Here is a 115343-nt window from a genome sequence, read left to right as displayed (position 1 = left end):
AGTGGCCAAGAAAACGGCCTCTCTTTCAAAAATCATGCTGGACCTCGAACAGCAAAAAGATGAACTGATCGTTAAACAGCGTGAATTACGTCAGGAAAACGAGAATCGTCAATACATCGAAGACGAGTTACGTAAGCGCAACACCGAACTGGCTGAATCGATGCAAACCTTGCAACTGGCCAAAGACCAACTGGTGGAATCAGAGCGCATGGCCTCCCTGGGCGGCTTGGTGGCCGGTATTGCCCATGACGTCAACACGCCACTTGGGGTTGGGGTGACCGCGGCGAGTTTCTTGCAGGAACGTTTACGCAACCTGCATCAGGCGTTTGAAGACAAGAAACTGACCAGCAAAACCATGACGGCCTTTTTGAGCGAAGCGGAGCAAACCACGACGCTGCTGTTAAGCAACCTTAATCGCGCCTCCGATCTGGTATCCAGCTTCAAGCAAGTGGCCGTTGACCAGACCAGTGAAGCGGAACGGGATGTTGATCTGAAGGTTTATGTGAATGAAGTGGTTCAGTCACTGGCGCCGAACTTTAAAAAGACCGATCACAGTATCGACATCGATTGCCCTGACGATTTGGTGATCCGCTGCGCGCCTGGCGTCATCGCACAGATCTTCACCAATATGATCATGAATTCGCTCATTCATGGCTTTGAAGGAATGAGCCAGGGCAAAATCAACATTGTTATCAAGGCCGAAGATGACACCCTGCATATCAGTTACAAAGACAACGGCAAGGGCTTGTCAGAAAATGATTTGCAGCGCCACTTTGATGCGTTTTTTACCACCAAACGGGGTAAAGGCGGCAGCGGTCTGGGAACCCACATCATGTACAATCTGGTCACACAGACTCTGGGTGGCCAGATTGAAGCGAACAGCGAGCCAGGCAAAGGGTTGTCCTACGACATCACCTTCCCGCTGCGTGCTGTATAGTTAAGCTGTTTTTCCTGTACTGGACTTTCCCACCCAGCCTGATAGGCTTGCAGCCTTTTTGACGTATCCTGGTGCGGGGCCCTCCCCGCCCAAAGTCCTACAGGAATGTACCGATGTGGTTTAAAAACCTGAAACTCTACACCCTTACTCAACCCCTTTCGCTGAACGAAGACGACCTACAGTCCATGTTGGCCGAACAGCCTTTTCGCCCCTGTGGCAGTCAGGACACTGCGACCATGGGATGGAGCGCCCCGCTCGGTCAGGGTGACCAATTGCTGCATGTGGCGGATGGCCGTATCTGGTTAACGCTCAAAAAGCAGGAACGCTTGCTGCCATCAACGGTGGTTAACGCCGAACTGGCTGATAAGGTTGCCGCCATTGAGGCCGAAACCGGCGCTCCAGTCGGCAAAAAAGCCCAACAGGATCTCAAGCAGGAAATCATCCATCGCTTGTTGCCGCAGGCGTTTACTAAAAACACCTTTACCCATGGCTTTCTGTCTCTGAAAGATAACCTTGTAGTGGTTGATGCGTCTGCCGACGGTAAGGCAGAAGCCTTTTTGGCGACTCTGCGAAAAGCCATTGGCTCGTTACCGGTGGTACCGATGGCCCGTCGCAGCATTGCCCCAGACCTTACTCTGTGGCTAAAAGGCCAAGGGGTTCCCGACAACACTGAGTTGCTGGAAGAAGCCGAACTGCGCGCCAGTGGCGACGACGACAGTATCGTTCGGTGTAAAAATCAGGACCTGGGAGCGCCAGAGATCCTACAGCATCTGGAGGCCGGAAAGCTGGTCCACAAACTGGCCATCGGCTGGGATGAAACCCTGACCGCCATGATTGAAGATGATCTGGGCATTAAGCGCCTGAAGTTCACCGATGTGATCCGTGAACAAAACGACGACATTCCAAAAGATCAATTGGCTGCTAAACAAGATGCAGATTTTGCCCTGATGTCCGGCGAAATCGTGCGTTTCGCACTGTGGTTGCAGCAAACGTTTGATTTAGGCGCGGACGCCTGATATCGATTGAGAAACAAAAAAAGCGCCCGATGGGCGCTTTTTTTTAATCGACCGGTTTGATGCTCAGGCAAAGATGGCTTTGGCGTTATCACGCATTTCAATGAATTCGTCAGACTGTAGAACCGACAAATCCTCAAACATGCCCTTTTTCTGACTCAGGTTCATGACATCGTCTTTGTGGCTGTCAAAGGCTCCTGCAAGCACTGCCCCCAGTCGGACAAAATCGATGTAGCTGACATTGTCAGTCTGATAGTCCATGTCGCGCCACTTCTCGGCTACCTTGACAAACGCATCCTCAAAGCCCCAGTCCAACATGATTTTCGCACCAATCGGACAGGACAGTTTCTGGATCGCGACATTCAGGAAGGTCGGATTGGCGAACACATCTTCATGTCGTTCCGCTTCAGTCAGGATCGGTAACACACCGATATTATGTACCAGCGCAGCCAGCGTCAGCGTATCCAGGTTAAGCTTACCGCGGTGCCCTTTGCTGTATACCTGCAGTGCTGCCATGGCATTGGCAACCACGTCAACCGTGTTATTCCAGACCTTGGTGATATAGTCCTTGACCAGATCGTTGCGGGATACAAATAACTGTTCCATTGCCAGCGCAGTAGAAATGTTCTTGATTTGCGACAAACCAATGCGGGTAGCGGCCTGACTGATGGAATTCACTTTCACACTACGGCCAAGATAAGCACTGTTGGCAATCTTGATGATCCGCGCCGACAAGGAAGGGTCTTGGGAGATGACGTCACCCATTTTGTGCAGGTTGATGTCTGGATCGTCTGCCGCCTTACGAACTTTCAGGGCGATGGCCGGTAAGGTAGGCAATACCAGTGTGTCATTATTGATTTTTTCAACCAGGATCGTCAGCAACGCGTTCTCTGTTGACATCATTCTTCCTTTGTCAGTGTTCTTGTTGGGGATATTCTGAGAATCCCATGCTTTTGTTAAGTATTATGCATATTGGAACAAAGTAAAAGCGACTTGTGCCTAACCTTTGGTCTAATTTTCGCTTTCCTCGGGAATAATTTTTATTCAATTGCAGCAACGAGTTAGCTTACCTCCCAGACCACCCTTTGCAGGAGGGGTGCGTCTGTGCCCTGAAAGGTGTAGCATGACCCCTGCTTTCGCCTGCATAAGGCATCCTGACGACAACAATGATAACGATAAGGAAGATGCTGTCCCATGTTTAGACCTTCTAAAATTGTCGCTGCGCTCACGGCGGCCATGCTGGTCGGTTGCTCACCGGCCCCACAAACATCGACCCAAACAACCACCGGCTCGCCGTCTGCACAGGCCACCTCTGTGCAACTGAACGAAGGGTTTGAATCACGGCTGGATATTTACTACCCAGTTGATTTAACCGCCGACTTGTCTGGCCTGTCTGACAACCAGCGGCAAATGGTTGGCGTTTTGATTGAAGCGTCAAAAATCATGGACGACCTGTTTTGGCAACAGGCCTATGGCGGCGACAAAGAAGCGCTGTTGTCCTCATTGAAAGATCCGGCCGTTCGCCGTTTTGCCGATATCAACTACGGTCCGTGGGACCGCCTCAAAGGCGACGAAGCCTTTCTTTCCGGTACCGAAGAGAAGCCGGCCGGTGCGCAATTCTATCCCCATGACATGACCAAAGCAGAATTCGACCAGGCATCCTTCGACGACAAAACCGGGCTGTACAGCATTGTAACCCGAGACAATGCCGGCCAACTGATGGCAGTGCCCTACTCAGAATACTACAGTGAAGCGTTGCAACGGGCCGCCGCATTATTGCGTCAGGCAGCCGAGTTGGCAGATGACGAAGCGTTCGGCAACTACCTGCTAATGCGTGCCGAAGCGCTGCTCAGCGATGACTATCAGGCTTCAGACTTTGCCTGGATGGACATGAAAACCAACCCGATTGAATTGGTCTACGGCCCGATTGAAACCTATGAAGACCAGCTTTACGGCTACCGTGCCGCGTTTGAATCTTACGTGTTGCTCAAAGACCAATCCTGGAGTGAGCGTCTGGCCAAATACGCCTCATACCTGCCAGAGCTGCAACAGGGCTTGCCGGTCGATGATGCCTATAAAGCGGAAATGCCCGGCGCCAATGCCGACCTGAACGCCTATGACGTGATTTATTACGCGGGTCATTCTAACGCAGGCAGTAAAACCATCGCCATCAACCTGCCCAATGATGAGGAAGTGCAACTGGCCAAGGGCACCCGTCGCTTGCAATTAAAGAATGCCATGCGCGCTAAGTTTGACCACATCCTGGTGCCAATTGCTGACCAGCTGATTGCGCCAGAGCAACGTCAACACATCACCTTTACCGCGTTTTTTGCCAATACCATGTTCCATGAAGTGGCTCATGGGTTAGGGATCAAGAACACCCTGGATGGCAACGGGACAGTGCGTCAGGCGCTGAAGGAACATGCTTCGGCGCTGGAAGAAGGTAAAGCCGATATTCTGGGCCTGTACATGGTGCGCCAGCTGCTGGATAAAGGTGTTATCACCGAAGGTGTGCTGGAAGATTACTATGTCACCTTTATGGCCGGGATTTTCCGTTCTGTTCGGTTCGGTGCATCCAGTGCTCACGGCAAGGCCAATATGGTGCGCTTTAACTTCTTTGAAGAATTCGGCGCCTTCAGTCGTGATGACAACGGTTTATACAGCGTCAACATGGACAAGATGGGTGAAGCCATCGACGCCTTGTCAAACCTGATCCTGACCCTTCAGGGTGATGGTGACTACGACGGCGTGGCCAAGCTGGTCGAAGAAAAAGGCTTGATCAAAGCGCTGCTCAAAGAAGACTTGGCGCGCTTATCCGAGGCAAAAATTCCGGTCGACATTACCTTTAATCAAGGCAAGGATGTGCTTGGACTGTAACCCCCTCAGAGGATCAAAAAAGCCCGCACAAGCGGGCTTTTTTTTAGGCGGTTTTGAGTTTTTCCTGATACGGAGGCCAACCCATCGGCTTACCGGCCAGCACATGCAAGTGAATGTGATACACCGTCTGACCACCATATTCGTTACAATTCATCACCACACGATAGCCCTGCTCGGCCACCCCTTTGTCAGCACAGATCTGCGCGGCGATACGGTGCAAATGCCCCACGACGGCTTCATCCTCTTCGGCAATGTCATTGATGGTAGCAATGGGCTTTTTCGGGATAACCAGAAAATGCACCGGTGCTTGCGGATTAATATCACTGAATGCCAGGCACTGCTCATCTTCAAACAGGATATCTGCCGGGATCTCGCGGGCAATGATTTTGGTGAAAATGGTGTCACTCATAACGTTCTCCCTAGGTGGACTATCGCCGGTTACCAGAATACGAAACCGAGCAACACACCACCCAGTGCCAATCGGTAGATGACAAACGGCAGCATGCCAATTCTGGCAATCCAGGCAAGAAATAAATAGATACAGGTATAGGCACTGACAAACGACAAGCCGATGCCGTAGAACATGGCGCTCCAGTCGACAGGGATATTGGCTTCAAGGAGATCCAACGTGGACAGCAGCCCCGCCCCCAAAATGACCGGAATGGACAACAAAAAGGAAAATCGCGCCGCACTTTCTCGGTTCAAGCCCAGCATCAAACCGGCGGTCATGGTGATACCGGAACGGGACGTGCCGGGGATCAGGGCCAGCGCCTGGGCCAGACCGATCCACAACGCACTTTTCCAGGTCAGCTGATAGATGTTTTTGCGCAGTTTGGCAGTGTAATCGGCATACCACAACAACAGGCCAAAACCGATGGTGGTGCAGGCGATAACCAGCGCTGAACGGGTATATTGTTCAATAAAGGCTTTACCAAAGTAGCCCGCAAATACAGCCGGGATGGTGGCTACTATCACCCACCAGGCAAGCCGGCTCTCATCGGTTTGTTGCTTACTCAATCCATGCTGAAACCAGGCAGCGGTTAAACGGATGATTTCTTCACGGAAGTAAATCATCACCGCCAGCAAGCTGCCCACGTGTACCGCGACATCAAAGGCCAGGCCCTGATTATCCCAACCCAGCAATTCAGACGGCAGGATCAAATGTGCCGAACTCGAAATCGGCAAAAACTCGGTCAGGCCCTGGATGATTGCCAGAATAATGATTTCAAACAGGGTCATGCTCTGAACCTCTCCATGTAAAGTCTATCGGCCACAATCGTTGTGGTGTGGTGTAGGCTGACCACAGGTCAGCGTAGCTTGTCTGATTTACCGGGTGCACCCGTTCAGGGGCAATTTCCGCCAGCGGTAACAAGACAAACGCGTTAAAGCAGATCTCTTCACGGGGCAATACGACCGGCTCCTGACACACAATATCATCGTATAACAGCAGATCTAAATCGAGGGTACGCGGCGCGAATTTCTTCTCCCCACGCACTCGCCCGTTGTCCTGCTCAATGCGTTTCAGACACTGTACTACTTGAGCAATGGACTGTTCGGTGTCGGCGGCAATCACCATGTTATAAAACGGGTTGCCCTGAAACCCCACCGCTTCACTTTCGTACAAACGGGAACAGGTCAGCGCACCGAAATGGTCGTGCAATGCATCCAGTCCGCTTCGGGTATTACGCGCTCTATCGATGTTGGTGCCAAGGCTAATGTAGATACGGGCCATGTTCAGGCGGCCCGCCGGGTGAGGCGCACACTGACAGCCCTGGCATTGTCGAGAATACCAGGCTTGGTCAGTTCCAACGTCACTTCGGTGGCAGGATAAGTGGCCAGAATGCCATTTATCAGATGACCGGCCAAGGCTTCGAGTAACTGGAAATCGGTGCTCGCTGCGCTGTTTACCATCCACTCTGCCAGCGCGGCATAATCGACGGTGTCTGCCACATCGTCACTGTGTTGTGCTTTTTGCAGGTCTACCGTCAACTCGACATCCGCAAGCAGCGCCTGCGGGGCTTCCCGTTCAAAGTCGTACACGCCTATCAGCGCCATTAGCTGTAATTCACGAAGAATGATCTTATCCATCAGAGATCCGCGCAGTTAATTTACCAGAATGGCGTACAGTGCTAGGGTAACAGCCCACCGCCGAGAATCCGGCAAGTTTAACGCGAACAGAAAGGCAAGTATATGACCGCACTGACCCTTTTACTCCTCGTCGGCGCTTACCTGTTAGGCTCACTGTCCAGTGCGGTGCTGGTATGCCGGGCGTTCGGATTACCGGACCCCCGTCGGCACGGTTCCAACAATCCCGGAGCAACCAACGTGTTTCGTCTGGGCGGACGCTTGCCCGCAGTGCTGGTGCTGATCTGCGATATCCTCAAAGGCACCATTCCGGTGTGGGGATCGTATTTTCTGGGGATCGAGCCGTTGTTCCTCGGCCTTATTGCTGTCGCCGCCTGTCTTGGTCACATTTTCCCATTATTTTTCGGCTTTCGGGGTGGTAAAGCAGTGGCGACTGCATTTGGTGCCATGCTGCCCATCGGCCTGTCGCTGGCCGGATTACTGATCAGTTGTTGGATTGTGGTGGTGTTTGTCAGTGGTTACTCGTCGCTGGCGGCCATCATCGCGGTGGGGTTTGCGCCACTGTTTACGTTCTGGATCAAGCCAGCATATACCCTGCCGGTAGCCATGCTATCGGTGCTCATCATTGCTCGTCACCGCGCCAACATTGTTCGCTTGTGGCGCGGCGAAGAAGGGCGCATCTGGGACAAAGGACGCACCAACGAGTGAGTTACAGTGGAGCCAGCTCCTCCAGCGGCCAGCGTGGTTTGGCGCGAACATCGTCACCATCCACCTGCCCGGCCAGCAATCGCTGCAGTCCGGCGTAGGCAATCATGGCGCCATTGTCGGTGCAAAATGCCAATTGAGGATAAAACACTTCACCGCGTAACTTGGTCATGATCTTCTGGAGTTGCTCACGCAAATGTAAGTTAGCACTTACACCTCCTGCGATAACCAGTCGCTTGCGACCGGTCTGCTGCAGTGCACGCTTGCACTTGATCGCCAGCGTATCAACCACCGCTTCCTGAAAGGCGTAAGCGATATTGGCGCGGGTTTGAGGGTCGTCCTCAGCATTACGAATGGTATTGGCGGCAAAGGTTTTCAGCCCGCTGAAACTGAAGTCCAGCCCAGGCCGGTCGGTCATCGGACGGGGAAACTGGTAGTGTCCGGGCTGGCCTTGCTCTGCCAATTTCGCCAGTCGAGGCCCGCCAGGGTAATCAAGTCCCATGATTTTGGCCGTTTTGTCAAAGGCTTCACCGGCTGCGTCATCAATCGACTCACCCAACACCTGATATTGACCAATTCCCTGTACATCGACCAGCATGGTATGCCCGCCGGACACCAACAGGGCCACGAAGGGAAACTCGGGTTGCCGTTCTTCCAGCATCGGCGCCAGCAGGTGGCCTTCCATATGATGGACGCCCAATACCGGAACTTGCCAGGCATAGCCGAGGCTTCGGGCCACCGATGCCCCGACCAACAACGCCCCGACCAGGCCGGGACCACGGGTATAGGCGATGCCATCAATATCACTGGCGGCACAACTGGCTTCATCCAGTGCTGCTTCGATAAGGGGGATCAACTTGCGCACATGGTCCCGGGAGGCCAGCTCCGGCACCACACCACCATAGTCAGCATGCAGCTTTACCTGGCTGTACAGCTGGTGCGCCAGTAGCCCTTGTTGGCTATCAATAATAGCGACACCGGTTTCATCACAGGATGTCTCGATTCCCAATACGCGCATAATGGTCTTTTGTTCCGTGTTACAATGGGCGGCAAGTTTACCTGCGCATCGACAATAACGCCATGCCAGGGGGCTTTTTTAACGATTTATCCCCGATAAAGCCTTTACATTATGTATGGATATGATTAAAATTCCGCACCATTTTTAACCGAGCCGGTGAATATTTAACCCGGCGGTAATAACCGATAAGTTTTGAGGTGAGATTTTAATGCCAATCGTTAAAGTTAGAGAAAACGAACCATTTGACGTTGCTCTGCGTCGTTTCAAGCGTTCATGTGAAAAAGCAGGTGTTCTGTCTGAAGTACGTCGTCGTGAGTTCTTCGAGAAGCCTACTTGGGAACGTAAGCGCAAGAAAGCCGCAGCGAAAAAGCGTCATCTGAAGAAGTTGGCTCGCGAAAACGCTCGTCGCATCAAGTTGTACTAAGATCTCACCGGTTCGCCGGGCCTGTGGCCTGGCGTGCTGCTGATTCTGCACATTCCCCCTTTCCCGTTGATTGAAGAAGGCATTCCTATGGCACTGCTTGACGAATTAAAAACTGCCCAGAAAGACGCAATGCGTGCGAAGGACAAAATTCGTTTAGGTACCATCCGTATGGCAATGGCTGCCATCAAGCAACGTGAAATCGACGAACGTATTGAACTGGGCGACAGTGATATCCTTGCCATCATCACCAAGATGATCAAGCAACGCCAGGATGCTTCCAGTCAATACCGTGACGCCGGTCGTACTGATCTGGCGGATATTGAAGACGCCGAGATACAGGTACTTCAAACCTTTATGCCTCAACCTCTGACCGACGCAGAACTGGCCGATTTGATTGGCGAAGCGATGCAGGCCACCGGCGCAGCGGGTATGCAGGACATGGGCAAAGTCATGGGTTGGTTGAAACCCAAAGTTCAGGGCAGAACCGACATGGGCGCATTGAGCGGCCAGATCAAAGCCCGTCTTACCGGCGCCTAGTCCGCATCAGCGGATTGACCCACTGCATTGTGACACAACAGGCTTGTCCCGGCGCACAACAGGCGCTACAGTGAAGCCCCTTTTTGTAAACCACTACGAGTAGCATGGCTGGACGTATTCCGCGGGAATTCATCGACGATCTGATTGCACGAACAGACATCGTCGACTTGGTAGACAGCCGCGTAAAGCTCAAAAAAGCCGGCAAAAACTACCAGGCTTGCTGCCCCTTTCACAACGAAAAATCGCCATCATTCACTGTCAGCCAGGACAAACAATTTTACCATTGTTTCGGCTGTGGCGCCCACGGCAATGCGATCTCCTTCATGATGGAATACGATCGTCTGGAGTTTCCTGAAGCGGTTGAAGAACTGGCCCGTTTTCACGGCCTGGACGTGCCCCGGGAACAGGGTGGAACACCCGCTCCCAGCGCCAGCCAGCGGGCTCAGAAAGAAGACGACTATGCGTTATTGGAACAGGTTGCGCGCTTTTTTGCCCAACAACTGAAAACCCATCCTCAACGGGACAAAGCGATTGATTACCTCAAAGGCCGCGGGTTAAGCGGAGAAATCGTCAAGACCTTTGAGATTGGTTATGCCCCACCTGAATGGGATGGCGTGCTAAAGACCTTTGGCACCACCCCACAACGACAGCAACAACTGCTGGATTTGAAGGTGATCACCGAAAACGACAATCGTCGCCGCTACGACTTCTTCCGTGACCGGATCATGTTCCCTATTCGTGACAAACGCGGCCGCGTCATCGGTTTCGGGGGCCGGGTACTGGACGATGGCGGGCCGAAATACCTGAACTCGCCGGAAACCCGGGTTTTCCACAAGGGCAGTGAACTGTACGGTTATTATCACGTCCGACAGCATAACCGCAGCGTAGAGCGCGTACTGATCGTAGAGGGCTACATGGACGTGGTGGCGTTAGGCCAATACGACATTCATTATGCGGTGGCCAGCCTCGGTACCGCCACGACCCCCGAACATGTTCAAATGCTGTTTCGCACGGCACCTGAAATCGTCTGTTGTTATGACGGTGACAGGGCTGGCCGGGAAGCTGCGTGGCGGGCGCTTGAAAACGCCCTTCCCTACCTGAAAGATGGCGTGCAGATGCGTTTTCTGTTTCTTCCCGACGGCGAAGATCCGGATACCCAGATCCGCCAGGTCGGTAAAGAGGGCTTCGAAAACAGTCTGGATCAAGCCATTCCTCTGTCGCGTTTTTTCTTTGAAAGTCTGCTCAAGAAACACACCCTTTCCAGTGCCGAAGGAAAGGCCGCACTGAAAGCCCAGGCGATCCCACTGATCGAGAAAATCCAGGGTGATCATCAGCGTGCCATCCTCGAAGAAGAGCTCAGCAAGCTGTTGGGTGAGCACAGTCAGTACCAATTACAGCAAGGTCTTAAGCAAGCCCAGCAGATGGGCCGTTACCGGGCCTCGGACAGTGGGCGACCGGCGAAAAGTACCCTGTCGCCGGTTCGTATGATGATCAGGTTGTTACTGGATCAACCATCACTGGCCGCTGAACACCCCCAGGTCGATCCACGTTCATTGATGGGGATGTCGGTTGCAGGCCTGGATGTCCTCAACGATGTGCATCAAATCTGTCTGGCGAATCCGCGCTACACCAGTGCAAATATCCTTGAACATTTCAGGGATCACCCCCATATCAACAGCCTGACCAAGTTGCTTGCCAGTGATAGTCAGTACCGCGGTGCCAAGACCCTGGAACATGCTCTGGGTGACAAGGGCACCCTGTACAGGGACAGCTTTGCCAAATTGGTGAACTGGCTACTGCAAGGCCGCATGGAAGAGCTTTTGGGTAAATCCCGTGTGGGTCAGTTAAGCCCCGAAGAAAAACAAGAATTGAATTTGTTAATGCGGGAACAAAAGTAATCCGGTTGACGTCACAATGATGTGGAGTTTTTAACCATCAACGCTAGCCGTATGGTCAGGATTTCTGCTATACTGGCTAATTCGCTGACGCCTAGGTGAAAGCAAGCATAATTGTTGTCGAACAGTACGCCTCGTAAGCGTTCGGCGCAACCCCAACTGAATTCGAGAAGTGTAAGTTATATGGTGCAAAGCAAGCAGTCTCAGATCAAACTCCTCATCGCAAAAGGTAAAGAACAAGGTTACCTGACATTTGCGGAAGTCAATGACCACCTTCCCCAGGATATCGTTGATTCTGATCAGATTGAAGACATCATCCGCATGATCAACGACATGGGTATTCAGGTGTTTGAGTCTGCACCAGACTCCGATGAACTGTTGATGCAAGATAACACGGCTGACGAAGAAGTCGCCGAAGCCGCGGCACAGGCCCTGGCAACCGTAGAAAGCGAAATCGGCCGCACCACCGACCCGGTGCGTATGTACATGCGTGAAATGGGTACGGTAGAACTACTGACCCGCGAAGGTGAAATCGAGATCGCCAAGCGCATCGAAGAAGGCATCAATCAGGTTCAGTGCTCGGTTGCCGAGTACCCTGAAGCGATCACCTACCTGTTGGATCAATGGGACCTGTACGAAGCGGAAGAAATTCGCCTCAGCGATATTATCATCGGTTTTGTTGACCCGAATGAAGAGCAGGATCTTGCACCGACCGCCACTCATGTCGGCTCCGAACTGTCTGAAGAAGAACTCGACGATGAAGACGATGATGAGGACGAGGACGAGGAAGAGGATGATGATACCGGCGTTGATCCGGAACTGGCGCGAGAAAAGTTTGCCACGTTGCGTGATCAGTATGCCGTCACCCGCGATGTTATCGCCAGCAAGGGCCGCGCCCATGACGAGGCACGCAAAGAAATCCTCAACCTGAGCGAAATCTTCAAAGAATTCCGTCTGGTCCCCAAACAGTTCGATCGCATGGTACGTAACATGCGTGAAATGATGGACCGTGTACGTGTTCAGGAACGCATTGTCATGAAACACTGCGTCATGAACGCCAAAATGCCCAAGAAAGATTTCATCAAAGCGTTTGCTGGCAACGAAACGTCAACCGAATGGTTGCACGGCGCCCTTGCCTCCGGTGCCGATTACGTTGACGCGCTGAAAGGTTACAAAGAAGAAATCGAACGTGCTATCTCGAAAATGAACCAGGTAGAAGAAGAAACTGGCCTGGAAATCGTTGATATCAAAGACATCAACCGTCGCATGTCGATTGGTGAAGCCAAGGCACGTCGGGCCAAAAAAGAAATGGTTGAAGCCAACCTGCGTCTGGTTATCTCCATCGCTAAAAAGTACACCAACCGGGGCTTACAGTTCCTGGATTTGATCCAGGAAGGTAACATCGGCCTGATGAAGGCAGTGGACAAGTTCGAATACCGTCGTGGTTACAAATTCTCTACCTATGCAACCTGGTGGATCCGACAAGCCATTACCCGCTCAATCGCGGATCAGGCGCGTACCATCCGTATCCCGGTGCACATGATTGAGACCATCAATAAACTGAACCGCATTTCACGCCAGATGTTGCAGGAAATGGGACGTGAACCGACGCCGGAAGAGTTGTCAGAACGCATGCTGATGCCCGAAGACAAAATTCGTAAGGTGTTGAAAATCGCCAAGGAGCCCATCTCGATGGAAACCCCCATCGGTGATGATGAAGATTCGCATCTGGGTGACTTTATCGAGGACAGCACGATTATTCAGCCCCTCGATTCAGCCACCGGTGGCAGCCTGAAAGACGCCACTCAGGAAGTGCTGGCCGGTCTTACAGCCCGTGAAGCCAAAGTATTGCGCATGCGGTTCGGTATCGACATGAACACTGACCATACGCTGGAAGAAGTGGGCAAACAATTTGACGTTACCCGTGAGCGTATTCGTCAGATCGAAGCCAAAGCGCTGCGTAAATTGCGCCACCCCAGTCGCTCTGAGCAACTGAAAAGCTTTCTCGACGAGTAAGCCGTCAACAGACACAAAAAAGCCCCGCAAATGCGGGGCTTTTTATTGTCTCTGCGCCAACTCACGGCTCCGGGGCATTTTTCACTTCATGCAGCTGACCCTTTTTAAACGGGTACTGTGCTTCCAGATCATCAATGGCATGTGCCAGCGCCATTGGCGAGCCAGTCTTACGAGCCAGCCAGTAGTACGCAATCGGTACCACGTACAGGGTCATAAACGCGGATAACAATACGCCGGCAAAAATAACCACGCCTATCACCATACGGCTTTCCGCGCCGGGACCGGTGGCAAGTACCAGCGGCAAGGCCGAAAAGACCGTGGTGAAGCCTGTCATCACGATGGGCCGCAGGCGCAAGGCAGAGGCTTTACGCAGTGCGTCTTCGAAGGCCATCCCGGCATCACGCAACTGGTTGGTAAATTCGACAATAAGAATGCCGTTTTTGGCCGCCAGACCGATCAGCATAACCAACCCGATCTGGCTGTAGATATTCAGCGACATGCCCATCACATAGAGGCCGATAAAGGCCCCCACCAGGGCCAGCGGCACGGTAAGCATTATCACCAGTGGATGCACCCAGCTCTCAAACTGTGCTGCCAATACCAGGTAGGTCACAGCCAGTGCCATCAGGAATACAAACAGTACCGAAGAGCCAGACTCTTTGTACAACTGTGACTCGCCCTTGTAATCAATCGACACGGCCGCCGGCAATTCTGTTTTGACCAGATTTTCCAGATAAGTCAGAGCTTCACCAACGGTATACCCCGGTGCGAGGTTGGCGCTGATGGTAATGCTGCGCATGCGGTTGTAGCGGTTCAAACGATCCGAGGTGGCTCGCTCAGAGACCGTCAGCAGGTTGTCCATCGGGATCAACTGGTTGCTGCGATTGGAACGCACATACAGGTTGTCGATGCTCTGTGGGCTACGGAAGTCGGCTTCCCACCCTTCCATGATCACATCGTACTCCTGTCCTCGATCGAGGTAGCTTGATACCCGGCGCTGTCCCAGCATGGTTTCCAGCGTGCGGCCGATGTCTGAAATGGACACGCCGAGATCTGCCGCGCGCTCACGATCAATGTTGATTGCCAGCTGTGGCAATGTCTCTTTGTAATCCGAATCGAGACGCACCAGACCCGGGTTTTCCCTTGCCTTGTCTAAAATGATGTCTCGCCATTCCACCAGCTCTTCGTAGGTATTGCCCTGCAATACGAACTGCACCGGTCGGCCAAGGCCGCCGCCAAGACTGCTGCGCATGATGGCGAATGCTCTCACATCCGGTATGTTGGACAGCTTGGCACTGACTTCATCCATGACCTCAAAGGTACTGCGTTCCCGCTCGTCCCATTTAGCCATTCCCACAATCGCGATACCCGCGCTGCCACCGAAGCCTGGCACCCGCACCAACACGCGGTTGACTTCGCCGGTGTCCAGATAAGGCAGCAGCATGGATTCAATCTTCTTAAGGTTGGCAGCGTTGCTTTCAAAGCTGGCGCCTTCCGCCGCCTGCATGGCGATAAAGAACGTACCTCGGTCTTCCTGTGGGACGAATTCGCTGGGAATACGTTCGCTCAGTTGCACCAGCGCGCCAATCGACAATACGATCAGCGCCGCCATCAGATACGGCTGATGCAAGGTCTTGCCCAAGGAATTGAAATAGCCGGCTTCAACCTTATTAAACCCTTTGTCGATCATCTGACCGACCCGTGAGCTACGCTCGCGCCGGCTCAACAGCTTTGAGCTGAGCATGGGTGACAACGTCAATGCGGTGACACTGGAGAATGCCACGGCGGCGGCGATGGCCAGCGCGAATTCGGTAAACAGGCGACCGATGTTGCCCTGCAGAAAAACCAGCGGTACGAACACGGCAATCAATACCAACGTGGTCGCAATGACGGCAAACCCGACCTCGCGGGCACCACGGTAGGCTGCCAGCAGGGGCGGTTCACCTAACTCTATACGGCGGTAAATGTTTTCCAGCACCACAATCGAGTCATCCACCACCAAACCGATAGCCAGTACCAATGCCAGCAACGTCAGCAGGTTGATCGAAAAGCCCAGTGCGTACATGACAATAAAGGCGGCGACCAGAGAGACCGGTACGGTAACCGCCGGGATGAGGGTAGCCCTGACATTGCCCAGAAACAGGTAAATCACCACCACCACCATCAGCATGGCGATGGCCAGGGTGTCGTACACTTCATTGATCGATTCTTCGATAAACACCGAGGAGTCATAACTGGGCACGATGAAAATGTTTTCCGGCAACGTTGCCTGAACTTTTTCTATCGCTTCGCGGGCTGAGCGTGCCACTTCCAGGGTGTTGGCTTTGGATTGCTTTACGATCCCAAGGCCAATCATGTTGACGCCATCACCGCGGAATTCCGTTTCGTCGTCTTCCGCAGCCAGCTCAACCTTGGCCACTTCACCCAGTTTTACCAGGTAACCATCGGCACCGGCTTTTATGGTCAGCTGGGCAAAATCATCCGGGGTAAGAAAGGTACGCGCTACCCGCACTTCGAAATCACGGTTAATGGACTCCACTTCACCGGCGGGCAGTTCTACGTTTTCACTGCGTATTACCCGCTCCACGTCCGTGACGGTGATATCCCGCGCCGCCATGGCATTGCGATCCAGCCACACCTTCATGGCATAGCGGCGGCCTCCGCCAATACGAACCCGGGCAACGCCTTCGGCGATCGACAACCGATCGACAATGAACCGATCGGCATAATCGGTCAGCTCCATCACCGACAGATTGTCACTGCGCAGGTTATACCAGACAATCACATCTTCATCGGAATTGGACTTTGACACCTCCGGTGGCTCGGCCTGGTCCGGCAGGTTATTCAGCGCCCGGCTGACTCGCTCACGGACGTCATTTGATGCGGCGTCAATGTCGCGGGACAAATTGAACTCGATACTGATGTTGGAACGGCCATTGCGGCTGGTCGAAGTGATGTTCTTGATCCCTTCGATGCCACTGATACGATCTTCCAACAGTTGGGTGATACGGGTTTCCACGATATTGGCGGACGCGCCCGGATAGTTGGTGTTGATCGACACAATCGGCGGATCAATGTCAGGGTATTCCCGTAGCGACAGAAAGCTGATCGCAACCAGGCCGAACACAATCAGTAGCAGATTGACGACCGACGCGAAGACCGGGCGTTTTACCGCCACATCGGACAACAACATGCTCAACCCTCCTGGGCATTCAAGACGTTGACCTTGGCGCCATCACGCAACCGCAACGCCCCTTCAACCACGACTTGATCGCCTTCTTTCAACCCGGAAACAATCTGCGCTTCCCCGGGCTTGCGCCGTCCGACCTCAACCGCTTTGCGGCTGACCCTATCGCCGTCGACAACGAACACAAACTGGTGATCTTCAACCGGGATCAGCGCCGCTTCCGGCACCACCAGCGTATTGAGGACCGCTTTGCGTAAATCGATTTGTAGCAGCATACCCGGGCGCAGTTTGTTGTCGGGGTTATCGACCAACGCCCTCACATTGATGGCCCGGGTCACCGGATCAACACGGGAGTCAATACTGCTGATGGTGCCTTCAAACAGCTCGCCCGGATAGGCCACAGAGCGGGCCTTGACCTGCTGTCCCGGTGCCACACTGGGCAAGTGGCTCTCGGCAATACTGAAGTCCACTTTGATCCGATGAATGTCGTCCAGCGTGGTGATCACATCACCCGGTGAAACCAATGCGCCGATGCTGACCTGACGTATGCCCAACAATCCCGAAAAGGGTGCGCGGATTTCCAACTCCTTCAGCTGTGCCAACGCGACATCGAGTTGGGCTTCCAGCGCATTCACTTTGGCTTGCTGTTCATCCAGCAACTGTTCCGACGCGACACTTTCACGACGCAGATTGGTGATTCGCTTTAATTGGCGTTGCGCTTCTTTCAAATTGACTTCCAGCTCGTTGACCCGCGAGCGCTCTTCGCGATCTCGAAGTTGCAACAGCAACTGGCCCTGCTCTACCATCTGCCCGTCATCAAACGCCAGCGACTGAACAATGTCGCTTTTCTGCGCAGTGATCGACACAGACTCATTGGCTTTGGCGGTACCCAGCGCTTCAATGATGACGGCGAAGGGTTGTTCATGTACCGTATGCACCGTAACAGGGGTAACAGATTCCTGGCGTTGATTTTTGTTCGCCGTCTGCGGCCAGTACAGGTAGGCAACAAAGCCCGCCAGCATAACCACGGCGAGTAACAATGGAGACAGTCTAAAGTGGCTTGCCATTCATCAACCTTCTTATCGTTTTGGGGTCTTCTCACAACCAGTGTCGTTGGAGAATAGACTGTGTTTAGCATAGTGAACAAAAAAGCAATCAGCTATGGTACGTGAATTTTATCCATCCAGACTTCGATTTATCGCATTTATCGGTGTGTTGCTCGCACTGGGCTGTTCCGAGCCGATGCCCTCCCCCCCGGCCTGTCGCGTTGCCGACACGGTTGAACCTCGCCCGACCGCCAACGCGGGTTGCATCATTCGGTACGGCAATCATATGTTGATGCTACGCCACCGTGTGAGTGGCAAGCTCGACCTGCCGGGTGGGACCGCACATACCGGTGAATCGGCCCAATGCACCGCGCACCGCGAAACCTTTGAGGAAACCGGGCTGAACGTGGAAGTGCGACAACACCTTGGCACCTTCGAAGCAGGCTTTGAAGTGTATGAATGTATCGCCAGCGGTGGATTTTCTGAACAAGACCAATCCCTTCCTGTACCCGACTGGTCGCGCACGGAAGTAAGCGAAATCCTGATCCAGGACCCGTTTGCAACCCATGCCAAGCAATGGCGCTTCCCCCCTCAACACCTGACCATGCTGGATATGTTTAACCGCACTAGAGACAGCGTTGCCGACAGTTCACTGTCGCCACAGATTCCGTCGACTGAGGCCCCACCAACAGCGACTACCGAATCACCAAACGAGGTCATTTCAACGGAAAATGGTGGCCATTAGCGGTCGTGAGTGGGCAAACCCCGGAGCTTCAGGTTATACTGGTCTGATGTGTTGAACGACAAGCAAAACAGGAAGGGTTATGCCGCAGTATGTAGCGCCACTTACCGACATTCAATTTATTCTCCATGACTGGTTGGAACTGGACAAACACTATGCCTCACTGGGCATGGCAGATTTCGACAAAGAACTGGTCAATGAAGTCCTCGCCCAGGGCGGTAAATTCGCCGAGCAGGTGATTGCGCCACTCAACCGCGAAGGTGATGAGCAAAGCTGCACGCTGGCGGACGGCAAGGTCACGACTCCGGATGGCTTTGCCCAAGCCTATCAGGAATACATTGTCAATGGCTGGAACGCCATGCTGGGCAGCGCCGAGTATGACGGCCAGGACTTGCCCTACAGCATGGCCGTACCGGTCCACGAAATGCTCAATTCGGCCAACGTCAGCTGGCGATTGATCAGTATGCTGACCGAAAGCGCGGTGCTGGCGGTCAGTAAACACGCTGATGAGCAGCTCAAACAAACCTATCTGGCCAAGCTGATTTCCGGTGAATGGACCGGGACCATGTGCCTGACAGAGCCGCACGCCGGCACCGATCTTGCCTTGCTGAGCAGCAAGGCAGAACCCAACGATGATGGCACTTACCAAATCACCGGCAGCAAAATCTTTATTTCCGGCGGAGATCAGGACTGGACCGACAACATCGTCCACATGGTACTGGCCCGTCTTCCGGATGCACCAGCGGGCGTTAAAGGCATTAGCCTGTTTTTAGTGCCTAAATTCATTCCCGATAACCAGGGCAATCCCGGCCAGGCAAATAGCCTGTCGGTCGGCTCGCTGGAAAAGAAAATGGGCTTAAAAGGCTGCCCAACCTGCGTGATGAATTTCGATGGCGCCACCGGGTATCTGGTCGGTGCACCACATACCGGTCTGGCTTGCATGTTCACCATGATGAACGATGCCCGCTTTCAGGTCGGTCTTCAGGGCCTTGGCCTGGCTGAGGCAGCCTACCAGGGGGCGTTAAGTTATGCCCGTGAACGGCTTCAGTCTCGCGCCCCTCAGGGTGCTCAACAACCCGACAGCAAGGCTGATCCTATCTTGCATCAGCCGGATGTGCGACGCATGTTGTTGACCCAGAAGGCCCTGACCGAAGGTTGCCGGGCTCTGGCGTACCTGTATGCCACGCAGATGGACATTGAGAAATACGCCGACGACGAGGCCGACAAAGGTAAAGCGGGCCAGGTGCTGGCCTTTTTGACGCCAATTTGTAAGGCATTCATGACCGACATGGGACAGGAAAGCGGCCAGCACGGTGTGCAGGTGTTCGGAGGTCATGGGTATATTCGCGAATGGGGCATGGAACAGCTGATCCGTGACTCTCGGATCAGCCAGTTGTATGAGGGCACCAACGGTATCCAGGCCGCCGATCTGATCTCCCGTAAACTGGCACGTGACAGCGACAGCATGCTCGCTGCAACGACTGAGGTGTTCCAGGCGCACATTGCGCGTATCGCGGATACACAGCAACAAGCCAAGGCCCAGGCCTTGCTCGATGAATGGCATGACCTGTCGGTGCAACTGCGGGGGTTATCCGCCGTTGATTTGGCCGGTGCAGCCAACGACTATCTGGCGTACAGCGCGTATATGCTGCTTGGTGTACTGTGGTTGAGTATGGCGGACCGGGCTTCCTCCAGTGAGACTGCCTCATTGGCACAGGGGAAAGCGAAAACCTGCGCCTTTTACCTGAAACGCCTGTTGCCCCGCGCGGCAACGCACAAAGCGGCGTTGCTCGAGGGGGCTGAAGATCTGGTGGCCCTGGCGGACGATGAGTTCGACTACCAGTAAAAACCCTGTAACTTATCGCAAAGGCACCTTCGGGTGCCTTTTTTATTGTCTGCGTCGTAACCGTCAATGTACGTCAGGCAAGATTACACTTCAGGCCGCTTTTTCTCAGCCACAGGCGATTGGGTCACGTATTGCACCGTTGTACAGGTCACCACGTCGCCTAATACATTGAGTGAGGTGCGGCACATGTCCAGGATCCGATCGACGCCCAGGATCAACGCTATCCCCGCCGCCGGAATGCCTACCCCTTCAAGCACCATGCTCAGGATGATGATCCCGGCGCCGGGAGTGGCTGGCGAACCGACCGATGCAGCTACCGCCATGGTCACGATGAACAGGTAGCTGGTCAGGCTTAGATCGACACCAAACACCTGGGCCAGAAACACCGTCGCGATGCCCTGATACATGGCGGTACCGGTCATATTGATGGTAGCGCCCAATGGCACCAGAAAGCGGGCAATGTCCGGCTTTATTGCCAGGCGATTTTCAGTGACATCCAGGGTGATCGGCATTACTGCAGCCGAGCTACTGGTTGAAAAGGCCAGCAACAGCAGCTCCCGCACATGACCCAAAAATACGCCCAGTGGCTTACGCCAGGTAAACCTGGCCACCACAAGGTACATGATGCCAATGACCACAACGCCGAGCAGTACGGTGGCAACATAGATCAACATCCCCGCCAGCACATCGATGCCCAGATTCGCGACCAACTTGGTGATCAAGCCAAATACCGCCAGGGGTGCCAACAACATCGCCCAGGAAACGATGCGCAAACTGACTTCCTGCAACGCGCCCAGCAACTCAAACAGAGGTTTCGACTGTTGCGCCGGGATCGACAGCAAGGCCGCCCCAAGTACCGCGGCAAACAGGATCACCTGCAACATTTCACCGGACGCCATGGATGCCAGTGGGTTTTTCGGGATAAGCGCTGAAACTTTGGCTGGAAGCTCTGCCATCTCTGGAAACCCTTTGGCGGCAACACTGGTCAGCGGTGCCGCGTTTGCGTCGACCAACGTGCCTGCATCGATATAACTGCCAGGTTCAATCAGCAGAGCCAGTGAGATGCCTGTTGCGGCGGCGACCGCCGTCGACCCGAGAATAAACACAATGGCCACGATGCCATTTTGTTTCAGCGCGTCGGGATTGTTGTTGGCAGCCAGACCACGCACCACAGAGGCCAATACCAGCGGCACAACAATCATCTGAATAATGGCCAGAAACAATTGGCCGGGTAGCGCTAACCAGGCAGTTATCACATTGACGGTGCGATTGGAGAACCAGTGCAGGTCCGGCCCCAGCACCACCCCGCATACAACCCCGAGGCACAATGCCACTATTACTTTGAGCCATAAACGACCCTGGATCAGACGATCGAATTGTTGTCGCAATGCCACCAGTGGCTGTAAAAATAGTGGTAAACCCTGCATCAATGACTCCCTGAAAACATATTTACAAACAGTGTAATACACCTTCCGGGAGGGACCATTGATCGGGCACAAACCCGGGCCAAAACGTCACTGTTTATCTACGACCTGTGAGGTTGACTGTTTCTGCACTGTGATAAGCCACCGGCAACGGGTTGCTCTGTGGTAATGGTGACATCACTGAGCGTCAACAGTGAATCAAACAACAGATCATGACTCTGGGGCTTACTGGCCAGAGTTGAGATACAGTCGGTGTCCAGGCTGTGAGATTGGGCAAAGCCGTCAGACAGCCATAACATCATCGGTACATGGGTCTGCGCTTGGGGTGCCATCCAGTAAGGTAGCCCATGCAGATAGACGCCGCCTTCGCCCAGGGACTCACCGTGATCAGACACATACAACATCGCCGCGTCGGTCTTCAGCCCCTCCAGGTAGCGGGTAACACCACTGAGCAATGCGCCGGTCTCGACCAGGCTGTTGTCATAGGCATTGACGATCTCCTCGGTGGAGCAACCAGAAAAGGTTTCGCTGCGACATTCGGGCAAAAAGCGCTTGTTTTCAACGCGGCTGCGTTTGAAATAGGCAGGACCGTGACTGCCCTGCTGATGCAACACCACAACACCCTGCCCTCCTTCCCGCTGAACACGGCGGGTGAAATCCCGCAGCCCATCAAGCAGCACGTTGTCGGTACAACCGTCTTCGCATTCAGGCTGCTGCCAGTACATTACACTGTCGATACGGTCGCACACGTGTTTACAACCACTGTTGTTGTCAAACCACTGTACCTTGATGCCCCCGCGCTGAAGCACGTCCAGCACATTCTCACTGGCACGGGCAGTGGCTTCCTCATAGTGCGCCTGATCCAACCATGAGAACATGCACGGCAACGAGTGCGCGGTAGCGGTACCGCAGGAAGACACATCGTTGAAATTGATCAGTCTGTCGCTGGCAAGGGTTGGCGTGGTATCGCGGCCATATCCGTTGGCGCGAAAGTGATCCGCGCGCGCCGTTTCACCCAATACGACAACCACAATAGAGGGTTGATGGGTTGTTGGCGCTACGTCTACCGTGGTAGCGATGGTCTGAAAAGCCATCTCCTGTCGCAACACATTGTTGCGCAGATAGGACTCGCCAGCGGTGATGATGTTGACCGGTGTGGCCAGATGCTTAAGCTGTTTGTGCTGTCGAAAATAGCCGGAGTACTGTTGAAAGTTACCCAGTGCAAGACTGGTGATCCCAAGGCCGAAGATTAAAAGGTACAAGGCATAGAATTTGATACGCTGTGGCGCCGGACGATTTCCCTGACAGATTTTGCCGACCAACACCAGGGGTAAAGCCCCAGCCAACACTGACATCAGCATCGGCCAGGAAATCAAATCCATTGCCTCATGCATGTCCGTTTCCATCACATTCTGGATCATCGGGCGGTCAATTACAGTGCCATAATGATAAATGAAGTAACTCGCACAGCTGCTGGTCAACAACAACACAACGGTACCCGGCACCAACAGTTTCCCTGGCGTAAACAGATAAACGATCAGGCCATTCAACAACCACAACAACACACCGACCTGGACCACAAGTGAACTGTCGAGACTCTGAAACAGGGGGATGTTCAGCACCGCGGTTATCCAGGTGGCCACGGCCAGGCGATAGGTATGACGGCCAGGGAAGTGGCAGCGGATCAGCGACGATGATTGGGATAATGTGGTCGAAAACATAGGCGCACCTCAAAACGATACGCGCCACTCTAGCGCCCGCAGATTAAGTCAGCCTTAACAATCCCAGGCACAAAGCAGGCATAAAAAAAGCGCCCGTTTGGGCGCTTTTTTGAACCGAAGATTGTCTTCCCTTAGCGGGTCAGACAGGCCCGGCGGGTGCAGTAGTCACGCATCAGGCGAATGTCGCGTGCATCGACCACACCGTCGCCGTTGAAATCGAAGGAGATATCCACCGGCTGATTGCGGGCGATTGCCATCATCAGGGCACGGATATCGAGATTATCAACGTCGTCATCGCCATCGAAGTCGCCTAGGCGAGGCAGCTCAAAGCTGGCCAGCATTGGGTCGTGATCGGACATACGGAACGGGTCAGCCGAATAGAAGTCCAGCACCTGTTGCTCAGACTTGTACTCAACGTTGTAGTCCAGAACACGAGGCTCATCGGCATTGATGTGCCATTCACCTGCATCCACGGCTTTGTCAGCCAGGGCTTGATTGGCAAGGCCGTGGTCCAGGTAACCCATCTCGCCACCAAAGGCGTAAGAATATGCCTCTGCACCGCCAAATTGCGCAATCAGATTCACGTAACCGGCACCTTCCAGTGCAGCAATAGGATCTTCTTTGGCGTAGGCGTTAAGGTCACCGATGATCAACACATGTTGTTGACGAGACAGCGTCCCATCAGTGGCAATCCAATTGCTCAGGGTATTGGCCTGAGTAACGCGGGTCGCATTGTAGCAGCTCTGACCATCACCGCTGTCGGCGTCGTCACCACTGGCGCCACCACAACCTTTGGATTTGAAGTGGTTAACCACGACTGTCAGGGTTGCATTGTTTTGCAGACGGAACACCTGTGCCAACGGAGGACGGTTAAACACGCTGTCCATGTTGACGATGGCATCACCTTCCAGGCTCACGGTCGCCGGCTTGTACAGCAGCGCGACGGCAATCTGGTCAGTACCCAGGGCCTCACCGGTGACAACCAGGTCATACACGCTGTCACCCAGTTCTGCGTTGATCGCATCCACCAGGGTCCGCAAGGTGCTGAATTGACCCTGACCATCGTTTTCAATTTCCATCAGACCCACAATATCGGCGTCCATGGCAATGATTGCCGCAACCGTTTTGGGCAGCTGACGCTCAAACTCAGCAACGGAGTCAGCACCGCGTGAGGTGGGGAAACCACCCCCTTGGCCGTCACCATTAAACAGGTTCAGCACGTTAAGACTGGCAACCGTGACATTCCCGCGGGCAATATCCGGCGTTGCGTCACGACCATTACTGGCCACAAATGTCGGGGCCTGAACCGGAATGACACGGTAGTTGCTGAAGCTGTAGTCCATCACACCGACCAGGGTAGACACTTGGTCACCCAAACGCAGGGTGTTGCTGGCAGACAGGTTGCCGGTCGGATAAATCACGGGTTCAGGGTTGCTGCCATTGACGCCATCGTCCAGCAGTACGCGGTTAAGTGCGTTACTGGCTGCCAGGGCCTGTGCTTCAGCACTGCCCGGCGCAAACTGGTTGGTCGGAATGAACAAACGCTCGCTGGACAACGTGACTTCACCGTAACGGCCGAGGTTGTAGCTGTCGGTCACTGTCAGGGTGCTGGCCGCTTCAACCAGCATGCCTTCCAGAGTTTCCGCATCTTCTGCTGAGGCAAAAGGCAGTACCAATGGCGTGGTTGCCACTGCGTCGCTACCGCACACCAGCGGAGCCAGTGCCGCACTCAACTGCGTCTTACCATAGCTTTCCTGAACATCCCCCAGTACCCGAACAACGTCTCCGGCGATAGGCAGAACTTCATTGCTGTAGGCCACGAAGATACCTTCTGACGTCGCGCTGTTGCCGTCCACCTGCGCATCCTCTTCTTGCATGAAGAAGCCGCCGATGGCAGGGAATACCGCAGTAACCACACCTTCAACAACCACCGATTGACCAACCATGGGGGAGGCGTCTGCATCACCCTGAACGGCGTGGATAAAGGTCGCTTCTGCGCTACAGCTACCCAGCTCGGAACCGCCGTCGCCGCCATCGCCACCGTCACCACCACCGGCATGGCTGCCAATGTAGTCAAAGGTATTACTCGGATAGCCATCCCACTCAATGGCAGGGTCAAAGGCATCGCTGCTGTCGGTATCACCTTCAGTCACAGACGCCTTGCGCACCAACGTGTGGTTAGCAGTACTGACGTCACCACTCCCCCAGGCTGAACCCGGGTCTTCGCCAACACGTCCGAAGCTGTCAATCACAGTACCGTCTTTGTACAGTTCGTAGGCGTCATCACCGTTGTGGCTGATGTTGCCTGAGGTTTGATCGGCAACCGCCAGTATCGCCGGGTCAGCTGAAGGGTTTGCAATCACAAACACGCCATTCGCAGGAATGGTGCCATTCAGGGCAATCAGGGTTGCTGAGGTACCACCGTTACTGAAGCGACCCAGGGCATAATTCTCTGCGCTCAAATCAATCGCCGTACCCGATGGATTATACAGTTCCAGCGCTTTGTTCAGGCTGCTGCCTTCAATGTATTCAGAAATAAAGATTTCGCGAGGCAAGACGGTGTGCATACCCAGGTCGCTGAAATCATTGTTGGAGGAACCGGTCCATTCCAACGACGGATCGAATGCATCATCAGAAATCGTATCCCCCGCATAGATGTCCGGGTTACGGCGCAGGGTATTGTTGACGGTGCTATAGCTGTCACTGCCCCAGGCTGACCCCGGGTCTTCGCCAACACGTCCGAAGGAATCCACCAACTGACCGTCCATGTACAGCTCGTAGGCATCATCACCATTGTGGCTGATGGTACCGCTGGTCTGTCCGGCAACCGCCAGAATGGCAGCATCCGCTGACGGGTTGGCAATCACGAACGTGCCATTGGCAGGCAATGTACCGCTCAGGTTGATGGTGCTACCGGAGGTATTACCATTGGCATAACGGATCAGGGTGTAGTTGCCACCCGCCAGGTCAATGTCATTACCGCTCGGATTGAACAGTTCCAGCGCTTTATTGAAGCTGCTGCCTTCAACATACTCGGAAATGAAAATTGCACCGCTGGTCACGGTATCGCCACCGGTGTCACCACCGCCGGTATCACCGCCTCCGGTATCTCCACCACCGGTGTCGCCGCCAGCGTCGTCACACGTGGCAGCATCATACAATGTGCTGACCCACTCGGGGTGATCGATAAACGGGTTACGGTTGCCCTGGAATTCATACAGGGCGTCGTTTCTGTTTTGCTCAAAGCCATCAACCGGATCGGCTTCGTGCCAGGCAATCAAGGTACACAAGCGTCCCAGGCGGGCTTCACCGGTCGAGGTCAGGGTGTTTACCAGTTCCAGATCAGGCGTCACATCACTGCCTGCACCTTCGTAACGGGTATCCATGTAAAACATCATTCGCGCCACGTCACCTTTAACGGCGTCACGGGGTTCGAAAGAGTCTGCATCGATTCGGTTCTCAGGGGCTTCCGCCAGCGGGTTGTCGCTGTTATCGAAATCCAGATTGCCGCGGTCACCGTTGATACTGATATCAGTGGGACGCAGGTGGTGGGCATCGGTGTAGGCTTCAAAGCTCTGCGAAGAGAAGCCGTGACTGTTTGGCCACACGTGCTCACGGTTCCAGTTGTCAGGGTTTGAGCTTTGCGTGCCACTGCCGTTAGACAGCTTGGGCAGCGACCAGCCTGAGTACAACAGGATCACATTGTCACTGTTGGCCGGATCCTGATCAGAAACGGTCAGTGCCGTCCATACTTCAGAATAAGACAGTACCCGATGATCCGTGCTGATCACTTCCGTCAGGCGCTGTTTGATGATATCCGCGGATGAACCTGCGGTGACTTCGGTGATCACCGGCGCATAGTAGTCGGCATCCACAAAGGCGCTGGCATCTTTGATTTTATCCAGATCAGGGCAATTGAAGCATACCCCTTCTAAGGAACCCGTATCGCCGCCCGTGTCACCACCACCGGCGTCACCACCGTCAGTAGCACCATCAAACACCAGCACGTTGTCGAGCGACATTTGCTCACTGCCGGCATTGTTGATCATAGCCACACGGATTTGCAGGGTTGAGCCTGTGCCAACGAACTGGCTGATGGTTGCATCAATCCAGTCGCCATCATCAGGCAGGTCACCGACCAACGTACGTGTGTCGGAGCCTTTGCCATCCCAATTAATCAGGTCAATGAAACTACCGCCGTCGACAGCATAGCTAACGTGAAAATAGTCGGTCCCTTCGTGGTCGCCGTTTTCCAGCGCTTGCAACGAAAACGCAACGCCGCTCTTACCACTGATGTCGATCACTTCCGACAGCCACACGACCTCGCCATCCACGTCCTGGGCAACCATCTGTCCACCGGACACCTGAAAGAAGTCGCTGCTGGCCGTCAGGCTGGCTGCACTGATGTCGATACTCCAACGGGTTACCCCGTCCATATCCACAGTAACATTGGTAGCATCAATACCGACGGCGCCTTTCCCTGCCAGGGCTGCAGATTCAAAATCTTCAGTCCATAAGGTGGTCGCCGTGACAGAATGGGCGAAAGACGCGCAACACAGTGCCGCCAGTGCCGAAACACGGAATTTCATAACCTCTCCTAACATGAGTCGTGACCCACTTTCGTGGTGTTATTTTTTATATTTTTTTGGGACCGCGAGGATAAATTCGGACTGTGACACAAGTATGACAGTAGGGTAATTCAAGCGGCGTTTTCCGGCGGGAATAGTCGCAGAATACGGCTAATAATTCAACGATAACTGTCAATTTTTTGACTGAATAGTCAGTATATTATTTCACCTATAACGATGTGAAACCTTTGTTTCATATGCATTTTTATCCCGTAATCAAGGCAGATTTCAGTGCGCAAAAAAACGCCAAATTACTGTCACCTGGACAGGCGGCAGAAACCCTTGGTTAATTAATTGGGCGGGATAGCATTTTACCGGGAAGGAAACCCGGCAGACTCAAATCTGCCGGGAAAGCATTATTGCTCTGTGGCCATCAACGATTTGGTAAACCAATCTTTGAGCATGTGTTTTTCATATTTAAACGCGTCGTTGTCCATCCGTCGTGACGGAGTGTGGGTTTGAAAGCCCATGTCTTTAAGCTTTTCTTCACCTTCTTTGAGCACGTTACCCTCTGCGTCTTTGAGGGTATAACTGAAGCTGATGCGCGGAATGTAGAGCTCTTTGACGATGCGCACGTCCTGACCACCGGTCATACCGACAAACGAGGCTGGCCACACTTCACCGGCCAGATCGAGATCAGTCACGACCATGCTCAGCACCTGCCCGTCAGGCAGTTCTTCACCCAGCGTAACCAGGTATGATTCCAACTCGCCGAGCACACGCTCCTGAAACCTTTTGCGGGATTCATTGGTGGGCTTAATGTCGCGATAGTCGGAAGGCTCTTGCCATTCCACGTTGACCGTGCCTGCGGCCTGCGCGGTGGATGAGATTCCCAGCAACAGCGCACAAATGGTTGTTATGACCATATTGGATTTAAGGTTCATTACCACGTCCTCTTCTTGACCGATACTGTAAAACTATAGACCGGTCAACTGAATACTGACTGAACTGTAACGGAACCTTGGGTTAAATCCAACTGGTTGGCGACCTGCCGCCAACCGAAGGATCAGCTGGCGAGCAGATGGGATTGTCGAATGGCGCTGCAGATTTGTGACAAGGAAGCGCCATAAACATAAGGGTTTTTATCGCCTTTCTCGCAATACAAGTGATGAAAGTTTTGCACTTTAACTTTACGGGACGTGATGTCTTCCATATAGGCTTTCTGATAATCCCGCATATGGGTCGTAACCGGCGCAATTGCATCACGCAACGCGTCCAGCTCCTGTCGTTCGGCGATCAGAGACACCTCCGTCATCCAGTCGGACAACGAAACCTGTATATCGGACAGGAAATACTGCACGAAGGACGTGCGCAGCAGCGTCACTAACACTGCAATTTCCAAAATAATGATCAATGAACGTATCATAACTTTACAACTTACCTATGGTGGAGGGTAAGACTAGGTGATTTTGTGCAAAAAAAAAACACTTCAAGCATATGGGCAATGATAATCGCGTGTACGTTTTCATATCTTTGATCCAGATTAAGCCGCCAGCAAACAGAAACTGCAACAATCCAACCATCAAACTGTTATACTCCGGGCACATTGGAGATGGCCCAATGATCAAAGGATACCCTGAATGAGTGAACGCATTCCTGTCAAAAACGTTACCCCTGTCAAAGTTCACCGGCCCGACCCTTCTCAACATGAAAATGCCTACACCCCACGCAGCCGGATCTATGTGCGAGCGGTGGAAGGTACCATGGAAACTATCCGTCGTAGCTTTGGACTCATTTTTCTCGGCTTATTTCTGTTGCTTCCGTGGCTACGGTACGAGGGACATCAGGCCATTTTGCTCGACATTGGCGCCCAGCGATTCTCCATCTTTGGTCTGACATTGTGGCCCCAGGATCTGACCCTGTTGGCGTGGATTTTTATCATTGCCGCCTTTGCACTGTTTTTTATCACCACCTTCGCCGGCCGGGTGTGGTGCGGTTTTATGTGCCCGCAAACCACCTGGACCTTTATCTACATCTGGTTTGAAGAAAAAATTGAAGGGGCCAGAAACAAACGTATGAAGCTTGATCAACGGCCGATGGACTTTGACAAGTTGTGGCGCAAATCCCTCAAGCACACTGCCTGGGTAGCCGTGGCGCTACTCACCGCATTGACGTTTGTAGGCTACTTTACCCCCATTGACCGTTTGTTCATTGAATTCTTCACCTGGCAAGCCAGCTTCTGGGCAATGTTCTCGGTGTTCTTTTTCACCGTGTGTACATACGGTAACGCCGGCTGGATGCGTGAAATCATGTGCACCCACATGTGCCCTTATGCCCGCTTCCAATCGGCCATGTTTGACAAAGACACCTTTACGGTGGCCTACGACCCCCGTCGTGGCGAACAACGGGGTCCACGTTCCCGTAAGACAACCCGGGAACAGAACCAGGCCAACGGGCTGGGAGACTGCATCGATTGTAACCTGTGTGTTCAGGTGTGTCCGACCGGTATCGATATCCGCAACGGATTACAATACGAGTGCATCAATTGCGGGGCCTGTGTGGATGCCTGCAATGGTGTAATGGAAAAAATGGACTATCCCAAGGGCTTGATCAGCTTTACCTCGGAACATCAGCTGGCCGGCGGGACAACGCATATTTTCCGCCCTAAGCTGGCGGGCTATGCCGTTGTGTTGACCATCATGGTCAGTCTGCTGGTGTATGAAATTGCCCACCGTGTGCCCCTGGAAGTGGACATCATCCGCGACCGTAACGCCCTCTACCGTGAAACCGGAGACGGTTTGGTGGAAAACGTTTACTCGTTGAAAATACTGAATAAATCACAAAAACCGGCTACCTATCAGATTGACGTGCTGGGGATTGAATATGTGCGACTGATTGGCACCTTGCAGGTGTCCGTAGACGGTGGAGAGGTGTTCACACAACCGCTGTCGGTCACCGTGGATCCTGAAGTGTTGACCGAGAAAATCACCACAATACAATTCCATGTGCACAGTATCGACGGTACCGACGAGGTTGTTGAAAGCATTGAACCCAGCAAGTTCATTTATCGCTGATGACTGACTTTCAATTTTCAGCCCTGCATCCGGACATGCTGCTGGATGCCATCGAAGCGACCGGTGTGCAGGTCAACAGTGGCCTGCTGGCCCTCAACAGTTATGAAAACCGGGTCTATCAGTTTGTTACCGAACAGCATGGCCGCATGGTGGTTAAGTTTTACCGTCCCGGACGCTGGACACAGCAGCAATTGCTCGAAGAGCATGCTTTTGCCGAAGAACTGGCTGAGCATGAAGTGCCGGTGGTGGCACCACTTCGCCTGAATGAGCGCACCCTGCATCACTATGAGGGTTTTTACTATGCCCTGTACCCATCAGTAGGCGGGCGTCAATTTGAAACCGACAATTTCGAGCAACTGGAATGGATGGGCCGATTTATCGGTCGCTTGCACCAGATAAGCGCCAGCGCTGAATTTGTGCATCGCCCCTCGATGTCAACCGAGGAATACCTGGTCCAATCCCGTCTCACTCTGTCCCAGTGTCCGCAGTTACCTGAAAGCTTGCACACAGCGTTTTTTACCGTGTTGGATCAGGTCATCGAACGCACTACCGAACAATACACGGAACAACCCTATATTCGTCTGCACGGTGACTGCCATGCCAGTAACATCTTGTGGCGCGACGGTCCCAGCTTTGTGGATTTGGATGATTGCCGAATGGGGCCTGCAATCCAGGATATCTGGATGATGCTCAGTGGTGATCGCCAACAACAAATGATCCAACTGGACTGTCTGGCCGAAGCGTACGAAGAGTTCAGAGCCTTTCCCAACAACCAACTCAGCTTGATTGAGCCCCTTCGCGCCATGCGCATGGTGCACTACATGGCCTGGCTGGCCCGGCGCTGGGAAGATGCCGCCTTCCCGAGAGCCTTTCCCTGGTTTGACACTCCACGTTACTGGGAAGAACAAATCCTGGCGTTGAAAGAACAACTTTCCGCCCTACAGGAAGCGCCGCTAACGCGCTTCTGATTTATTCCTTCATCTGCATTTTTTTGTTTTTTTAATAACAATTCCATATATAATGCCATCATCGTGGTGCCACCTGTTTTGCAGGTGGATAATCGGGAAGCCAGTGACGCACAACGGCTGCCAGTCTGGCGCTGCCCCCGCAACGGTAAGAGTGAACAAGGTTTTGCTGTGTTGAACACAGCCACTGGATACGCTGGCGTATCCGGGAAGGCGCAAAATCCTGCATCGAATGCACACTCAAGCCCGGAGACCGGCCATGTACGGGTTCCTTTATTAACAGGGAACAAATACTAATGCGCTCGGGTGGAGCGCAGCAGCAGAGTAACCTCATGACATCCAAATTTTTCACGTTGGCGGCCTCACTGATCGCCATTCACACGACAACCAGTGCCACTGCACAATCCCAACCTTCAGACTCGCAAGGCACCGATGCGGTAGAAACCATCGTCATTACTGGCGCTCGTAGTCCAATCAATCAGCAAGATCTGGCCGCCAGCGTCAGCATTATCGACCAGCAACTCATCAGTGCGTCCCAAGCCACTGACATGGCTGATTTACTGCGCGGTGTCGCAGGACTGAGTTTTAGTCAATCCGGCGGCCCCGGAGCATTGAACGAATTGCGCATGCGCGGTAATGAATCAAACCATGTGGTGGTCATGATTGATGGCGTTCCGGTCAATGACGCCGGACAGGCAGACATCGTCGACTTTGCCCACATCAATTTGTCCCAGGTCCAACGGGTAGAAATCCTCAAAGGGCCTCAAAGTGCGTTGTGGGGCAGCGGCGCAGTCGGTGGTGTTATCAATATCGTAACCCAAGCTGGTCTGCCCTCAGAAGGCCCTTCCACTGTTAGATTGGAAGCCGGTGAATCTAACAGCCAGCGACTGGAAGGCAGCTATCAACAGCGTTTTGAAGATAGCGCTATCAGTCTGAGTGCGTTTTACCGCCAAACCGACGGGCAGAACATCGCCCTGACCGGTAACGAAAAGGACGGTTATCGCCTGTTTGGCCTATCAGCAGGCGGACAATGGTTGTTGTCCCCCAACTGGACACTGAACAGCCAGTGGCATTACAGCACGGGACGCAATGAGTTTGACAATTATGTGCCCGCTGATGCAGACAACAGCAATCATCTGGAGAAACTCACCGGCCGGCTGGTGCTGCGCCAGAACCACACTGCCGACTGGTACAGTCAATGGGGCGTCAGCATCAACGACCAACGCAATCGCGCCTATGCTTCAACCGCCTTCAGCAACACCACCGACAGCCGCGCTACACGCTGGTTTGCACAAACCACTGCCCAGTTCGCCGAAGGCTCCCGCCTGACCGGCGCTGTGGAACACCTGGCTCAGGACTTTGAACAGCAAGCGCCAGCCAGCTTTTTTGGTGATCCCAACCAACAACAACGCCAGCACACCAACAGCGTATTGATTGACGGCTTATGGCGTTTTGCGCCCCAGTGGAGCACGACACTGAGTGCCCGACATGACAGCAACTCCGTCTTTGACAATGGTAACAGCTACCGGCTGGGTGTGAGCTGGCAAATCATGCCCCGATTACGGATCTATGTCAGCCAATCCCGGGCGATAAAGAACCCTACTTTCACAGAGCTATTTGGTTACACACCGGCCAATTTTATTGGTAACCCTGACTTGCAACCGGAACGTGCAGACAGCACTGAAATTGGCCTGAACTGGGATATCAGTCAACATCTCAGCGCGCAGATGAGCCTCTACGACACTAAGCTGGAAGATGAAATTCAGACCGTTTACAGCAGTGACTACACAACATCCAGCGCGATAAATCAGTCAGACAATAGCCGCCGCAAGGGCATCGAACTGGCACTCAGCGGTGAATGGGCTGACGTCTTCTGGTCGGCAGAATTTGCCTACACCGATGCCGAGCAACCGCTGGGTATGGATGGCTGGCAAGTTGAGCCACGACGCGCCAAACGCACGGCGGCACTTTCCGTTACTGTGCCGCTGTGGGATGACAAAGGCACCTGGTACACCCGGCTAAGCTATCAGGGACCTCAACAGGACACTGACTTCAACACCTTCAGTGAGGTCACCTTGGGCGGTTACGGCCTGCTCAATACCACACTGTCCTATGATCAAACCGCACAACTGCAATGGTATGTGAAAGCGACCAACCTGCTGGATAAAGATTACCAGGACGTGGCCGGGTATCAGGGGCAGCACCGCAATATCAGCGTCGGTGGCCGCTACCGCTTCTGATGGATGTCACAGGCGCAAAAGATTGATCAAGGTCACTTTTGCGCCTGAAGTCGTGAAAAAAACTCGCCGAAATACAAAAAACCATCTAGCTTTAGATACATAGGTATTCCCTTGAAATCTAGACACATAGCACCATCTAGGGGATCCTAAACGGGCGTTTTGGTGTCGCGATTTGTGACCCTCCCGTTGAATTGAACGCACGATGTTCTGATGGCACGGTGCGATACCGTGTCAAACACACTAACAGGCACACAAGGTATTAAACATGAAGCACTACCTTACTGGCGCAGTTGCCGGTTCGCTGTTGCTTTTCAGTCAGACCGTTCTGGCTGAAATTGTAATGGTTGTTCATCCCAGCAACGGTGCTGATCTTTCCCAAACTCAGGTCCAGCGTCTGTTCCTAGGAAAGGAAAAGAAATTTTCCGATGGTTCAGCCGCCACTCCCATCAACTTAACCAACGGCCATCCGTTGCGGGAGAGCTTTGACACAGAAGTGATCGGTCGCAGCTCCAACCAGGTTGCTGCCTACTGGTCGAAACTGGTGTTTACCGGCAAAGGCGTGCCCCCCAAAGAGATGGATTCACCTGCCGCAGTCATTGCAGCCGTGGCCGCTGATGCCTCGGCGGTTGGGTATGTAGACGCTGCCGATGTTACCGGTGATGTTAAAGCGATATCGATCAATTGAGGGGGACGACCATGAAAAAGACACTACTTGCAACCACCATTTTATCCCTGCTGTCCACCTCAGCCATGGCAGAAGTGCGCATCAATGGATTCGCCAACCTGATTGCCGGTAAAACCAGCAGCGAGGACACGCTGTACGGCTACGATGATGACATTGGTTTCGATCAGGAAAGCCTGTTTGCGATTCAGGTCAGTGGCGACATTAACAGCAAAATGACCGCCACCGGGCAGGTGATGGCCCGTGGCAGTGATGACTATGATGCCGAATTTGAGTGGGCTTACCTGACGTATCAGGCCACCGATAACACCAGTATCTCTGCCGGTCGGTTGCGTATGCCGTTGTTCCGTTACTCGGCGTCATCTGATGTGGGTTATTCCTATCACTGGGTGACTGCGCCCCGCGCGGTGTATGCCGTTGACTTCAACAACATTGACGGTGTGCGGGTCGATTACAGCGACTACGCCGGTAGCTGGGAATACAATCTGCAAGCCGCACTGGGTACGGTGAATTCGGACGTCGGTGGCGCAGAGCTGGATGGCGACAACACGATACTGGTATCCGCTGAGGCAACCTACGACTGGTTCAAAATCCGTGGTGTGTACGCTCGTTCTAAAGCGACCCTGGATTTGTCAACTGCTGACTCCGTCAACCTTCAGGCCGCAAATGCCGCGCTCGCCGCACTACCTGGCCTGGGCCTCGGCGCCCTTGAGGATGCCATGCAGATGCGGGACGATACCGGTGAGTTTTTCGGCCTGGGCATTGAAGTTGATACCTTTGAGTGGTTTATCAGTGCGGAAATTACCAGCATCGAGATTGAAGATTCATTCAACCCCAAAGACACGTCTTACTACGTAACTGCGGGCATGCGTTTCGGTGCTTTCACGCCGTCGCTGACTTACGAAAATAAAGACGGCACCGAAGGGTTGAAATTCCAGTCGCTGCTCAGTGATGTGCCGGCTCAACTGCAACCAACCGCAGCGGGCATTGTCAACGGGATCCAGATGGCACAGCAGGAAGAATACGATGTGCTGACGTTGGGTATTCGTTACGACTACGACACCAACATTGCATTGAAGGCGGACCTTAGTCGCTATTCTGACGATGTGTATGCCAATGCAGATTCGACACTCATGCGTGTCGGCGTGAACTACGTGTTCTGATCCGTTGCGGCAAACCGATCGTGGTTTGCCGCACATTTCCCCCCGTTAATCCTTCGTTCAGCCTGCAGTTATTCACTTTCCCCCTGACTGTGGTAGGCTAGCGGCAGCATATTTCTGACCAAAATCTGGAACAATAACCGATGAAACATTTATTGCGCATTGCGTTTTTTAGCCTTCTCATCCCGTTGCAGGCGTGCGCCGTCGAACAATGGCAGGAAGGTGAACACTACAAAGTGATCAGCGACGAGGCCACTCCAAGCCCTGAAATTCGTGAATACTTCTCGTTCTGGTGTCCACACTGCTTTAATTTTGAGCCGCTGGTTGCGCAAATAAAGGCAAAAATGGGCGACAACGTGACATTCACCAAGGTGCACGTCAACTTTATGCGTTTCACTTCCAAAGCGATCCAGGACGATGCTACCCGCGCCATGATGGTCGCCAGAGCACTGGAAAAAGAAGATGAAATGAACAGCGCCATTTTCAATTATATCCACGTGCAACGGAGCCCCGTGACCAGCCTGGACGATTTGAAAAACCTGTTCTTGTTGCGTGATGTCAGCAGTGACGAGTTTGACAAGCTGGCCAACAGCTTTGGCGTCAACAGCATGATGAAAAAGAACCAGAAAGCGATCGACGAACACATGCGCTTCCTCGCCGGCGTGCCGAATTTTATCGTCAATGGTAAGTATCAAGCGACTTTTACCCGCGACATGACCAACGATGACATTGTCGATCTGGTCGTGTGGCTTAGCAAACAGCCGTAACAGGAGACGTAGATGTTTAAATGGATTGCCCTTGCACTTTCACTGCTACTGAGTACCGCTCAGGCACAGCAGCCCTGGCAGGAAGGTAAACACTATGAAGTGATCAATGACAGCGCCAGTGCTTCACCTCATGTCAAAGAAGTGTTTTCGTTCTGGTGCCCCCACTGCTTCACGTTTGAGCCCATTGTGGCCGACATGAAAAAACAGCTGCCTGATTCCGTCGCTTTTACGAAGGCACATGTGAATTTCATGGGTTCTGCATCCAGAGAAGCACAAGACGCTGCTACCGCGTTGATGCTGGCGGCCAAAGCCATGGGCGACAGCGAACGCTTTAACAGTGCATTGTTCAGTGCCATCCACACGGCTCGCACCCCCATTGCCGGGCAACAAGACATCCTGGATATCTACCGTGCGGCCGGTGGCGATGCCGACAAGCTGGCCAAAATGGCCGCCAGTTTCGGCATTCGCTCTCTGGTAAGGAAAAATGACAAAGCCACCGTCGGCTTTAACCGTGTACCTGCGTTCATCATCAATGATAAATACAAGGTCGTCATGAGCCGCGACCTGACGCCGGACACATTCACCGCATTGGTGCTGTGGTTAACCCAGCAAAAGTAAACGCTGTGAACTAGCATTAATGGCACCGCCCTTGTGGCGGTGTTTTTTTATGTCGCGGAAGCTGCCTGCAGGTCACTGAGAAATGCCAGCTTTGCGCCCTACCAGCAGACACAAAAAAGCCGGCGCGAAGGCCGGCTTTTCAGAACACTCGATATCAATAGATTAACCAAGCTTGTCCGTGGCAATGTGATAGCGAGGGTCTTCATTCACATTGATTTCCACGTATTCCTGGGCTTTGGTCAACAGCGCATTACACTCCTGACTGATATGGCGAATATGCAGTTTCTTGCCTTGTTCCTTGTACTTATCCGCCAGACCATCGATGGCGTCCAACCCTGAGGAGTCCCAAATTCGGGAATCTTTGAAATCAATTACCACTTCGTCCGGATCGCCCTGCGGGTCGAACAGATCCCGGAAATGCAGCACTGAACCAAAGAACAGAGGCCCTTCCAGTTCGTAGACTTTCCAGCCACGGTCATCCACGTGCGTCCGGGCGATGATGTGGGTTGCGTGTTTCCAGGCAAACACCAACGCCGACACGATAACACCCACCACCACAGCAATGGCCAGATCGGCAATCACAGTGATTGCGGTGACCAAGAACAACACAAAGGCGTCTTCTTTGTTAACACCGCGAATAATGCGAAATGATGCCCATTCGAAGGTTCCAATAACAACCACGAACATCACACCGACCAGTGCCGCCAGCGGGATCATTTCAATCAGTGGCGCTGCAAACAGGATAAAGCCCAGCAATACCAGCGCGGCAGTAATACCTGACAGTCGGCCGCGGCCGCCGGAGTTGATGTTGATCATACTTTGACCAATCATGGCACAACCACCCATACCGCCGAAAAAGCCATTCACCGTGTTGGCAACACCCTGGCCGATACACTCTTTGTTGCCTCGGCCTCGGGTATCGGTCATTTCGTCAATCAGTGACAGGGTCAACAGGGACTCAATCAGACCCACCAATGCCAGGATCACCGATGTCGGCAAAATGATCATCAGGGTTTCCCAGGTGAACGGCACCGTAGGTATCGCGAAGGTGGGTAACTCACCGGCCAGCGTCACCGTGTCCCGTTGCTCGGCCGGCACCATATCTTTCACGAAATCGATGACGGTACGGGCATCCAAATCCAGCCCGTGCACCAGCAGGGTAACCGTTACAATCGCCACCAGCGACGCAGGCACGGCGGTGGTCAATTTAGGCAGAAAATAAATGATCGCCATGGTCAGCAAGGTCAAACCAAGCATGATGTACAGCATCGGCCCCTGCATCCAGACGTGTTCACCCATGCTATCCAGCACTTTGAACTGACCCAGTTGGGCCAGGAAAATCACGATCGCCAGCCCGTTAACAAAGCCGAGCATCACCGGGTAAGGCACCAGGCGAATGAATTTACCGAGTCGGAATACCCCGGCCAGGATTTGTAGCAGGCCCGCCAGTATGACGGCAGCGAACAAATACGCCACGCCATGCTGTGCCACCAAGGCAACCATCACCACCGCCATGGCGCCGGTGGCACCTGAGATCATCCCCGGTCGTCCACCAATGGCTGAGGTGATCAATCCCATCATGAACGCGGCATACAACCCAATCATCGGTTCCACGCCGGCCACAAATGCAAATGCCACAGCTTCAGGAACCAGTGCCAATGCGACAGTGATCCCGGACAACACGTCATTCTTGACGTTACTGTCGCGTTTTGTGATCAAATCAAACATGATTTTACATCCACCGTACTGTGTAAGTTGAGGTGGCGTCGAAACGGCCAACGCACTCAACAATGTTCAAAAAAACGGCGCGCAGTGTAGCAATTTGCTGACGCAATGTCCTTTAACAGAATGTTAAATAGTAGCCAATACCTGCACGATAGAATAAAAAAAGGCCAGGCAAAGCCTGGCCTTTTCGAATCCGACAAGACGCGTTAGCCCAGAATATCCAGCAGCTCAACGTCAAAAATCAGTGTACTGTAGGGAGCAATGGCACCACCCGCACCTTGCTCACCGTAAGCCAGGTTGTGAGGTACATACAAACGCCACTTGCTGCCCACAGGCATCATCTGCAACGCTTCAGTCCAGCCTTTGATCACACCACCGACCGGGAATTCTGCTGGTTGACCACGCTCGTAAGAGCTGTCGAACACAGAACCGTCGATCAGGGTGCCGTGGTAGTGGGTACGAACGGTTGATGCCGCGGTAGGCTTGTCGCCTTCCCCTGCGGTGATCACTTCATACTGTAAACCAGAGGGTGTAACCTGAATGCCGTCGCGCTTGGCATTGTCAGCCAGGAAAGCCTTACCGGCTTCAATGTTAGCTTCATGCAGCTTGGCTTTTTCCGCCTGCATACGCTGATGAATTTCGTTAAACGCTGCGCCCAACGCTTCATTGTCAACTTTTGCTGGTTGTTGATTAAACGCATCCGCAAGGCCCTCGGCCACGGCTGTGATGTCTAACCCTTCAAACGGATTGCTGCGTAATTGTTCGCCCATTTGCAAACCGATGCCGTAACTGGCTTGTTGTTCAACGCTGGTATATTGATCGCTCACACCTGCTCCTGTTCATTCGTGGATTAAGAAAGGGCGCAAGGGTACCACATCCCAGTGCCCAACGCCTCCCCAATCCATGAATACGTATGAAATGGTCATGAGTAAGAACGTTTCGGCTTAGACAAAGCCATGGGGGTTGCGTATCTTTAACGGTTCATTCACGAACACCGGAGGCTCTGTGTCAGAACATCTCGATACGCAACTTAAGGAAACCGTTCGCTCGCTGGGCGCCACGTTGGGCAATACCATCAAGGACCAATTGGGTGAAGCATGGTTGCAACGCATTGAAGATATCCGTATCAAAGGCCGCACCGCCTATCAGGGCGATGAGACCTGCGCCGAAGAGCTCCAGTCGTTGTTCAGCGAACTGAGCAATGATGAATTACTGACCGTTGGACGGGCCTTTTCCCAATTTCTGAACCTGGCCAATATCGCCGAGCAGGAATACAACAGTGCCACCTCCGGCGACGATCCGGTCGAGGCATTGTTTGCGCATCTGGATTCACTCAATGTCGACGCATCCACCTTGCAGGATGCTATTTCACAATTGCAAATCGATTTGGTACTTACCGCCCATCCCACCGAAGTCACCCGTCGAACGCTGATCCACAAGCACAGTGAACTGGCCAACTGCCTGAGCGACCTGCATGAACACTCGGTCAATGAGCATGAACGCCAACAACTGGAAAACCGCATTGCCGAGCTTATCAGCCAGGCCTGGCATACCGAGGAAATCCGCTCCGAACGTCCCACCCCGGTGGATGAAGCGCGCTGGGGCTTTTCAGTGATTGAAAACTCACTGTGGGACGCGGTACCCGGTTTCATCCGCGCATTGGATGACAAAGCCCGTGAACGCTATGACATGGCCCTGCCATTGGATGCAGCACCGGTGCAGTTCAGCTCCTGGATGGGCGGCGACCGGGACGGAAACCCCTTTGTCACCGCACGGGTCACCCAGCAGGTGCTGTATCTGGCCCGTCGTCGTGCGGCAAAGTTGTTCGCCCAGGACATTGAACGCCTGCAGGTTGAGCTATCCATGGCCGACTGCGATGAAGCACTGCGAGAGGAAGTCGGCGATGCCAAAGAGCCTTACCGGGCCATCCTGCGTCCTCTGTTGGCCAAGCTACGTAAGACCCAGGATGGGATCCTGGATTACTTCAACGGCGAAGAACACTATCCTGACCATTGGATTGGGCACAAAGACGAACTGCTTAAACCGTTGATGTTGTGTTATCACTCCCTGACCCACTGCGGCATGTCTGTGATCGCCAACGCCGGTCTGCTGGATACCATCCGCCGGGTGCACTGTTTCGGAGTACATCTGCTGAAGCTGGATATTCGTCAGGACTCAGAGCGCCATGCCGACGTGTTCAGTGAATTGACCCGCTATTTGGGATTGGGCGACTACGCAGGCTGGAGCGAGGAAGACAAACAAGCCTTCCTGCTCAAAGAACTGGGCTCCAAACGGCCGTTGTTTCCCCACACCTGGTCACCCTCAGACGACGTCAAAGAAGTCATAGATACCTGTAAAACGGTGGCGGCCAACTCACGCCATGGTTTCGGTATATACATCATATCCATGGCCAGCCTGCCCTCGGACGTGTTGGCCGTGCAGTTGCTGCTAAAGGAAATGGGCGTCGATTGGCCCATGCCGGTGGCCCCACTGTTCGAGACCCTGGATGATCTCAACAACGCACCTGAGGTGATGAACAAACTGCTATCGATTGACTGGTACCGGGGTTACATTCAGGGTCGCCAGTATGTGATGATCGGCTACTCTGACTCTGCCAAAGATGCCGGCGCGCTGGCGGCAGGATGGGCACAATACCAATCCCAGGAATCACTGGTTGCTCTGGCCGAGTCTTTTGGCATCACCCTGACCTTGTTTCACGGTCGTGGTGGTACCATCGGTCGTGGCGGCCTGCCAGCTCACGCGGCGATCCATTCCCAACCGCCCGGCTCATTGAGTGGCGGTTTCCGGGTGACGGAACAAGGGGAAACCATCCGCTACAAATTCGGCATGCCGGCCTTGGCAAAACGCAGTCTGGGACTCTATGCCGGCGCGATTATCGAAGCCATTGTCTCGCCCCCGCCAGCACCCAAACAGCACTGGCGTGATGTGATGCAACAAATGGCCGATGCTGGTCGAGACAACTATCGACACACCGTACGTCATGATGAAAACTTCGTGCCCTATTTCCGGGTTGCCACGCCGGAGCAGGAGCTGGGCAAACTGCCGTTGGGCAGTCGCCCAGCCAAACGCAAGCCAACCGGTGGGATAGAAAGCCTGCGCGCCATTCCGTGGATCTTCGCCTGGGCACAGACCCGACTTGTCTTACCGTCGTGGTTGGGTGTCATGAAAGCGGTCAAAACGGCCCTCGACAACGGTCACGGCGACACCCTGGACGAGATGCTGACCCATTGGCCCTTCTTCCACTCCCGCCTGTCAATGCTGGACATGGTGTTCAACAAAGCCGATCCGCGTATCAGTGAAGCCTACGATGCCCGCCTGGTACCAGACGAGCTGAAACATTTCGGCGATACGTTGCGACAGGAGCTGAAAGACAGTGTTTCTCTATTGCTGACCTTGCTCAAACAAGATGCCGTGATGCAAAGCGATCCCAAAGGCAAGGACTCGATGACCATCCGGGCCGGTTACCTGCAGCCGCTGCATTATCTTCAGATTGAATTGCTGGGCCGCATCCGGGCGTTGGGTGACGAACACGATGCAACGCTGGAACGTGCCATGATGGTGACGATCGCCGGCATTGCCGTTGGCATGCGTAATACGGGTTGAATCCGGAGGCCCTTGTGGCCTCCTTGCGCACCTCGACATTACAATGAGACCAGGGGCGTTCACTAAGACACTCAGATGACCGACAGTTACCCGATCCCGGCAGCTTCTGCCGAGTTCACAGAAACCATCAAAAAGAGTCAGTTCATCACGCTGATTGACCGCACCGACGGAATTGCGCAGGCGCGACAGTTTATCGATTCCTGTCGCAATGCCCACCCGCAAGCCAGACATCATTGCTGGGCATACATCGCTGGTGCACCGGATGACCCGGTGAAACGGGGATTCAGTGACGATGGCGAACCTTCAGGCACGGCAGGCAAGCCCATGCTTGCCCAACTGGACGGCAGTGGCATTGGTCAGGTCTGTGCCGTGGTCGTGCGTTATTCCGGGGGCATCAAGCTGGGCACCGGTGGCTTGGTGAAAGCCTACGGTGGCGGGGTTAAACAAGCCCTGACGACACTGGACACCGTGCTGTTTCATCGACGTGTCCAATGGACCATCGAAGTGCCTTTTGAAGACATCGGCAGCATTGAGCAGTTTGCCGGGCAGGATGACGTATCAATCCTCGAACGGGCATTCAATGCCCGCGCGGGTTTCACCCTGGCCGTCAATGCCAGCACCGCTGAACATCGTCAACAGGAGTTGATCGAACTGACCCAGGGAAAGGTTCGCTTTATTGAACCTAGGGCATAAAAAAACCGCGCTAGGGCGCGGTTTTTAACACGAGACAACCGGTATTAGCCGTTAACGAAATCAACACCGATTTTGATATCGCCACGCAGGCCTTCCAGCATGTCTTGCTTGGCTTGTTTTTCAAATGCGCTCAGCTCGCCGTAGGGCAGGATCTCTTCCACACCGTTTTTACCCAATCGAACGGGGTGTGAGAAAAAGACCGCGTCATCACTGTTGGTTTCAACGTAGGTGTATTCAACCACGTTGTCACCACGCATGGCAGCAACCAGAGACAGACAGAAACGCGCTGCCGCCTGACCCATTGACAGTGTCGCAGAGCCGCCGCCCGCTTTGGCTTCTACCACTTCGGTGCCGGCATTCTGAATACGGTGTGTCAGGCTGGCGACTTCTTCATCACTGAACTCTACACCTTCAACCTGAGACAGCAGAGGCAAAATGGTCGTACCTGAGTGACCACCGATCACAGGCACGTGAACGTTGGCAGGGTTCAGACCTTTGGCTTCAGCAACAAAAGTCTCCGCACGGATAACGTCCAGCGTGGTCACACCGAACAACTTGTTCTTGTTATACACACCTTTGGCTTTCAACGTTTCAGCGGCAATCGCCACTGTGGTATTCACCGGGTTGGTGATGATACAGGTACACGCATCAGGACAATGGTCGGCAATCGCTTCAACCAGGTTTTTCACGATCCCGGCATTGATGTTGAACAGATCAGAACGATCCATGCCCGGCTTACGGGGAACACCCGCAGGGATCAACACAATGTCAGCACCTTGCAGTGCATCTGCCAGGTCATCCTTACCGTAACCTTTAACATTAACGTCAGTAGGGATGTGGCTCAAATCAACGGCTACGCCAGGAACGACAGGTGCAACGTCATACAATGACAATGCAGAACCTGCAGGTAACTGGGTTTTAAGTAACAGGGACAACGCCTGTCCGATGCCGCCGGCAGCACCTAACACTGCAACTTTCATATTCTTCTCCTGTGGAAAGGTTGATTTTGCGGCCAAACAGTAATGTAAGCGGGGAAGGATCGCAATAGTACGTTTGGCGTATGCGAGTACTCGGCTAATAATGGTGGCAGAACGGCAAAAATCAAGGGGAGTTGAGCGGAAATCAGTGCAAAAGCACGTCAAACTTGCCCTTTTTGTGGTTCATTGACCAGACAATTTATCTGTATGAGCGACAGCGAATGTGGCAATATAAGTGCCATAGAATGCTTCCCTAGTAACAGGTTTAGCTGCCCCTACAGCTGAACATACGGTATTTCTGAAGGAATCCGATGTCTAACAATAAACAAGAACAACTGATCAAAGCGTTTAAAGAAATCCTCAAAGCAGAGAACTTTGGTTCCCAGGGTGAAATCGTGGAGGCCCTTAAAAGCCAGGGTTTTGACAACATCAGTCAATCCAAAGTCTCACGGATGCTGAGTAAGTTTGGCGCTGTGCGCACCCGCAACGCCCGTGGCGACATGGTCTACTGTTTGCCCCCGGAGCTGGGTATGCCTACGGCGAAAAGCCCGCTTAAACAGCTGGTGCTGGACATTGTTCACAACAATGTCATGGTCATCATCCGCACCAGTCCCGGTGCAGCACAGTTGATCGCCCGTTTGCTTGACTCACTGAGCCAGAAAGACGGTGTATTGGGTACCATTGCCGGTGACGATACCATCTTTATCGCTCCGGCAGATGTGACCAAGATCGAAGATACCTTACAACGGGTTGAAGCCCTGTTTGAAAACGTCTAATCCGACGTTAACGTAACATCGATCCACACCATGCGGTGGTCAGAAGACGCCGCACGGTCCCGAACCAGCCGTGCCAGCGGTGCCTCATTAGATGGCCAGAAAATACCGCTGCTGGTCACCGTCATCCCCGCGCTGCTGGGCAACACATAATCCACCCGCAAACCAAACGCCGCGGTATGGGTGGCGCCATGGGGATTGTCTGCGCGATGCTCACGTCCACCGTCGCTCGTCGGTACCGGCTGTGCATTGACAAGCGGATGGGACAACAATTGCTGGATAGGTCCTTTAAAACCATCACCCTCTTCGGCCGAGGCATTTAAATCCCCCAGTATCACGAACCTCGCAGGGTCCGACAATCCACCAGAGCGGCCGTTGTCGTCATAGATATACGCGCTGTTTTTACCGTCCAGATAGTCTAACCAGAAGCGGACTTCATCATGATTGCGCATGCCATTGCGATTCTCAGGTCCGTCGAACACCGGCGGTGTCGGGTGACTGGCCAGCAGATGCAGGGTTTTGCCATTAACACTGACCGGAACATCCCAGTGGGACTTAGATGACAAACGCATAACGGCTTGTGCTCTATCCTTGTACCAGGGACGGCCATCCGGATGTTTAACGTCAACCATCAGGTTATCCGGCATGTCTTTCCACAAAAAGCGCTGGAACGTGCGCACATCATCGGTTTGTATCGGAAAGCGACTCAACAGCACCATACCGTACTGGCCGGGATATTTGCCATAGCCAAAGGCATCGTCACCGACTGAGTCCACCTGCCCATCCCCACTCAGATCAACGCCCGACGCAACGCCAGTATTCACCGGAGCGACGTAGTAATAAGGGTAATCAATCGCTTCCGCACCCTGTTGAGGTGCGTTGAGGTAATGTTTCACAAAAGCTTCAACGCCGTGCTCGGGCTCGGCGATGTAATCAAATTCATTCAATAGCAGAATGTCTGGTCGCACCCGCTGGATGATCTCTGCAATGTTGCGAATTTGTGGGTGATCGCCACTGGCCAGAGCCACCTTCAGCTCTTCTCCCGATGGCTCGATGCCGCGATTTACGTAGTTATCCCCCTCCATGCTCACATTGAAGGTGGCAATACGAATAGCAGCCTGGCTATGAAACGTACTTATCATGATCAGCAATAACCCCACGTAGCGCATACTGACTCCATCATTGAGTGGAAAACAAAAAAGCCGGCACAAGGCCGGCTTTCATCTTAATCAAGCTAAGTAAAACTTAGAACTTGTATTTAACACCCAGGCGAACTTCCCACAAAGAAGCGTCGCGTTGGATGGTTTGGTCGTAGCCATTGTAGCTGTAGACGTATTGACCCTGATCATTAATAGACGCTTCGATGATATCGTCGCCTACGAATGAACCCTGGCGCATGATGCCCCACTCGTCATTGATCAGGTTGCCCAGGTTTTTAACCACGAAGAACGCACTGGCTTTATGGCCGTCCATGAAGCCTGGCAGTTCCTGTTCAACACGCAGGTCGAACTTAACCCACCAGTCAGCACTGGTAGAGTTACGGGTCATGATTTCACCACGGGTCAGGCCTTCAGCTTCAACCAAATCATTGAATGCCGCTTCGCCATCAGCCCAAACAACGTTTGGATCGTCCAGCAGAGGTACGTAGATCAGGCTGCGGTAATCGCTTTGATCTTCCCACATGTCGCCGCTGTCAGAGTATACGAAGGAAACAGGCTTACCTTCGCTGATGTTACCGAACAGGTTAAAGCGGGTTGCGTAACCGTCGAAGAACTCGTGGCTGTAGCCCAGGTTCAGTGTAATACGGTGACGGATCTCGTAGTCAGAGGTCGCAGCACCGTAGTTGCGCTGATCCGCAACCGCGACATTACCGGCGTTAGAGAACGCAACAGCACTGGTCATTGGGTTGACGTCAGTCGCACGGGTGAATGCGTAGGCAGCAGACACGTCCAGACCATTGTCAAACGACTTGTTAGCCGCCAATGAGAACACTTTGCTGGAACCGTCACCGCCAGACACGTTAGTCAGCAGGTGGTCAGAACCAGAGAAGCGACCATCTACGCTGTCGTAAATCGGACGACCGTCAGGCGCAGTTGCACCGGTACGCTCAACACTCAGGTCATACACGATGGCAGAGTTCTGCTTGTCGGTGTACAGGATGTCAGCCAGGATTACCCAGTCATCTTCGGTAACGTAAGTAGCACCGATGTTGAACTTCCACTCAGAAGGTACATCGAAATCAGGGTCAGTGGCGTTTACGCTACCGTCGCCATCTGATGGAGACGTAGCAGCAACTGCGTCAAACAATGCCTGAGGAATGTCGTAAATCGGGCGACCTGCACCGGTCAGTACTTTATTGAACAGTGATTCACCAGAGCGGTCTTGCAGACCAATGTTGGTTACACCGTCGTTAGAGTAGGCGTTTGAAATCCAAACATTCGGGTTACCGCCTGAGTACAGACCAAAACCACCACGCAGTTCCAGGTTATCTTCCAGAGACCAGTTGAAGCCTACACGAGGTTGCAACAGATCCATGCCGTCAACAGTACCGGTGTTGGAGAAACCGTAACGGTCCTGGAATTGCTGGTTGAACGTAGGCTCATCGCTGGTAGACCAACGGTCATAACGCAAACCAACCATCATCTGGATGTCGTCGGTCAGGTAGAAATCATCCTGAACGTAAGCGGTCCACATTTTGGTGGTGAAGCTCGCACCGGCATCCGCAGGATTGTTGGTGCCTGCAGAGTTGTTGTAGTAAATGCGAGAAGGTGTACCGGCTTCAAAATCATCCAGAGAACTGAAACGGTATTCACCCACAGTGTGCTGCATGAACAGGTTGAAAACGTTCAGTTTTTCGTACTCGATACCTGCAGTGATGGTGTGCTCATCTGCGTAGTAAGTACCGGCCAACTTCATGGTGAAGTTGTCCCAGTTCAGGTCATTTGACTGACGAGAGTCATCGGGACCGATGTAGATGGTGCCGCCACCGTCAGTACGGATTTGTACTTCGGCAAAACCAGAAGCTGCATCGATAGACGTCTGACGGTTGTCCAGGTCAGTCTTACCGATACGCAATTCAGTGGTGAAATCGTCAGTCCAGTCAGAGTAAACAGACAATACAGTCGACTTGATTTCAGCGCCACGCTCGTAGAAGTGGTTAGACAGAGACGTACGGCCGCTGCCAGAGTCAGACTGGCTCAGGCTGAAACCGTCGTTCCAGTTGTACATCAAGGATGCACGGTGGTCGTCGTTGATGTTCCAGTCCAGTTTCAGCAACAGTTTTTCATCTTCAACAGGCATAGAACCTGGTGTACCACCCGCATCGTAGCCGTAGCTATCACGAGCGATTTGAATCGCACGATCGATGTCGGCCTGGCTGATACGGCCACCGATATCGTATTCAAACAGTTCTGCACTTTCTGCTTTCTCGTATGCACCGAAGAAGAACAGGGTGTCTTTCAGAATTGGGAAACCAACGTGGAAACCGTAGCGCTTGTCAGTGTAGTCACCGTTGTCCTGGAACTCACCATCAGCGGTGTCACCTTTCAGAGAATCGCTGGAGTAGTCGTAGAACAGACCGCCGTGGATTTCGTTGGTACCCGATTTAGTAACGGCGTTGATGTTACACGCGGTAAAACCACCGTATTGCACATCAAAGGGTGCCAGCTCAACAGCGACCTGCTCGATAGCATCGTATGAGAACGGCATTGCTTCGGTAGGATAACCGTTGCTGTTCAGACCAAAGTTGTCGTTCATGCGAACGCCGTCCAGGGTCAGGCTGTTGAAACGAGGGCTTGCACCGGCACACTGCACAGCGTTGTTGAAGCTCTCGTCAATGTAGACGCGAGGGTCGGCACGGATAACATCGTTGATGTCACGGTTGATGGCCGGTGCGTTTTCCAGATCAGACAGGCTGAAGTTAGTCGCAGGACCGGTTTCACCGAACACAGAGGTGCTGACAGAAGACGCAGTAACAACGATGCTCTCGATGTCTTGCATTTGCTCTAATGCCAGAGACAGATCCAGAGGCTCGCCCAGGTTCAGGTAAACGTCATTTACCGTGGTATCGGCAAACTTGTCGGAGTCAAACTTAACAGAGTAAGGACCACCTACACGCAGACCTTTCGCGGAGAACTGGCCAGATGCGCCAACTACCGCCGTTTTTACGCTGCCTGAAGGTACGTGAGTAATTGTAACGACGGTACCAGGTGCAGGGTTACCCTGGGGACCGGTGATAACACCTTTCAGTGAAGAGGATGTTTCCTGCGCCATTGCTGCAGTCGACATGCCAACTGACAAGGCCACCGCCATCGCAATGCGATTCAGTTTTGTGTTTTTTAGCATTGTGCTTTTCCTAAGTTATGAGTGCGGACGTATTCTGTTATTTGTTTATTACAGTATTATTACTCATCTGCTTACATTTTGACCACTTCTGACCAATTGGTCTAGCCGTCAAACAGTTCTCTATTCCCTGAGATGCGTCTCCAGATAACGCTAAGCAGTGGGTAAAAACTCACCAGCTTGAGTCCTGTCGTTATCGCCATTAGTGTGAATAACGGTGGTTAAATAAAAAGCACTTAAAAAGATTCATACTTATTTATTCTTATCACTTATTTTTCAACTACTTAAGGCATTCCAGTAACCTTACCTATTGCATTAAGTAAGACTAAGTGGTCAAATTCCGGCAATAAGTAAAAAAGAATTGAACCACCATGGCGCGCTTTACCCCTTCGATGATCCGTTTTAATGTCAGCTACTTACTGCTGCCATTGTTAGTGATCATCTGGTTTCAGGGACAACATAATAATGTAGCCGCAATTTCCACATTAGACAGCATTATTACAGCGTCAAGCCACTGTAAAACCAGCGCAACCAATAACCAGGATGTGTTTGTCGCCTTCATCACCGACCAGCGCATGGCATCTCCGCTGCTACAGAATCTTTGTAAGAGCCCGGTGATTAACCGCCAGTTCGGTGAAGTTGAAGTGCGTTGGAGCCACAACGAAGAAGAAATCATTCAATATGTTGGCAAAGGTCTGGCCGATCTGGCTTTGGTCAAAGAAAACGTCATGCAGGCTTTCGCCACTGAGGCGACCCACGGATACCGGGTCATTGCCCATTATCAGGACTACGCCACCTACCTTATTTCAATGAAAGAAAAGCCGTTGATTGAAAAGCAGTACCTGTGGGGCAAACGGCTCGGGCTGTTGGACTACCCCAGCAGTCGCTCGGGACACATCATTCCCAAAGGCATGTTGCACGATCTCGGCATGTCAGAAGACAGCCTCGACATCGTGTATGCCAACTCCCATGAAGCACTGCGGGATCTGCTCGCGGCGGGTGAAGTCGACATTATTTCCTCGTTTTGGCAAGCCTCTGACCAACAACGTTTTTCCAGAAACTACATCACGCCGATAAAAACCGGCGTTTCTGGCAGCAAGTGGTATTTGCGTATGGAGCGCCAGAACACCGATCTGGCCTGTGATGTTCAGCAAACACTGCTCTCATTGTCATCGGCATTCACGTCGACGTACTACCATAACCTGATCATGATGGATACAGGTTGCAAAGGTGTTGAACGCAACAGTGGCGAGGTCAGCACACAGTGAAAAAAATGAAGCTGGGTTTGCAGGTAGGACGGTTTATCGCGGTATGGGGGCTGTTTCAGCTGTGCTATAGCATCAGTGCCAATAATGCGTTTGAACAGAAGATTGAGCAGACTATCGGTGCGGTAGAAACGCGTATTGCACTGGATCTGCCACGCCTGAAATTGGCCAATCCACGGTTACGCACGGTCACTCACGAAGCGTCCATAGTGCAGTATATCGAGCAGGTTAACGCCCAGTTGGCCAACAAGCAGTCCCCCGTCACCTTGCGTAGCATTCAGGGCATACCTCCGCGCGGCGAATTGACGGGTACAGCGAGGGTTGTCAACCTCGCTACGGGTGATCAGAACATCCGCCTGTTACTGGAAGTAGCCCCACAGACGCTGGCGGAGCAATTCTCCTACACCGCGTTGTTGGCGACACTGTTGCTGCAAAGCCTGTGGAGCCGACAGTCACTGAGAAGACAGCGGCATAAGAGCAAGACCCAGGACACCACAGTGGCCAACGACAGCAAGCTGATCATTAATCTGCATGACAAAACCTTGTCTTACGGCAAGACCTCTCAGCCCGTGCTGATGTCCAACAAGCCTTTCTGCTTTTATGCCGCGCTGGTTGAGTATTGCAGCCTGCATCCGGATGCCTATCTCAAGCACAACAGTGACGTACCGGAAGACCTGATCCAACTCGCCAACCGGTACTTTTCCCGTTTGATTGCGCTGGGCCACACCAAGCGCAAACGCCCGGACTTTGCCACCAACCTGGACAAAACCCTCAGTGAAGTCCGCTCGGCACTGGACGATGTATTCCGGGACCAAGCCGATGCAAAAGACCCCTTTTACCCGCCCAAAGCGCAAGGCGAAGGCTCCCGCTCCAAGATGCACAATTACGCGTTGTTGCACCTCGAACCGGGTCGTATTGAAGTGTTGGGACGCTAGCCAGATTGACAGTTTTTTAACACTTCCCTAAAGATTTCTTGACCAAATGGTCAGAAAAAACTTAGACTCCTACCCCATCTGAGCGCAGATGCGAGCGTTTGAACCTGACCAATCGGCAAATAACGATGAAATTTGGTCGTGAAAACTGACTTTTTGGTCATGGACTGGTATCTTTCACAGAATTTTTTCCTGTTTGTTACTGGGGCACCAAGTCTATGCCATTAATCATTGCCATCGCCGGAGCCTCCGGTTCAGGTAAGTCGTTGTTTACCGAAAATCTGCTCAAAGAATTTGCCCAGGAAGGCAAGTCTGTGCAGGTACTGCGCGAAGATCATTATTACCGCGCTCAGGATCACTTACCGATGGAAGAGCGGGAAAAAAATAATTACGACCATCCACGGGCGTTTGAACATGAACTACTGCTCGAGCACCTGGAAACCCTGAAACGCGGTGAAGCAATCGACTACCCCAGTTATTGCTACAAAACCCACACCCGTATGAAGGAAACCCAGCGCCTCGAATCTGCGCCGGTCATCATTGTGGAAGGGATCATGTTGCTGGCTTCACCCGAATTGCAGCCAATGTACAACGTGAAAATATTTGTCGATACGCCGCTGGATATTTGTCTGTTGCGGCGCATCATGCGTGATATTGCAGAGCGTGGCCGGACACTGGAGTCTGTGGCCAAGCAATATGAAGAGACCGTGAAACCCATGTATCACCAATTTATTGCGCCGAGCCGGTTTACCGCTGATGTGATCATCACCCAAGGCGGCGAAAACCACATTGCACTGGACGTGCTGAAATCACACATCAAACAGCGACTGCTGTAATGTGTTGCCAATAACAATAACAGTATAGGAACGGCAATGTTTAGCATCTTAGGTATCCTGCTTCTTCTGGCCATCGCTTATGGATTGTCGGCCAAACGACACGCCATTCGCTGGCGCACGGTCGGAGGCGCGTTCGCCATACAGGCCCTGCTGGGCGCATTTATCCTCTATGTCCCTGCGGGCAAAGAATTGTTGTTTACACTGTCCCAGGGTGTTCAGGCGATTCTCAGCAAAGGCCAGGAAGGGATTGACTTTATTTTCGGTCCACTGGGCAATAAGTCGATGGGCTTTATCTTCGCCTTCAATGTTCTGCCCGCGATCGTATTTTTCTCGTCGTTGATTACGGTGCTGTACTACCTCGGCATAATGTCCTGGATCATTCGTCTGATTGGTGGCTTTTTGCAGCTGGTGCTCAAAACCAGTCGTCCTGAGTCCATGTCTGCCGCTGCCAACATTTTTGTAGGCCAGACTGAAGCCCCCCTGGTGGTGCGCCCCTTCATACCGCAGATGACCCGTTCCGAGCTGTTTGCCGTTATGGTCGGCGGACTGTCATCAATAGCAGGCGCGGTGATGGTGGGTTACGCCCAGCTCGGCGTAGACATCAAATACCTGCTTGCTGCCAGCTTTATGGCAGCGCCGGGTGGCCTGCTGATGGCCAAAATTATCATGCCCGAGACTGATTCATTTAAAAATGAACTCGACGAATTGGGTGAGAAAGAAGACAAGTATGCCAACGTGTTTGACGCCGCAGCCAGCGGTGCTGCATCAGGCATGCAACTGGCACTGAACGTTGGTGCCATGTTACTGGCCTTTATTGCCTTGATCGCCATGCTCAATGGTCTGATTGGTTGGGTTGGCGGGCTGTTTGGCTTCGAAGACCTGACTTTTCAGTTGATCCTTGGCTACCTGTTCCAGCCGCTGGCATGGGCGCTGGGTGTACCCTGGCAAGAAGCGCAACTGGCGGGTAGCTTTATCGGTCAGAAAATGGTGGTCAATGAGTTCGTGGCCTACCTTGACTTTGTACAGAATAAAGAAGCGTTGTCGGCACATTCACAAGCCATCATTACTTTTGCCTTGTGTGGGTTTGCCAACTTCTCTTCGATTGCAATCCTGATGGGCGGGATCGGTGCCATGGCCCCCTCTCGCCGCAAAGAGATTGCGCAACTGGGTTTAAAAGCAGTGTTGGCAGCAACCCTGTCCAACCTGATGAGTGCTGCGCTGGCCGGGCTTTTTGTAAGCCTGTGATAGGACAAGTTTGATTTGGATCATCACACCCCGGCGCGCACTGTACGACACTACAGCGGTACGAGTGGACCCGGTTCACTCTCACCACGATTAAGAAAGGAAAGTGCATGAAATTAGAAGCCGTTGATTACCGCGCGGACAATGCCGACAAACTGTTTGTTGAATCATTGCGGGCGACCGGATTTGGTGTGTTGAAAAATCACCCCATTCAACAGTCATTGGTTGAGTCCATCTACAAACATTGGGAAGCGTTTTTTAACAGTGACACGAAAAACGAGTACCTGTACAACAAAGACACTCAGGATGGCTTTTTCCCAACCTCCGTTTCTGAAACGGCGAAGGGGTTTAAGAAAAAAGACATCAAAGAATACTACCACTTTTACCCTTGGGGTAAGTGTCCGCCGGAACTGAAACAAGAACTGGTGGAGTATTATGAGAATGCCATCACGCTGGCCAAAGAGTTGTTAGGCTGGGTTGAGAAGCACTCCCCTGCCGACGTAGCTGAACATTACAGTCAACCATTGTCCAACATGATCAAAGACAGTGAGCAGACGTTGCTGCGCATTCTTCATTATCCGCCACTGACCGGTGACGAAGAGCCTGATGCTATTCGTGCCGCTGCCCATGAGGACATCAACTTGCTGACCATTTTGCCTGCCGCCAACGAGCCTGGCTTACAGGTCAAAGGTAAGGATGGCGATTGGCTGGATGTACCGAGCGATTTTGGCAACCTGATCATCAACATTGGCGATATGTTGCAGGAAGCATCTGGCGGCTATTTCCCGTCGACCACACACCGCGTTATTAATCCACAAGGTGCCGATATGACCCGCGCCCGGATTTCACTGCCGTTGTTTTTGCATCCGCGCCCGGATGTGGTGCTGTCGGACCGCCATACCGCAGACAGTTATCTTAAAGAGCGTCTGCGCGAACTTGGCGTGGTATAAACCATCCCATTACACTGAAAAAGGAGGCCATAGGCCTCCTTTTTTATGTTGCCGGACGCTACAGTGACAACGTCTTATCCATCCCCACCAACACCTGCCATGCTGCCGTCACGGCATCCAGATAGAAGCTTTTCGACAGGTTCTCCGGCCCGTCCTCAGGGGTATGGTAGTCGGGGTGCACATCCACACCAAGATACAGGTAAGGGATCCCGGCTTTATCAAATTCATAGTGGTCACTGGCCCGCCGCCAGTCGGGGGCTCGCGGCTCAAAGCGGCCAAATCGACGGGATTTCCCCATGGTCGACAGACACAATCCTTCGGGAACCGTCAGCTCCTCCAACATCGCACGAAACTGTCGATTACGTCGGTGACCGAAGACATACAAGCGATTGTCATGACCCCCTTGGGCGATCATGTCCAGATTGAGATTGGCAACCAAATGGTCTGCGTCCACCGGTGACTGCTGAATAAAGGCTCGGGCGCCGTACAAGCCATTTTCCTCGGCATCCGTCGCCAGCAACAACACATTGTGCTGCAATGGTGCTTTGGCGGCCGCTGTTGCCAGCGCCAACAACCCCGCGACCCCCGATGCGTTGTCGTCTGCGCCACGATAGACCTTGCTGCCTTTCGTACCCAGATGGTCGTAATGCGCGGTTACAACAATAAAACCACTGGCCGGCTGAAGGCCCGGTATGTAGCCCACCACATTAGTGCCAGAAACCTCACCGAGCAATAGTTGATGGGAAAACGACTGGAGGTAGTCCGGCAGTTGCTCAAACGCACTAACGCCGATTTGCGCATAGCGTTCCTGCAGATACTGTCGGGCTTTTTCCGCCCCCGGGGTTTGGTTCTTACGTCCCGCCATGGGCAGGCTGGCCAAGGTGGTCAAATCCTGCCACGGCGCCTGTGCGTCAAGGGGCGCCAGAGACTCAGTGCTGAGGCAACGGCCATAGGTCGCTGGGGCTATCAGTCCTGCCAGCAACGCCGCCCCAAGGACGCTACAACGACGCATGTCGTTGGGTCAACAAATCAAGCTTACCGTTGTAACGGTGGCGATCTTCAGCGGTAAAGGCCTTCATACTGGCTTGCTTGAAGTAGCGGGCACTACGGCTGATATCGCCCATCTGAAAATAGGTTTTGGCCAAGCCAAAATAGATTTCATGACGGCTTTTATCCAGGCGCAAGGCATCACGATAGTGTGATAACGCTTCGTCCAATTGACCTTCATCGAACGCCTGCTCACCGAGAATAAAGTGGTAGAACGGGTTATTAACGCGACGGCGTTCTACCACCGCTTCCAGTTCTTCGGCCTGCTGCTGGCGACCTGTATTGGCATACAGAAATGCCAGGTTTTCCATCGCAGTAAGGTTTTCAGGATCAAGTTTCAAGGCCACTTCATAGGCTTTCTCCGACAATCCATAATGCTCGGTCATACGGTACAAAATGGCCAGATTGACCCATACAGAATCGAATGTCGGCTTGGTCAATGCCGCAGCGCGAAAATAAGCGTATGCACGCTTATAGTCTTCGTTGACCAGCGCGTCAGCGCCTTTGTTGTTGTAAAACATCGCCAGCACGGTATCACGGCCGACCAGGCGCTTGGGAAAATGCTGGCGCGGTGCTTGTGGGTCGAAATCGACCTCGTAGCCGGTTTCCAGCAGGTTAATGACGTTACCAATATGTTGAGGCATCAGACGCAGGTTAATGTGCCCATTGAGGAGGCTAAACCCATCCCGACGGGTCCAGTACTCTGGGATCTCTATGTCCTGAAACTTGACCGCAAAACCGGCCTCTTTGGCCAATGCGTAGGTCATGATCGATAACGACAGACAATTGGCCGCCTGATTGTGAAATGTCTGGGTCGCCGTGGTGTTGGCCGCGCCCATGTACAACAGGTTTAAATCGGCGCGATCAAAGATGGCCTCCACCAGATCTTCCATCTGCTCGGTGGGGTCATGCATGGGGTTAATGGCTTTGGCAACAAAGGCCTTAGCTTCAGCATCCAGGCCAAACACATCGGCTTCAGACTCAATGTTTACCCGCTCATAGCCGCTGAATGCTGCATCATTGAGCAAGGTAGAAGGGCTTACCGTGAACTCCTGTCTGGTTGAGGCGCATCCTGCAAGCCAAACGAGGGCCAGTACTACAGTGAACAACTTCATGACGATCTCCTGCAACCTTCTTTAAAGATAGTCGCTGGGGGGCGGTTCGACCACCCCGTTTATCCCATTAAACAGACCGCTTAACCATGAAAAATCATTCAACCCGGGTGGATTTTTTTATCCCTTGGGTAATCGAAGACATCGCGTTAGCTGCATTCGCGCAATCAGGACCTTTGTTCTTGCACAAGCGATTGAGTACCTGGGCAGTCAGCGTTTGCATTTCATGGGTGATAATGCGCTTCAGATGCTGACGCAGCCACAACAGGCCCGCGTCATTGTCCTGACGTTTGTGCCAGACCATGCCAATCTGCTGCCCGGTAATGTCTACCGGCGGCTTGGTGGCAGCCAATTCACCTGACACCAGCGCTTGGGAAATACCGGAAATCGGTACCACCGAAATCAGGTTGCTGTTGAGCAACAGCTTCGGCACAGCGGAAAAGTGATTAACGGTGCATGCAATACGGCGTTTTAGTCCATATTCCAGCAGCGCCTGATCCGTGTAACCGGTCGTGTCACCGGACAATGAAACCAACAGGTGGTCGGCAGCAACAAACTCCTCCAGCGACAGATTCTCCTTGGCCAACATATGTTCCGGGCGCATCGCACACACATAGATCGGCGTGAGAAGGTAATCATTTCTGAACGACGGCGACAGGACGCTGGACGCACCAATCACGAGATCAACTTCTGCCTCTTCCAACATTTGATCGCCGCCCGCAATGGTATACGGAATGGCATACAGGTTGATGCCTGGTGCATCTCGTTCAATCAGTTGACGCATCGATGACCACGCCATGTCCACCACCACATCGGCCACCGCAATGCGGAAAGTACGTCGCGCAGAACCCGGATCGAACTGCTGTGGATCGATGGCATCGGTCAGGCTCATCAAAGGTTCGCGCACCTGACTCCAGAGGTTTTGCGCATACACCGTCGGTTTAATATTGCGCCCGTCCTTCACAAACAAGTCATCCTTCCAGGCCGTGCGCATACGGCTGACGGCGTTGGATACTGCCGGCTGGGTCATCGCCAGACGATCGGCAGCCCGGGTTATCGAGCGTTCTGTCATGATGGCATCAAACACCATGAGTAAGTTCAGTTCCTGGGGTCGCATTGGGATCTCCACAAAGACGCAATACATCACATTATAAAATATATAGCATACTAAATAATAATTTTTTTTATGTTATTGACAAGTCCATAATGCGCTCCATCAAAAAGCGTTGAGGAGCCCAAGATGAAATCCCGTCATCTTTTTTCAGTATTTATTATCAGTGTCGGCCTGCTGACACTCTCTGCCTGTGAAAGCGAGTCGCAGGTTCAGCAGGCACCGCAGTCTGCACCGACTGTCGATGTTGCCACCGTGATCGAAGAGCGGCTGACCGAATGGGACAGCTACACCGGCCGTTTGCAAGCCCCACAGACTGTTGAATTACGTCCCCGCGTATCCGGCTACATCGACTTCACCAATTTCGAGGAAGGTGCGCTGGTCAAGCAAGGAGAGCCACTGTTCTTCATTGACAATCGTCCGTTCAAAGCCCAGGTCAAGCGCCTGGAAGCCGATTTGGCTCGCGCTGAAAGTGAGCTGGCACTGGCCAAGCGCGACCATGAACGGGCCGTCACCCTGGCAAAAACCAATGCCATTGCCACCGAGACGCTAGATGCACGGGCATCCCGCCGCGAGCAAGCCAAAGCCAGTGTCAGTGCGCTGCAGGCACAACTGGACATTGCCAAGCTGAACCTCAGCTACACCCATGTCAAAGCGCCCATCAGTGGTCGAGTTTCACGGGCCATTGTAACGCAAGGAAATTATGTCACTGCGGGCGACACTGTGCTGACCACTATTGTGTCCACAGACGAAGTGTACGCTTACTTCGATGCCGATGAAGCCAGCTATCTGAAATATGCCGAACTGGCCAAAGCCGCCCAACACGACGACCTCCGTGATGGCGCCAGTACCGTGTTTATGGGACTGGTCAACAACCAGGATTATCCTTATCAGGGCAACATTGATTTCATCGACAACCGGGTCAACCCCCAGACCGGTACCATCCGTGTGCGTGCCGTATTTAACAATCAGGACGGTCAGTTGTTGCCAGGCCTGTTTGCCCGTCTACGGGTGACTGGCAGCGCCAGCTACACCGGCATCCTGATCAATGAGCGCGCCATTGGCACCGATCTGAACAATAAGTTTGTGCTCGTTGTGGACGACAGCAACACGGTGCAGTATCGGGCGGTAACCCTGGGCGAGAAAGTCCACGGGCTACGCATTATCGAATCCGGACTTAACGCCGGTGACACCATTGTCGTCAACGGGCTGCAGCGGGTGCGCCCAGGCACGCCGATCACGGCCAATCCGGTGGATATGACGTCGGAACAAACCCTTGCGGCGCTGCATGCTGAGCAAGCGATTCTGGACGCGCAACGTACCGATGTCAGCACCACAGCGCAAGCCCAGTCGCAACAACCGGGAACAGGGGGCTAAGATGAACATCTCCCGATTCTTTATCCACCGTCCCATTTTTGCCAGCGTACTGAGCCTGATGATTTTCATCGCCGGCGCACTGGCAGTGTGGCAGTTGCCTGTCACAGAATACCCCGAAGTAGTGCCGCCCACCGTGGTGGTCAGTGCTTCCTATCCGGGCGCCAACCCCAAAGTCATTGCAGAGACCGTTGCCACCCCTCTTGAGCAGGAGCTCAAAGGCACCGAAGACATGTTGTACATGTCCTCGCAGGCCACGTCTGACGGCCGCTTGTCTTTGACCGTAACCTTTGCCATCGGCACCGATGTAGACCGCGCACAGACACTGGTACAAAACCGGGTCGACCGTGCCCTGCCGCGCCTGCCTCAGGAAGTACAACGTTTGGGTGTGGTGACTGAAAAATCGTCACCGGACCTGACCATGGTGGTTCACCTGATCTCACCGAACGACCAATATGACATGTTGTATCTGTCAAATTACGCGCACCTGTACGTCAAAGACGAACTTGCTGCAATTGACGGTATTGGTGATGTACGCGCCTTTGGTGCTGGCGAATACAGCATGCGCATCTGGCTGGATCCCCAGAAAGTTGCTGCGCTTAACCTGACGACCTCGGACGTGGTAAACGCCATCCGTGAACAGAATCAACAGGCTGCCGCAGGTAGTCTGGGTGCCCAGCCGATCGGTGACAGCGATTTTCAGTTGCTGATCAACGTCAAAGGCCGGCTCACTTCGGTGGAAGAGTTCAAAGCCATCATCGTCAAAGTGGGCACCAATGGCGAGGTAGTGCACCTGTCCGACATCGCCCGGGTAGAACTGGGCGCAGATTTCTATGCCTTGCGTTCTCTGCTCGACAACCAGACCGCTGTGGCCCTGCCAATTTTCCAGGCGCCAGGCTCTAACGCGATTGAAATCTCTGACAATGTGCGCGCCAAGATGGCTGAGCTGAAAGAGTACTTCCCGGCGGGCATCGATTATCGGATTGTCTACGACCCTACGGTGTTCGTGCGCGGCTCCATTGAAGCGGTGGTAAAAACCCTGCTGGAAGCGATTTTATTGGTGGTGTTTGTGGTGGTGTTGTTCCTGCAAACCTGGCGCGCATCAATTATCCCCTTGGTGGCGGTGCCGGTTTCACTGGTGGGCACCTTTGCCATCATGCACCTGATGGGCTTTTCATTGAACGCGTTGAGCTTGTTTGGTCTGGTATTGGCCATCGGCATCGTGGTGGATGACGCCATTGTGGTGGTGGAAAACGTTGAGCGTAACATCGAAGAGGGTTTGCCTCCCATCAAAGCTACCCAGAAAGCCATGACCGAAGTCACCGGACCGATCATTGCCACCACACTGGTGCTGGCGGCGGTCTTTGTCCCGACGGCCTTCATGTCAGGTCTTACCGGACAGTTTTATAAACAGTTTGCCTTGACCATCACCATTTCTACGGTGATCTCGGCAATAAACTCATTGACCCTCAGCCCTGCCCTGTCGGCACTGTTGCTGAAAGACAAATCCGCCCATACCGATGCACTGAGTCGCGGCATGAACGCCCTGTTCGGTCGCTGGTTGTTTGCCCCTTTCAACCGTTTGTTTAAACGGGGTGAAAAGGCCTACGGCTTTATGGTCACCAAGGTTGTGCGTGCCGGTGGGGTTATGTTGGTGCTGTACGCCGGCCTGCTGGCACTGACTTACGGTCAGTTCACTACCACGCCGACCGGCTATGTGCCTTCTCAGGACAAGCAATACCTGGTGTCTTTTGCCCAGTTGCCGGATGCCGCCTCCCTGGACCGCACCGAAGACGTGATTCGTCAGATGAGCGAGCTTGCCATGGCGCACCCTGGTGTGAAATCAGCGGTGGCATTTCCGGGCCTCAACATCAATGGTTTTACCAACAGTCCTTCCAGCGGCATTGTATTTGTATCGCTGGAAGACTTTGACAAGCGTCAGAGCCCAGAACTCAGCGCCAATGCAATCGCCGGTAGCCTGGGTGCCCAATTTGGTCAGATCCAGGATGCCTTCATCGCCATCTTCCCACCGCCACCGGTACAGGGAATGGGGACCATCGGCGGTTTCAAACTGCAAATTCAGGATCGTGCCAACCTTGGCTATGAGGAATTGTACAAAGTAACCCAGCAAGTGTTGTACAAAGCCTGGCAGACCCCGGAATTGACCGGCATTTTTTCCAGCTATCAGGTTAACGTGCCGCAACTGGATGTCAGCATCGACCGCGAAAAAGCCATGACCCAGGGCGTGTCAGTCAGCGAGATTTTTAACACCTTGCAGGTTTACCTGGGGTCGTTGTACGTCAACGATTTCAACCAATTTGGCCGTACCTATCAGGTCAATATCCAGGCTGCTGAGCACTTCCGTCAGGAACCTGAGCAAATCAGCCAGTTGAAAGTGCGCAACAACCAGGGTGACATGATCCCGCTGGGCTCGTTCGTGAGTGTATCCCACAGTGCCGGTCCCGACCGGGTAATGCACTACAACGGTTACACCACAGCAGAAATCAATGGTGCGCCAGCGCCGGGCTTCAGCTCTGGTGAAGCACAGGCCGCCATCGCCAAAATCCTTGAAGAAACCCTGCCGGTGGGCATGACCTATGAATGGACCGACCTGACTTACCAGCAAATCCTGGCAGGCAACACTACCATGCTGATTTTCCCTTTAGTGGTCTTGCTGGTGTTCCTGGTACTGGCAGCTCAGTATGAAAGCCTGAGCCTGCCGCTGGCCATCATTCTGATTGTGCCGATGACGCTGCTATCAGCCATGACGGGCGTTATCCTGTCCGGTGGTGACAACAACATATTTACTCAAATAGGCTTTATTGTGCTGGTTGCTCTGGCGACCAAAAACGCCATTCTGATTGTCGAGTTCGCCAAAGAGAAGGAGCAGCAAGGGCTGTCGTTGATGCAGGCACTGACCGAAGCGGCGCGATTGCGATTGCGCCCAATTCTGATGACATCCTTTGCCTTCATCATGGGTGTAGTGCCGATGGTGCTGTCCACCGGCGCCGGTGCTGAGATGCGTCAGGCCATGGGTGTCGCGGTGTTCTCGGGCATGATTGGCGTCACCGTATTCGGATTGGTGTTAACGCCCCTGTTCTATCACCTTGTGCGCCGTCGTGCGGCCAAACAAGAGGCGGTGCCGCTGCGCAGTGACGAAGATGCCCAGCAGCAACATGCCGCGTAACCGTTAGCGTGTCCCCCGCGTACAGACCATCTCCTGCGCGCGGGTCTTGTGAGGCAAGCCATCGTTCACCCCGACTCCTCAACCACGGGTGATCATGGTCTTGCCTCTTTTTTATGGCCGAATATCAGGCCTTATTTACGAGTATTTTTCTTCTCCGGCGCTGTCATAAACCTTTACACCGGCCGCCATTTCTTGCCCCAATAAAACCTCAACCCTATAATTTATATGAATATTTCAACATTGGCACAATGTTTGCTTTTCTACTGTTTTTTAAGGGCCATGGAAGCCCAACAGAAGGGGACTCCCATGAAAAAATTGTTTATTGCTGCCGCATTGATTTTTGCAACTGCATCAGCCAGCGCAGCATTGTACACCTACGATCTGGTTTACGACGGCACAGGCTTTACCTTTGACGGCGGCATTTCCTGGGATGGCCAGGCCTTTAATGTCGGTGATTCACTGGACATTACCCTGAGTGCAGATACCGGTGACCACTGGCAGTTCCTGCAAACCTTTAGCGACAAATGGTACGCCAACGTTTACGACACAACCGGCTGTACTCAAACCGGCAGCTGGACCTGGAGCATGACCAACGATGGTGCCAATGTACTGAGTTCCGGTGGCAGCTCGACGCAAGGCTGTGTGCACTTTGGTCCCTGGGGAGACGGTGGCATTGACGGTGTGGCAGGCCTGATTTTCGATCAATACCAGTTCAATTACACCTTCAGCTCTGGCAATAACACCGTATTGAGTACCGCTTTTATTGGCAACGACAGTCTTTGGGGTTGGTCCTTCGATAACGGCGTTGAATTCCAGTATGTGGATGCCAACCAACGGGTTGACGTACCAGAGCCGGCGCCGATTGCCCTGTTTGCGCTATCGATTGGCCTGATGGGGCTGATGCGCAAACGCAGCGCCAAATAATCATCCTGTTCCCATTTCTCCCAGCGCCTGCTTAGCAGGCGCTGTCACATTTACTGCTCTTACAGCACGCTCCGTTTGCTTCACTAACCTCTCCCACTCGTTATCCTCCTCAACGCACGAAATGCAACACCAATGGCAGATTTGGTAGAATTGAAGTCATAACTGTCATTGTCATGGCATAGTAGACTAAGCAGCATGACAGGCTTCTGAGCGGAATCAGGCGTGAAAAAAAACATCTCTATACTGGTCTACCAGGGCGTTGAACTGCTTGATCTGGCAGGCCCTCAATCTGCCTTCAACGAAGCCAGCCACTTCGTTGCGGGCGCTTATGATATCGATACCATCGGGTTTGATACCGCGCCGGTAACCTGTGAAGCGGGCTTGCAACTGAAACCCAACAAGGCCCTATACAACATCGTCGATTGTCACACCCTGATCATTCCCGGCGGCAACGGCGCCAGGAGCGAGACTATCACACCTCAGCAGTTGGCGGATCTGGCTGCACTGATGTCACGATGCGAACGGGTTGTCACCATCTGTACAGGTGCTTTTTTAGCCGCCAGAGCAGGTCTGCCACCAGGCACCCGTGTCGCCACCCACTGGGCTTTTCTGGACAGCTTTCACCAACAGTTTCCTGAACTTCAGATAGAACGGGACAAGCTTTACATTCGCGATGGTAACTACTGGTCTTCGGCAGGCGTAACGTCCGGGATTGATTTGTCGCTGAGCCTGATTGAGCAGGATTGCGGCAAGGCTGCGGCATTTCATGTTGCAAAGTACCTGGTGGTGTATTTACGCCGCGCAGGCGGGCAAAAGCAATTTTCTGATCCGTTGCAGCTGCAAACACCTAAAACCGAGCGCATGGCGTTTATCAGCGACTGGATCACAGCCCATGTCAGTGAAGTTATCAGTGTCAGCCGTTTAGCAGAAAAGCTGCATCTGAGTGAACGTCAGTGTCACCGATGGTTTATGCAACACAGCGGTCATACCCCTGCACAATACGTGGAGAAATGCCGTATGCAGGTGGCCTGTGAGTTACTGGCGAGTTCAGAACAAGCGCTGAAAGCAATAGGCGCTTGTGTCGGCTACAGCACCTACGACGGTTTTAAGCGAGCATTTGAGCGACACTTTACGGTCAGCCCCTGTGCGTACCGGAACGCGTTTTCTTCACGTCCCTGAGCCCTCCGACTGCGCATCCTCAGTACACGCCAGGAAGCAGTCGATACCTGACCCGTTGCGCGTATGCCGGATAGCCAGGTAACTCCTGGTGCAGGGTGCTATCTTCCAGATGGGTACGCAAAACGGTAATCAGTATCACCAGCAAGGCAGGGATCAGGGCCCATACTGAACTCAACGCCATAACCAGACCCAATAGGGCCCAGACATGCCCGGCATAACCGGGGTGTCTGACAACACGGTACGGACCACTGTCACACACCCTGTGTCCCTGTTCAGTGCGAATGCACACCACACTGAAGAAAAAGCGATTCTCTGCCAGTGCCCAGGCCGCGAAGGCGTATCCCAGCGCAACAAGCAGAAAACCGACGATGACCACCCACAACGGGAAGCTTGGTGCGCCTTCGAAGCGATGCTCCAAACCCGCGACGATCACCATCGGAAAACCGACGCCCAGTGCCATCAACGGCGCTAACACTTTGTCCCAGGATTTTGCCTGTTGCAGGTTCTCCATGCTTTGCCGCTGTGCCGTCAATCCGGGGTGCTTGTGCTCAGCCCATACCCTGCCACCGATGCCGGTGACCAGTACCAGACCCGCATAGACCCACGCAGGCCACCACATCAGGTCGCCAGCACAGACCAGCAGGACCGTTGGTATCAGTAAGTAAGCGACCAGCAATCGGATCCACTGGCGAAGTGATACGGTGTTGGTCTTTGGTGCTTCAGTAGGTTGTGCAGACATCATGCGACCTCGTCGTAGCCCGATTCACCAGCATCACGGGCATATTTGGGGGAAAAGTGACAGGACAACAGGTTAGAACACAACGCCTCACAGCAACAGGGATAACGAACGTTTACCTGACCCAAATCAATTACCGGGAAACAAAATTGCCGAACTTTTGAGCATTATGCGGGTAAACCGTTCAACTTAGTGGCCTTATGGGCAAAGAAGGCCCACAGCAATTGACAGTCCTCGGGTGGTTGATTACTTTAAGTATATCTTTTCACAAGGAACGGGTGCTATGTCTCTCTCTATCACAATTGAACTTTCAGACAGCGATCTCGACCATTTTCGGGATGCCATGAAAACCGCGTCTGAAAATGCCAGCAAACTGTCAGACCAGGAAATTTTAGCCAAGGCGGAACAAGCCATTGCAGAAATGGAGCAGGCCAAGCTGCCCGAATTCGTTGCTGAGCGTGTCGACTCGCTGGAAGCATTGATGGCTGCAGTAAAAGACGAAGAGTGGCAAATGCCAGAGGAAGAAAAGCGCGACATTCTGACCTCACTGGCCTATTTCACCGAGCCAGAGGACATGGTGCCGGACCATATTCCCGGACTGGGCTATCTGGATGATGCCATCATGATTGAACTGGTGATCCAGGACATGTCGCTGGATTTATCCGCCTACCAGGAATTCTGCAGTTTCCGTAGCACGGAAGAAAACCGCCGTGGCGCTGAAGCCAAAGTGGATCGTGAAAGCTGGCTAGCCGGCACCCGTAGCCAGATACGCTCCAATCTGCGCAAAAAGCGCTCTTCGGGGGTTCGCCGCAGAGTGTTTGGCCGCATCATGTAATGTCTGAAAAAGCGCCGAACGGCGCTTTTTTATTGCCTGCTTCCTGCACTCCCCTCAAGGGCCAACTGTTGGTTGTTCAAATCTGTTCCCGACAGAGTTGTCACGCCGAAAGGAACGAACGGCTCGCCGTGGATGGCGAGACTGGCATGAGCCCACACGGATGTGTTGTCACCTACTGTTTTAAACGACGCACAACACCTAGGGGCGATACTGGGACGTTTTATACCGGGTTTTGTCATCAGGGCCAAAAACAACCATCAAGGCGCAACGATAGTCCGCCTCGCCAGAAGTACCCACCTTGCTATTGAACAATCCATCCCTGGCATGTCGTCCAGCCTGACCATCCACGGTCAGTCGTTCAGCACTTTATTCGCCACTTCCATGTGGCTCACCTGCTTCGCAGGCCAGCTAAAGCTGTTCAAACTGATTCCTTACCAGTTTGTCGGCGTAAGGTTAACTTACCCCTCGCCGCTAGCGCGACCTTGCTTCACCCATCTGGAGGAGGGTGAGGCTCCGGTCGCCGCAGGCGATTCGGGGTGATAGGTAATAGTTCGAGCTTCCTGCCCTCCCCCTCAAGGGCCAACCGTTGGTTGTTCAAATCTGTTCCCGACAGATTTGTCACGCCGAAAGGAACGAACGGCTCGCCGTGGATGGCGAGACTGGAATGAATCCACACGGATGTGTTGTCACCTACTGTTTTAAACGACGCACAAAATCTAGGGGCGATACTGGGACGTTTTATACCGGGTTTGGTCATTAGGGCCAAAAACAACCATCAAGACGCAACGATAGTCCGCCTCGCAAAATCTGCGATAAAGTATTTATGTTTAAGGAAGTCAGTACCATCTGGAGGAGGATGGTGCCCAGGGGTAAGGCCGGTCTATTTAGCTGCACCGCAGCGCCCGGCCGCACGACGGGTCATGGATGACCCGGCTGGGGGCGATACTGGGACGTTTTATACCGGGTTTTGTCATCACCGCCAAAAACAACCATCAAGGCGCAACGATAGTCCGCCTCGCAAAAGGTGCGATTCAGCAAGCATGTTTTTAGGAAAGTCAGTACCATCTGGAGGAGGATGGTGCCCAGGGGTAAGGCCGGTCTATTTAGCTGCACCGCAGCGCCCGGCCGCACGACGGGTCATGGATGACCCGGCTGGGGGCGATACTGGGACGTTTTATACCGGGTTTTGTCATCACCGCCAAAAACAACCATCAAGACGCAACGATAGTCCGCCTCGCAAAAGGTGCGATTCAGCAAGCATGTTTCTAGGGAAGTCAGTACCATCTGGAGGAGGATGGTGCCCAGGGGCGGACTTGAACCGCCACGGCCGTGAGGCCACTAGCACCTGAAGCTAGCGTGTCTACCAATTTCACCACCTGGGCATCGATGGATTTTGATGTTGTCGTGTATGTCGGGACGTTCCTTGGTAGAAGATGCCCCTCGACAACGGAGCGCAAATTTACGGATGTTGAGGGGTATTGTCAATACTAAATTCACAAAAAATCACTGTTCGCTCATAAATACGGCAATTGCGCCGGTATGACGGACATGTTCGAGGGGATCCTTAGCATTGAGGCCCATTTCATGCCATTGGGCCAGGCACAACTCCAGTGTTGCCAACGCATCATCCAGCGCATTGTGTGCTGGTGCAGGAGGCAATCCCAATCGCTGACGACAGCCGGCCAGTGTCAGCGCATTGGGCGCCGGTGGCCGTTGCTGCTTATCGAGCTGATATTTCGCCAGCAGCAAGGTATCCACGCACACCACATCCGGAAACACGACCTTGAGTTTACTGGCGGCGCGCTGGATAACCCCCCAATCGAGCTGATGATTGTGAAACACCAGCACGTGAGTACGGGCCAGTTCCGCCAATCGTTGCAACGAGTCCTTAACCCCTTGTCCCTGCACGATGGTTTCTTCCGTCAGTCCATGTACCACTGGTGATTGGTTCAGGTTCGCTTTGGTGCGGGTGACCTGATAGTAGCAACTCGACAACTGAATACGGCGATGCTCTGCCGCAACCCAACCGACAGACAAAATGCGCGATGTGGTCAAATCCAGAGACGTCAGCTCAAGATCCACCGCCAACAAGGGCAGTGACCAGACAGGCACGCCCTGCCAGTGCTCAGGCAGCGGTGTTTTTACGCCAAACCAGCGGGACAATATCCCCATCACCCCATCCCGCCGGAGAACTTCATTACGGCGCCTTGCTGGGCCCTTTTGATGGCCTGGAAGGCGGCTTTCAGCTGGTGACGTTCAATCGATGACAACTGACTGACGCTGACCAGATTATCAGTAACGTTGTTGTCCAACTGGTGGCGCCAGCGCAGGCGATTGAGGAACAACCAGATATCCCGCAGATTGTTGGCGTCCTTTTCAGCCAAACCTGCGTCGGCGGGCAGTTCGCGCAAGCGGGCCAGGGTCGATGGCATGCCCAAACCCTGTGCCAATGCATACAATCGCACCAGGTTGTTGATAATGGCCACCGCGTTAACTTTCAGATCGATACAGTCTGACGGGGTGTGGTCCTTGGCATAGACAAATTTCTGGAACATCGATAGCGGCACACTGACTTCATTGGCGTGACGTGCCAGAGCGGCAAGAAACATCGATTGTTGCAACAAAGGACGACGGGCATCCTGCAATCGGGCGAACAGGTCACTGTCGCCAGCCACCGAACGTACATCCAGGAAGATATTGAAATGCATGATTGCTTTTGGGGTCGGCGATTGCACCCATCGCCGCGCCTCTGCAACCGCCTGGTCGAGGCTGAGACGTAAGTCCGGGTTCATCGCCATGATGTTGCCGTTGCACAACTTAATGCCGCATTTGGCCAACCCCTGACAGACATATTCACTCATGTCAGCAAAATAGGCAGCCTCCTGTTCATCCGGTTCACGCTCCAACAGCAAGCCATTGTCCTGATCAGAACCCATGGTCTGGTCTTCCCTGGCCTGAGACCCATACACCAACCAGCAAAAATCAAACGGTGGCGTACCGTGTTGTTGTTGATAGAAGGTGATCAATCGCCGGGTCATGATATCCGTGGCCTGTGCCAACACTTTGCCGGCAACGTCAAAGTCACCGAGCCGTCGCGCATGCTTGGCAAAATAGTGCGGCAATTGCCAGGATAGCCGAGTCAACGCGTATAAGGACGGCGCTTTGGCCAGTTCATCGAGTACGAACAACACATTGCCCCGCTGGTGACGGATCATGTCGCTGGCAGTGAGGATCCCCACCGGTTGTCCGTTGGCGCGATCAATCACGGGCAGATGGTGGATATTGTTTTCGGTCATCTGGCACAAGGCATCAAACAACGTCCGCTGTTGCTCGATACTGGCAGGCTCAGGGGTCATGATCGCCGACAGCGGATTGTCCGTGGCCAAGTTTTCAGCCACCACCCGATTGCGCAAATCCCTGTCAGTAATGATACCCACCAACTGGTCCTGCGCGGTGATCAGCAAACTGGAGACCCGATTCTGCGCCATACACTGCGCACCTTCGAGGATGGATTTATGTTGCTCCATGGCAATCGGCGGACCGGTCAGTACATCCACAATGGGCTTGTGCAGCCACATGGATTTAGAGGTCGCAACAGCCTCGTTTTGCAGCTCTTCTTTGGCGTATTGCTGAAAAAAGCGTGCAACCCCCGGATACCCATCACAACACTGCTCGAAGGTGTCCTTGGGAAAACAATACACCAGACCGGCTTTGTCGACGGTGATCTCAATCTCATGTTGCAGATCATTGGTCAGGTTGGTAACACCGAAGTAATCGCCCTCACTGACGTGTCGTTCTGCCTGATCCGAGTCTTTGACCGAGAACTGACCACTGTGGATCAAAAACAGTTGCGCCCTGGCAAGGTTGAGTAGCGCAATAGAAGCTTCGTCGCTGACGTACACCAGTACCGCTTTGTGTGCCAGGTGTTGCATGGCATCGTCACCCAGTTGATCAAAGGGTGCCGAACTGCGCAATACGTCCAATGTTTGTTGAGGCAATGCCGTCATGCTGTTTTCCAACGTAAAAAGGCCCGGCAAAGCCGGGCCAGATTCAGGTTTTAATCCTTAGTGTGACTGGGCTTCCCCCGCACCTTTAGGATAGCGGATATCTTCCACCAGTTGCTGGATTTCTTCCGGGGCTTCATTGGTCATTTTATACACCACATACGCCACCACAAAGTTCAGCACCATACCCAGCGTACCGATACCTTCTGGTGAAATACCGAACCACCAGTTGGCAGGCACATTGGCTGCAGGATTTACAAACTTGAAGTAGATGATGTACGCAGCAGTAAAACCAATACCCGCCAACATACCGGCAATCGCGCCTTTGTTGTTCATCTGCTTGAAGAAAATACCCATGATAATGGCCGGGAAGAAAGACGACGCGGCCAGTCCGAACGCGAAGGCAACCACCTGTGCCACGAACCCGGGCGGATTGATCCCGAAGTAACCGGCGATGGCAATCGCCACACCCGCCGCCAGGCGCGCATAGAATAGCTCTTGTCGGTCGGTGATGTTGGGTGCCAGGTTCCGTTTCAGCAAGTCATGGGACACTGAGGTTGAAATCACCAACAACAGACCGGCAGATGTCGACAGAGCCGCAGCAATACCACCCGCGGCAACCAGGGCAATGACCCAGGCTGGCAGATTCGCGATTTCGGGGTTAGCCAGTACCATGATGTCGCGATCCACTTTCATTTCATTGCGATCATCACCGGAATAAAACATCTTGCCGTCGTTGTTTTTGTCATCCCAGCTGATCAAACCGGTTTTTTCCCAGTTCTTAATCCAGCTCGGTGCATTGGCATAGTCTGTACCCGTCTGTTCGGTGCCGTTAATGGTCTCGATCATATTGACCCGGGCAAATGACGCCAGCGAAGGAGCAGTGGTGTACAGGATAGCAATGAACAACAATGCCCAACCGGCGCTGTAGCGAGCATCACGCACTTTAGGTACGGTGAAGAAACGTACAATCACGTGTGGCAGACCTGCCGTACCGACCATCAATGCTGCGGTGATACAGAACACGTCAATCATGCTCTTCGTGCCCGAGGTATACTCATTGAACCCGAGTTCCGTCGATAATCCATCGAGTTTCTCAAGCAGATGGACCCCCGAGCCATCAGCCAAGGTTGCACCGAATCCGGTTTGCGGCAGGAAGTGACCGGTCACCATGATAGAGATAAACACAGCGGGTACCAGATAGGCAAAAATCAACACGCAGTATTGCGCCACCTGGGTATACGTGATCCCCTTCATGCCGCCAAGTACGGTGTAGAAGAACACAATGGCCATACCGATGACCACACCGGTGACGATGTCCACTTCCAGGAAGCGACTGAACACAACACCAACGCCGCGCATCTGACCTGCGACATAGGTAAAGCACACGAAAATGGCACAAATGACCGCAACCGTACGGGCAGTCTGTGAATAGTAGCGGTCACCGATAAAGTCCGGCACGGTAAACTTGCCGAATTTACGCAGGTAGGGTGCCAGACAAAGCGCCAGCAACACGTAGCCCCCGGTCCAGCCGAGGAGATACACCGCACCGTCATAACCCATGAACGAAATCAAACCGGCCATCGAGATAAACGAGGCGGCAGACATCCAGTCAGCAGCGGTTGCCATACCGTTAGCAATGGGGTGAACCCCACCACCGGCAACATAGAAATCAGTGGTTGAACCGGCACGGGCCCAGATGGCGATGCCGATGTACAGCGCAAACGAGGCGCCAACGATAATAAACGTTAACAGTTGAATATCCATCAGACGCTCCTACTCTTCGTCTACGCCGTAGCGCTTGTCAATTTCGTTCATTTTTTTGACGTACACAAAGATCAACGCCACAAACACGTAAATGGCACCTTGCTGGGCAAACCAGAAGCCCAGTTTGAAGCCAAAGAACTGAATGTTGTTCAACACGTCGACCAATAGGATGCCGCATCCAAAGGACACCACAAACCATATCGCCAGCAGCTTGAGCACCAGAGAGATGTTATCTTTCCAGTAGGCCACCTTATCTTCTTCTGTTTTAAAGGCCATGTTTGATTCCTCTATCAAAACCGTTCGAGCACAGGTTGTTGCCCCTTGCTGCTTAACGACCGTTTGCGGAACGCGCAGTGCTGGAGCGTGGGTATAACTGTAGACTGGACACTGGTCGGCGAAAATCAGACCTTGGTCGTAGGGGTCGTAAGCCTGATTGGCGGTATGCTAGAGTAGTTTTGAGACCTAAACAGGAGCAATGTCGTGGCGTTAAGTTGGATGGTATTGGCGTTTGCCTATCTGGCGGGGTTGTTCTGGTTGGCTCGTTGGGGCGATAGCAGTTCACCGCTGGCGCGCAAACTCACCTCCCACCCGCTGGTCTACTCGCTGGCGCTGGCGATCTATTGTACCGCCTGGACGTTTTTTGGCGCGGTGGGTGAAGCCAGTCGTAACGCCTGGCAGTACCTTCCCATCATGCTCGGCCCGATATTGCTCTACACCCTGGGATACCGCTTTATCCATAAACTGACGCTGGTCAGTAAGAAACAACATATCACCACCATCGCCGACTTTATTTCTTCCCGCTATGGCAAGCGCCAGACGGTTGCTTTGCTGGTCACGCTGATCGCCCTGTTAGCCACCATCCCCTATGTCGCGCTGCAGCTCAAAGCCATCGGTGCGGCGTTTCAGGTCGTTTCAACCCAGAGTGAAGGCCAGGTTGTAGTGATGCTGGCCACCTTGTTCATGGCCGCGTTTTCGATTTATTTCGGTACTCAACGTACCGATGTTACCGAATATCGCCGCGGCCTGATGCTGGCGATCGCCTTTGAGTCGAGTATCAAGCTGCTGGCGCTGATTGCGATTGCAGCGGTCGCCTACGTCATGTGGAAACAGCAGGGCAATACTAATTTGATGGCCGCCTACACCACGCCGCAGGCGTTTGGAATTTTCACATCTTTTCCGTTTGTCGCACAGACCATCATGGCCGCCGCCGCGGTGATCTGTTTGCCACGCCAATTCCACGTCGCCGTGATCGACAACCTCAGCCTGCACCACCTCAAAACGGCCCGCTGGGTTTTCCCCGGTTACTTGCTGATCATTTCACTGGTGATCCCGATTCTGGCCAGTGTTGGCACAACGTTATTGGGTCAAACCAGCCTTGAACCAGATACCTATGTGCTGGGGCTGGCGAATCTGGCCGATTCTATCTTGTTGCAAATGCTGGTGTTTGTGGGTGGACTGTCAGCAGCCACCGCCATGATCATCGTCGCCACCCTGACGCTCAGCACCATGTTAACCAACGACGTTATTCTGCCCCGACTGCTGGCGTTTAATAACGATGACAAGAACAAAGTCAGCATGGGTAAGCACATTCTGGCCATTCGTCGGGTGGTGATTGGCGTGCTGTTGTTGTTGGCCTATCTTTACTACCAGCAAATGACCAACAGCCGTTCGCTGGCCTCCATCGGTCTGATTGCGTTTTCACTGGTCATCCAACTTCTGCCGGCCATCGTTGGCGGCTTGTACTGGAAAAGGGGCCATGCGCACGGTGTGTACGCCGGACTCATCACCGGTGTCTGCACCTGGCTATTGTGGCTATTCCTGCCATTGATGGACGGTCAGCCCAGCGTACAGTGGCACAATGAGACCCTGTCGCAGGGTGCCATCATCAGCCTGGTAACCAATGCCTTTGCCTATGGGTTGTTTTCCTATTTTGCCCCCAGCCGCCTGATTGACAGGATCCAGGCCCAGGCGTTTGTTTCGCCTCGCGAGCATCAGGTTGCATCCACCAAAAAGTCTCTGACTAGCGCAACTGTCGCTGACTTGCTGACCCTGCTGACCACCTTTCTTGGCGAAAGTCGCTGTCAGCTGCTGGTTGAAGACTATCAGCGACGGGCCGACATCACCCAGTGGCAGGATGACGCACCACCGGAGCCTTCGTTTATTGCGTTTTGCGAGCGGGCCCTTGGCGGTGTGTTGGGTGGTTCAAGCGCCAAAGCATTGATTGACAGCGTGCTCAGCGGCAAAAAGCTGGGCTTTGAGGAGGTGGTGAACTTTTTTGATGACACCACACAGGCGCTACAATTCAATACCAGCGCCCTGTTCACGTCGATTGAAAGCCTTGATCAGGGGATCAGTGTGGTCGACAAGGACCTCAACCTGGTGGCGTGGAACAAACGCTACCTTGAGCTGTTTGATTACCCGGATGACATGATCAGTGTCGGCACCCCCATTGAGCGACTGGTACGATACAATGCCATTCGCGGTGAATGCGGGGTTGGCGATATTGATGAGCTGGTCAGCCGCCGACTGGAACACATGCGCGAAGGACATCCGCACCGGTTTTTGCGTCAACGCAGCGACGGCAAAGTGATCGAAATGGTCGGCAACCCGTTGCCCGGTGGCGGGTTTGTTACCAGCTTCAGTGACGTCACAGAGCACATTGAATTACAAGAAGCACTGAAAGAATCCAACATCGATCTGGAAAACCGCATCCGCCAGCGCGGTGAGGAAGTGCAGGCCATCAACGCTGAATTACGAACCGAAATTGAACGCCGTGCTGAATTGGAAAAAGCCCTGGTATCGGCTCGTAAAGTCGCCGAGCAGGCCAATGCCAGCAAAACCCGGTTTCTGGCCCTGGCCAGCCACGACATCCTGCAACCGCTGAATGCGGCAAAATTGTACTTGTCCGCATTGGATGAAATGCCAATGAACAAAGAGGCGACTGAAACACTGGCCAAACTGTCCAGCAGCGTGAATGCCAGTGAAACCCTGATAGCGACCTTACTCGACATTGCGCGTCTGGATCAGGGTGAATTGCCACTGCACATCAAACCCCTGTCACTGAAGCAATTGCTGACGCCGCTGGCCAGCGAATTCGCGATGCAGGCGCAGCGCAAGGGGCTGCACTTTCGTGCCCGGATACCGGACATCTGGGTTAACGCTGACAAAACCTATGTGTACCGTATTGTGCAGAACCTATTGTCGAACGCGATCAAATACACCGTCAGCGGGCGGGTGTTGCTGCAGGTTAGCCGTCATGATCAACAGGTAACCATCAGAGTCTGGGACTCCGGCGTGGGGATCTCCAATCACGAGCAATCTCAGGTCTTCAATGACTTTTACCGCGTCGGCGACAGTCAGGAGCACGGTGTAGGCCTGGGATTAGGCGTGGTGAGTCGGCTGGCTGAGAAACTCGGTGCACCGTTGCACCTGCAATCAACCCTCGGCCGTGGCAGTTGCTTTTCGGTGACCCTTGAGCAGGCACCGGCCGAGGTGAAGACAGCAACCGTTGCGTCGGCGCCCGCCTCGATGCTACAAGGACTGCAGGTGTTGGTGGTGGATGACAAGCGCGAGAACCTGGATGCCATGCAGACCCTACTGAACAAATGGGGTGTTAGTGCTCACTTAGCCGCCACGCAAGACCTGGCAAAGGAAATCGTCGCGCGCAGCCCGGTGGAAGTTGCCTTGGTCGACTTCCACCTGGGCAGCGACATTGATGGCCTGCAATTGGTCGCTCAATTGCGCAAACAGCAAGATAGCCACTTGCCAGCGGTGCTGATCACTGCCAACCAGGACGGCGAATTGTCGCGCCAGTGCCATGAACAAGATGTGCACTTTTTGGCTAAACCGGTTAAACCGGCCAAGTTACGTGCTTTACTGCAGTCTTTGCGTCAGGCCGCCAATCAGCAAGCTCAGGCGTCGGCCCCTGCGCCGTTGAAATGAACCAACAAAGGCTCCAGATGCGACGCGAAGTTACGCCATTGCTGCATGCCGCTGCGATAAATCGGTTGACGAACCTGTTCAGCACTGGGCGTTTTGATCGCCCGTTGGGTCTCATAGAAGGTCAGACACCCTGACTCAAAGGGCAGTTTGCAGTGAGCCAACAAGCGGCGCACCTGCCCTTCCAGATCATCAATCACCTCTTCGTGCTGTACCCGCAGAACCTTGCCGGGCAGAACCTCATCCCAGTGCTGCATCAGGCGCTGGTAGGCTTTGTAGTAACGGGCAATATCATCCAGATCATAGGTAAACTCCTGCCCTTCGCCAAACAATTGCTTGAAGCCCGAGAAACAGCACGCCATGGGATCCCGTCGCGCATCAATGATGGTGGCATTGGGCAGCATCAGGTGGATAAGCCCGACGTGCAAAAAGTTATTCGGCATTTTGTCCACAAACAACGGCGCCTGCTGTCGATAAGCGCGGGTCTGTTCAAGGTATTGTTGACCGAACCGGGCAAACAGGTCGGTCTGAATCTCTCGCAGGTTCTCCGGGTAGCCCGGTGCTTTTTGTCCCAACCGCGAGGCCTGCGCGAGAACATGGTGCAGCTCCATGGTGCCATCGACCTGGGAATGGGAAGACAGGATCTGTTCAAGCAATGTGGAGCCCGCCCGCGGCAGGCCAACCACGAAAATCGGATCCGGCGCATCGGTTCCAGCGCCTTTATGACGCTCAAACAGTTGCTTATCGCATGCGGCAATGGTGCGCTCCACCTGCTGCTCAATGGCCTGGATAGCGAAACCACTGTTTTGTCGCTTGAGGCGGTTTCCTTTGGCGTAACAGCTGAAAGCGCGATCGTACTCCCGTTTGTCTTCCCAACCTTTGCCCATCGCAAACTGCAGCGGAATGCTATCCTCGAGCGACAATTCGCCACTGGCAGTATGCGCCATTTGCGCCAGTTGCTGATCATCAAACCGGTAGGTTTTCATGTTTGCCAGGCTCCAGTACGCATCACCGAATGTGGGCTCGCAGGCAATCGCCTGCTGGTAGGCCTTTATCGCATCGGCGGTACGCCCGAGTGCCTTGTATGCATGTCCCAGCAACACTTTTAGGCCGGCACGCTCAGGGGCAGCAGCAATCAGTTGTTGGTAGGCAAGAATGGCGTCTTCGATGCGCCCCACGCCAACCCAGGCAGTCGCTCTGGCTGTCAGGTAGTGAGGATTGTCCGGTTGTGCCACCAGCAACTGTTCAATGTGTTCCAACGCCTCGGCAAAACGTCCCAGTTTGGCTAATACACCCGCCAGGTCGCTGCGTGCCTGCTGGTTTTCAGGGTCTAGCGCGACACAACTGTCGAGAATGAATTCGGCCTCCAGCAGGGCCTTTCGACGCACCGCAATCTGCGCCAGGATGATCAAGCCTTGTGGATCGTGCTTGTGTTGTTGCAAATAGCGCCGGCAAACCTGATCGGCCTGCGACAATTGCCCCTCAAACATCAAATCCAGTGCCCCCAACAGTGGTGGTGGCAATTGGCCAAGGTAATTAACCTGCTCGGTGGCCATCATCAACGCAGTATCGTTGTCCTGGGCCTGATAGAGGGTTTTCAACTCCCGCCAGCTGGACAACAGCGCCGGATTACTCTGACAGGCGCGGTAGAAGTGCCAGGCGGCAGCTTTGCATTGTCCTTGGGCCTTGAACAAATAACCCTTTTCCTGATGCCCCCGGGCATGTTCAGGAAGCCGAGTGAGTAAGTCGTCCAGGGTCGCATGTGCATCTGTTAGAGCACCGGCAATACGTTGCGCAACCGCTTTGAGGTACAGCAACGGGGGTTTCTCGGCATCCGTCGCACCGGCGAGGTGCTGATCGGCCAGCGCAATGGCGCCGTTCACATCCGCTTGCTGCAAGCGTTGCTGAATTTGTCGTTCAATAGAAGACGTCTGAGTCACGGTAATCCTTGTATCTTGTGCATGCTAGTGTGCCCGAGCCGACACAAAAAAGGCAAGCCGAAGCCTGCCTTTCACAAATGCCCCAGCGGGCCCTAGAAGTAGTCGTAAGACACCCGCACACCGGCAGTGCGTGGGCGGTTGGTGACCACTTTGGGAGTGAATTGCTGGGTGTCCACATTCAGGATCGCGCTCTCGTCGGTAAGATTGTCGATAAAGAACTCGACTTTCCACTCGTCCTTAGTGAAGCCGACAGCAACATTGGCTATCACATAGCTGTCCTGTACGTAACGCCCCCCTTTGAAGGTCTGACCGTTGGAGTCCGCATACGTCACACCTTCGTATACCGCGGCTTCCTGCTCGATAGACAAACCAGAACCGACACCGTAGACCAGGCGAGTGGTATCTTCGAGCACGTAAGCATCCATGGTCATACCGGCCAGACGGTCACCGGTATACGCAATCGAGCCGTTGACATACCCTTCCATGCCATTGTCCAGTTCGAAGTAGTAACGGGCGCGCAAGTTGCCCGAGAACTCTGCCGAAAACGGCAAACGGCTTCCTTCGGGAATGGCGATGCCCTGCAATTCAGCATTGGTGCGGGTTAGCTCCGTATCCAGCCAGCTGAACGCACTGTTGATGACCAGGTTGTCGGTTGCCAGCCAGGTGATATCGGCATCCAAACCGCGAATTTCCGCATCCCCGACGTTATCGGTAAAGACCAGGAAACTGATGTTGGTGGGATCGAAGCGCGAGGTCTGCAAATCGGTGATTTCAGAGTAGTACGCTGTTGCATTGACACGCAGAATACCGTCCAGGAAATCACCTTTGAGGCCCAGCTCATAGTTATCCAGGGTATCGGTGGTGGAGTAAACCGGAATGCGGAAACCATCAAAGGCGCCGTTCTGATTCGAAGCCAAGCCACCACCAACACGGTTGGTCACCGGTGGACGGAAGCCCTCGGAGTAGGTAGCAAATAGCAACACATCGTCATTCACTTTCCAGTCGATGGACGCTTTGAGGATGGTATCGTCGACCGTCAGGGTGCCGTCGTCATCCAGCAATTCGACTTCCAACTGACCATTGGCAATGGCTTGTTCTACCAGGGCAGGATCTTCACCTACCGCAATCAATTCATCCGCATTCTGGGTGGCAAACGCGCGAATACGACGACTCACGTCAACCGTAGTGGTCGAGCCTTTAAAGGTGTCATCGATTTCGTACCAACGGGCACCCAGGCTGGCAGTCACGCTGTCGGTGACATCGAACTCAAACTGCCCGAACACAGCAATCTGATCGATGCTGTGGGTAATGTCATTAACAAAACTGACGTCAGACTCAAACGGTCCGCCGTTGCTGTTGATGCCTTCAGTGCCTACGGTGGTGCGGTTCAGATCAGAGAAAAAGCCCAGGTCGGTGTTACCGAGCTGGAATTTGCCCACTGTATTGAGCTCCTGTTCATCAAAGAAAACCCCTGCAGTGACGCGCCAGCGCTCGGCACTGTCGGTGTTAACGCGGAACTCATGGGTGACCCGTGAGGTCTGGGTGTCTTCCTTGTACCACTTGGTCGGATCCAGACAACGCTCATCCGCAGGTGTAGCCGCTTCATAGTGATTACACACATAGTAGGCGGCAAACAATCCACCGTTGGTATAGCCGGTGTAGTCAATGGTGGAATCGATATCCCGATCCAGATAGCCACCGGTATAGACCAGTTCGAGCTTGTCCAGCCGCCCTTCCAGGGTCCAGGTGGTCAGGCCAAAATCATCATCGTTATCTTCCGGCACAAACCGGTTGGCACTGCTTTCCCCGTCAAGGTTAGGGTCATAGGCAAAGACGCCTTCGGTGGCCAAGGTTTGCTGGGTATGCTGTACCAGCAAGTCCCAATCATCATTGAAGCGATAGGACAGGCCCAATCGAGCACCGGTGTAGCTGGCATCGTTAAAATCCTCTTCGACCAGAGAATCATTGATCGGCGACTCAACCGGCGTGTTCTGCGGATCACTCAACACGCCACCGGAGATGCGGTCAATCACCACCGCACTGCCGATATAACCACCCTCTCCGGGCACATTCAGCACATTATCGATCCAGCCTCCCTGTACTTCATTGTACATGGCCAGACGTACAGCCAGGTCATCGGTCGGGGTAAAGTTCATGTAGGCTTCTGCAGAGTTACTCATTTCACCGCCTTTGGTGAAACTGATGCTGCCGTCAAAGCCCGCGCTAAAACCGGTGTGGTCAGGCTTCTTGGTGATCATACGTACCGTACCTGACTGTGAACTGGCACCGAACAGCGTACCCTGTGGGCCAGGCAACACTTCTACCCGCTCCATATCGGTGGCATAAATATCCAGATTACGCCCCTGCATGGATACGGGTTGTTCGTCCAGGTAAAAGGCCACAGAGGGCTGCAAGGCCTGAACAGTCGATACTGCAATGCTTGTCTGTGTGGTGGCTGCGCCGCGAATGTAAATTTCGTTCTGACCGGGGCCTGTCCCTTGGAATACCACGTTTGGCAGGAATTCAACGTAATCCTGGAAGTTGTCCACGCCAAGGTTTTCCAGCGCCTCGCCGTTAAGGGCGGTAACAGACACAGGAATGTCCTGAATCGACTCGGTACGTTTACGGGCGGTAACTTCGATGGTTTCTATCTGGGCTTTTGCGCCGGTTTCCTGTGCAGTCGCGACATGAGGCGCTGCCAATGCGGCTATGATGGCACAACTTAGCTTGGTCTTTCGCATGGGTAAAGATCCTCGGTTGAGTGTGACAAGATTTTAAATTGTGTTCTTTTTATTCGTCCTGAACAGATTCATTGTACGTCAAATCCACAAAAAAAACAGGCCACACTGACAGTTACGCTGAAGCAACGTTGGCGCAACGACAGAGAAAAAGGGCTGAAGAACCGGTTCAATACGTTAGGATACGACGTTTATTTCCTTCGATTTATGTCGTACTCTAAGCAATTATCAGTACCGTACCTTGTGAACATTTGCGGTCAACACAACCCAGGAGACATTGCTTGACCGATAACCAGACTACCTCCCCATTGAATCGCATCGTTTTCTTTACTGCCTCTGGGTGTATTTTGTTATTGCTGACGGGCGCCTTGCTGGCACCGGAACAGGCGGAGCAGTTGTTTAGTTACGTACAGGCAGGCATTGTTGACAATGGCAGTTGGTTTTATGTCATGACGGTAGCCATCATCCTTACCAGCACGCTGTTTCTGGGCCTGTCCCGTTATGGCGAAATCAAGCTCGGCCCCGATCACGCCAGCCCCGACTATCCTTACATCACCTGGCTGTCCATGCTGTTTGCGGCCGGCATGGGGATCGGTCTGATGTTCTTCGGCGTGGCAGAGCCCCTGATGCACTATCTTTCACCACCGACGGCCACAGCAGGCACAGTGGATGCTGTGCGTGAAGCCATGAAAATGACGTTTTTCCACTGGGGGCTGCACGCCTGGGCAATTTATGCCGTGGTGGCACTGATCCTGGCGTATTTCAGTTTTCGTCTCGATTTACCCCTGACGCTACGTTCCGCACTGTTTCCAATCATCGGCAATAAAATCTACGGCTGGCCCGGTCACCTGGTCGATATCTTTGCGGTGATCAGTACCGTGTTCGGTGTGGCAACATCGCTGGGTATTGGCGTGCTGCAAATCAACGCCGGCCTCAACTACCTGCTCGACGTGCCAGAAAGTCTGGCCACCCAGATCAGCCTCATCATCGGTATCACCTTGCTGGCGGTGATTTCGGTGGTGTCCGGTCTGGACAAAGGCATTCGCCGCTTGTCGGAACTCAACATGGCACTTGCGGTGGGACTGCTGCTGTTGGTTCTGATCATGGGGCCAACCGTGTTCCTGCTAACGGCATTGATGCAAAACACCGGCGCGTACCTGTCCGACATTGTCCGCAATACGTTCAATCTGTTTGCCTATCAGAAAACCGACTGGCTGGGCGGATGGACGATTTTTTATTGGGGCTGGTGGTTAGCCTGGGCGCCGTTTGTCGGCGTATTCATTGCCCGCATTTCCCGAGGCCGCACGTTGCGCGAATTCCTGATGGGCGTGTTGTTTGTACCCAGCGCCTTTACCCTGGTATGGATGACCTTCTTTGGCAATAGCGCCATCGACATGGTGTTTAACCACGGCAACGAGCAATTGGGCAGTCTGGCGAATGACAACACCCCGGTGGCATTATTCCTGTTCCTTGAACAGTTCCCATGGTCTTCACTGTTGTCGGTGATTGCTATTGCCATGGTGGTTGTGTTTTTCGTGACTTCGTGTGATTCCGGCGCCATGGTGGTCGACATGCTGTGCTCCAACGGTAATAACAACACCCCTCTGTGGCAGCGTATTTATTGGGCCAGCAGCGTCGGGCTGGTCGCGGCAATCCTATTACTGGCAGGTGGCCTTAACGCCCTGCAAACCATGACCATCGCCAGTGCATTACCCTTCGCCATCGTTTTGCTGCTCGCCCTTTTCGGATTATTTAAGGCCCTGCGGGTTGAAGCGTACAAACGGGAAAGCCTTGCCTTTAGTCCACTCTCGATCACCGGCGGTCAACATCAGGAAAGCTGGAAAGAGCGGCTGCATACCATTGTCGATTATCCCAGTCTCCAGACCGTGTCGCGGTTCATCAACACCACAGTGAAAAACAGCTGTTTGTCCTTTGCCGAGGAACTGCAGGGACACCATTTCGAATGCACTGTCAGTGAGGTTGAAAACGGCATTTTGCTGACGGTATCACATGGTGATCAGCCACATTTTGAATATGCCGTGTATTGTGTCGTGCATCAGCAACCGGAATTCGCCCACGGAGATCAACCGACACTGGACTCCGCAGATGATCAGACATACTATCGTGCCGAAGTTCACTTGTCCGAAGGCGGGCAGAACTACGACATCATGGGATGGTCAAAAACGGCGGTCATCAATGACATCGTTGATCAATACCATAAACATTTGCACTTTCTGCATTTACTGCAATGAGTCCCGGCGAGGACCTTTCAGGAAAACGAACATTGAAAAAAGATGAAGAATTGCTGGTTGCACTGCGTAAGGTGATCCGTGCCATCGATATGCGCTCCAAACAGCTGAATAAAGAAGTTGGCCTGACCGGGCCTCAATTGCTGGTGTTGCAGGAGATTGGCCGCGAACCGGGGTTTATGGTTCGCCAGATAGCGGAGAAAATTAATCTCAGTCCGGCAACGGTGACCAGCATCCTCGATCGACTCGAAGCGCGTGAACTGGTCAAACGGATCCGTAGCACCGAAGACAAGCGTCGAGTGGGGGTTTTCCTCAGTGAAACAGGACAGCAAGCCCTGAATGATGCCCCTTTGCCGTTACAGGAGCATTTCATCAACCGCTTTAATGATCTGGCCGAATGGGAACAAAGCCAGATGGTCGCAACGATGCAGCGTATTGCCAGCATGATGGACGCGGAAAAAATTGATGCCGCACCGGTGCTTGAAGTGGGCAGCATCGACGGAAAAAACCTGCTCTAATCTTTTTCTTGGTGGGGATAGGCAAGATGGCGAGGGTCAAGAAGACCGCGCAGTTCCTCACTCGATAGATCGGTCATCGCCTCAGCCACTTCAATGATGGGGCGTCCTTCTGCCATTGCCTGTTGAGCAATCCTGGCGGCCTGATCATAACCAATCCGTCGATTCAACGCCGTCACCAGCATCGGGTTGAGATTGACCTGATGTGACAGAGCCTCGCGATTGACGGTAATATCGGCCAGCGCTTTGACCTGCAAATGCTCACACCCATTCGCCAGCAAATGCATACTGCGCAGCAGATTGGCGGCCATCAACGGCAGCATCACATTGAGTTGAAAGTTGCCCGACTGACCTGCCACCGTCATCGTACAATGATTGCCCATGACCTGTGCGCATACCATCGCTACCGCTTCCGGTATCACCGGGTTAACTTTACCCGGCATAATGCTGCTGCCCGCTTGCAGTTTGTGCAGTTGTAACTCTCCCAGTCCACTGTTTGGGCCGCTGTTCATCCAGCGTAAATCATTACACAATTTCATCAGAGTGACCGCCAGGGTGTTGAGTTGCCCGCTCAACTCCACGGCAGTATCCTGCGCCGAAATGGCAACAAATGGATTGGGATGAGGGGTAATATCCAGCCCGCTGAGTTCACTCAGTCGTTGGCAGGCAAGATGGGCAAATTCCGGATGGGCGTTGATCCCGGTGCCCACCGCGGTTCCGCCCAAAGCCAGTTGATGGAGACGCGGGGTTACCGCCTGCAACCGGGCAATCCCCGCGTGCAGCTGTGCCGCCCAGGCGGAAAACTCCTGGCCCAGACTGATCGGCATGGCATCCATGAGATGGGTTCGACCGGTTTTGATCACATCCTGATACTGTCTGGCCAGGGCCTCTAATTGACCAGCCAATCCATGTACAGCCGGAATAACACGTTGCTGCAACTCAATGGCCGCACTCAGGTGTATGGCACTGGGGATCACATCGTTGGAGCTCTGGCCCATATTGACATGATCATTGGGGTGTACGGTGTCATCCATCTCGCGACTGGCCAATGTGGCAATCACTTCATTGGCATTCATGTTAGTGCTGGTGCCTGAGCCGGTTTGAAACACATCCAGCGGAAACTGCGCATCCCAATCTCCGTTGGCTACCTGCAACGCACTGCGGGCAATCCATTGCGCATGCTCTGCAGGTAACAGTCCCAACTCGCCGTTGGCCCAGGCGGCTGCGCTTTTAATCCAGCCGAGCGCCCGTAAAAAAGGCCTCGGCAGGGTCTCTCCACTGAGTGTGAAGTTCTGCAATGCCAATTGGGTTTGTTCGCCGTACAACGGCGCGGTACTTTTGCTTCTGTCAGTCATCGATGTCTATTGCTGGCGAGCCCAGGGCACAATCCCCCCGGCCAGCAGGATATCCCGTTGCCGTTGCGACAACGACAAGTCTAGTTCAATGACGTTGTCTGTGCCGTCAATACGGGCCTTCAGCGGCTTTTGTTGAGCAATGGCTTCCCTGACATCCGTTAACTCAATGCGCTTTGCGTCTTGCAAGGTCTGATGATCTTCATCATTGGCGCATACCAGCGGTAACACTCCAAAGTTGACCAGATTCTGGAAATGGATGCGGGCAAAACTCCGTGCTATTACCGCCTGTAAGCCAAGATAGCGAGGCGCCAGCGCCGCGTGCTCGCGGCTTGAGCCCTGCCCGTAGTTGGCGCCGCCGACAATCGCATGTCCACCTTCAGATTTGTGTTGCATGGCTCGCTGCACATAATCCGGGTCGACCGCATGGTAGGTATATTCTGCAATCTTGGGGATGTTGCTGCGATAGGGCAACACTTCCGCACCTGCCGGAAGTATCTCGTCGGTCGAAACATCATCGCCGACTTTCAGCAAAACAGGAATGTCCAGTGTATCCCCCACCGGTTCGCTGTCCGGCAATGGCGCGATGTTGGGCCCACGCTCAATGGCGGTCGGGATCACACCTTCGACGGGGGCATCAAACGCGGTTGTCTCCACATCCAGATTGCGCGGTACATCAAAGGTCGGATAGGCCATGTCCATGCTACGGGGATCGGTAATTTCCCCCGCCAATGCAGAGGCCGTCGCCGTTTCCGGTGAACACAGCCACACACGGTCATCTGCCGTGCCTGAACGACCTGGAAAGTTGCGTGGGGTTGTGCGCAGGCTATTGGTTTTGGTGGCTGGCGCCTGCCCCATGCCAATACAACCGTTGCACCCGGCCTGGTGCAATCGCGCACCGCCCGAAATCAAATGGCTCAAATGCTTGTCGTCAGACAGTTGCTGCAACACGTCCCGACTGCTGGGGTTGATATCAAAAGAGACACTGGACGGTACCCGGCGATGTTTTACCATTTCGGCAGCCACCGCGTAATCCCGATACCCCGGGTTGGCGGATGAACCAATGTAGGCCTGGCCGATAGGCTCTCCCACCACCTCACGTACCGGGACAACGTTGCCGGGGCTGGACGGCTTGGCAATCATCGGTTCCACCTTGCTCAAATCAATGTGCTCATGTTCGTCATAGTCACAGCCTTTGTCAGCGCGTAACTCAACCCACTGGTCGGCGCGATTGACACTGCCCAGATAGCGGCGGGTCACATCATCGGACGGAAAGACCGATGCTGTCGCACCCAGCTCTGCCCCCATGTTGGCGATCACATGACGATCATCCATGCTCAGGGTTGCAACACCGGGCCCATAATACTCAAGCACTTTTCCGACCCCGCCGGATACGCCATGTCGTTGCAGCAGGGTCAGAATGACATCTTTGGCACTGACCCAGTCAGGCAGGTGCCCGGTCAACTCAATGCCCCAGATGTTGGGCATATTGATATACACAGGATTCCCTGCCATCGCCATGGCAACATCGGCACCGCCGGCGCCCATCGCCAACATGCCCATGCAGCCGTTGGCACAGGTGTGACTGTCTGACCCGATCAAAACTTTGCCGGGTATAGCGAAGCGCTGCATGTGCAATGGGTGACTGATACCGTTACCAGGACGACTGAACCAGACACCAAAGCGCTGCGCCGCCTGGCGCAAATAAGCGTGGTCATCAGGGTTTTTGTGATCTTCCTGGATAAGGTTGTGGTCGACATACTGGGCAGATACTTCCGTCTTTACCCGGTCTAGCCCCATGGCTTCCAGTGTCAGCATCACCAGCGTACCGGTGGCATCCTGACAAAGGGTTTGGTCTACAGTCAGGCCTATGCTCTCACCCGGGGCAGCCTGTCCTTGGGTTAAATGCGAATGAATCAGTTGTTGCGCCACATTACGGGCCATGTTTCCTCCTCAATTCTCGCGAATGTGCTGAGCGTATGGCCGCATGGCTGTCAAAAATCACTGTGTAAACATGCCCATGCGGCATGCACCTTTCACAATATTATTTGTGTTCTAATTTATTATTTCAACCCCAAATCAAACAAGATGACGATATAGGATTTTTTTGCTGTTATTTTTCAATTACTTAATCAAATCACGGCTCCAGACAAATATCCTCATATTAATTTGAGTTCAGTTTATTTTATTATCGCCTCGTGCAGTAAACTGTGCAGTAACAAATTGGCTCCACGTTCAATGTCCTGCCAGTGGGTCCACTCATCCGGCGCGTGAGATATTCCACCAACGCTGGGGACAAAAATCATGCCTGCACGAGTGACCCGGGCCATATGTTGCGCATCATGACCCGCGCCACTGGGCATCACCAAATATTCGCAACCACTGTCTTTTGCACGCTGGGCGATGCTGTCGATCAGCGTCGGGTGCATGGGTTGAGGATCCAGCCAGCTCATCTGTTCAAATTCAAACATCAGGTTGTGTTTACGTGCGATGGCAGAACATACCCGTCGACAGGCATCAGCCACGGCTTTCATGACGTCATTGTCGACATCCCGTCCCACCAGCGTAAACTCCGCTTCCCCCGGTACCGTATGTGCCTGGCCGGGTTTCAGCTCGACCTTGCCGACCGTGAGGCGGGTTTTATCAGTTCCCTCTTCATCAATGATGCGGGGAATTTCATGGGCAAAGTCGGCCAGGCCCATAAACGCATCACTGCGTAAATCCATCGGCGCGGTGCCGGCATGATTTGATTTACCAATCAGTCGCACGATCCACTTAAACACACCGGATATGGATTCGACGACCCCAATCGATGCACCTTGTTTTTCAAGCACCGGTCCCTGCTCAATGTGCAGTTCAATGTAGGCGTGAAAGTAGCCCGGCTCTTTATTCACTTTCAAGGCATCCATCGGTTCGAAGCCACAACGGCGCATTTCTTCGTGCAGATACACATTATTGACATCGTGTGCCGACATCAGCCACTGGGGCGTAATATCACCGATCAGAGCCTGCACCCCCATCATGCCGCCGAACCGTCCTTCCTCCTCGGCAAACGCATACACTTCCAGAGGATGCTCCAACGTCAGCCCTTGCTCCTTGATCACGCGCAGACATTCAATCCCCGCCAAAACGCCGAGGGTGCCATCGAACATCCCGCCGTCGATCACAGAGTCAATGTGCGACCCTGTTGCAACGACCTTGTTGGCAGGCGCCTTATCAATGCGACACACCACATTGCCGGCACCGTCCATTTCAGCGTGTAAACCCGCCTCACTGCATCGCTCCAGCAACCAATGCCGGGCTTGCATATCGGTGTCGGTAAACCCCAACCGGGTAACCCCCCGTGTATCCGGGTTGTAACCGATTTGAAACAAGTCTGTGAGATCGTCTTGCAAACGTGACAGATTAATGTGCGGATAATCGGCCATAACAGCTCCTCGGTTTTCAACTAAAATTGAATATAGTTCAAATTGTTGTTAGTGTGATTTTCACGCTGCGATAAAAGGTGAATCGGGTGAACCCAAGAATCATCTACATGCTGTTGGTCCTACTCTTAATAGCGCTTAGCGGCAATTCCGTGAGCGCTACGCAGGTGCGTGAAGGCTACATCAGCCTGAATGTTAACAATAAGAACTCAATGTATGAACGGTTAACTTTATTACCCAAGCAACACAATGCCGTCATCACCTATACCTACCCTTTGCACCAACAGGATCTCGCCTTTGTGTCGGGTTTACCCGATGGCGAGTATCAGCCCGTATTGCAAGCAAAAGATGGCAGCACACAGTCATTACCGCCGTTTACGGTAAAGCACTATCCACTGTGGCAGGCAGGTGGCCTGTTCATTCTCGGTCTTGCCGTGTTTGTTGCACTGCTTGTCACCCTGTTTAATTACCAACGCAGCGAAGACTGAACATGCAAGCCGTCCAAATCGACAGTACATCTGCCCTGCTTATTCTGTGTGCCTTTGGTGTTGCCTGGCTCGCCTGGGGATGGTATCTGGGGCGGAAGAACAAAACCCTGGACGATTTTGCTCTGGCCGGCAGAAACGTTGGTTTTGCCCTGGCAACCGCAACGGCAATGGCGACCTGGATCACCAGTAACACCACCTTGGTGGCCCCACAGCTAACCCTGCAATTCGGTGTCTGGGGCATGTTGGGATACAGCATGGCGGCGCTGGGGTTGTTACTGTTCGCCCCATTGGCAGAGCGGATCCGCAAACTGATGCCCCATGGTTTCACCAGTGGTGACTTTATTCTGGCGCGCTATGGCCGCGCCGCCTGGGCGGTGTTTATCATCATTTCGCTGTGCTATGCCCTGGGATGGCTGGTCAGTCTGAGCATGGCTGGGGGCTTGCTGCTCAGTGCTCTGAGTGATCTCAGCTACCTGACCGGAATGACGGCGATTCTGCTGATCTGTGTGGGATACACCCTGATGGGTGGTTTGCGCGCGGTGATTGCCACTGACTTTGTACAGTCTATTGTGATCATCATCGGTGTGGTGGTGATCGCCGTGGTGTGTATCAACACGGTGAGTTTTGAGACGCTACACACCGAGCTCAGTGCCCGTCAGCCGGAATTGCTCAACCTGCTGTTCCCCGCCGCCATCATGTTTTTCTTCAATAACGTGTTTTTCGGTATTGGCGAGATCTTTCATTCCAATGTCTGGTGGTCCCGTGCATTTGCGTTTGCCCCTGGTATCGGGCGCCGCTCCTACTTTACTGCCGGATTGTTGTGGCTTCCCATTCCGATTGTGACCGGATTCGTGGCACTGGCAGCCGTGACCCTTGGTGTCGTGCCACCCAGCCCGGACATGGTTGGCCCCATGGTGGCAGCGAAACTGCTCGGTGACATCGGCGCCGTATTTGTATTCATAGTGGTGTTCTCCGCATTGGCATCCAGCATGGACTCGCTGCTGGCTGCGACATCGGATTTACTGACCCAGGACGTGTTTCGCAAACTACTGCGCCCGGACAGCGACGATATGTCTTTGCTCAAAGCCAGCAAAGTCATCATTGTCTTGCTGGGACTGGCCACCTGGCTGATTTCTCTGCCTAAACTCGCCACCCTTGGCGCGCTGCTGAATTTCACTGGCGCATTTGTGGCGTCGACTATCTGGCCAATTGTGTACGGTATTTTTGATCGTCGCCTGACCGGGAAGTGGGCCGCTCTGGCAATGACGCTGGGCACCGTGAGCGGTCTTTGCGGCTATTTTCTGGTGGGTTTTTACGTCGCTGCAATTGTGTCATGCAGCGTTTCGCTGTTGGTGTGTCGGGTAGGTCTTGCCCGCGCAACAACCTTGTTTGACTGGCAACAACTGCAGGAGGCTCCCCGTGTACTTAAGTGAGTTAGCATTGACCCTTATCGTCGTGTTGGCGCTTGGCATCACGGTGTGTGTACCACTGTACCTACTGCTGCAATTGTGCCTGGATTTAAAAGGCAAAAGGTTATGGTAAAAGAGGATCTGGAAGCGGTTGTACGATTCGATCAAACCCGCCCGGACGTATACGGATGTGCGCACCCCAAGAACCTGCTGAGGGCGATCATCGAGGACGGTGAGCACCTGGAAAAACTGACCAACAAACACATTTTTTCATCGGATCAGTTTGATCGTGACACCTTGTTGCAGCTGTTCCGTCTGGCCGCCAAATACGAGGCGAATCCGGATCGCTTCAGCTCTTCATTGCAGGGAAAAATACTGATTTCGGCCTTCTATGAGCCCAGTACCCGTACGCGATTATCCTTTGAGAGTGCCTGGCACCGTCTCGGCGGCGACATCATGTCGATCACCGACCGCTCCACTACCGGCATCGCCAAAGGCGAAAGTCTGGCGGACGTGGGCGAAATGTTTAATAACTACGGGGATTGCGTGGTGCTGCGGGACTCCAATGAGCATTCCGTACGGGAGATGATGGGGGCACTACGCATTCCCATTATCAACGCCGGCAACGGTACCGACGAGCATCCGACCCAGGCACTGGCGGATTTATACACCATCCTGAAATGGCGCCCCAACCTGATCAGCGATGACAACCCGGACCCGATCAACATCTGTATCGTCGGCTTGCCGAGTAAAATGCGTACCGTACGCAGTCTGATCAAGCTGTTTTGCATATTCCCTGAAATGATTGGCCGGCTGACCATAGTGAATGATAACCCTGATGAGCAGATGTTTGACGAAGAGCAACGTGAGCAGGTCGAAGAAGCCGGCCTCAATGTGGTGCTACGCCATGAACTCGACCCTGAGCTTCCTCAGGCCGATGTGGTGTATATCAATGCCATTGCCTGGGAGGGCGATTCATTCAATGCCTACGGCAAGGTCTTCCACTTGAATGCAGCGTCTCCGCTGAAGTCTGACGCCATCGTGTTGCACCCACTGGCCCGTGGAGAAGAATTATGTACCAGCCTCGATGACACCTCTCATAACTGGTATTTCGCCCAAGCCCGTGGTGCGGTGTTTCTGCGCCAGGCGTTACTGACCTGTCTGGTGCGACGCGCCGAACGGGTACTCGACATCATTTAAATACGAGGCTTCCGATTTATGTGTGGTATTGCAGGTATTTTTGCCCGTCAACCGGGTGACCCTATCGATTCTCAAACCCTGGTCAACATGGCCGCGATCCAGCACCATCGCGGCCCGGACAATTACGGTTATTGTAACCCAGCAAACATGGGCGTCGGCATGAGCCATGCGCGGCTGTCGATCATTGACCTCGACGAAGACCGTGGCCGCCAGCCATTCTGGCTGCACGGTGGCCACCTGATGTTTGTGCACAATGGTGAGTTTTACGATTATCAGCGTATTCGCACCGACCTCGCGGCCAAAGGCATGCATTTCGAGTCAAAAAGTGATTCGGAAATCGTGCCTCATTTGTATCAGGAACTTGGCATGGCCGGCACCCTTCCCTTGCTGCGGGGTGAGTTTGCCTTTGCGTTGTATGATGATGCCGAGGATGCCCTGTATCTGGTGCGGGACCGATTCGGCATCAAACCGCTGTACTGGACCATCACCGACAACAGCGTGGTGTTTGGCTCGGAAGTCAAAGTGGTACTGGCCCACCCGGACGTCAACGCCGAAATCGACACCCACGGCCTGTTCCACCAGCTTATTCAGGTGATGGTACCAGGCACAACGGCCTTCAAAGGGATCCAACAAGTCGAGCCGGGGCATATGCTAAAAATCACCCGTAACGGCGGCGAGTTTCAGGTCGAAACAACAAAATACTGGGATATGGATTTCCCCCTGGCGGGCACCCGACCTCAGCGCGAGGACGACTATTATGTGCAAGGGGTACGTGACCAGTTAATTGAAGCGGTCAACCTGCGTCTCAACGCCGATGTTCCGGTGGGCTGCTATTTGTCTGGTGGGATTGATTCATGCTCGATTCTCGGTCTGGCGTCAGCGTACCACCAGGATCCGATCAAAGCATTTACCATCAGTTTCGACAATAAAGATTATGATGAAGCCGATATCGCCACCGAGATGGCGCACAGTGTTAAGGCGGATCAAGACATCCTCAACCTTAATGCTGATCTGCTGTATGACAATTTTTCCCGCACCATCTGGCACACTGAACGCACCATTTACAATACCCTGGCGGTGGCAAAGCTGATGATGAGTCAGCACGTAAAACACGTCGACTATAAGGTGGTATTGACCGGTGAGGGGTCTGACGAACTGTTTGCCGGCTATCCGGCGTTTCGCAAGGACATGTTCCTGCACGGCATGGAAGGCCTTGATCCAGAACAGGCCAAAGACTGGCGCGCTGCGCTGGAAAGCAACAATAAGCTTTTCAGTGGTGCGATGCTGCCCAAGGATGAATACAGCTCCAGCGACATCAATGACAAGGTCGGCTTTACCCCTTCCTGCCTGCAACCCTGGTTAGGCTGCAGTGAATACGCACGCCACCTGATCCACCCCAACCGCCGGGACGAAATCGCCGACTATGAACCCGGTAAGGCGATTGCCCACAAACTCGATGCAACCTACCTACAGGATCGTCATCCCCTGGATAAGGCCCAGTATGTGTGGATAAAAACCATGCTTGAAGGCCAAATCCTAACCTGGGGCGGTGACCGTGTGGATATGGCCAACTCCATGGAAGCCCGGCCGGCGTTTCTCGACCACCACCTGGCCGAATTTGCCTGCCAAATTCCACCAGAGATGCGCATCCGGGGTAATAAGGAAAAGTATGTGTTGCGCGAAGCGATGAAAGGCGTTTTGCCGGAGACCCTGTACAAGCGGGAAAAATTTGCCTTTATGGCCCCACCGGCACACACCGACGATGCCAAGTGGCAGAAACTGCGGGCACTATTGAAACGCTATGTGAGTGATGAAAGCCTGGCATCCACCGATCTGATCGATCAGGATTATCTGGCCACACTGATCGCCAAGCAAGAAGATCCAGCGACCCCCGACGCCGATAAAGTACAGATTGACGCCGTGCTCAATCACGTACTGGGTGTCATGTTGCTGCATCATCATTTTATTGCCCAGGATGTCAGTCAGTTGGCTTACGAAAAGGCCCAATCGCTGGGCTGGGTCGTATAGCCGAAAGCGACGCATTAAAGGCAGGGGTCCCTGCCTTTTTTGTGTCAGATTACTTTACAAATTTGTTACAACCGCCTCCGTTAAATATCATAACCAACTGTTTATTATCAATATTTTATTTATGGTGCGTTTTTTGCTGTTTAAATTTTAAGCACGAAAATAGCTAAATCACTCGCGAGGACGTGAAAATGAAAGCACTAGGATTTAAAGCACTGATCGGCGCACTTCTACTGAGTATTACCAGCGCAGCCAATGCAGCGTTTATCTTTTCCCAGAATGGCAACGAAATCACCATGGAAGTGATCAACGAGTCTTATACGCTGACGGCCAACCAGACAGACAATATTCTGTACGTTGCCCTGCTGGACGTGTTTCTGCCCGGTGGGGGCTCTGTTCACGATGGTGCTCGCGTTGGTGGCTCAGGCACCATGTCAGTTAACGGTGGCGCGGCTACCGCACTGAACTGGTGGGGCGGATGGCAATACCGCCCGGGTTTCCAGGCGCCCTGGACTCCGGAAGACGTGTCATTCCTGTTTGAATTAACGCCCAATACTTTAAGCATCGGCGACACCATCACCGTGAATGCAACACTGACCATGAACATGCTGGCCGATGCCGATATCATCATGCCCAGTGTGTTTGGTAACGTGACCACCGTGATTGGCGGACACCGCTTCCTGTATTCTCAGGGCCATACCACCGACGTATCACGGCAAGCCACCGGCGTGTCAGAACCGTCTGTTTTGGCGCTGTTTGGATTGGCTCTGTTGGGCATGGGTTCAATCCGTCGCAAAGCCAACGCGTAATCAAATCTCGCCATTTGGCGACGTAACAAAAAGGCAACCTCAGGTTGCCTTTTTTTGTTACTGAAACGGCTGCTGTGAGCAATGGCTGTGGTGTTGATCAGCCAGCCTGACAGGTTTGCTTGATCAGTGATTCAGCCCGAGCAATACCGTCTTCATCCTTGCGGGTTTTGGCTTCAATCAAATCCAATTTGGCCGTTTCACATTTATCCCGCAGTTCTTTGTTCATCAGATAAACCTGATCTTTGCTGTACTGCTTGAGGCCTTCCACGCCGCTATACTCATCGCGGTTTTCCGGCGCTCTGTCCGCTTGATAAGGTTCTGCCAGCTTGGCACTGCAGGCGCTGAGCAACAATGACGAAGTGACAATGATCACGGGCAACTTCATGATATTTCCCTATAGGTTGGATTGGCGGCGTCACTATACACAGACACCCATTTAGAAACGGCAACTAGTGTAACAAGTTACGCTTGATTAAAGACAGCCTCGCGACGCGAAAGTTGCAACAGGGTTGAGGATCGTTTTGAATGAGTAAGGGACCGCTAGTCAATCGCCCAGGCAGCTTGCAACTGTGCCAAGGTACCCGACTGCTTAAGTTGCATAAATGCGCGCTGATAGCGCTCTACCAACTTGATATCGGATCCCTGCACAAAAGCGAGGTATAGCTCACTGTCCAACACATGGGCCCGATACACTTTGTGCAGGCGATCCGGTGGCAGCGACAATGCTTTAAGGGCGCTTTCCATTGCACGCTCGCCGGAAATCATCAAGTCCGCACGACCTTTGATCAGCATAAGGATACGGCTTTCCTCCCCCACATTGCTTTCCTGCGATGCCATACGGTACAGGTTGGTAAACCCTGAACGGGTCAGAAACTGATCGGTGGTCGCGTCTTTCACCACGGCAATGCGCAGATCCCTGAACGCTTCCAGCGCGTTGGTTCGTGGTAGTTTGTCATCGTTCAGGGCCCAGAAATATAGCTTTTCCCGATCGATGGGACCAATCCAGTGAAACAGTGGAGTGCGGGCATCGTTCTTGCCCATGGAAAAAATCAGCGTATCGGGGGTTTCAAGGGCATGATGGTAGGCGACTGACCAGGGAAGGATTTGAATTGCAAGGGTATCATCGAGGTTCTTCGCCATGGCCTGTACAACCTCAACCGCATAGCCTGACAGTTGGCGATCTTCGTCTAACACCTGGTAGGGATAAAACAACTCCGTCACGGCGCTGACATTACGTGCCTGCACACTGGATGTGGTCATTCCATACACCAACATGGACAGGATCAGCCCTGCTATCGGCCAATCAACGAGCGCTTTGCGCATATTGCCTACCTTCTTATCACTGCTTTGGGGCGCTTGTAAGGTTGAGGTGCAATGAATACCGCCTTTCTCGCACCCTACGCCTAATGATTGACCATATTTCAGCAATCGCAAGGCGCAGTGGCCAAAAGTACGTTCCAGGGCGCTAGTGAGCAACGCTGTCGGCCGGCGGTTCCAACTGCAATTGAGAGGCGATCAAAACGGCCTGGGTTCTGTTATTGATACCCAACTTTTTAAACACTGCGGTAATGTGCGCTTTGACCGTTGCCTCTGCAATGTCGAGTTCAAAACCGATCTGTTTATTCAGTAAGCCGTCGCGCAGATAACACAAGACTTTGTATTGGGCCGGCGTCAGGCTGGCGACTTTCTCGGCCAGTTCACTAAACCCGTCATCCACAGCCTGCACCCCCTCTTGCAGCGCCTTGGGAACCCAGATATCGCCATCAATGATGGTATTGACCGCCTCGGCCACTTCGCCTGCCGCGGTGGTCTTAGGGATAAAACCCAGCGCGCCGGCATTAATCACCTTGCTGACAATACCTTTATCCTCGAGGCCAGAAATCACTGCCACAGGAACGTCAGGAAACAACTTACGCACGTGGATAAGACCAAACAAATCGCTACTGCCGGGCATGTGCAAATCAAACAACAACAGGTCAACGTCATGGGATTGCAATTGATGGACGGTTTCCGGCAGGTCACTGGCTTCGAGCAGATTGAGGTCATCAAAATGGGTTGTCAGTGCGCCTCTGAGGGCGTCCCGGTACAAAGGATGGTCGTCAGCCACCAGCAATGTCAGCATGTTGTTATTCATTTGTTGTATGCGTGTAAAGCCAGTCTACCAAGTCGTCAGGATTGCGCAATCTTTCGGCCCTTTTGGGCAAAAAAAAGGCGACGCATGGCGCCGCCCACACATTGGGAATCGGTTAACGGTTCAGCCGGTTCTCAATCAGGCCATCCACCACACTGGGATCAGCCAGGGTCGAGGTGTCGCCCAGTTGCTGATATTCATTGGCGGCGATTTTACGCAAAATACGACGCATAATTTTGCCTGACCGGGTTTTGGGTAAGCCGGGCGTCCATTGGATCATGTCGGGAGAGGCAATCGGACTCAATTCCTGACGCACCCAATTACGCACTTCGGTGGTCAACTCATCGGTTACCTCAATTCCTTCACAGGGAATGATATAGACGTAGATCCCCTGCCCTTTCACATCATGGGGGTAGCCGACAACTGCCGCCTCAGCCACTGCCGCATGAGACACCAGTGCACTCTCAATTTCCGCCGTGCCCAGACGGTGACCGGAGACATTCAGAACATCATCCACCCGACCCGTGATCCAGTAGTAGCCGTCCGCATCACGGCGCGCACCATCGCCGGTGAAATACGCACCGTCATAGGTACTGAAATACGTCTGCTCAAACCGCTCGTGATCGCCATACAGCGTACGCGCCTGGCCTGGCCAACTGTCTTTAATGATCAGGTTACCTTCTGCCTCACCATTGAGCTCATTGCCTTCGTTATCCACCAGTGCAGGTTGGATGCCAAACAGCGGACGGGTGGCCGAGCCGGGTTTCAGATCAGTCACGCCAGGCAGCGGTGAGATCATGATGCCGCCGGTTTCAGTTTGCCACCAGGTATCGACAATCGGACACTGTCCACGACCAATCACCCGATGGTACCAACTCCACGCCTCTGGGTTAATCGGCTCACCAACCGACCCCAGCAGTCGCAAAGAATCGCCGTAGGTCCCTTCGGCGGCAAAGTCACCGTGGGCCATCAGTGCGCGGATCGCCGTCGGTGCGGTGTACAGAATGTTGACCTGATGTTTATCAACCACCTGACAGATACGGCGCACATCCGGGTAGGTTGGTACACCTTCAAACAACAGGGTGGTCGCACCGTTCGCTAAGGGTCCATAGACCATGTAGGTATGACCGGTGATCCAACCCACGTCGGCGGCACACCAGTAAATTTCGCCAGGGTGGTAGTCGAACACGTACTTGTGGGTCAGTGCCGCATACACCAGATAACCGCCGGTGGTATGCACAACCCCTTTGGGTTTGCCGGTTGAGCCTGATGTATACAAGATAAACAGCGGATCTTCGGCATTCATTTCCGTTGGCGGGCACACGGTATCGCAATCGGCAACCAGCTCATGCCACCAGCAATCGGTGCTCTGCTGACTCACTTCACCGCCGGTGTGTTGCCAGACAATCGTATGTTCAATGGTCGGACAGCGGTTGTCTGCCAACGCTGTATCCACATTGGCTTTCAGTGGCACAGATTTACCCGAGCGAACACCTTCGTCAGCAGTAATCACCACTTTGGCACCACAGTCATTGATACGATCGGCAATGGCATTGGGGGAGAATCCGCCGAACACCACACTGTGCACGGCACCAATCCGTGCACAGGCCAGCATTGCGTAGGTCGCCTGCGGGATCATCGGCATATAGATAGCGATGCGATCGCCTTTCTGTACACCTAATTTTTTCAGACCATTGGCTAACTTGGAGACTTCTTCGTGCAAGGTCTGGAAGGTGATGTGCGTTGATTCTTCGCCGCTGTCACTTTCCCAGATCAGAGCGGTGTCATTTGCGCGGGTCGACAGGTGACGGTCGATACAATTGGCAGAGACGTTTAACGTACCGTCAGCGTACCACGCAATACGGGTGTCATTCTTACTGAATTGAGTCTGCTTAATGGTGCGGGGAAAATGCATCCAGTCGAGAATTTTGGCTTGCTCAGCCCAGAAGGCATCGGGATTGTTCACCGACGCATCATACATTTCACTGTATTGTTCGGGGCTCAACAGGCGTTTTGATTTGATGGATTCGGGAACGGGATAGATCTCTTCAAGCATGATCGCAGGTCCTTGATAGATTCTCTGAATAGTCCGACACTTTACCCTGTCGTGAATGACAGAAAATGCGACTTTGGTCTTAGGGTGATATTCAACATAGCACGCATTCTGGCCCTCGTGCAGGGGATTTTCGACACCCAGTTGATCATGCCCCACAAACGGTTCGTTGTTCAGGACTGATTCGGCTACGACTTTGGTCTTATAGACTAAGCGCTTATATGCAAAAAGCGGGATGTGTTCCACAGTTATGCCAGCTTCAACGGCGACTAGGACACTACGATGAAAAGAATAACTACCCTATCTCTGGCAGTACTTACTGGCCTGTGCACGCTTTCGGGTGCGCAGGCAAACGTGTTGGATAAAACCAACGTGAAATTTAGCGGCTATGTAAAAGCAGATGCCATGTTCAGCAGCTACAGCGATGGCACCCTTGGTTCCGGCAACATTGGACGGGACTTTTATCTGCCCAGCCTGATCCCGGTTGGCGGCGCCGAAGAGGATACCCAGTTTGATGCCCACGTTCGTCAAACCCGCTTTCGCTTCACAACCAACACCGATCTGAGCAATGGTGACAAAGTCACTGGCGTGCTGGAACTGGACTTTATGGCCACACCGGATGGTAACGAGCGGGTGAGTAACTCGTACGAACCACGTATCCGCCACGCGTTTGTTAAATACAAAAACTGGCTCGTTGGTCAAACCTGGACAACCTTCCAGGATGTGCGCACATTGCCCGAGTCCCTGGACTTCATCGGCGTAACCGATGGCACAATATTCGCCCGTCAGGCCATGGTGCGTTACACCAACGGCGGTCTGGAACTGGCACTGGAAAACCCGGAAACCACCATCTCACCCTACACCGGTGGCGGACGGATTGTCTCTGATGACAATACCGTACCGGATTTCGTGGCCCGTTATACCCACAGCGCCGACTGGGGTCATATCGCAGTCGCAGGCTTGCTGCGTCAGCTGAACTACGTTAATAAACAAGGCGGTGCCGACATCGATTCGAGCGAAACCGGCTATGGCATCAGCATCACCAGTAAAATCAAATTCGGTAAAGATGATCTGCGTTTAATGGCGAACTTCGGCAGTGGCCTGGGTCGCTATCTGGCATTGAACGCCGTCAATGGTGCGGTACTGAATGCCGACAATGAACTGGAAGCCATCGACTCAAGCGGTTTTTCGGTGGCTTACCGTCATGTGTGGAACGACCAATGGCGCTCCAACTTCATGTATTCAGCGCTCAATGTGGACAACGATGTCGCCCTGACCGGCACCGGCACAACCAAAGACACCCACAGTGCCAGGGTCAACGTGTTGTATTCGCCCTCCAGCGAACTGACCTTCGGCGCAGAATACACCTACGCCAAGCGCGAGCTTGAAAGCGGTCTGGATGGTGATATGAGTCGCCTGCAATTCTCAGCGAAATACGCGTTCTAGTTTTTTTCACTGCCTGAGGCGCCCCAAGCTGCGGTTTGGCGGCGCCTTTTTTTTATGATTGGGTGTACACTGGTGTCCTGACTTACATGGAGGCAATGATGGCCATACCCACTCTTTTGCGCAGCCAGGACATCGCGGCACTGCCCGGTGAACACAAAACCCACTTCCTGAACAACAATGCACAGCGGCTGAATAAGTCGTTAGGCGACGCCTCCGGACTCACGGGACTGGGCGTGCATCTGATCGAGGTTCAGCCCGGCTTCGACACCACCGAGTACCATGCTCATTACTACGAAGATGAATGTGTCTATGTACTGGAAGGCCAGGCCCTTGCCCGGGTGGGTAATGAGGAAACCACCCTACAGGCAGGGGATTTTATCGCCTACCCGGCAGGTGGAGAACCACACAGCCTGCACAACAACGGTAACGGGGTGTTACGTTGCCTGGTCATTGGCCAACGGCTGGATCATGACGTGGCGGATTATCCGGACAAACACCAACGCATTTTCCGTCAACGGGGTATGCCCTGGAGCCTGGTGGACATCGACGCATTAACCTATCCGCGCGGCAAGCCTGACAAATGACCGCCGGGCCTATGCCCGGTTTACCATCAGCGACTGTTCGGCACCGACTACCTGATTGCCGCCAGCCTGCTTGGCTGCTTTGAGTGCCAATTCGGTTTCATGCAGCAGGTGTTCCGGATCATGTAATCCGCTGGCCGGCAAACTGCAGTAGCCAATGCTCAGGGTGGTTTGCAACGGGATCTCATCGACCATGTAAGTATGCTCTGCCACGTCACTGCACAGTTTGTCAGCAATTCCGTGTGCCCGGCCCTGATCGACCCCCGGTAGCAATAGCAGAAATTGTTTGGAGGTGTAACGCCCAAGCGCATCTTTACCCTGGCGGGTACGTGCCAGCAACGCCTGACTCAGGGCGCGCAGCAACTGATCACCATCGGCATGGCTGTAGCGTTGGTTTAACTGTTTAAGATGATCCACATCGACCAGCATAGCGGTTAGCCAGTCGCCCTGCTCCTGACTTTCACCGAGCAGGAAACCGACTTTGTCCACCACCGCTCGTCGGGTCAGCAAGCCAGTCAATGGGTCCCTGGGTTCGTCATCATCACTGCGCGTTTGCAACACATAGCGCTCAGTCAACACCCCGATGCGAGCCGACAGTCCCAGCGCCAGGATCAGCCACAGTCCATGCAACAGCAAAAAAGAATCTGACACCTGATGATGTGCAGAATAAGGCAGGATCGGCGCAAAATAGATCAGCGCCAGCACCACGATAGCGGCCAGCAACGCGACCAGTATTCCCTTACGTGCATTCAGTAGCAGCGCTGTCCATACGGGTAACAACGGCAACAACAAAATAAAATGACTGGTGATGCCACCGTTGACCGCCAATAACGGCAGTAGCATTGCAGCAACCAGATACAGTGGCAACGCGCCATGCCAGGGCCGTGCGGCGCTCTGGCGCAAATACAGGTAACACAACCCAGCCATCACTGTGTTGATAACACCCAACAGGGTGAACAACAATTCCTGGGTCACCAGCAACGGCCGCAACAGAGTGACCAGCGCAACAAACAAACACAAAAATCCCACACTGCTGACAATCATAGGCTGTCGGGAACGTTCTTTCATACGATCATCCTTGGTCGTGGTGGGTTGTCAGGTCCAACCCAGTAATTGCTCAAAATCACTGTCCAGTTGCTTGGCAAACTCTTTCGCATGTTTTGCCACTTGTTCCAGGTGCCGATCTTCATCCGTTTTGGCTTCGTAGGCGGGGACACTGCAAGCCTGCCCGGCTTCGTCCAGCGCCATAAAGGTAATAAAGCAGCGATTAGTAATGGTTTCTTCGGGACTCTTGGGGTCACTGGCTCGAACCACCACATAGATATGCATACTGGTGGTGCCGGTATGCACAATACGGGCTTTTATACGCACCACCTGGCCGACCAGAATCGGACGAATAAAGCGAATGGCGTTGGCAGATACGGTCACGCAGTAGCGCCGACTCCATTGCGCCGCACACGCATAGGAGGCCTGATCTATCCATTTCATGACCATGCCACCGTGCACCTTGCCACCAAAATTGACATCGGTCGGTTCGGCGAGAAACTGAAACTCTGTTTGCGTAGAAGGCATTGAAAACCCCTTCACCTGACGACGGATTGTCAGGCTCTTTCAAACTAACTATAGTCAAACTTTGCCAGTTTGTAGCGCTCTATCAGTTTTATTTTCAGGAAGAAAGCAATGCATCTCAAGTACTTACACGTTACTAACCGCGAGATTGTCGGGCAACAGTGGGCGGCTCAATGACGTAAGAAGGTATTGTGGTAATAATCCTGAAATTGCGGCAAAGCCTGCTCTTCTTGCCAATACGCTGTCATCGCCTGCAAATAGCGGTCGGTGAATTTGATAGTCATAACCACCCGGTTGATGTCACTGATGACTTTCGCCCCCCACACGGTGCGGCTACACGCCACATGCCCCAACTCATAAGGCTGCAGGCCGTCAATCGGTAACATTTTCAGACGCGCCTGGTAGGGGTTGTGTTGATTGAAATAGCGGCCTTCAAACGGATACGCCAGGGTATACTGGATTCGCCCCAGCGCCAGCATACGAAAGACCACGTCCAGGCTCTCACTCTGAATAGGGATGATCCGGGAGGGTTCACCATGTTCGGCCAGCAATTGATCGATTTCACTGCCATAGGAACGTCCGCCAATCACCCCCAACAGCCATTCGGGTTTTGCCAACAACGCCGTTAGAGAGACACTGGCAGTGCCCTCCCCCAATGCATGGAGGGTTTCATCGGTGACCACAACCCGATTGGTGGGAGAGATCTGGGTTGCATGGGAAAAATACATGTAGGCTTCCCGTTCGGGACGTCTGAACAACGAGGGATGACAGGTTTGTTTGCCCAAGCGCATGTCTTGGAGTGCCCGTGCCAAGGTGGTGTGTACCACAACATGCTCGTAATCCGGCAGCTCATCCTGAATCAGCTTCATCGCTTGTTGAATGAACCCGAGTTGCCCCTGTTCACCGGACACGATGATACCCGGAGGACGATGATAGGTTTGCCAGTAAATGGTCTTAAGGTCACTGGCATCAGCGCTGTCAGGCAAGCTGCTCAGCATGAAGGTGATGAGTAATGGCCAGATGTATTGTTTCAAACAAGTGCTCCCCAGGCAGTAATAACAACAGCTACTTCCTGAGCATGTCATTACATCATACATCGGATTGGGCCACTTGCAATTCATCAACGTAGGAACACGGGTTTTATGCATCAACACTCCCTCACCCCGCGACTTTAGGCTATGCTGTGTAGGTCTGCGCCATTGTGGAGTTTCATGTTGCGGTTATTGGGGTTTGCCAACCGGTGGTTGTTTGGTGTGCTAGTGTGCAACTGGGTCTGCACCGTCTGGGCGTCTGACAGCAACAAAATCGTCATCGGCTCACAAAATTTCGATTACTACCCACACTACGATTTCACCCAATCATCGCCACGGGGATATGCGGTGGCGGTTTTCGAAGCATTTGCCAAGGCCCATGGTTACCGCATTGAGTATGTGGCGCTACCGACCAAACGTCTGCAACGGGAGCTGTACAAAGGCACCGTTAATCTCGCCTATCCGGACAATCCACGCTGGCATCAAAAAGAACAACTGCCGGACGAGCGCTACTACAGCGACACGGTGGCCGTCGCCCTGACCGGCACTATGGTGCCCCCTGATCGACAGGGCATGCCACTTGAATCGTTCAATGTCCTGGCGATCCCCTTTGGTTTTACGCCGGTCAAATGGTATGACGCCATCAACCAGCACCGCATCCGGGTCGCCACTTTTCCTGATGCCCTGGCCGCGCTGCAGGCAGTGATACTTGGCCGTGCCGACGGTGCAGACGTGGAATGGAATGTGAGCCGCTACCTGCTCGAACAGAGCGAACAATCCGAACAATTGGTACTGGACAAGAATCTGCCCTACCTTGAGGTCAGCTTTCATGTTTCTACCTACCAGCACCGCGAGCTGGTTGAGCAATTTAACCGCTACCTGCAATCCGCAGAGCAGCAACTGCACGCCCTGCGCCAGCGTTATCAGTTACGCGGACCGGCAAGCGAGCAGTTGCCGCCAGCGCCATCGTCAAACACCCACACTAGCCATCCTTGATCTGGATCAATAGAAAGTAAAACACACCTTGATGTCACTGGGCCTGAGCGCTATTGTGCGCCGCTTTTTTGATGCCTATGCCGTCGGTGAACACGTTGAGAGGGGACCATGGATTCCAATAATGCACCTGAATTATTGTTACCTGCAGGCAGCCTGCGCAACATGCGCTATGCCTTCGCCTACGGCGCTGACGCCGTCTATGCCGGTCAGCCGCGCTATTCATTGCGGGTGCGCAATAACGAATTCAATCTCGACACCCTGGCTACCGGCATCAGCGAAGCCCATGGGCAGGGTAAGAAGTTTTATGTGGTCAGCAACATCGCCCCCCACAACAGCAAAGTGGATACGTACCTTAGGGATATTGCCCCTGTCATCGCACTGCAGCCGGATGCGCTGATCATGTCCGATCCGGGCTTGATCATGCTGGTTCGGGACGAATATCCCGACATGCCCATCCACTTGTCGGTGCAGGCCAATGCGGTCAACTATGCCACGGTCCAATTCTGGGCCAGCCAGGGTATTGAACGGGTGATCCTGTCGCGCGAATTGTCGCTGGAGGAGATTGAACAGATCCGCCAGCGGGTTCCCGATACCGAACTGGAAGTGTTTGTGCACGGCGCGTTGTGTATGGCCTACTCTGGCCGTTGCCTGCTATCAGGCTACCTCAACCGACGCGACCCCAACCAGGGGACCTGTACTAATGCCTGTCGCTGGCAATACAGTGTCAAAGAGGCTCAGGAAGACGCCAGCGGTGATATCGGCCTGTGGTCACCGGAACACAGCACCACCGAGCCACCGATGCCGTCGGCACAGGGCAATGTCTACCTGCTTGAAGAACATGAAAAGCCCGGTGAACTGATGCCGGCGTTTGAAGATGAGCATGGCACCTACATCATGAATTCCAAGGACTTGCGGGCAGTCCAGCACGTGCCACGCCTGGTGGAGATGGGTGTGCACTCACTGAAAATAGAAGGACGCACCAAATCACACTACTACTGCGCCCGCACCGCCCAGGTGTATCGCAAAGCAATTGATGACGCCGTTGCCGGTAAGCCGTTCGATCCGACCCTGATGACCACGCTGGAAAGCCTGGCCCATCGCGGCTATACCGAAGGATTTCTGCGTCGACACGCCCATCAGGAATACCAGAACTACCACACCGGCAGCTCAGTCAGTGATCGTCAGCAGTTTGTCGGTGAGATCATCGGCCGATGTGAACACACGGGCCAGGCAATCGTAGATGTCAAAAACAAATTCAGTGTGGGCGACTCGCTGGAACTGATGACACCCAATGGAAATCAGCGTTTTACCCTCAACAGCATGGCTGACAGGCATGGCGCCCCGATTGACGTGGCCAAAGGCTCCGGACATCAGGTCATGCTCCCCGTTGGCGATGACATCGCACTGGAATTTGCGTTGCTGCTCAGGGATCTGCAACCGGGCACCACCACACGCCAACCCTTTATTCCGGTCACCGTGGAGACGGACTGAGGATGGCACTGATCATCGACGCCGACTGCATCAATTGTGAAATGTGTGAACCCGAATGTCCAAATCAGGCCATCACCCTGGGGGATCCTATCTTTGTCATCGACCCCGCCCGTTGCACCGAATGTGTTGGCCACTACGACACACCCACCTGTGTGAGTGTGTGCCCGATTGATTGCATATCACCAGACCCCGAGCACCGCGAAACACTGGACCAGCTGGCCGACAAGTTTGTTGCCTTGACAGGTTCCCAAAGCCCTCAATAGCCCTGCACGCTTTCCACCACCTCAATTCAGGTTATACTGACAGTATCACCCCAACCCGCTGATGGTGCACTACGCATCTGGCCGGGGATCGGTAACGATGTGCCCACGTAGTACGCTGATGAACAGGTAACACTGTCATGACTACCGGGTACGTAAAAGCACGAGGAACCCTGTCGCAGTGAATGTTGTACCTTTCAAAGCATTGTTGTTGGTTGCTATAACGGTCGTTTCGCTATGTGTCTCGGTGCGGGCCGATGAGCACAATGTGCTGTATTACGACCAGGGTGTTGAAGGTCGCTGGGTCCCCTATCAGCGCGGCGCCGTGGCCGGAACACCAGGGGTATTTCAACAGATGACCGACGCCATTTCCGGTCATGTGGATATCATCTTTAAGTACGTCAACTTTCCCGCCAAACGGGCTCAGAAAGCCATGAAAGACGGGCTTATCGATGTGGAATTTATCAGTCTGGAATGGCTCCCTGGTGGCGACCCCGGTGAGGGGTTTGTGGTCAGTAACCCCTTGTTCGCAGTTAACGAATACATTGTCACCCTGGCGGGTAACGAAGCGCAGTTTTCCAATCGTCAGGCTTATTACGGTAAAGCCGTCGGCACCATCGCCGGTTACTACTATTTTGACGATGACAAGTTTGAGCGGGAAGACTTTCTGACCGAAAGCCTGTTGATCCAGGGTCTGAAAAAGAAGCGTTTCAACGCGGTCATTCTGGAGCGGGAAACGGCCAAATTCTGGGCCTCCGTGCATCAGGTTGATATTGCCTTCGCCCCCCTGCATACCGAAGGCGTACTGCGGGTCCGGTTGCAAAAAGACAAAGCCCACCTGTTACCGTTGATCAACCAAGGCATCGAGGCGATAAAAGCCAGTGGTGAGCTGGCCAACATCTTGCGTGGGCATGGCATCGACGAGTCGGTGATTGTTGAGTAACAGCAGATACAAGGACAAGTTATGTCGAGAGTCCTAATGGTCGGTGTGTGGCTGAGTTGTTTTATTGCGATTTTTGCCACCGAATACACCGGACTGTTCGTGATCCTTACCGCGTTGGCCACATTTGGATTGTTTTTCTTTCCTATTCAGTATGCCAATCGCGACGTCGTACGAGAAACAGCACGTCAGCCACTGACATGGCTGTCATCACCGCTTCCATACTGTTTCATTGCGCTGCTTGGCTTGTTAGTTTTTTTCGTTGCCCAGGTTAATTAGTACCCCCTGTGTTGGCCGGCACACTGCAATTCGCCTGATATGGATGATGACGAATTCTACGGGGTTTAGCGGCGCGATGCCTACCTGTACGTTCAGCTTACCTTGGTTGATGTCCCTCTGCGTTGGGGCTTTGCCGGGCAGAGCAGCCACGAAAACGTCAAGCAATGTTAAAATTTCACCCCGTCGGTAAGACCTCGGTTGAGGAGGATGGAGGTTGAGTTTGTACTACTTGGGCAAGGGCCGTCTGCAACACGCAAAAAAACCTCATGTCATCGCCGAAAAGAGCATTTAACGGCTGATCTTAGCCGACAACCCCCATTGGTTTTGGCGGAGAAAAGTCGGTCATTGGTGTCGCAAACCGACCACTACCGCGGTTAATCTGCACATTTTTTAGCCAACACTTAAAATCTAGACTTTCGTCCAATGACCTTCTTTTATCGCCTGTTTTTCATAGGCTTATCGACGCCTTTTTGGGGCCAAAAAGGGTGATAACACCCTCATAGGTATAAAATCATACACCTATGTATATGTCTGGTTATTTCCTGACCACTCGATTTGCCGTCTAATGCGCGCCATCTGACCCGCCGGGTCATCATTACTGAGGAATACACCATGTTGAAAATTGCTAAATTCTCTGTTGCGACCATCGCTGCTTCTTTGTTGTTGTCTGCCACCGCCCAAGCCGCTGTCGAAGACGCCTTGCAGAACATCTGCACCATCGTTAAAGCCGATGACAAAGGTGAGTTGCGCAAGAAGATGAAAGATGTTGAGACCGATTATCGCCTGAAACTGCAGGACTACTACACCGGCATTTCGTGCGACGGCAACAGCCTGATCCGCACTGCGTTTATCGCTGGCGCTGTTGAAACCGGCACGCTGTTGGTGAAGAAAATGCCAAAGAGCCAGTTGAATGCACCTGAGGCCGATGGCCAGACCCTGCGTGCCTGGGTATCCGACAAAGGCTTGATCGCATCGCCTTTGGCCAACGTACTGAACGAACGTATCTAACCGATTAGTTTTGATTGCAACTGCAATCACACCATATTGACGTCCCGTTCAACATGGTAGGCAGACTCAACACCTGCCTTTAAGAAGACGGCTCCTTTGGGAGCCGTTTTTTTATGCCTGTTGCTAAGTCACAATCCGTTTTCGATTTCTTAATTTGCGTTGTATTGCGGTAAGTAACTCGATGCCGTTGTGATTAAGAATAGGTTATCGGATTGCAGGGCAAAGGGCGGTTTGTGCCAGTAGTGGACCTTCGAGTAAAATGGAGTATTTTGGCTCAGTTTTTCGATAAGCAGACCTTCATCCTAACCTGCTGAAAACTCAATAGCGATTCACCCTTTCAAGAAGGAACCATGGTACAAACGGAGGACTGTCTCCAGTCGAATATGAAAGTCAGCCTTATAAGCAGCTTAAAGATGTCTAGATTGCTGGGGTCTTACCACTATCAACTGCAATTCAGGTTGGAACTTGTTCTAAGGTCGTATTGTGCATATGTCCAAAGGCGCCTCAAATTGAAATGAGACGCCTGATACTTAATCAATACTAATTTGGGATTAAGGTGTAATACTCCACGTACAATTTCTGAACATATAGTAGAAACCTCCTAAACCATTGGGAAATTGCCACAATTCACAGTTTGATGCGGCAAAACCACTTCCAAAATACGTGGGATCATAATGATGCTCTTCTTCTATCCTTGCCAAAACCGAACTTGGTGGAGTCATTGGAGGATCTATACACTCTTGAGCTTGAGTATTCTGCGTAGCAGCACAATATGCTCCTTCACCAAAGTAAACAACTCCTTTGTAAAACTTATCCGCTTTTTCTTGGAACAAGGCACGAAAAATAACCGCACCAAACAAAGTTTCTGGAGCTAACTCATCAGATATCTGATCAACTATTAACATCATGTTTTGATAGAATTGCAAATCACAATCGTACCTCGATGAAAACCCGGAGTAACAGTTGTCGTGCTGAATACAAGCACTTTCAAACGGGTAATCAACCAGAACTGCACTGCTCCAAAATCCAGACCCGCAGTGACCAAGTGAGTTCATCGGAGAAAAACGGTTACTATAGGAAGTTGAACCACTCGTGGTGTATGGGTCAATTTTGTAGAGCGCTTGATTAATCGCGTTGCTCTCAAACTGCTCAAATGCACTCTTCAACGACATATAAGTTTGAATATCTGCACTCGCTCCAGCGGGAAGAGCTTTTTGCACAGCTAAAATCTCAAAGCCTTCATCTTTAATATCATATCGCTTTGCTACACCGGTGTTGAGATTAACAATTATGTGATCCCCCACGCCTTTGTAGAGCGCCAAGGACTTAAACTGTGATGTCTGACTACAAGAGTCACAAGAATAAACGTTATACTCAGAAACCGATGCCTGAGTACTCAAACTTCAAAAAACAAACATTACTATCAGCAAGATTTTACACATACAAATAATCCTTAATTAAAAAATAAAATACTTATCCTTAGCTACCGTAAACTTCGCGATTATCCTACTCGATAAAAATAATCTACCATAAGAATGTTAAATTGAATTTGATTCTTTATTACTTTCAACTTTTTCTAAAATATTTTTAAGTTCCTTAAACTTTTCAAGATCCCTCAACTCTTTTTCTGGTAAGCTTTTCACTGATGCTGCTAAGTGACCATCTGTAGTGCTCACTTCGATATAATGTGCAATTGAAGTTTCGAGATTGATTACAATATATCTACCTTCTCCAAGTGTAGTAGCGACTGACTTAAAGCTAGATATCTCAGTGCACGTCTCACAAGTTACAACCGTATACTCTGATTCTTGTGCATTGATTGAAAACGAAAGAAACCATACCAAAATAAACAACGTATATTTGTGCATATATATGTCCACCCATGTAACTTTCACCATACATGTCGCTTTCACCCACCCTTAAACAGCGACAGTTTATTAATGGCAAAAACCAATATGGTAAACTACTGCACCTTATAAAGGGAAGTGTCAACACACACATTAAACAAAATGGATAATAAAGAGTTCTCAAAAGTATGATGGGAGGAGTTTAAGTTCAACAATTTAGCTTAAGATTGAGGGCAAACCTGATTAAAAGTGTTCATCACTTGCAACTAAACGAGAAAATCTATAGATTTTTAAGCTTACCGAGTATTCAGGCAGACTCAACCCCCGTATTTAAGAAGGAAATAGTGAAGACATTCATTCTTGCATCCGTTTTTCTAATGCTCTTTGTTTCCGAAGCTCTAGTGAAAATGATGCTATCATTAGTCGTAGGCGACTTTGGTTGGTTTGATAGCTTAGATAGGGTTGTAGGTGACTACACGAGCGAGTCATTCCTATTTTCCTTGGGCTTCCGTTCAATTCCTTATGTAATCTTTATACTTGCAACAGCATTTTTGAGTAAGAAGCTGCAAATCCAGGAATATAAGACGGTTTATTGGTTTTGGTTGATTGGAATGACTTTGTTCATTGGTTTCGGTTATTGGACAGCACAATTGTCATTATTTACTGATGAGCACACCCCCTCTACGTACGCACTGGACTTTATTATTGTGCCAATTATTGCAATTCCTGTCGGGCCAATTTTTGGCATTGCTGGTCTACTTTACGTTACATTTTTAAAACGATTAAAACGTCTGTTGCAAGCTTAGGTAACATGCCGACTATCACGATTGAGGATAGATTCACGGTGGCTGATGTCATTGTAGGCTGTGACCTTTCCCCCAAAAATTAACGCCATGAGATCAATGAGTAGTCATATCCACTTTCCAATAAGAGCAAAAATAGTAGAAATAACCGACATATGCTCGTAATTTCTACTAATCGTCTACCAATTACTCAGAAGCTCCCCTACTCATTGAAGCAATGGAAAAAGGGCAAATTAAGACCTTTATTAAGACTCAATTGGATATAAGTAATCCAAAGACAGTCACTGAGTTAGTACAGACTGCAATAAACCACTTTCAAATTGAAAATCCATCATTCAAAAACCTAAGTCAGACCGTACGTAGAAACCTTCAAAAGCTTGTTAAAGAAGGATTTGCTATTCACCAAAAACGTCAAGCAACGTTGCCCAGCTTCTACTTCAGTGCAAATGAGCAAGTGGAAATCACGAGAGATGAGACTAACAGATGTATCGAACTTGCAAGTTGCTCAGAAGAGACAAGATATCTAAGAGACTATATAACCTCACTTATCCTTAGGAGGCAAAAAGCTGATGTTGAGATCAGCACACTGACCAATTTTTTGTTGGCGAAGGAATTAGCAACCAGAACAAAAGAGCTCCAGAATCGCCTCAACCAAGCCAAAGAAAAGAGAGATACCATAACAATAGAACTCAGCTTATGCGAAGACCTGATTGAGTCCTTTGCAATATGAGGTTTAGGGACTGGCAGTTAAACTGCATGGAGCTAGCGCTGATACGATATCAAAGCGGGCTAAAGCACTTATTGGTCAATGCAGCACCGGGGGCTGGCAAGACCATAATGACTGCTGGATTGGTACGGAAACTATTCAAAGAAAATTTAATTGATTATGTCTATGTGTTTGCTCCTTCTCGAAGTGTGTGTGATGGCTTCGCAGAAGATATTGCAAAAATTGCTGGGATCAGTTTCGAGCCTAATTTGCTTTTATCTAAAGGTCGATGTCAAACTTTTTCCTCAATGCGAAGCATTGAACTGAACCAGTGGGAGGAATTGAAACAAGCAAGGGTAATGGTTGTACTTGATGAAGTTCACCACCTAGCTGGCAATGATGAGAGTAGGGCCAATGCCTGCGGTAAAAAGGTTCTAGAATATATCCGAGATAGCGCAACCTTTACCCTCAGTCTTAGCGGAACTCCATGGCGCACGGACAAAAGCGAGATTACGTTGAGCCAATATGATAGTGATGGCTATGCGATACCTAACTACACCTACTCAATTAAGAATGCCATCGCGAACGAAATATGCAGAATGCCTGAATTCATTGCATTTGATGCAAAAGTCACCGTTATACAGGATGGCCAATCAGACAGTGCCAAGGGAGCAACGTCCTAGCGTTCATTCATGCTTATTGTTTAGCTGAGCTGAATGGGAGGAATGTGCCAGTAGTGGACGGTGGTTAAAGCAAAAGTGAATGGGGGCTTTGCGTGAATAGCAGACTGTTAACGCCCGCAGCTGCGGACGACTTGCAGCGACGAAGGAGCGGAGAGGCGTTCCGACAGCCTGCACTTGTTATGAGTTTTAGCTTGCAAAGTACACCTCATCCAAGGTGCCAGCCTCATTAAAATGAAATTGTAGTTCTTGTTCCGTACACTGAACTATCCCGTTTGGAAGAACCTTGAACCTTTGATTTTTGACATTAAGCAAGGATTCGATATCTTGCCTTGTAGCTGAAGTAATTTCTTGGCCCCAGAGACACAATGGGTGCACGGTTTTTACTTGAAACATACATACATGAGAATTTTCTGTTGGGTGATCTTCAACCTCGCCTCGAAAACCAACAAGCAGCCCCTTGAAATAGAGAAAATTTTCTAGATTACCGCCCATCCAATCTTCATAGTAATGATCAGATCCCCATGCGGATTTAACTTCACTCGGAGGAGAACCAAACTTTATTGGGCCGAATCCATCTGTTAGTGATATTTCGTACATACTTTCAGTCTTGGTGACTCATAACGCCAAGCTAAGGGGCGCAAACGCGCGGGGCAAAATGGCGAAGCGCCCCGCGTGTTTGTGTCCCAAGAAGCCACGCAAGTGGGCTGCGACTTAAGCGCTTTGTTATGCATAGCCAAACTCCAAAAGAGCCATGAATGCAAAAAGTGAAAAAGCACTGCCAACCATGTAAATCCTGGCTTGCTTGTAACTATTAGGATTGTCTGTTTTGTTGATCATCTGCGCCAAATCTGAGCCAAATGCTTGTAGGCTGGCAGTGGATATTTTCCTTTCTAAAATGATCATTCCTAGATTGGCAGCAAAGAACATAAACAGTATTAATAATATTACTGTTGAGATAATTACTGATGTACTTTGAATATTTACCAAGCCGTATCCTTTCTATGCATAACGTCTAAATTAAAGGGCAAATACATGTTGGCTAAACTGCGTGAAGAATGAACGCCAGCCAACGAGTATTTGTCCATTTTTAAATTTTCTTGTTAGGTGTTGTACTAAGGAGAAACTTTTGCATGCAAGGATTTTATTAATTTGAATAGTCCAAACAAGAAAAACCATACAGAAGCATAATAAACAACCAAGACTGTCCAAGCGTAAAAAGACTTTACTATCAACCAAAGGAATCCATATTCAACATGTTCTCCAGTTTTTGCAAACTCTGGAAAAACTGAAGTAAATGGCCCTAGAGTTAGAAGACCCCAAACACCTCCAATAAAGGGTATATGCAATGCCACAACTGACAACAAGCTTATGAAAAATACTGTGCCTGCGATTCCATATTTGGTTTTCTTCAAACTAAAACACCTAACGCCGCCAGCAACTGCCGGAGTGAATTGGCTGATTTTTTGTGTCTTTTTGCAAAAAAGAAGACAGTTTACGGAGGTCAGATTGACTGGCCTTGTTATGCATCTATATATCCGCCGATTTCTTTATCACATTCAAAGAGTGCTAAGTAAGTATTTATAAACCAATCTTTTGCACCGTCCTGAGCCAAAACTTGCTCTCTAGTTACTGGGAAGCAATCAAAGACCTCTTCAGCGTCGAAGGGAGAGGAAGAGCTATCTTCTATTCTCATAATTCGATTATCTGGAGTTAACCATACATGTGATGTTACAAAACAATCTTCTTCATTTGTTCCTGGCCATTCGCCAGTGATAAAAGAAACCCATACATGCCTATCGTCTTGGTGTTCAATTAAGCCAACACAAAATATAGTGTTTGAACCGTCAGCATAATTGAATACGCCACGAATTATCTTCATGTCATGATCTCGGCCGCAATTACAAGGCCGATAACTTTCTTCCCTTTTCTCAATGTATGGCTCGAAGCTCATTACTTACCTTGTGCATAACAGTGTATTACTGCGAATTCGCGGTATGCCCAGTTTTGCGCCATGCCTGTACTCGCAGTGTGTATTATTTTATCAAATACTAACAACGAGATAGGCGACTTTTCCAGGCTTTCTACCGGCTTTAGGATTGGGAAAAGCGAGAATCGGGGTTTATATAGGTCCCCATAAATATAGGCTTGGAAACAAATCCTGATATAAATCAGATGATTAAAATGGTTTGACCTGTGCAAAGCGAGAATTTGACTACGTGAAAGCGAGAAGTTTTGTGGCATAGATTGCAGCTATTTGAAATACGAAGCTACAAAAAATCGCTCTGTTTGACTCTACGATAACATCCGGGGAGGTCCTCGCCTCGGCTTTGTCTCCTGAGTCGCTCTACCTCCTGCATCCATGCAGTCGTGCGCGAGGATGAGGATTCTTCGTAGGCAGAATTTAATGACTGCTGGAACACAGGGTGTGGACCCAATCATGACTACGTTCGAAGGTCCACTTTTCGCTCATAGCGCTTATTGAGATCTCAGGCGCAAACACGTCATTGATCAACAACGTCCGGCACAGACTGAGTAAGTGACATCAATGGATGGTGGCATGTCTTCGTTGTACCCGCTTGAAAACCCGTAGTGAACCCATCCCTGGTACCGCACCCAGCCGCGACTTTATGCTTTCGGCGTCCTGCCGCAATAAATGGAAAAGCCGCATACCGCGCGGCCACGTTACTCCGGGCACAGACTGAGTAAGTGACATCAGTGGATGGTGGCATATCTTCGTTGTACCCGCTTGAAAACCCGTAGTGAACCCATCCCTGGTACCGCACCCAGCCGCGACTTTATGCTTTCGGCGTCCTGACGCCAGCAAAAGTCCAGGTCGGGCATCCATTGCCCTACCGTTCACCACTCATTGGGCTGCACGTTTTCGCCCATTGCTGACGTGGTTCACCCTGTCGCGTCGTGCTTCGCTCTCGGCGTGACGTTAGGTCACCCCTCGTTCGCTATCGCTCACCGCTCATTACCCACCTGTGGCCGCGTCAGTAGGTGCTACCTTTCTGCGGGCACAAAAAAAAGCCGCTATAAAGCGGCTTTTTTCTTAGTGAGGTGTGTACCTCATCGATTACTCGATGATTTTAGATACAACGCCAGCACCTACTGTGCGGCCACCTTCGCGGATTGCGAAGCGCAGACCTTCGTCCATCGCGATAGGAGCAATCAGCTCTACAACGAACTTCAGGTTGTCGCCAGGCATTACCATTTCTACGCCTTCTGGCAGCTCTACAGCACCCGTTA

The 115343-nt window shown here is 52.7% G+C and carries 94 protein-coding genes, 1 tRNA gene and 1 riboswitch (1 of these 96 running past the window's edge); of the genes, 49 read left to right on the top strand and 46 right to left on the bottom strand.

Annotated elements, in window-relative coordinates; translation table 11 throughout:
* Together LJ739_RS09240 and rdgC are read left to right on the top strand one after the other, a co-directional pair.
* Positions 1 to 937: the 3' portion of a sensor histidine kinase gene (locus tag LJ739_RS09240; protein WP_229159709.1), read on the top strand. It extends 794 nt beyond the left edge of the window; only the last 937 of its 1731 coding nucleotides appear in the window; the start codon falls outside the window, past its left edge; its stop codon occupies positions 935 to 937.
* Between the two features lie 113 nt (positions 938 to 1050).
* Positions 1051 to 1953 carry a recombination-associated protein RdgC gene (gene rdgC / locus LJ739_RS09235; RefSeq protein WP_229159707.1) on the top strand — a complete coding sequence of 301 codons (903 nt, stop codon included), beginning with the start codon at positions 1051 to 1053 and terminating at the stop codon, positions 1951 to 1953.
* 63 nt (positions 1954 to 2016) lie between these two features.
* On the opposite strand, the gene LJ739_RS09230 is transcribed toward rdgC, so the two are convergent.
* Entirely contained in the window at positions 2017 to 2850 is an 834-nt protein-coding gene (locus LJ739_RS09230; protein WP_229159705.1) for an HDOD domain-containing protein, read from the bottom strand.
* Between the two features lie 294 nt (positions 2851 to 3144).
* Between LJ739_RS09230 and LJ739_RS09225 the strand changes: the two genes are divergently transcribed.
* Positions 3145 to 4827, top strand: a complete 1683-nt coding sequence (locus LJ739_RS09225; RefSeq protein WP_229159703.1) for a dipeptidyl-peptidase 3 family protein — start codon at positions 3145 to 3147, stop codon at positions 4825 to 4827.
* Between the two features lie 43 nt (positions 4828 to 4870).
* Here LJ739_RS09225 and LJ739_RS09220 read toward each other — a convergent pair whose 3' ends face one another.
* The 4 genes from LJ739_RS09220 to folB are packed head-to-tail and all read right to left on the bottom strand — an operon-like array spanning position 4871 to position 6915.
* Positions 4871 to 5236 carry a histidine triad nucleotide-binding protein gene (locus tag LJ739_RS09220; RefSeq protein ID WP_229159696.1) on the bottom strand — a complete coding sequence of 122 codons (366 nt, stop codon included), beginning with the start codon at positions 5234 to 5236 and terminating at the stop codon, positions 4871 to 4873.
* A 29-nt stretch (positions 5237 to 5265) separates the two neighbouring features.
* Positions 5266 to 6066 carry an undecaprenyl-diphosphate phosphatase gene (locus tag LJ739_RS09215; protein ID WP_229159694.1) on the bottom strand — a complete coding sequence of 267 codons (801 nt, stop codon included), beginning with the start codon at positions 6064 to 6066 and terminating at the stop codon, positions 5266 to 5268.
* The gene (gene folK / locus LJ739_RS09210) at positions 6053 to 6559 is read right to left on the bottom strand and encodes a 2-amino-4-hydroxy-6-hydroxymethyldihydropteridine diphosphokinase (RefSeq protein WP_229159690.1); all 507 of its coding nucleotides are present in this window, start codon (positions 6557 to 6559) and stop codon (positions 6053 to 6055) included. Before folK ends, LJ739_RS09215 begins: the two co-directional genes overlap by 14 nt.
* Positions 6560 to 6561: 2 nt before the next feature.
* Entirely contained in the window at positions 6562 to 6915 is a 354-nt protein-coding gene (gene folB / locus LJ739_RS09205; RefSeq protein ID WP_229159688.1) for a dihydroneopterin aldolase, read from the bottom strand.
* Between the two features lie 102 nt (positions 6916 to 7017).
* Here folB and plsY point away from each other — a divergent pair, with 102 nt between their 5' ends.
* Entirely contained in the window at positions 7018 to 7620 is a 603-nt protein-coding gene (gene plsY / locus LJ739_RS09200; RefSeq protein WP_229159686.1) for a glycerol-3-phosphate 1-O-acyltransferase PlsY, read from the top strand.
* A 1-nt stretch (position 7621) separates the two neighbouring features.
* On the opposite strand, the gene tsaD is transcribed toward plsY, so the two are convergent.
* Positions 7622 to 8635, bottom strand: a complete 1014-nt coding sequence (gene tsaD / locus LJ739_RS09195) for a tRNA (adenosine(37)-N6)-threonylcarbamoyltransferase complex transferase subunit TsaD (protein ID WP_229159684.1) — start codon at positions 8633 to 8635, stop codon at positions 7622 to 7624.
* Between the two features lie 208 nt (positions 8636 to 8843).
* Between tsaD and rpsU the strand changes: the two genes are divergently transcribed.
* From rpsU to rpoD, 4 genes are all read left to right on the top strand, one after another.
* Entirely contained in the window at positions 8844 to 9059 is a 216-nt protein-coding gene (gene rpsU, locus LJ739_RS09190) for a 30S ribosomal protein S21 (protein ID WP_008845199.1), read from the top strand.
* Positions 9060 to 9146: 87 nt separating this feature from the next.
* A complete protein-coding gene (locus tag LJ739_RS09185; RefSeq protein WP_229160674.1) occupies positions 9147 to 9596 on the top strand; it encodes a GatB/YqeY domain-containing protein in 450 nt (149 codons plus the stop codon).
* Between the two features lie 104 nt (positions 9597 to 9700).
* Positions 9701 to 11494 (top strand): DNA primase, encoded by a 1794-nt coding sequence (gene dnaG, locus LJ739_RS09180; protein ID WP_229159681.1) that lies wholly within the window; start codon positions 9701 to 9703, stop codon positions 11492 to 11494.
* A 156-nt stretch (positions 11495 to 11650) separates the two neighbouring features.
* Complete coding sequence (gene rpoD, locus LJ739_RS09175) at positions 11651 to 13507, top strand: RNA polymerase sigma factor RpoD (protein WP_267494307.1); 1857 nt, start codon at positions 11651 to 11653, stop codon at positions 13505 to 13507.
* A 61-nt stretch (positions 13508 to 13568) separates the two neighbouring features.
* Here the strand turns inward: rpoD and LJ739_RS09170 are convergent, their stop codons facing one another.
* Positions 13569 to 16700 carry an efflux RND transporter permease subunit gene (locus LJ739_RS09170; RefSeq protein ID WP_229159670.1) on the bottom strand — a complete coding sequence of 1044 codons (3132 nt, stop codon included), beginning with the start codon at positions 16698 to 16700 and terminating at the stop codon, positions 13569 to 13571.
* Between the two features lie 2 nt (positions 16701 to 16702).
* Positions 16703 to 17761 carry an efflux RND transporter periplasmic adaptor subunit gene (locus LJ739_RS09165; RefSeq protein WP_229159668.1) on the bottom strand — a complete coding sequence of 353 codons (1059 nt, stop codon included), beginning with the start codon at positions 17759 to 17761 and terminating at the stop codon, positions 16703 to 16705.
* Between the two features lie 94 nt (positions 17762 to 17855).
* Between LJ739_RS09165 and LJ739_RS09160 the strand changes: the two genes are divergently transcribed.
* Positions 17856 to 18485: an NUDIX hydrolase gene (locus LJ739_RS09160; RefSeq protein ID WP_229159666.1), complete on the top strand. Its 630-nt coding sequence runs from the start codon at positions 17856 to 17858 to the stop codon at positions 18483 to 18485.
* A gap of 79 nt (positions 18486 to 18564) precedes the next feature.
* Positions 18565 to 20328, top strand: coding sequence for an acyl-CoA dehydrogenase family protein (locus LJ739_RS09155; protein WP_229159658.1), 1764 nt, complete (start codon positions 18565 to 18567; stop codon positions 20326 to 20328).
* An 83-nt stretch (positions 20329 to 20411) separates the two neighbouring features.
* Here the strand turns inward: LJ739_RS09155 and LJ739_RS09150 are convergent, their stop codons facing one another.
* From LJ739_RS09150 to LJ739_RS09130, 5 genes are all read right to left on the bottom strand, one after another.
* Positions 20412 to 21755, bottom strand: coding sequence for a dicarboxylate/amino acid:cation symporter (locus LJ739_RS09150; protein ID WP_229159655.1), 1344 nt, complete (start codon positions 21753 to 21755; stop codon positions 20412 to 20414).
* Between the two features lie 98 nt (positions 21756 to 21853).
* Positions 21854 to 23473, bottom strand: coding sequence for a phosphoethanolamine transferase (locus LJ739_RS09145; RefSeq protein WP_229159653.1), 1620 nt, complete (start codon positions 23471 to 23473; stop codon positions 21854 to 21856).
* Between the two features lie 131 nt (positions 23474 to 23604).
* Positions 23605 to 28062 (bottom strand): ExeM/NucH family extracellular endonuclease, encoded by a 4458-nt coding sequence (locus tag LJ739_RS09140; RefSeq protein ID WP_229159651.1) that lies wholly within the window; start codon positions 28060 to 28062, stop codon positions 23605 to 23607.
* Between the two features lie 395 nt (positions 28063 to 28457).
* Positions 28458 to 28985 (bottom strand): DUF3016 domain-containing protein, encoded by a 528-nt coding sequence (locus LJ739_RS09135; RefSeq protein ID WP_229159649.1) that lies wholly within the window; start codon positions 28983 to 28985, stop codon positions 28458 to 28460.
* Positions 28986 to 29107: 122 nt separating this feature from the next.
* Positions 29108 to 29467, bottom strand: coding sequence for a hypothetical protein (locus LJ739_RS09130; RefSeq protein WP_229159647.1), 360 nt, complete (start codon positions 29465 to 29467; stop codon positions 29108 to 29110).
* A gap of 214 nt (positions 29468 to 29681) precedes the next feature.
* Between LJ739_RS09130 and ccoG the strand changes: the two genes are divergently transcribed.
* The 7 genes from ccoG (at position 29682) to LJ739_RS09095 (ending at position 37547) form a co-directional block, all read left to right on the top strand.
* A complete protein-coding gene (gene ccoG / locus LJ739_RS09125; RefSeq protein WP_229159645.1) occupies positions 29682 to 31115 on the top strand; it encodes a cytochrome c oxidase accessory protein CcoG in 1434 nt (477 codons plus the stop codon).
* The gene (locus tag LJ739_RS09120) at positions 31115 to 32083 is read left to right on the top strand and encodes a serine/threonine protein kinase (RefSeq protein WP_229159643.1); all 969 of its coding nucleotides are present in this window, start codon (positions 31115 to 31117) and stop codon (positions 32081 to 32083) included. Before ccoG ends, LJ739_RS09120 begins: the two co-directional genes overlap by 1 nt.
* A 47-nt stretch (positions 32084 to 32130) precedes the next feature.
* A riboswitch (cobalamin riboswitch) is annotated at positions 32131 to 32356 on the top strand.
* A 56-nt stretch (positions 32357 to 32412) separates the two neighbouring features.
* A complete protein-coding gene (locus LJ739_RS09115) occupies positions 32413 to 34320 on the top strand; it encodes a TonB-dependent receptor plug domain-containing protein (RefSeq protein WP_229159641.1) in 1908 nt (635 codons plus the stop codon).
* 265 nt (positions 34321 to 34585) lie between these two features.
* Positions 34586 to 35005, top strand: a complete 420-nt coding sequence (locus LJ739_RS09110; protein ID WP_229159639.1) for a type 2 periplasmic-binding domain-containing protein — start codon at positions 34586 to 34588, stop codon at positions 35003 to 35005.
* 11 nt (positions 35006 to 35016) lie between these two features.
* Positions 35017 to 36165 (top strand): topoisomerase IV, encoded by a 1149-nt coding sequence (locus LJ739_RS09105; RefSeq protein WP_229159637.1) that lies wholly within the window; start codon positions 35017 to 35019, stop codon positions 36163 to 36165.
* Between the two features lie 140 nt (positions 36166 to 36305).
* Positions 36306 to 36929, top strand: a complete 624-nt coding sequence (locus tag LJ739_RS09100; protein ID WP_229159635.1) for a thiol:disulfide interchange protein DsbA/DsbL — start codon at positions 36306 to 36308, stop codon at positions 36927 to 36929.
* A gap of 12 nt (positions 36930 to 36941) precedes the next feature.
* Complete coding sequence (locus LJ739_RS09095; protein WP_229159634.1) at positions 36942 to 37547, top strand: thiol:disulfide interchange protein DsbA/DsbL; 606 nt, start codon at positions 36942 to 36944, stop codon at positions 37545 to 37547.
* Positions 37548 to 37709: 162 nt separating this feature from the next.
* On the opposite strand, the gene LJ739_RS09090 is transcribed toward LJ739_RS09095, so the two are convergent.
* Positions 37710 to 39275, bottom strand: coding sequence for a SulP family inorganic anion transporter (locus tag LJ739_RS09090; RefSeq protein ID WP_229159632.1), 1566 nt, complete (start codon positions 39273 to 39275; stop codon positions 37710 to 37712).
* Between the two features lie 203 nt (positions 39276 to 39478).
* A complete protein-coding gene (locus tag LJ739_RS09085; RefSeq protein WP_229159630.1) occupies positions 39479 to 40099 on the bottom strand; it encodes an FKBP-type peptidyl-prolyl cis-trans isomerase in 621 nt (206 codons plus the stop codon).
* A 178-nt stretch (positions 40100 to 40277) separates the two neighbouring features.
* On the opposite strand from LJ739_RS09085, the gene ppc reads away from it, so the two are divergent.
* Positions 40278 to 42896 carry a phosphoenolpyruvate carboxylase gene (ppc, locus tag LJ739_RS09080; protein WP_229159628.1) on the top strand — a complete coding sequence of 873 codons (2619 nt, stop codon included), beginning with the start codon at positions 40278 to 40280 and terminating at the stop codon, positions 42894 to 42896.
* A gap of 75 nt (positions 42897 to 42971) precedes the next feature.
* Positions 42972 to 43589, top strand: a complete 618-nt coding sequence (locus tag LJ739_RS09075) for a YigZ family protein (protein WP_229159626.1) — start codon at positions 42972 to 42974, stop codon at positions 43587 to 43589.
* 44 nt (positions 43590 to 43633) lie between these two features.
* Here the strand turns inward: LJ739_RS09075 and mdh are convergent, their stop codons facing one another.
* Positions 43634 to 44569 carry a malate dehydrogenase gene (gene mdh, locus LJ739_RS09070; protein WP_229159624.1) on the bottom strand — a complete coding sequence of 312 codons (936 nt, stop codon included), beginning with the start codon at positions 44567 to 44569 and terminating at the stop codon, positions 43634 to 43636.
* A gap of 308 nt (positions 44570 to 44877) precedes the next feature.
* Here mdh and argR point away from each other — a divergent pair, with 308 nt between their 5' ends.
* A complete protein-coding gene (gene argR / locus LJ739_RS09065; protein WP_229159622.1) occupies positions 44878 to 45342 on the top strand; it encodes a transcriptional regulator ArgR in 465 nt (154 codons plus the stop codon).
* On the opposite strand, the gene LJ739_RS09060 is transcribed toward argR, so the two are convergent.
* Together LJ739_RS09060 and LJ739_RS09055 are read right to left on the bottom strand one after the other, a co-directional pair.
* Entirely contained in the window at positions 45339 to 46508 is a 1170-nt protein-coding gene (locus LJ739_RS09060) for an endonuclease/exonuclease/phosphatase family protein (protein WP_229159619.1), read from the bottom strand. The two genes, argR and LJ739_RS09060, sit on opposite strands and share 4 nt — an antisense overlap.
* A gap of 76 nt (positions 46509 to 46584) precedes the next feature.
* Positions 46585 to 49683 carry a TonB-dependent receptor gene (locus LJ739_RS09055; RefSeq protein ID WP_229159617.1) on the bottom strand — a complete coding sequence of 1033 codons (3099 nt, stop codon included), beginning with the start codon at positions 49681 to 49683 and terminating at the stop codon, positions 46585 to 46587.
* Positions 49684 to 50051: 368 nt separating this feature from the next.
* Between LJ739_RS09055 and LJ739_RS09050 the strand changes: the two genes are divergently transcribed.
* The 5 genes from LJ739_RS09050 to LJ739_RS09030 all read left to right on the top strand — a co-directional run bounded on the left by LJ739_RS09050 (position 50052) and on the right by LJ739_RS09030 (position 54905).
* Entirely contained in the window at positions 50052 to 50948 is an 897-nt protein-coding gene (locus LJ739_RS09050) for a PhnD/SsuA/transferrin family substrate-binding protein (protein WP_229159615.1), read from the top strand.
* Positions 50945 to 51880 (top strand): hypothetical protein, encoded by a 936-nt coding sequence (locus tag LJ739_RS09045; RefSeq protein WP_229159607.1) that lies wholly within the window; start codon positions 50945 to 50947, stop codon positions 51878 to 51880. The genes LJ739_RS09050 and LJ739_RS09045 overlap by 4 nt, the downstream gene beginning before the upstream one ends.
* A gap of 215 nt (positions 51881 to 52095) precedes the next feature.
* Complete coding sequence (gene udk / locus LJ739_RS09040; RefSeq protein ID WP_229159605.1) at positions 52096 to 52713, top strand: uridine kinase; 618 nt, start codon at positions 52096 to 52098, stop codon at positions 52711 to 52713.
* 36 nt (positions 52714 to 52749) lie between these two features.
* Complete coding sequence (locus LJ739_RS09035; RefSeq protein ID WP_229159603.1) at positions 52750 to 53958, top strand: NupC/NupG family nucleoside CNT transporter; 1209 nt, start codon at positions 52750 to 52752, stop codon at positions 53956 to 53958.
* A 107-nt stretch (positions 53959 to 54065) separates the two neighbouring features.
* On the top strand, positions 54066 to 54905 hold the full coding sequence (locus LJ739_RS09030) for an isopenicillin N synthase family dioxygenase (RefSeq protein WP_229159601.1): 840 nt from the start codon (positions 54066 to 54068) through the stop codon (positions 54903 to 54905).
* A gap of 58 nt (positions 54906 to 54963) precedes the next feature.
* Here LJ739_RS09030 and LJ739_RS09025 read toward each other — a convergent pair whose 3' ends face one another.
* The 3 genes from LJ739_RS09025 to LJ739_RS09015 all read right to left on the bottom strand — a co-directional run bounded on the left by LJ739_RS09025 (position 54964) and on the right by LJ739_RS09015 (position 58181).
* Positions 54964 to 55917, bottom strand: a complete 954-nt coding sequence (locus LJ739_RS09025) for a M20/M25/M40 family metallo-hydrolase (RefSeq protein ID WP_229159599.1) — start codon at positions 55915 to 55917, stop codon at positions 54964 to 54966.
* Entirely contained in the window at positions 55904 to 57067 is a 1164-nt protein-coding gene (locus LJ739_RS09020) for a tetratricopeptide repeat protein (protein ID WP_229159596.1), read from the bottom strand. The genes LJ739_RS09025 and LJ739_RS09020 overlap by 14 nt, the downstream gene beginning before the upstream one ends.
* A gap of 94 nt (positions 57068 to 57161) precedes the next feature.
* The gene (locus LJ739_RS09015) at positions 57162 to 58181 is read right to left on the bottom strand and encodes a LysR family transcriptional regulator (protein ID WP_229159594.1); all 1020 of its coding nucleotides are present in this window, start codon (positions 58179 to 58181) and stop codon (positions 57162 to 57164) included.
* 123 nt (positions 58182 to 58304) lie between these two features.
* Here LJ739_RS09015 and LJ739_RS09010 point away from each other — a divergent pair, with 123 nt between their 5' ends.
* The 4 genes from LJ739_RS09010 (at position 58305) to LJ739_RS08995 (ending at position 64839) form a co-directional block, all read left to right on the top strand.
* On the top strand, positions 58305 to 59552 hold the full coding sequence (locus LJ739_RS09010; RefSeq protein ID WP_229159591.1) for an efflux RND transporter periplasmic adaptor subunit: 1248 nt from the start codon (positions 58305 to 58307) through the stop codon (positions 59550 to 59552).
* A 1-nt stretch (position 59553) separates the two neighbouring features.
* Complete coding sequence (locus tag LJ739_RS09005) at positions 59554 to 62736, top strand: efflux RND transporter permease subunit (RefSeq protein WP_229160673.1); 3183 nt, start codon at positions 59554 to 59556, stop codon at positions 62734 to 62736.
* A gap of 306 nt (positions 62737 to 63042) precedes the next feature.
* Positions 63043 to 63660 carry a PEP-CTERM sorting domain-containing protein gene (locus LJ739_RS09000; RefSeq protein ID WP_229159589.1) on the top strand — a complete coding sequence of 206 codons (618 nt, stop codon included), beginning with the start codon at positions 63043 to 63045 and terminating at the stop codon, positions 63658 to 63660.
* 222 nt (positions 63661 to 63882) lie between these two features.
* On the top strand, positions 63883 to 64839 hold the full coding sequence (locus LJ739_RS08995) for a GlxA family transcriptional regulator (protein ID WP_229159587.1): 957 nt from the start codon (positions 63883 to 63885) through the stop codon (positions 64837 to 64839).
* A 19-nt stretch (positions 64840 to 64858) separates the two neighbouring features.
* Here the strand turns inward: LJ739_RS08995 and LJ739_RS08990 are convergent, their stop codons facing one another.
* Positions 64859 to 65578 carry a methyltransferase family protein gene (locus LJ739_RS08990; protein WP_229159585.1) on the bottom strand — a complete coding sequence of 240 codons (720 nt, stop codon included), beginning with the start codon at positions 65576 to 65578 and terminating at the stop codon, positions 64859 to 64861.
* Between the two features lie 280 nt (positions 65579 to 65858).
* Here LJ739_RS08990 and LJ739_RS08985 point away from each other — a divergent pair, with 280 nt between their 5' ends.
* Positions 65859 to 66410 (top strand): YkvA family protein, encoded by a 552-nt coding sequence (locus tag LJ739_RS08985; protein WP_229159583.1) that lies wholly within the window; start codon positions 65859 to 65861, stop codon positions 66408 to 66410.
* A 1295-nt stretch (positions 66411 to 67705) separates the two neighbouring features.
* Here LJ739_RS08985 and LJ739_RS08980 read toward each other — a convergent pair.
* From LJ739_RS08980 to LJ739_RS08960, 5 genes are all read right to left on the bottom strand, one after another.
* Positions 67706 to 67792, bottom strand: a tRNA-Leu gene (locus LJ739_RS08980).
* Positions 67793 to 67913: 121 nt separating this feature from the next.
* On the bottom strand, positions 67914 to 68582 hold the full coding sequence (locus tag LJ739_RS08975; protein ID WP_229159581.1) for a 3'-5' exonuclease: 669 nt from the start codon (positions 68580 to 68582) through the stop codon (positions 67914 to 67916).
* Positions 68582 to 70417, bottom strand: coding sequence for a DUF294 nucleotidyltransferase-like domain-containing protein (locus LJ739_RS08970; RefSeq protein WP_229159578.1), 1836 nt, complete (start codon positions 70415 to 70417; stop codon positions 68582 to 68584). Before LJ739_RS08970 ends, LJ739_RS08975 begins: the two co-directional genes overlap by 1 nt.
* 57 nt (positions 70418 to 70474) lie before the next feature.
* Positions 70475 to 72181, bottom strand: coding sequence for a sodium:solute symporter family protein (locus LJ739_RS08965; protein WP_229159576.1), 1707 nt, complete (start codon positions 72179 to 72181; stop codon positions 70475 to 70477).
* A gap of 9 nt (positions 72182 to 72190) precedes the next feature.
* Positions 72191 to 72457: a DUF4212 domain-containing protein gene (locus LJ739_RS08960; protein ID WP_229159575.1), complete on the bottom strand. Its 267-nt coding sequence runs from the start codon at positions 72455 to 72457 to the stop codon at positions 72191 to 72193.
* A 204-nt stretch (positions 72458 to 72661) separates the two neighbouring features.
* Between LJ739_RS08960 and LJ739_RS08955 the strand changes: the two genes are divergently transcribed.
* Positions 72662 to 76123, top strand: a complete 3462-nt coding sequence (locus LJ739_RS08955; RefSeq protein WP_229159572.1) for a PAS domain-containing hybrid sensor histidine kinase/response regulator — start codon at positions 72662 to 72664, stop codon at positions 76121 to 76123.
* On the opposite strand, the gene LJ739_RS08950 is transcribed toward LJ739_RS08955, so the two are convergent.
* Together LJ739_RS08950 and LJ739_RS08945 are read right to left on the bottom strand one after the other, a co-directional pair.
* Positions 76093 to 78066 carry a sulfotransferase gene (locus LJ739_RS08950; RefSeq protein ID WP_407646777.1) on the bottom strand — a complete coding sequence of 658 codons (1974 nt, stop codon included), beginning with the start codon at positions 78064 to 78066 and terminating at the stop codon, positions 76093 to 76095. The genes LJ739_RS08955 and LJ739_RS08950 overlap by 31 nt on opposite strands.
* Positions 78067 to 78152: 86 nt before the next feature.
* Positions 78153 to 80801: a TonB-dependent receptor gene (locus LJ739_RS08945; RefSeq protein WP_229159568.1), complete on the bottom strand. Its 2649-nt coding sequence runs from the start codon at positions 80799 to 80801 to the stop codon at positions 78153 to 78155.
* A 278-nt stretch (positions 80802 to 81079) separates the two neighbouring features.
* Here LJ739_RS08945 and LJ739_RS08940 point away from each other — a divergent pair, with 278 nt between their 5' ends.
* Complete coding sequence (locus tag LJ739_RS08940; protein ID WP_229159567.1) at positions 81080 to 83050, top strand: BCCT family transporter; 1971 nt, start codon at positions 81080 to 81082, stop codon at positions 83048 to 83050.
* A 32-nt stretch (positions 83051 to 83082) separates the two neighbouring features.
* Positions 83083 to 83565, top strand: coding sequence for a MarR family winged helix-turn-helix transcriptional regulator (locus tag LJ739_RS08935; RefSeq protein ID WP_229159565.1), 483 nt, complete (start codon positions 83083 to 83085; stop codon positions 83563 to 83565).
* On the opposite strand, the gene LJ739_RS08930 is transcribed toward LJ739_RS08935, so the two are convergent.
* The 3 genes from LJ739_RS08930 to LJ739_RS08920 all read right to left on the bottom strand — a co-directional run bounded on the left by LJ739_RS08930 (position 83562) and on the right by LJ739_RS08920 (position 88342).
* A complete protein-coding gene (locus LJ739_RS08930) occupies positions 83562 to 84917 on the bottom strand; it encodes a class II fumarate hydratase (RefSeq protein ID WP_229159563.1) in 1356 nt (451 codons plus the stop codon). The two genes, LJ739_RS08935 and LJ739_RS08930, sit on opposite strands and share 4 nt — an antisense overlap.
* 6 nt (positions 84918 to 84923) lie before the next feature.
* Positions 84924 to 86858 carry an aconitate hydratase gene (locus tag LJ739_RS08925; protein WP_229159561.1) on the bottom strand — a complete coding sequence of 645 codons (1935 nt, stop codon included), beginning with the start codon at positions 86856 to 86858 and terminating at the stop codon, positions 84924 to 84926.
* A 236-nt stretch (positions 86859 to 87094) separates the two neighbouring features.
* Complete coding sequence (locus LJ739_RS08920) at positions 87095 to 88342, bottom strand: Zn-dependent hydrolase (protein WP_229159559.1); 1248 nt, start codon at positions 88340 to 88342, stop codon at positions 87095 to 87097.
* 149 nt (positions 88343 to 88491) lie between these two features.
* Here LJ739_RS08920 and LJ739_RS08915 point away from each other — a divergent pair, with 149 nt between their 5' ends.
* From LJ739_RS08915 to LJ739_RS08895, 5 genes are all read left to right on the top strand, one after another.
* Positions 88492 to 88827, top strand: a complete 336-nt coding sequence (locus LJ739_RS08915; RefSeq protein ID WP_229159557.1) for a hypothetical protein — start codon at positions 88492 to 88494, stop codon at positions 88825 to 88827.
* Positions 88828 to 88829: 2 nt separating this feature from the next.
* The gene (locus tag LJ739_RS08910; protein WP_229159555.1) at positions 88830 to 90260 is read left to right on the top strand and encodes a sodium:solute symporter family transporter; all 1431 of its coding nucleotides are present in this window, start codon (positions 88830 to 88832) and stop codon (positions 90258 to 90260) included.
* A 102-nt stretch (positions 90261 to 90362) separates the two neighbouring features.
* Positions 90363 to 91436, top strand: coding sequence for an aspartate/ornithine carbamoyltransferase family protein (locus LJ739_RS08905; RefSeq protein WP_229159553.1), 1074 nt, complete (start codon positions 90363 to 90365; stop codon positions 91434 to 91436).
* A gap of 18 nt (positions 91437 to 91454) precedes the next feature.
* Positions 91455 to 93464 carry an asparagine synthase (glutamine-hydrolyzing) gene (asnB, locus tag LJ739_RS08900; protein WP_229159551.1) on the top strand — a complete coding sequence of 670 codons (2010 nt, stop codon included), beginning with the start codon at positions 91455 to 91457 and terminating at the stop codon, positions 93462 to 93464.
* 188 nt (positions 93465 to 93652) lie between these two features.
* On the top strand, positions 93653 to 94270 hold the full coding sequence (locus LJ739_RS08895) for a PEP-CTERM sorting domain-containing protein (protein WP_229159549.1): 618 nt from the start codon (positions 93653 to 93655) through the stop codon (positions 94268 to 94270).
* A gap of 97 nt (positions 94271 to 94367) precedes the next feature.
* Here LJ739_RS08895 and LJ739_RS08890 read toward each other — a convergent pair whose 3' ends face one another.
* The 4 genes from LJ739_RS08890 to acs form a co-directional block, all read right to left on the bottom strand.
* Complete coding sequence (locus tag LJ739_RS08890) at positions 94368 to 94655, bottom strand: hypothetical protein (RefSeq protein ID WP_229159547.1); 288 nt, start codon at positions 94653 to 94655, stop codon at positions 94368 to 94370.
* Between the two features lie 155 nt (positions 94656 to 94810).
* Positions 94811 to 95593, bottom strand: coding sequence for a substrate-binding periplasmic protein (locus LJ739_RS08885; RefSeq protein ID WP_229159545.1), 783 nt, complete (start codon positions 95591 to 95593; stop codon positions 94811 to 94813).
* A 142-nt stretch (positions 95594 to 95735) separates the two neighbouring features.
* Positions 95736 to 96392: a response regulator transcription factor gene (locus LJ739_RS08880; protein ID WP_229160672.1), complete on the bottom strand. Its 657-nt coding sequence runs from the start codon at positions 96390 to 96392 to the stop codon at positions 95736 to 95738.
* A gap of 124 nt (positions 96393 to 96516) precedes the next feature.
* Positions 96517 to 98457, bottom strand: coding sequence for an acetate--CoA ligase (gene acs / locus LJ739_RS08875; protein ID WP_229159543.1), 1941 nt, complete (start codon positions 98455 to 98457; stop codon positions 96517 to 96519).
* Positions 98458 to 98736: 279 nt separating this feature from the next.
* On the opposite strand from acs, the gene LJ739_RS08870 reads away from it, so the two are divergent.
* Together LJ739_RS08870 and LJ739_RS08865 are read left to right on the top strand one after the other, a co-directional pair.
* Positions 98737 to 99900, top strand: coding sequence for a DcaP family trimeric outer membrane transporter (locus LJ739_RS08870; RefSeq protein ID WP_229159542.1), 1164 nt, complete (start codon positions 98737 to 98739; stop codon positions 99898 to 99900).
* Between the two features lie 98 nt (positions 99901 to 99998).
* On the top strand, positions 99999 to 100484 hold the full coding sequence (locus LJ739_RS08865) for a cupin domain-containing protein (RefSeq protein WP_229159540.1): 486 nt from the start codon (positions 99999 to 100001) through the stop codon (positions 100482 to 100484).
* A gap of 9 nt (positions 100485 to 100493) precedes the next feature.
* On the opposite strand, the gene LJ739_RS08860 is transcribed toward LJ739_RS08865, so the two are convergent.
* From LJ739_RS08860 to LJ739_RS08850, 3 genes are all read right to left on the bottom strand, one after another.
* Positions 100494 to 101549, bottom strand: a complete 1056-nt coding sequence (locus LJ739_RS08860; protein WP_229159538.1) for a GGDEF domain-containing protein — start codon at positions 101547 to 101549, stop codon at positions 100494 to 100496.
* 27 nt (positions 101550 to 101576) lie between these two features.
* Positions 101577 to 102053 carry an acyl-CoA thioesterase gene (locus LJ739_RS08855; RefSeq protein WP_229159528.1) on the bottom strand — a complete coding sequence of 159 codons (477 nt, stop codon included), beginning with the start codon at positions 102051 to 102053 and terminating at the stop codon, positions 101577 to 101579.
* A gap of 167 nt (positions 102054 to 102220) precedes the next feature.
* Positions 102221 to 103084 carry a TIGR02285 family protein gene (locus LJ739_RS08850; protein ID WP_229159526.1) on the bottom strand — a complete coding sequence of 288 codons (864 nt, stop codon included), beginning with the start codon at positions 103082 to 103084 and terminating at the stop codon, positions 102221 to 102223.
* Positions 103085 to 103261: 177 nt separating this feature from the next.
* On the opposite strand from LJ739_RS08850, the gene LJ739_RS08845 reads away from it, so the two are divergent.
* The 6 genes from LJ739_RS08845 (at position 103262) to LJ739_RS08820 (ending at position 108055) form a co-directional block, all read left to right on the top strand.
* On the top strand, positions 103262 to 104077 hold the full coding sequence (locus tag LJ739_RS08845; RefSeq protein WP_229159524.1) for a substrate-binding periplasmic protein: 816 nt from the start codon (positions 103262 to 103264) through the stop codon (positions 104075 to 104077).
* Positions 104078 to 104185: 108 nt separating this feature from the next.
* The gene (gene trhP, locus LJ739_RS08840; protein ID WP_229159523.1) at positions 104186 to 105568 is read left to right on the top strand and encodes a prephenate-dependent tRNA uridine(34) hydroxylase TrhP; all 1383 of its coding nucleotides are present in this window, start codon (positions 104186 to 104188) and stop codon (positions 105566 to 105568) included.
* A gap of 2 nt (positions 105569 to 105570) precedes the next feature.
* Positions 105571 to 105831: a YfhL family 4Fe-4S dicluster ferredoxin gene (locus tag LJ739_RS08835; RefSeq protein WP_229159521.1), complete on the top strand. Its 261-nt coding sequence runs from the start codon at positions 105571 to 105573 to the stop codon at positions 105829 to 105831.
* A gap of 178 nt (positions 105832 to 106009) precedes the next feature.
* On the top strand, positions 106010 to 106771 hold the full coding sequence (locus LJ739_RS08830) for a substrate-binding periplasmic protein (protein ID WP_229159519.1): 762 nt from the start codon (positions 106010 to 106012) through the stop codon (positions 106769 to 106771).
* A 21-nt stretch (positions 106772 to 106792) separates the two neighbouring features.
* A complete protein-coding gene (locus LJ739_RS08825) occupies positions 106793 to 107047 on the top strand; it encodes a hypothetical protein (protein WP_229159517.1) in 255 nt (84 codons plus the stop codon).
* Between the two features lie 612 nt (positions 107048 to 107659).
* A complete protein-coding gene (locus LJ739_RS08820) occupies positions 107660 to 108055 on the top strand; it encodes a DUF3718 domain-containing protein (protein WP_229159515.1) in 396 nt (131 codons plus the stop codon).
* Positions 108056 to 108606: 551 nt separating this feature from the next.
* Here the strand turns inward: LJ739_RS08820 and LJ739_RS08815 are convergent.
* A complete protein-coding gene (locus tag LJ739_RS08815) occupies positions 108607 to 109377 on the bottom strand; it encodes a hypothetical protein (protein ID WP_229159513.1) in 771 nt (256 codons plus the stop codon).
* Between the two features lie 216 nt (positions 109378 to 109593).
* On the bottom strand, positions 109594 to 109923 hold the full coding sequence (locus tag LJ739_RS08810) for a hypothetical protein (protein ID WP_229159511.1): 330 nt from the start codon (positions 109921 to 109923) through the stop codon (positions 109594 to 109596).
* A gap of 323 nt (positions 109924 to 110246) precedes the next feature.
* Between LJ739_RS08810 and LJ739_RS08805 the strand changes: the two genes are divergently transcribed.
* From LJ739_RS08805 to LJ739_RS08795, 3 genes are all read left to right on the top strand, one after another.
* Positions 110247 to 110708 carry a hypothetical protein gene (locus LJ739_RS08805; protein ID WP_229159509.1) on the top strand — a complete coding sequence of 154 codons (462 nt, stop codon included), beginning with the start codon at positions 110247 to 110249 and terminating at the stop codon, positions 110706 to 110708.
* 214 nt (positions 110709 to 110922) lie between these two features.
* Entirely contained in the window at positions 110923 to 111435 is a 513-nt protein-coding gene (locus LJ739_RS08800) for a hypothetical protein (protein ID WP_229159507.1), read from the top strand.
* A gap of 26 nt (positions 111436 to 111461) precedes the next feature.
* Positions 111462 to 112094, top strand: a complete 633-nt coding sequence (locus tag LJ739_RS08795) for a DEAD/DEAH box helicase (protein ID WP_229159505.1) — start codon at positions 111462 to 111464, stop codon at positions 112092 to 112094.
* Between the two features lie 186 nt (positions 112095 to 112280).
* Here the strand turns inward: LJ739_RS08795 and LJ739_RS08790 are convergent, their stop codons facing one another.
* The 5 genes from LJ739_RS08790 to LJ739_RS08770 all read right to left on the bottom strand — a co-directional run.
* The gene (locus LJ739_RS08790) at positions 112281 to 112691 is read right to left on the bottom strand and encodes a hypothetical protein (protein ID WP_229159503.1); all 411 of its coding nucleotides are present in this window, start codon (positions 112689 to 112691) and stop codon (positions 112281 to 112283) included.
* Positions 112692 to 112817: 126 nt separating this feature from the next.
* Positions 112818 to 113081: a hypothetical protein gene (locus LJ739_RS08785; protein ID WP_229159501.1), complete on the bottom strand. Its 264-nt coding sequence runs from the start codon at positions 113079 to 113081 to the stop codon at positions 112818 to 112820.
* A 125-nt stretch (positions 113082 to 113206) separates the two neighbouring features.
* Complete coding sequence (locus tag LJ739_RS08780) at positions 113207 to 113506, bottom strand: hypothetical protein (protein ID WP_229159499.1); 300 nt, start codon at positions 113504 to 113506, stop codon at positions 113207 to 113209.
* 107 nt (positions 113507 to 113613) lie between these two features.
* Positions 113614 to 113973, bottom strand: a complete 360-nt coding sequence (locus LJ739_RS08775; RefSeq protein WP_207319972.1) for a hypothetical protein — start codon at positions 113971 to 113973, stop codon at positions 113614 to 113616.
* A gap of 1197 nt (positions 113974 to 115170) precedes the next feature.
* Positions 115171 to 115343: EF-Tu C-terminal domain-related protein (locus tag LJ739_RS08770; protein ID WP_456151875.1), on the bottom strand; the 173-nt coding region annotated here is incomplete at its 5' end.

Origin of the sequence: Fluctibacter halophilus, from assembly GCF_020687825.1 — a bacterium.
GTDB classification, from domain to species: domain Bacteria; phylum Pseudomonadota; class Gammaproteobacteria; order Enterobacterales; family Alteromonadaceae; genus Fluctibacter; species Fluctibacter halophilus.
Note: the sequence above shows the minus strand (reverse complement) of the source record. Positions and strands in the feature narration are given on the sequence as shown.

Excerpts from the sequence above, each read along its gene's own strand:
- rdgC (WP_229159707.1), top strand. The coding sequence starts at position 1,051 with ATGTGGTTTAAAAACCTGAAACTCTACACCCTTACTCAACCCCTTTCG.
- LJ739_RS09230 (WP_229159705.1), bottom strand. The coding sequence starts at position 2,850 with ATGTCAACAGAGAACGCGTTGCTGACGATCCTGGTTGAAAAAATCAAT.
- LJ739_RS09225 (WP_229159703.1), top strand. The coding sequence starts at position 3,145 with ATGTTTAGACCTTCTAAAATTGTCGCTGCGCTCACGGCGGCCATGCTG.
- LJ739_RS09220 (WP_229159696.1), bottom strand. The coding sequence starts at position 5,236 with ATGAGTGACACCATTTTCACCAAAATCATTGCCCGCGAGATCCCGGCA.
- LJ739_RS09215 (WP_229159694.1), bottom strand. The coding sequence starts at position 6,066 with ATGACCCTGTTTGAAATCATTATTCTGGCAATCATCCAGGGCCTGACC.
- folK (WP_229159690.1), bottom strand. The coding sequence starts at position 6,559 with ATGGCCCGTATCTACATTAGCCTTGGCACCAACATCGATAGAGCGCGT.
- folB (WP_229159688.1), bottom strand. The coding sequence starts at position 6,915 with ATGGATAAGATCATTCTTCGTGAATTACAGCTAATGGCGCTGATAGGC.
- plsY (WP_229159686.1), top strand. The coding sequence starts at position 7,018 with ATGACCGCACTGACCCTTTTACTCCTCGTCGGCGCTTACCTGTTAGGC.
- tsaD (WP_229159684.1), bottom strand. The coding sequence starts at position 8,635 with ATGCGCGTATTGGGAATCGAGACATCCTGTGATGAAACCGGTGTCGCT.
- rpsU (WP_008845199.1), top strand. The coding sequence starts at position 8,844 with ATGCCAATCGTTAAAGTTAGAGAAAACGAACCATTTGACGTTGCTCTG.
- LJ739_RS09185 (WP_229160674.1), top strand. The coding sequence starts at position 9,147 with ATGGCACTGCTTGACGAATTAAAAACTGCCCAGAAAGACGCAATGCGT.
- dnaG (WP_229159681.1), top strand. The coding sequence starts at position 9,701 with ATGGCTGGACGTATTCCGCGGGAATTCATCGACGATCTGATTGCACGA.
- LJ739_RS09170 (WP_229159670.1), bottom strand. The coding sequence starts at position 16,700 with ATGTTGTTGTCCGATGTGGCGGTAAAACGCCCGGTCTTCGCGTCGGTC.
- LJ739_RS09165 (WP_229159668.1), bottom strand. The coding sequence starts at position 17,761 with ATGGCAAGCCACTTTAGACTGTCTCCATTGTTACTCGCCGTGGTTATG.
- LJ739_RS09160 (WP_229159666.1), top strand. The coding sequence starts at position 17,856 with ATGGTACGTGAATTTTATCCATCCAGACTTCGATTTATCGCATTTATC.
- LJ739_RS09155 (WP_229159658.1), top strand. The coding sequence starts at position 18,565 with ATGCCGCAGTATGTAGCGCCACTTACCGACATTCAATTTATTCTCCAT.
- LJ739_RS09150 (WP_229159655.1), bottom strand. The coding sequence starts at position 21,755 with ATGCAGGGTTTACCACTATTTTTACAGCCACTGGTGGCATTGCGACAA.
- LJ739_RS09145 (WP_229159653.1), bottom strand. The coding sequence starts at position 23,473 with ATGTTTTCGACCACATTATCCCAATCATCGTCGCTGATCCGCTGCCAC.
- LJ739_RS09140 (WP_229159651.1), bottom strand. The coding sequence starts at position 28,062 with ATGAAATTCCGTGTTTCGGCACTGGCGGCACTGTGTTGCGCGTCTTTC.
- LJ739_RS09135 (WP_229159649.1), bottom strand. The coding sequence starts at position 28,985 with ATGAACCTTAAATCCAATATGGTCATAACAACCATTTGTGCGCTGTTG.
- LJ739_RS09130 (WP_229159647.1), bottom strand. The coding sequence starts at position 29,467 with ATGATACGTTCATTGATCATTATTTTGGAAATTGCAGTGTTAGTGACG.
- ccoG (WP_229159645.1), top strand. The coding sequence starts at position 29,682 with ATGAGTGAACGCATTCCTGTCAAAAACGTTACCCCTGTCAAAGTTCAC.
- LJ739_RS09120 (WP_229159643.1), top strand. The coding sequence starts at position 31,115 with ATGACTGACTTTCAATTTTCAGCCCTGCATCCGGACATGCTGCTGGAT.
- LJ739_RS09115 (WP_229159641.1), top strand. The coding sequence starts at position 32,413 with ATGACATCCAAATTTTTCACGTTGGCGGCCTCACTGATCGCCATTCAC.
- LJ739_RS09110 (WP_229159639.1), top strand. The coding sequence starts at position 34,586 with ATGAAGCACTACCTTACTGGCGCAGTTGCCGGTTCGCTGTTGCTTTTC.
- LJ739_RS09105 (WP_229159637.1), top strand. The coding sequence starts at position 35,017 with ATGAAAAAGACACTACTTGCAACCACCATTTTATCCCTGCTGTCCACC.
- LJ739_RS09100 (WP_229159635.1), top strand. The coding sequence starts at position 36,306 with ATGAAACATTTATTGCGCATTGCGTTTTTTAGCCTTCTCATCCCGTTG.
- LJ739_RS09095 (WP_229159634.1), top strand. The coding sequence starts at position 36,942 with ATGTTTAAATGGATTGCCCTTGCACTTTCACTGCTACTGAGTACCGCT.
- LJ739_RS09090 (WP_229159632.1), bottom strand. The coding sequence starts at position 39,275 with ATGTTTGATTTGATCACAAAACGCGACAGTAACGTCAAGAATGACGTG.
- LJ739_RS09075 (WP_229159626.1), top strand. The coding sequence starts at position 42,972 with ATGACCGACAGTTACCCGATCCCGGCAGCTTCTGCCGAGTTCACAGAA.
- mdh (WP_229159624.1), bottom strand. The coding sequence starts at position 44,569 with ATGAAAGTTGCAGTGTTAGGTGCTGCCGGCGGCATCGGACAGGCGTTG.
- argR (WP_229159622.1), top strand. The coding sequence starts at position 44,878 with ATGTCTAACAATAAACAAGAACAACTGATCAAAGCGTTTAAAGAAATC.
- LJ739_RS09060 (WP_229159619.1), bottom strand. The coding sequence starts at position 46,508 with ATGCGCTACGTGGGGTTATTGCTGATCATGATAAGTACGTTTCATAGC.
- LJ739_RS09055 (WP_229159617.1), bottom strand. The coding sequence starts at position 49,683 with ATGCTAAAAAACACAAAACTGAATCGCATTGCGATGGCGGTGGCCTTG.
- LJ739_RS09050 (WP_229159615.1), top strand. The coding sequence starts at position 50,052 with ATGGCGCGCTTTACCCCTTCGATGATCCGTTTTAATGTCAGCTACTTA.
- udk (WP_229159605.1), top strand. The coding sequence starts at position 52,096 with ATGCCATTAATCATTGCCATCGCCGGAGCCTCCGGTTCAGGTAAGTCG.
- LJ739_RS09035 (WP_229159603.1), top strand. The coding sequence starts at position 52,750 with ATGTTTAGCATCTTAGGTATCCTGCTTCTTCTGGCCATCGCTTATGGA.
- LJ739_RS09030 (WP_229159601.1), top strand. The coding sequence starts at position 54,066 with ATGAAATTAGAAGCCGTTGATTACCGCGCGGACAATGCCGACAAACTG.
- LJ739_RS09025 (WP_229159599.1), bottom strand. The coding sequence starts at position 55,917 with ATGCGTCGTTGTAGCGTCCTTGGGGCGGCGTTGCTGGCAGGACTGATA.
- LJ739_RS09020 (WP_229159596.1), bottom strand. The coding sequence starts at position 57,067 with ATGAAGTTGTTCACTGTAGTACTGGCCCTCGTTTGGCTTGCAGGATGC.
- LJ739_RS09015 (WP_229159594.1), bottom strand. The coding sequence starts at position 58,181 with ATGCGACCCCAGGAACTGAACTTACTCATGGTGTTTGATGCCATCATG.
- LJ739_RS09010 (WP_229159591.1), top strand. The coding sequence starts at position 58,305 with ATGAAATCCCGTCATCTTTTTTCAGTATTTATTATCAGTGTCGGCCTG.
- LJ739_RS09005 (WP_229160673.1), top strand. The coding sequence starts at position 59,554 with ATGAACATCTCCCGATTCTTTATCCACCGTCCCATTTTTGCCAGCGTA.
- LJ739_RS09000 (WP_229159589.1), top strand. The coding sequence starts at position 63,043 with ATGAAAAAATTGTTTATTGCTGCCGCATTGATTTTTGCAACTGCATCA.
- LJ739_RS08990 (WP_229159585.1), bottom strand. The coding sequence starts at position 65,578 with ATGTCTGCACAACCTACTGAAGCACCAAAGACCAACACCGTATCACTT.
- LJ739_RS08985 (WP_229159583.1), top strand. The coding sequence starts at position 65,859 with ATGTCTCTCTCTATCACAATTGAACTTTCAGACAGCGATCTCGACCAT.
- LJ739_RS08975 (WP_229159581.1), bottom strand. The coding sequence starts at position 68,582 with ATGGGGATATTGTCCCGCTGGTTTGGCGTAAAAACACCGCTGCCTGAG.
- LJ739_RS08970 (WP_229159578.1), bottom strand. The coding sequence starts at position 70,417 with ATGACGGCATTGCCTCAACAAACATTGGACGTATTGCGCAGTTCGGCA.
- LJ739_RS08965 (WP_229159576.1), bottom strand. The coding sequence starts at position 72,181 with ATGGATATTCAACTGTTAACGTTTATTATCGTTGGCGCCTCGTTTGCG.
- LJ739_RS08960 (WP_229159575.1), bottom strand. The coding sequence starts at position 72,457 with ATGGCCTTTAAAACAGAAGAAGATAAGGTGGCCTACTGGAAAGATAAC.
- LJ739_RS08945 (WP_229159568.1), bottom strand. The coding sequence starts at position 80,801 with ATGCGAAAGACCAAGCTAAGTTGTGCCATCATAGCCGCATTGGCAGCG.
- LJ739_RS08930 (WP_229159563.1), bottom strand. The coding sequence starts at position 84,917 with ATGACTGACAGAAGCAAAAGTACCGCGCCGTTGTACGGCGAACAAACC.
- LJ739_RS08925 (WP_229159561.1), bottom strand. The coding sequence starts at position 86,858 with ATGGCCCGTAATGTGGCGCAACAACTGATTCATTCGCATTTAACCCAA.
- LJ739_RS08920 (WP_229159559.1), bottom strand. The coding sequence starts at position 88,342 with ATGGCCGATTATCCGCACATTAATCTGTCACGTTTGCAAGACGATCTC.
- LJ739_RS08910 (WP_229159555.1), top strand. The coding sequence starts at position 88,830 with ATGCAAGCCGTCCAAATCGACAGTACATCTGCCCTGCTTATTCTGTGT.
- LJ739_RS08905 (WP_229159553.1), top strand. The coding sequence starts at position 90,363 with ATGGTAAAAGAGGATCTGGAAGCGGTTGTACGATTCGATCAAACCCGC.
- asnB (WP_229159551.1), top strand. The coding sequence starts at position 91,455 with ATGTGTGGTATTGCAGGTATTTTTGCCCGTCAACCGGGTGACCCTATC.
- LJ739_RS08895 (WP_229159549.1), top strand. The coding sequence starts at position 93,653 with ATGAAAGCACTAGGATTTAAAGCACTGATCGGCGCACTTCTACTGAGT.
- LJ739_RS08890 (WP_229159547.1), bottom strand. The coding sequence starts at position 94,655 with ATGAAGTTGCCCGTGATCATTGTCACTTCGTCATTGTTGCTCAGCGCC.
- LJ739_RS08885 (WP_229159545.1), bottom strand. The coding sequence starts at position 95,593 with ATGCGCAAAGCGCTCGTTGATTGGCCGATAGCAGGGCTGATCCTGTCC.
- LJ739_RS08880 (WP_229160672.1), bottom strand. The coding sequence starts at position 96,392 with ATGCTGACATTGCTGGTGGCTGACGACCATCCTTTGTACCGGGACGCC.
- acs (WP_229159543.1), bottom strand. The coding sequence starts at position 98,457 with ATGCTTGAAGAGATCTATCCCGTTCCCGAATCCATCAAATCAAAACGC.
- LJ739_RS08870 (WP_229159542.1), top strand. The coding sequence starts at position 98,737 with ATGAAAAGAATAACTACCCTATCTCTGGCAGTACTTACTGGCCTGTGC.
- LJ739_RS08865 (WP_229159540.1), top strand. The coding sequence starts at position 99,999 with ATGGCCATACCCACTCTTTTGCGCAGCCAGGACATCGCGGCACTGCCC.
- LJ739_RS08860 (WP_229159538.1), bottom strand. The coding sequence starts at position 101,549 with ATGAAAGAACGTTCCCGACAGCCTATGATTGTCAGCAGTGTGGGATTT.
- LJ739_RS08855 (WP_229159528.1), bottom strand. The coding sequence starts at position 102,053 with ATGCCTTCTACGCAAACAGAGTTTCAGTTTCTCGCCGAACCGACCGAT.
- LJ739_RS08845 (WP_229159524.1), top strand. The coding sequence starts at position 103,262 with ATGTTGCGGTTATTGGGGTTTGCCAACCGGTGGTTGTTTGGTGTGCTA.
- trhP (WP_229159523.1), top strand. The coding sequence starts at position 104,186 with ATGGATTCCAATAATGCACCTGAATTATTGTTACCTGCAGGCAGCCTG.
- LJ739_RS08835 (WP_229159521.1), top strand. The coding sequence starts at position 105,571 with ATGGCACTGATCATCGACGCCGACTGCATCAATTGTGAAATGTGTGAA.
- LJ739_RS08825 (WP_229159517.1), top strand. The coding sequence starts at position 106,793 with ATGTCGAGAGTCCTAATGGTCGGTGTGTGGCTGAGTTGTTTTATTGCG.
- LJ739_RS08820 (WP_229159515.1), top strand. The coding sequence starts at position 107,660 with ATGTTGAAAATTGCTAAATTCTCTGTTGCGACCATCGCTGCTTCTTTG.
- LJ739_RS08810 (WP_229159511.1), bottom strand. The coding sequence starts at position 109,923 with ATGCACAAATATACGTTGTTTATTTTGGTATGGTTTCTTTCGTTTTCA.
- LJ739_RS08800 (WP_229159507.1), top strand. The coding sequence starts at position 110,923 with ATGGAAAAAGGGCAAATTAAGACCTTTATTAAGACTCAATTGGATATA.
- LJ739_RS08795 (WP_229159505.1), top strand. The coding sequence starts at position 111,462 with ATGGAGCTAGCGCTGATACGATATCAAAGCGGGCTAAAGCACTTATTG.
- LJ739_RS08790 (WP_229159503.1), bottom strand. The coding sequence starts at position 112,691 with ATGTACGAAATATCACTAACAGATGGATTCGGCCCAATAAAGTTTGGT.
- LJ739_RS08775 (WP_207319972.1), bottom strand. The coding sequence starts at position 113,973 with ATGAAGATAATTCGTGGCGTATTCAATTATGCTGACGGTTCAAACACT.